This is a genomic window from Stenotrophomonas sp. NPDC047960, from assembly GCF_043204395.1.
In the GTDB taxonomy this organism is placed as follows: Bacteria; Pseudomonadota; Gammaproteobacteria; order Xanthomonadales; family Xanthomonadaceae; genus Stenotrophomonas.
Genome location: NZ_JBIDBX010000008.1, coordinates 57672 through 172572 on the forward strand (window position 1 = coordinate 57672; position 114901 = coordinate 172572).

General features: G+C 65.8%; 95 protein-coding genes and 2 pseudogenes (2 of these 97 only partly in view). 47 read left to right on the forward strand and 50 right to left on the reverse strand.

What is annotated here, in order from left to right:
- From ACGFZ3_RS16860 to ACGFZ3_RS16875, 4 genes are all read right to left on the reverse strand, one after another.
- Positions 1-584, reverse strand: the 5' end (the start) of a protein-coding gene (locus tag ACGFZ3_RS16860) for an NAD-dependent succinate-semialdehyde dehydrogenase (protein ID WP_392923718.1). 802 nt of this gene lie to the left of the window's left edge; the window shows 584 of its 1386 coding nt (coding positions 1-584); it begins with the start codon at positions 582-584; the stop codon falls past the left edge of the window.
- 520 nt (positions 585-1104) lie between these two features.
- Positions 1105-4926 (reverse strand): M48 family metalloprotease, encoded by a 3822-nt coding sequence (locus tag ACGFZ3_RS16865; RefSeq protein ID WP_392923720.1) that lies wholly within the window; start codon positions 4924-4926, stop codon positions 1105-1107.
- Positions 4927-4983: 57 nt separating this feature from the next.
- Positions 4984-6513 (reverse strand): MFS transporter, encoded by a 1530-nt coding sequence (locus ACGFZ3_RS16870; protein ID WP_392923724.1) that lies wholly within the window; start codon positions 6511-6513, stop codon positions 4984-4986.
- A 15-nt stretch (positions 6514-6528) separates the two neighbouring features.
- Positions 6529-7275, reverse strand: coding sequence for an SDR family NAD(P)-dependent oxidoreductase (locus ACGFZ3_RS16875; protein WP_392923727.1), 747 nt, complete (start codon positions 7273-7275; stop codon positions 6529-6531).
- Positions 7276-7375: 100 nt separating this feature from the next.
- On the opposite strand from ACGFZ3_RS16875, the gene ACGFZ3_RS16880 reads away from it, so the two are divergent.
- A complete protein-coding gene (locus ACGFZ3_RS16880) occupies positions 7376-8236 on the forward strand; it encodes a LysR family transcriptional regulator (RefSeq protein ID WP_392923731.1) in 861 nt (286 codons plus the stop codon).
- A 199-nt stretch (positions 8237-8435) separates the two neighbouring features.
- Here the strand turns inward: ACGFZ3_RS16880 and ACGFZ3_RS16885 are convergent, their stop codons facing one another.
- On the reverse strand, positions 8436-10067 hold the full coding sequence (locus ACGFZ3_RS16885; protein WP_392923735.1) for a hypothetical protein: 1632 nt from the start codon (positions 10065-10067) through the stop codon (positions 8436-8438).
- Between the two features lie 18 nt (positions 10068-10085).
- Positions 10086-10373, reverse strand: a complete 288-nt coding sequence (locus ACGFZ3_RS16890; protein ID WP_392923738.1) for a hypothetical protein — start codon at positions 10371-10373, stop codon at positions 10086-10088.
- 162 nt (positions 10374-10535) lie between these two features.
- Between ACGFZ3_RS16890 and ACGFZ3_RS16895 the strand changes: the two genes are divergently transcribed.
- Complete coding sequence (locus tag ACGFZ3_RS16895; protein WP_392923741.1) at positions 10536-11063, forward strand: DUF6622 family protein; 528 nt, start codon at positions 10536-10538, stop codon at positions 11061-11063.
- Positions 11064-11165: 102 nt separating this feature from the next.
- Here ACGFZ3_RS16895 and ACGFZ3_RS16900 read toward each other — a convergent pair whose 3' ends face one another.
- From ACGFZ3_RS16900 to ACGFZ3_RS16930, 7 genes and pseudogenes are all read right to left on the reverse strand, one after another.
- Positions 11166-12008 carry an aldose epimerase gene (locus ACGFZ3_RS16900; RefSeq protein ID WP_392923744.1) on the reverse strand — a complete coding sequence of 281 codons (843 nt, stop codon included), beginning with the start codon at positions 12006-12008 and terminating at the stop codon, positions 11166-11168.
- Positions 11998-13014 (reverse strand): glycoside hydrolase family 43 protein, encoded by a 1017-nt coding sequence (locus ACGFZ3_RS16905; RefSeq protein WP_392924250.1) that lies wholly within the window; start codon positions 13012-13014, stop codon positions 11998-12000. Before ACGFZ3_RS16905 ends, ACGFZ3_RS16900 begins: the two co-directional genes overlap by 11 nt.
- Positions 12988-14493, reverse strand: a pseudogene (locus tag ACGFZ3_RS16910) (MFS transporter); the annotation flags it as partial. The pseudogene ACGFZ3_RS16910 and the gene ACGFZ3_RS16905, both read right to left, overlap by 27 nt.
- On the reverse strand, positions 14447-17119 hold the full coding sequence (locus ACGFZ3_RS16915) for a glycoside hydrolase family 3 C-terminal domain-containing protein (protein WP_392923747.1): 2673 nt from the start codon (positions 17117-17119) through the stop codon (positions 14447-14449). The gene ACGFZ3_RS16915 and the pseudogene ACGFZ3_RS16910, both read right to left, overlap by 47 nt.
- Positions 17116-18804 carry a glycoside hydrolase family 43 protein gene (locus ACGFZ3_RS16920; RefSeq protein WP_392923750.1) on the reverse strand — a complete coding sequence of 563 codons (1689 nt, stop codon included), beginning with the start codon at positions 18802-18804 and terminating at the stop codon, positions 17116-17118. Before ACGFZ3_RS16920 ends, ACGFZ3_RS16915 begins: the two co-directional genes overlap by 4 nt.
- Positions 18804-20786 (reverse strand): sialate O-acetylesterase, encoded by a 1983-nt coding sequence (locus tag ACGFZ3_RS16925; RefSeq protein ID WP_392923753.1) that lies wholly within the window; start codon positions 20784-20786, stop codon positions 18804-18806. Before ACGFZ3_RS16925 ends, ACGFZ3_RS16920 begins: the two co-directional genes overlap by 1 nt.
- Positions 20783-22897: an alpha-glucuronidase family glycosyl hydrolase gene (locus tag ACGFZ3_RS16930; protein WP_392923757.1), complete on the reverse strand. Its 2115-nt coding sequence runs from the start codon at positions 22895-22897 to the stop codon at positions 20783-20785. The genes ACGFZ3_RS16925 and ACGFZ3_RS16930 overlap by 4 nt, the downstream gene beginning before the upstream one ends.
- A gap of 111 nt (positions 22898-23008) precedes the next feature.
- Between ACGFZ3_RS16930 and ACGFZ3_RS16935 the strand changes: the two genes are divergently transcribed.
- A complete protein-coding gene (locus ACGFZ3_RS16935; RefSeq protein WP_392923759.1) occupies positions 23009-24064 on the forward strand; it encodes a LacI family DNA-binding transcriptional regulator in 1056 nt (351 codons plus the stop codon).
- Between the two features lie 17 nt (positions 24065-24081).
- On the opposite strand, the gene ACGFZ3_RS16940 is transcribed toward ACGFZ3_RS16935, so the two are convergent.
- The 7 genes from ACGFZ3_RS16940 to ACGFZ3_RS16970 form a co-directional block, all read right to left on the reverse strand.
- Positions 24082-26655: an exo 1,3/1,4-beta-D-glucan glucohydrolase gene (locus ACGFZ3_RS16940; RefSeq protein ID WP_392923762.1), complete on the reverse strand. Its 2574-nt coding sequence runs from the start codon at positions 26653-26655 to the stop codon at positions 24082-24084.
- A 14-nt stretch (positions 26656-26669) separates the two neighbouring features.
- Positions 26670-28004, reverse strand: a complete 1335-nt coding sequence (gene xylA / locus ACGFZ3_RS16945; protein ID WP_392923765.1) for a xylose isomerase — start codon at positions 28002-28004, stop codon at positions 26670-26672.
- A gap of 41 nt (positions 28005-28045) precedes the next feature.
- Positions 28046-29539, reverse strand: coding sequence for a xylulokinase (gene xylB, locus ACGFZ3_RS16950; protein ID WP_392923768.1), 1494 nt, complete (start codon positions 29537-29539; stop codon positions 28046-28048).
- Positions 29540-29604: 65 nt separating this feature from the next.
- On the reverse strand, positions 29605-31134 hold the full coding sequence (locus ACGFZ3_RS16955; protein ID WP_392923771.1) for a tryptophan halogenase family protein: 1530 nt from the start codon (positions 31132-31134) through the stop codon (positions 29605-29607).
- Positions 31135-31147: 13 nt separating this feature from the next.
- Positions 31148-32167 carry a cupin-like domain-containing protein gene (locus ACGFZ3_RS16960; protein ID WP_392923774.1) on the reverse strand — a complete coding sequence of 340 codons (1020 nt, stop codon included), beginning with the start codon at positions 32165-32167 and terminating at the stop codon, positions 31148-31150.
- 3 nt (positions 32168-32170) lie between these two features.
- The gene (locus ACGFZ3_RS16965) at positions 32171-32929 is read right to left on the reverse strand and encodes a SapC family protein (RefSeq protein WP_392923777.1); all 759 of its coding nucleotides are present in this window, start codon (positions 32927-32929) and stop codon (positions 32171-32173) included.
- A 67-nt stretch (positions 32930-32996) separates the two neighbouring features.
- Complete coding sequence (locus tag ACGFZ3_RS16970) at positions 32997-36122, reverse strand: TonB-dependent receptor (RefSeq protein ID WP_392923780.1); 3126 nt, start codon at positions 36120-36122, stop codon at positions 32997-32999.
- A gap of 324 nt (positions 36123-36446) precedes the next feature.
- Here ACGFZ3_RS16970 and ACGFZ3_RS16975 point away from each other — a divergent pair, with 324 nt between their 5' ends.
- Positions 36447-37508, forward strand: coding sequence for a LacI family DNA-binding transcriptional regulator (locus ACGFZ3_RS16975; RefSeq protein ID WP_392923783.1), 1062 nt, complete (start codon positions 36447-36449; stop codon positions 37506-37508).
- A 16-nt stretch (positions 37509-37524) separates the two neighbouring features.
- Here the strand turns inward: ACGFZ3_RS16975 and ACGFZ3_RS16980 are convergent, their stop codons facing one another.
- The 8 genes from ACGFZ3_RS16980 to ACGFZ3_RS17015 all read right to left on the reverse strand — a co-directional run bounded on the left by ACGFZ3_RS16980 (position 37525) and on the right by ACGFZ3_RS17015 (position 42461).
- Positions 37525-38532 (reverse strand): peptidoglycan DD-metalloendopeptidase family protein, encoded by a 1008-nt coding sequence (locus ACGFZ3_RS16980; RefSeq protein WP_392923786.1) that lies wholly within the window; start codon positions 38530-38532, stop codon positions 37525-37527.
- Positions 38533-38551: 19 nt separating this feature from the next.
- Complete coding sequence (locus ACGFZ3_RS16985) at positions 38552-38887, reverse strand: transcriptional regulator (protein WP_392923789.1); 336 nt, start codon at positions 38885-38887, stop codon at positions 38552-38554.
- A complete protein-coding gene (locus ACGFZ3_RS16990; RefSeq protein ID WP_392923792.1) occupies positions 38884-39540 on the reverse strand; it encodes a hypothetical protein in 657 nt (218 codons plus the stop codon). The genes ACGFZ3_RS16985 and ACGFZ3_RS16990 overlap by 4 nt, the downstream gene beginning before the upstream one ends.
- Positions 39541-39635: 95 nt before the next feature.
- Positions 39636-40337 (reverse strand): hypothetical protein, encoded by a 702-nt coding sequence (locus tag ACGFZ3_RS16995; protein ID WP_392924253.1) that lies wholly within the window; start codon positions 40335-40337, stop codon positions 39636-39638.
- Between the two features lie 152 nt (positions 40338-40489).
- Positions 40490-40762, reverse strand: a complete 273-nt coding sequence (locus tag ACGFZ3_RS17000) for a hypothetical protein (protein ID WP_210132571.1) — start codon at positions 40760-40762, stop codon at positions 40490-40492.
- Between the two features lie 203 nt (positions 40763-40965).
- A complete protein-coding gene (locus ACGFZ3_RS17005; protein WP_392923795.1) occupies positions 40966-41643 on the reverse strand; it encodes a hypothetical protein in 678 nt (225 codons plus the stop codon).
- Positions 41640-42029, reverse strand: coding sequence for a hypothetical protein (locus ACGFZ3_RS17010; RefSeq protein WP_392923798.1), 390 nt, complete (start codon positions 42027-42029; stop codon positions 41640-41642). Before ACGFZ3_RS17010 ends, ACGFZ3_RS17005 begins: the two co-directional genes overlap by 4 nt.
- Before the next feature lie 30 nt (positions 42030-42059).
- On the reverse strand, positions 42060-42461 hold the full coding sequence (locus tag ACGFZ3_RS17015; RefSeq protein ID WP_392923801.1) for a cupin domain-containing protein: 402 nt from the start codon (positions 42459-42461) through the stop codon (positions 42060-42062).
- Positions 42462-42694: 233 nt separating this feature from the next.
- Here ACGFZ3_RS17015 and ACGFZ3_RS17020 point away from each other — a divergent pair, with 233 nt between their 5' ends.
- The 3 genes from ACGFZ3_RS17020 to ACGFZ3_RS17030 all read left to right on the forward strand — a co-directional run bounded on the left by ACGFZ3_RS17020 (position 42695) and on the right by ACGFZ3_RS17030 (position 52253).
- Positions 42695-51406, forward strand: a complete 8712-nt coding sequence (locus ACGFZ3_RS17020) for a GH36-type glycosyl hydrolase domain-containing protein (RefSeq protein WP_392923804.1) — start codon at positions 42695-42697, stop codon at positions 51404-51406.
- A complete protein-coding gene (locus ACGFZ3_RS17025; RefSeq protein ID WP_392923807.1) occupies positions 51403-51654 on the forward strand; it encodes a hypothetical protein in 252 nt (83 codons plus the stop codon). The genes ACGFZ3_RS17020 and ACGFZ3_RS17025 overlap by 4 nt, the downstream gene beginning before the upstream one ends.
- A 101-nt stretch (positions 51655-51755) precedes the next feature.
- On the forward strand, positions 51756-52253 hold the full coding sequence (locus ACGFZ3_RS17030; RefSeq protein WP_392923810.1) for a ferritin-like domain-containing protein: 498 nt from the start codon (positions 51756-51758) through the stop codon (positions 52251-52253).
- A gap of 64 nt (positions 52254-52317) precedes the next feature.
- Here ACGFZ3_RS17030 and ACGFZ3_RS17035 read toward each other — a convergent pair whose 3' ends face one another.
- From ACGFZ3_RS17035 to ACGFZ3_RS17050, 4 genes are all read right to left on the reverse strand, one after another.
- Positions 52318-52956, reverse strand: coding sequence for a DUF6766 family protein (locus ACGFZ3_RS17035; RefSeq protein ID WP_392923813.1), 639 nt, complete (start codon positions 52954-52956; stop codon positions 52318-52320).
- Positions 52957-53123: 167 nt separating this feature from the next.
- The gene (locus ACGFZ3_RS17040) at positions 53124-53933 is read right to left on the reverse strand and encodes an OBAP family protein (protein ID WP_392923815.1); all 810 of its coding nucleotides are present in this window, start codon (positions 53931-53933) and stop codon (positions 53124-53126) included.
- 37 nt (positions 53934-53970) lie between these two features.
- Positions 53971-56544, reverse strand: a complete 2574-nt coding sequence (gene ligD / locus ACGFZ3_RS17045) for a DNA ligase D (protein ID WP_392923818.1) — start codon at positions 56542-56544, stop codon at positions 53971-53973.
- Between the two features lie 13 nt (positions 56545-56557).
- Positions 56558-56734: a DUF3606 domain-containing protein gene (locus ACGFZ3_RS17050; RefSeq protein ID WP_392923821.1), complete on the reverse strand. Its 177-nt coding sequence runs from the start codon at positions 56732-56734 to the stop codon at positions 56558-56560.
- A gap of 236 nt (positions 56735-56970) precedes the next feature.
- Between ACGFZ3_RS17050 and ACGFZ3_RS17055 the strand changes: the two genes are divergently transcribed.
- Positions 56971-57480: a hypothetical protein gene (locus tag ACGFZ3_RS17055; RefSeq protein ID WP_392923823.1), complete on the forward strand. Its 510-nt coding sequence runs from the start codon at positions 56971-56973 to the stop codon at positions 57478-57480.
- A gap of 31 nt (positions 57481-57511) precedes the next feature.
- On the opposite strand, the gene ACGFZ3_RS17060 is transcribed toward ACGFZ3_RS17055, so the two are convergent.
- Positions 57512-58021: a ferritin-like domain-containing protein gene (locus ACGFZ3_RS17060; RefSeq protein ID WP_392923826.1), complete on the reverse strand. Its 510-nt coding sequence runs from the start codon at positions 58019-58021 to the stop codon at positions 57512-57514.
- 209 nt (positions 58022-58230) lie between these two features.
- Between ACGFZ3_RS17060 and ACGFZ3_RS17065 the strand changes: the two genes are divergently transcribed.
- The 6 genes and pseudogenes from ACGFZ3_RS17065 to ACGFZ3_RS17090 all read left to right on the forward strand — a co-directional run bounded on the left by ACGFZ3_RS17065 (position 58231) and on the right by ACGFZ3_RS17090 (position 64929).
- The gene (locus ACGFZ3_RS17065) at positions 58231-59097 is read left to right on the forward strand and encodes an SDR family oxidoreductase (RefSeq protein WP_392923829.1); all 867 of its coding nucleotides are present in this window, start codon (positions 58231-58233) and stop codon (positions 59095-59097) included.
- Between the two features lie 69 nt (positions 59098-59166).
- A complete protein-coding gene (locus ACGFZ3_RS17070) occupies positions 59167-60990 on the forward strand; it encodes a glycoside hydrolase family 15 protein (protein ID WP_392923831.1) in 1824 nt (607 codons plus the stop codon).
- Between the two features lie 133 nt (positions 60991-61123).
- The gene (locus tag ACGFZ3_RS17075; RefSeq protein WP_392923834.1) at positions 61124-62659 is read left to right on the forward strand and encodes an arylsulfatase; all 1536 of its coding nucleotides are present in this window, start codon (positions 61124-61126) and stop codon (positions 62657-62659) included.
- Positions 62660-62812: 153 nt separating this feature from the next.
- Complete coding sequence (locus tag ACGFZ3_RS17080) at positions 62813-63715, forward strand: hypothetical protein (RefSeq protein ID WP_392923837.1); 903 nt, start codon at positions 62813-62815, stop codon at positions 63713-63715.
- Positions 63716-63765: 50 nt separating this feature from the next.
- Positions 63766-64485 (forward strand): annotated as a pseudogene (locus ACGFZ3_RS17085) (EAL domain-containing protein); the annotation flags it as partial.
- A 294-nt stretch (positions 64486-64779) separates the two neighbouring features.
- Positions 64780-64929 carry a hypothetical protein gene (locus tag ACGFZ3_RS17090; RefSeq protein WP_392923839.1) on the forward strand — a complete coding sequence of 50 codons (150 nt, stop codon included), beginning with the start codon at positions 64780-64782 and terminating at the stop codon, positions 64927-64929.
- 17 nt (positions 64930-64946) lie between these two features.
- Here the strand turns inward: ACGFZ3_RS17090 and ACGFZ3_RS17095 are convergent, their stop codons facing one another.
- Complete coding sequence (locus tag ACGFZ3_RS17095; protein ID WP_392923841.1) at positions 64947-65528, reverse strand: TetR/AcrR family transcriptional regulator; 582 nt, start codon at positions 65526-65528, stop codon at positions 64947-64949.
- Between the two features lie 176 nt (positions 65529-65704).
- Between ACGFZ3_RS17095 and ACGFZ3_RS17100 the strand changes: the two genes are divergently transcribed.
- From ACGFZ3_RS17100 to ACGFZ3_RS17110, 3 genes are all read left to right on the forward strand, one after another.
- Positions 65705-66802: an alkene reductase gene (locus ACGFZ3_RS17100; RefSeq protein ID WP_392923844.1), complete on the forward strand. Its 1098-nt coding sequence runs from the start codon at positions 65705-65707 to the stop codon at positions 66800-66802.
- A 56-nt stretch (positions 66803-66858) separates the two neighbouring features.
- Positions 66859-67647, forward strand: a complete 789-nt coding sequence (locus tag ACGFZ3_RS17105; RefSeq protein WP_392924255.1) for an SDR family NAD(P)-dependent oxidoreductase — start codon at positions 66859-66861, stop codon at positions 67645-67647.
- 73 nt (positions 67648-67720) lie between these two features.
- Positions 67721-68722, forward strand: a complete 1002-nt coding sequence (locus ACGFZ3_RS17110) for an NADP-dependent oxidoreductase (protein WP_392923847.1) — start codon at positions 67721-67723, stop codon at positions 68720-68722.
- Between the two features lie 42 nt (positions 68723-68764).
- Here the strand turns inward: ACGFZ3_RS17110 and ACGFZ3_RS17115 are convergent, their stop codons facing one another.
- The 6 genes from ACGFZ3_RS17115 to ACGFZ3_RS17140 all read right to left on the reverse strand — a co-directional run bounded on the left by ACGFZ3_RS17115 (position 68765) and on the right by ACGFZ3_RS17140 (position 74770).
- Positions 68765-69226, reverse strand: a complete 462-nt coding sequence (locus ACGFZ3_RS17115) for a hypothetical protein (RefSeq protein ID WP_392923850.1) — start codon at positions 69224-69226, stop codon at positions 68765-68767.
- Positions 69227-69829: 603 nt separating this feature from the next.
- The gene (locus ACGFZ3_RS17120) at positions 69830-70147 is read right to left on the reverse strand and encodes a hypothetical protein (protein WP_392923853.1); all 318 of its coding nucleotides are present in this window, start codon (positions 70145-70147) and stop codon (positions 69830-69832) included.
- A gap of 398 nt (positions 70148-70545) precedes the next feature.
- Complete coding sequence (locus ACGFZ3_RS17125; RefSeq protein ID WP_392923856.1) at positions 70546-70836, reverse strand: hypothetical protein; 291 nt, start codon at positions 70834-70836, stop codon at positions 70546-70548.
- Positions 70837-70954: 118 nt separating this feature from the next.
- Positions 70955-71449 carry a hypothetical protein gene (locus tag ACGFZ3_RS17130; protein ID WP_392923859.1) on the reverse strand — a complete coding sequence of 165 codons (495 nt, stop codon included), beginning with the start codon at positions 71447-71449 and terminating at the stop codon, positions 70955-70957.
- Between the two features lie 246 nt (positions 71450-71695).
- A complete protein-coding gene (locus ACGFZ3_RS17135) occupies positions 71696-73078 on the reverse strand; it encodes an aldehyde dehydrogenase family protein (RefSeq protein WP_392923862.1) in 1383 nt (460 codons plus the stop codon).
- 36 nt (positions 73079-73114) lie between these two features.
- On the reverse strand, positions 73115-74770 hold the full coding sequence (locus ACGFZ3_RS17140; protein WP_392923864.1) for an acetolactate synthase large subunit: 1656 nt from the start codon (positions 74768-74770) through the stop codon (positions 73115-73117).
- Between the two features lie 165 nt (positions 74771-74935).
- On the opposite strand from ACGFZ3_RS17140, the gene ACGFZ3_RS17145 reads away from it, so the two are divergent.
- The gene (locus ACGFZ3_RS17145) at positions 74936-75337 is read left to right on the forward strand and encodes a response regulator (RefSeq protein ID WP_392923867.1); all 402 of its coding nucleotides are present in this window, start codon (positions 74936-74938) and stop codon (positions 75335-75337) included.
- 24 nt (positions 75338-75361) lie between these two features.
- Here the strand turns inward: ACGFZ3_RS17145 and ACGFZ3_RS17150 are convergent, their stop codons facing one another.
- Positions 75362-76324 (reverse strand): alpha/beta hydrolase, encoded by a 963-nt coding sequence (locus ACGFZ3_RS17150; protein ID WP_392923870.1) that lies wholly within the window; start codon positions 76322-76324, stop codon positions 75362-75364.
- A gap of 128 nt (positions 76325-76452) precedes the next feature.
- Between ACGFZ3_RS17150 and ACGFZ3_RS17155 the strand changes: the two genes are divergently transcribed.
- Positions 76453-77868, forward strand: a complete 1416-nt coding sequence (locus ACGFZ3_RS17155) for an FAD-containing oxidoreductase (RefSeq protein WP_392923873.1) — start codon at positions 76453-76455, stop codon at positions 77866-77868.
- 5 nt (positions 77869-77873) lie between these two features.
- A complete protein-coding gene (locus tag ACGFZ3_RS17160) occupies positions 77874-79001 on the forward strand; it encodes an alpha/beta hydrolase family protein (RefSeq protein ID WP_392923876.1) in 1128 nt (375 codons plus the stop codon).
- Here ACGFZ3_RS17160 and ACGFZ3_RS17165 read toward each other — a convergent pair.
- From ACGFZ3_RS17165 to ACGFZ3_RS17175, 3 genes are all read right to left on the reverse strand, one after another.
- Positions 78916-79248, reverse strand: coding sequence for a hypothetical protein (locus ACGFZ3_RS17165; RefSeq protein WP_392923879.1), 333 nt, complete (start codon positions 79246-79248; stop codon positions 78916-78918). The two genes, ACGFZ3_RS17160 and ACGFZ3_RS17165, sit on opposite strands and share 86 nt — an antisense overlap.
- A gap of 98 nt (positions 79249-79346) precedes the next feature.
- Positions 79347-79514, reverse strand: coding sequence for a hypothetical protein (locus ACGFZ3_RS17170; protein WP_392923881.1), 168 nt, complete (start codon positions 79512-79514; stop codon positions 79347-79349).
- A 31-nt stretch (positions 79515-79545) separates the two neighbouring features.
- The gene (locus ACGFZ3_RS17175; RefSeq protein ID WP_392923884.1) at positions 79546-80358 is read right to left on the reverse strand and encodes a transporter; all 813 of its coding nucleotides are present in this window, start codon (positions 80356-80358) and stop codon (positions 79546-79548) included.
- Between the two features lie 202 nt (positions 80359-80560).
- On the opposite strand from ACGFZ3_RS17175, the gene ACGFZ3_RS17180 reads away from it, so the two are divergent.
- Entirely contained in the window at positions 80561-81691 is a 1131-nt protein-coding gene (locus ACGFZ3_RS17180; protein ID WP_392923887.1) for a DUF3667 domain-containing protein, read from the forward strand.
- A gap of 9 nt (positions 81692-81700) precedes the next feature.
- On the opposite strand, the gene ACGFZ3_RS17185 is transcribed toward ACGFZ3_RS17180, so the two are convergent.
- Entirely contained in the window at positions 81701-82654 is a 954-nt protein-coding gene (locus tag ACGFZ3_RS17185; RefSeq protein ID WP_392923890.1) for a LysR family transcriptional regulator, read from the reverse strand.
- Between the two features lie 181 nt (positions 82655-82835).
- On the opposite strand from ACGFZ3_RS17185, the gene ACGFZ3_RS17190 reads away from it, so the two are divergent.
- The 3 genes from ACGFZ3_RS17190 to ACGFZ3_RS17200 are packed head-to-tail and all read left to right on the forward strand — an operon-like array spanning position 82836 to position 86739.
- Complete coding sequence (locus ACGFZ3_RS17190) at positions 82836-83564, forward strand: gluconate 2-dehydrogenase subunit 3 family protein (RefSeq protein ID WP_392923892.1); 729 nt, start codon at positions 82836-82838, stop codon at positions 83562-83564.
- Between the two features lie 3 nt (positions 83565-83567).
- Complete coding sequence (locus ACGFZ3_RS17195; protein ID WP_392923895.1) at positions 83568-85343, forward strand: GMC family oxidoreductase; 1776 nt, start codon at positions 83568-83570, stop codon at positions 85341-85343.
- A gap of 10 nt (positions 85344-85353) precedes the next feature.
- Positions 85354-86739 carry a cytochrome c gene (locus ACGFZ3_RS17200; RefSeq protein ID WP_392923898.1) on the forward strand — a complete coding sequence of 462 codons (1386 nt, stop codon included), beginning with the start codon at positions 85354-85356 and terminating at the stop codon, positions 86737-86739.
- Positions 86740-86771: 32 nt separating this feature from the next.
- Here ACGFZ3_RS17200 and ACGFZ3_RS17205 read toward each other — a convergent pair whose 3' ends face one another.
- On the reverse strand, positions 86772-87863 hold the full coding sequence (locus ACGFZ3_RS17205; RefSeq protein ID WP_392924257.1) for an AraC family transcriptional regulator: 1092 nt from the start codon (positions 87861-87863) through the stop codon (positions 86772-86774).
- Between ACGFZ3_RS17205 and ACGFZ3_RS17210 the strand changes: the two genes are divergently transcribed.
- The 3 genes from ACGFZ3_RS17210 to ACGFZ3_RS17220 all read left to right on the forward strand — a co-directional run bounded on the left by ACGFZ3_RS17210 (position 87829) and on the right by ACGFZ3_RS17220 (position 92666).
- Entirely contained in the window at positions 87829-88734 is a 906-nt protein-coding gene (locus ACGFZ3_RS17210) for an SDR family NAD(P)-dependent oxidoreductase (RefSeq protein WP_392923901.1), read from the forward strand. The genes ACGFZ3_RS17205 and ACGFZ3_RS17210 overlap by 35 nt on opposite strands.
- Positions 88735-88868: 134 nt before the next feature.
- Positions 88869-90467 carry an SDR family NAD(P)-dependent oxidoreductase gene (locus ACGFZ3_RS17215; RefSeq protein WP_392923904.1) on the forward strand — a complete coding sequence of 533 codons (1599 nt, stop codon included), beginning with the start codon at positions 88869-88871 and terminating at the stop codon, positions 90465-90467.
- Positions 90468-90620: 153 nt separating this feature from the next.
- A complete protein-coding gene (locus ACGFZ3_RS17220; RefSeq protein ID WP_392923906.1) occupies positions 90621-92666 on the forward strand; it encodes a TonB-dependent receptor domain-containing protein in 2046 nt (681 codons plus the stop codon).
- 4 nt (positions 92667-92670) lie between these two features.
- On the opposite strand, the gene ACGFZ3_RS17225 is transcribed toward ACGFZ3_RS17220, so the two are convergent.
- Positions 92671-94716 carry a TonB-dependent receptor gene (locus ACGFZ3_RS17225; protein WP_392923909.1) on the reverse strand — a complete coding sequence of 682 codons (2046 nt, stop codon included), beginning with the start codon at positions 94714-94716 and terminating at the stop codon, positions 92671-92673.
- A 145-nt stretch (positions 94717-94861) separates the two neighbouring features.
- Between ACGFZ3_RS17225 and ACGFZ3_RS17230 the strand changes: the two genes are divergently transcribed.
- A complete protein-coding gene (locus tag ACGFZ3_RS17230; RefSeq protein WP_392923911.1) occupies positions 94862-96562 on the forward strand; it encodes a diguanylate cyclase in 1701 nt (566 codons plus the stop codon).
- 14 nt (positions 96563-96576) lie between these two features.
- On the opposite strand, the gene ACGFZ3_RS17235 is transcribed toward ACGFZ3_RS17230, so the two are convergent.
- On the reverse strand, positions 96577-96918 hold the full coding sequence (locus ACGFZ3_RS17235; protein ID WP_392923914.1) for a hypothetical protein: 342 nt from the start codon (positions 96916-96918) through the stop codon (positions 96577-96579).
- Between the two features lie 192 nt (positions 96919-97110).
- Between ACGFZ3_RS17235 and ACGFZ3_RS17240 the strand changes: the two genes are divergently transcribed.
- From ACGFZ3_RS17240 to ACGFZ3_RS17260, 5 genes are all read left to right on the forward strand, one after another.
- Complete coding sequence (locus ACGFZ3_RS17240; protein WP_392923917.1) at positions 97111-97386, forward strand: hypothetical protein; 276 nt, start codon at positions 97111-97113, stop codon at positions 97384-97386.
- Between the two features lie 103 nt (positions 97387-97489).
- Complete coding sequence (locus tag ACGFZ3_RS17245) at positions 97490-98638, forward strand: SPFH domain-containing protein (RefSeq protein WP_392923920.1); 1149 nt, start codon at positions 97490-97492, stop codon at positions 98636-98638.
- A gap of 17 nt (positions 98639-98655) precedes the next feature.
- Positions 98656-99990 carry a TFIIB-type zinc ribbon-containing protein gene (locus ACGFZ3_RS17250; RefSeq protein WP_392923923.1) on the forward strand — a complete coding sequence of 445 codons (1335 nt, stop codon included), beginning with the start codon at positions 98656-98658 and terminating at the stop codon, positions 99988-99990.
- Positions 99987-100238 (forward strand): hypothetical protein, encoded by a 252-nt coding sequence (locus ACGFZ3_RS17255; protein WP_093535649.1) that lies wholly within the window; start codon positions 99987-99989, stop codon positions 100236-100238. Before ACGFZ3_RS17250 ends, ACGFZ3_RS17255 begins: the two co-directional genes overlap by 4 nt.
- 43 nt (positions 100239-100281) lie before the next feature.
- The gene (locus tag ACGFZ3_RS17260; protein WP_392923927.1) at positions 100282-100674 is read left to right on the forward strand and encodes a hypothetical protein; all 393 of its coding nucleotides are present in this window, start codon (positions 100282-100284) and stop codon (positions 100672-100674) included.
- 109 nt (positions 100675-100783) lie between these two features.
- Here the strand turns inward: ACGFZ3_RS17260 and ACGFZ3_RS17265 are convergent, their stop codons facing one another.
- Complete coding sequence (locus tag ACGFZ3_RS17265; protein ID WP_392923929.1) at positions 100784-101182, reverse strand: DUF1622 domain-containing protein; 399 nt, start codon at positions 101180-101182, stop codon at positions 100784-100786.
- Between the two features lie 211 nt (positions 101183-101393).
- Here ACGFZ3_RS17265 and ACGFZ3_RS17270 point away from each other — a divergent pair, with 211 nt between their 5' ends.
- The 14 genes from ACGFZ3_RS17270 to ACGFZ3_RS17335 all read left to right on the forward strand — a co-directional run bounded on the left by ACGFZ3_RS17270 (position 101394) and on the right by ACGFZ3_RS17335 (position 114840).
- Positions 101394-101978, forward strand: coding sequence for a (2Fe-2S)-binding protein (locus ACGFZ3_RS17270; protein WP_392923932.1), 585 nt, complete (start codon positions 101394-101396; stop codon positions 101976-101978).
- Positions 101951-103021 (forward strand): FAD binding domain-containing protein, encoded by a 1071-nt coding sequence (locus tag ACGFZ3_RS17275; RefSeq protein ID WP_392923935.1) that lies wholly within the window; start codon positions 101951-101953, stop codon positions 103019-103021. Before ACGFZ3_RS17270 ends, ACGFZ3_RS17275 begins: the two co-directional genes overlap by 28 nt.
- Positions 103018-105294, forward strand: a complete 2277-nt coding sequence (locus tag ACGFZ3_RS17280) for a xanthine dehydrogenase family protein molybdopterin-binding subunit (RefSeq protein WP_392923937.1) — start codon at positions 103018-103020, stop codon at positions 105292-105294. The genes ACGFZ3_RS17275 and ACGFZ3_RS17280 overlap by 4 nt, the downstream gene beginning before the upstream one ends.
- A gap of 63 nt (positions 105295-105357) precedes the next feature.
- Positions 105358-106554 carry a molybdopterin molybdotransferase MoeA gene (locus ACGFZ3_RS17285; RefSeq protein ID WP_392923939.1) on the forward strand — a complete coding sequence of 399 codons (1197 nt, stop codon included), beginning with the start codon at positions 105358-105360 and terminating at the stop codon, positions 106552-106554.
- Position 106555: 1 nt separating this feature from the next.
- Positions 106556-107581, forward strand: coding sequence for a GTP 3',8-cyclase MoaA (moaA, locus tag ACGFZ3_RS17290; RefSeq protein ID WP_392923941.1), 1026 nt, complete (start codon positions 106556-106558; stop codon positions 107579-107581).
- The gene (gene moaC / locus ACGFZ3_RS17295) at positions 107578-108069 is read left to right on the forward strand and encodes a cyclic pyranopterin monophosphate synthase MoaC (RefSeq protein ID WP_392923944.1); all 492 of its coding nucleotides are present in this window, start codon (positions 107578-107580) and stop codon (positions 108067-108069) included. The genes moaA and moaC overlap by 4 nt, the downstream gene beginning before the upstream one ends.
- Positions 108066-108656 carry an NTP transferase domain-containing protein gene (locus tag ACGFZ3_RS17300; RefSeq protein WP_392923947.1) on the forward strand — a complete coding sequence of 197 codons (591 nt, stop codon included), beginning with the start codon at positions 108066-108068 and terminating at the stop codon, positions 108654-108656. Before moaC ends, ACGFZ3_RS17300 begins: the two co-directional genes overlap by 4 nt.
- A complete protein-coding gene (locus tag ACGFZ3_RS17305; RefSeq protein ID WP_392923949.1) occupies positions 108656-108898 on the forward strand; it encodes a MoaD/ThiS family protein in 243 nt (80 codons plus the stop codon). The genes ACGFZ3_RS17300 and ACGFZ3_RS17305 overlap by 1 nt, the downstream gene beginning before the upstream one ends.
- Positions 108895-109362, forward strand: coding sequence for a molybdenum cofactor biosynthesis protein MoaE (locus ACGFZ3_RS17310; RefSeq protein WP_392923951.1), 468 nt, complete (start codon positions 108895-108897; stop codon positions 109360-109362). Before ACGFZ3_RS17305 ends, ACGFZ3_RS17310 begins: the two co-directional genes overlap by 4 nt.
- A gap of 60 nt (positions 109363-109422) precedes the next feature.
- On the forward strand, positions 109423-110067 hold the full coding sequence (gene paoA, locus ACGFZ3_RS17315) for an aldehyde dehydrogenase iron-sulfur subunit PaoA (RefSeq protein WP_392923954.1): 645 nt from the start codon (positions 109423-109425) through the stop codon (positions 110065-110067).
- Positions 110064-111014 (forward strand): FAD binding domain-containing protein, encoded by a 951-nt coding sequence (locus ACGFZ3_RS17320; RefSeq protein WP_392923957.1) that lies wholly within the window; start codon positions 110064-110066, stop codon positions 111012-111014. Before paoA ends, ACGFZ3_RS17320 begins: the two co-directional genes overlap by 4 nt.
- 3 nt (positions 111015-111017) lie before the next feature.
- Positions 111018-113216, forward strand: coding sequence for an aldehyde oxidoreductase molybdenum-binding subunit PaoC (gene paoC, locus ACGFZ3_RS17325; RefSeq protein ID WP_392923960.1), 2199 nt, complete (start codon positions 111018-111020; stop codon positions 113214-113216).
- Positions 113213-114244, forward strand: coding sequence for an XdhC family protein (locus ACGFZ3_RS17330; protein WP_392923963.1), 1032 nt, complete (start codon positions 113213-113215; stop codon positions 114242-114244). The genes paoC and ACGFZ3_RS17330 overlap by 4 nt, the downstream gene beginning before the upstream one ends.
- Entirely contained in the window at positions 114241-114840 is a 600-nt protein-coding gene (locus tag ACGFZ3_RS17335) for an NTP transferase domain-containing protein (RefSeq protein WP_392923966.1), read from the forward strand. The genes ACGFZ3_RS17330 and ACGFZ3_RS17335 overlap by 4 nt, the downstream gene beginning before the upstream one ends.
- Positions 114841-114850: 10 nt before the next feature.
- On the opposite strand, the gene ACGFZ3_RS17340 is transcribed toward ACGFZ3_RS17335, so the two are convergent.
- A protein-coding gene (locus ACGFZ3_RS17340) for a hypothetical protein (protein WP_392923969.1) crosses the window boundary here: on the reverse strand, positions 114851-114901 show its 3' portion. Its footprint extends 1407 nt past the window's final position; the window shows 51 of its 1458 coding nt (coding positions 1408-1458); the start codon falls outside the window, past its right edge — the gene reads right to left on this strand; its stop codon occupies positions 114851-114853.

A 114901-nucleotide genomic window follows, 5' to 3' on the forward strand; every position in this document is an offset into this window, starting at 1 on the left:
CCGTTGGACTGGTCATGGGTGATCAACAGCACGCCGAACAGGCCCTTGGGCAGGCCGGCACTTTCGTAGATATCACGGAGCAGCAGCCCGCTGCCGGTGCAGCTTTCCGCGTGCTTGAGCAGCACGCCATTGCCTGCCATCAGGCTGGCGATGGAGTAACGGATCGCCTGGTAGGCCGGGAAGTTCCAGGGTTGGATGCCGTACACCACGCCGATTGGCGAATGGGTCACGATGCCGGTGGCACCTTCTACATCCCGCTCTTCGTCCGCCAACGCCACAGGCCCCTGCTTGGCGGTGTAGTCACAGATGGCGGCGCACAGTTCCACCTCCGTGCGGCTGTCTTCAATCAGTTTGCCGACCTCGCGGGTCATCAGCTGGGCGAACTCTTCCTTGCGTTCGCGAAGCGCTTTGGCGATGGCGGAAACCACCTTGGCCCGTTCGTCCAGGGGGCGCAGGCGCCATTCCAGGTAAGCGTTGTGGCTGGATTGGACTACCGCTGCGGCTTCGTCGTCTGACATGTACGAATAGGTGGCAATCACTTCTTCGGTAAGTGGATTGATCGTCGTGAGCTGCTTGTTGGTCATGGAGAGCCTGCACTTCGTGGGGGAAGAAAGTGACGGAAGAGAGTTGCACCGTCACGGTTTCCACGTAGTGAAGTCTTGGGTGGTACGCATCACCTGGGATTCACTGCATCAGGCAGTGGGCTGCATGGCGCCTGGTTGTGTCGATGCCAGGTATGCTGCCGAGGTAATGCGCCTAGCGACGTCCGTCGGCATGGGCCGCCTGCTGCTCGGCAAGAGCCGCTTGCTTCACGGCACGGTCCGCCAGCTCTTGGTCGCGCCTGACCATCTCTAGAATCGAATCCAGCTGCGCGACACCGGGCCGGTGATCACGAGTAGCCACTCAACCAGTGTTCCGCGCATCTTTGCGGTCATTGTGTTGTCCGGCAGCGCTTCGTTCATGGTCATGCGTTACCGGGTGTTGATGTTTTGAGGGCGGTCGTCTGGCGACCGCCCCTACCACCGCCAGGCGGCGCCCGGTCCCGCATAGGTCGGCGCTACGCGGCTTGGCACGGCGAGAGCGGTTCTCGCCGTGCCTTGTGGCTTACATCAGGTGCGGGCGCTCGGTGCCGAAGAGTAGCTTTTTGGCGCCTTCGCGCCAAGCCTGCGGGCACGATTCGCCTCGCACCACCGCTGCAACGGTGTAGGCGTAGCCGCGATTGGCCGGGCTGACGCGGCCGAGTGCGTTCTCTGCCTGCTGCACGCTGGCGTTGGCGCGCACGGCATCGACGAACGCCACCACGCGTGCGGCTTCCCGGGGATCGGTGGCCAGCACCTTCTCGCGCCACGCCGCTTCGTTGCCGCCGTGCCGCAGAGCCAATGCCCACATGCTCCACACCGAATCCGGATCAATCCCCTGCTCTTCCGGCAGCCCCATGGCCTGCTTGACCCAGTCGCCCTGCGCGCCGTCGGAAGCGGCTACCAGGCGGACGATGCGTGGCAGTAGTTCGGCGTCGGTCTCGGCCAGGCTCAATGCGCGCTGGTACTCGCCCTGGTCGAGCTGGTAGTACGCCTCATAGGGCGTGCCGTCGGCTTCGTTGCTTTCCAGGGCCAGCATGTTGGCCAGCAGGGTCGATTCCCTGGCCAGCGCTGCAAGTGCGCCATTGCTGGCACCCAGCATGCGCCGCACGCGCGCCAGTTCCAGCGCGGTGAACTCGGCCGTCTGCGGCACCGCCGCGGCTTGGGTCCAGACCTCGTTGGCACCGGCCCAGTCGGTGCGTTGGGCCAGCACGTAGCCGGCGGCCAGCGCGAACCACGGGTTCTCCGGCCAGCGGCGATGCCCGGCCAGGAAGGCTTCGTCCTGCTCGGGGCTGTCGGCCATGCAGCGAATGGCGAGGTAGGCAAACGGCGCAGAGGAAGGTTCGCGCGCGGCCTGTTGCTTGTGGCGTTCGCAGGCGGCGCTGACGCCGTTGCTCTCGCTGAGCTTCTGTTCGATCCGCATGGTTGCGACGTCTTCGGGATGGCGCTTGAGCCGCTCGTCGATGATGCCCTGCAGGGTCGCCGGGTTCTTCGCTGCCATGGCAAGCCAGGTGGTCAGGTGGCGCGACTCCGGCGCATCCCAGCGCGCATGCGCCAGGATCATCGCCTCGCGCTCGCTTTCATCGGAGACCATGCCTACCTGCCGCTGCGGCGAGAAGTCGCCGACGGCCGTTACCACCGAGCGCTTGCCGCCATTGGAATGCTTCTGGGTCTGGATGGATTCCGGCGGTTCCTCGAGGACGATGTCGGCACTGGTGGCCGCCCAGCGTTGTGCGCCCAACTGGCGCTCGGGGTCTGCGGTTGCGCCGCCATACACGGCCGACCACTGGACCATCGGCGTGGCGCCGGCCACGTTGTAGGTGAAGTGCGAGCGGCCGGTCATGCGTTCACTGTCGAAAGACTCGATCAGCTGCCCGTCTGCGGTATGGGTGACCACCTTGTGCGCGGTACCGGGGTCCACATCCAGGGTGGCACTCTCCAGCGGCGCCAGTGCGACGGTCTTGCCGTCGATAGTGACCTGCACCGGGGTGGCAAGGCCGTTGTACAGCGAGACCGTGGCACTGCCGGTAAGCATGCCGAACACCAGCACGCCCACCACGATGGCGGCTGCGGCCGTAGCGCGGGCGGCGCCGGCGGCCCAGCCGTCTGCGGTCTGGAACCGGTCCCACCAGCCCAGCTTGGTCTGCAGCTTGCGCTCCTGGCCGGGCAGCAGCACCGGGTAGCCCTTGGGGGGGCGCGAAGGGGCCGGCGCAGCGGGTGCCAGTTCGCCCGAATCCAGCCGTTCCACCACGGCGTCTTCGTTGGCCAGCAGCGCTTCCAGCGTTGCCGCGCGCAGCTGCGACAGCACGTTGCAGGTGTGGTTGACCCAGTCGCTCGCGTGCTGGATCCAGTTGTCCATGTTGCCCTCTGCCGGCGTGGCGAGGCCCAGCTTGCCCAGGGCTTCCGCCAGCGGCTTGCCGCCGTGCGCGATCACGGTCTCATCGATCACGCAGCTGCGGGCGCTGTCGTAGATGAAGACCAGGGCCTGCTGCACGCGGCCGGCAGCCACGATCAGCCGGCGCAGCTCGTTCCTGGAAACGCGTTTGTCGGCGGTCACTACCTGCAGCACGTTGACGAACACCCCGTACCCGTCACGCAGGTCGGCTTCGGTGTGCTCACAGAAGTGCAGCAGGGCCACCTGCCCTTCCAGCAGTGCCTCCCACTCTGCCCCGCTGCGGCGTGCGGCCAGCCGGTGCAGGCTGCGGCATTCCTGGTCGTGCTTCGTCACGGTTTGGCGCAGGGGGGCGATCTCCGCATCCAGCGTGGTGATCACCGGGCCCAGGCGCGAGGTGTCAAGCACCTGGTCGCGCCAATGCACGCGGTTGCCCGATGCGCGCAGGTGTCCGGCGCGGGCAGCCTCCAGCGTGGCGCGCTCGTCCTCCAGCAGCTGCAGCTGCTGCAGCGCCTTGCCATGGGCGGGCGCGTAGAGGGTGGTGATGCGCTCGCGGATCTGGGCGTCGTTCAGCGGCGCAAGGGTGTGCAGGAAGAGCTCGGCCGGGGTGGCCACGCCGCGCACGAACGAGCGGCGCAGGTAGGTGCCCTGGTAGCGCTGCTGCAGGGCGCGGATGTCGAATTCGGCATCCAGCCGGCGCAGCGATTCTTCACCGTCTTCAAAGGCCGGCGGGGTTTCGCGCAGCATGTCGCGGGAAAGCTGGTGCTTGAGCGCGTCGGCGTCACGGAACAGCAGCATGGCCGGGCGTTCGTCGATGGCCGCTTCCACGTAGCGGCGCTTGAGGTTGTTTTCGCGGTCTACGTTGGCCGGGTGCGTGGACCACATTTCCGGTGCACGCACCATGGCCTGGCGGAACACGCGGTGCTGTTCGCGCTCACGTTCGGGCAGCTGCGGCGGTTCGGCATACAGGGGGTCGGGCGAGACCCGGCGCAGGTTGGCCAGCATGCGGGTCTGCACGGCGAACAGGTCGGCCACGGCATGGCCGGCGGCGAATTCGCGCGAAGCAAAGCTGAGCGTCCTGCCCCAGGCATCGTCGGCCGCGCCCAAGCGGTGCAAGGCATGCACCAGGGCATCGCTGCCGGCCAGCGAGGCGGCTACCAGGTCGGCCTGGTACTCCATTTCGCGCGACAGGGCGCGCTCGGACAGCGCCACCACGCTGAAGGCCGTATCCACCAGCGAGCGGATGGCCCACGCGATCAGCGACAGCAGCCAACCCACCCACGCGATGCGCAGGTCCAGGCGCGAAACGGTAGCCAGGATGGTGTCGAGCGCATCGCGCCGGGCCACCAGCTGGCTGGCGATCTGGTGGGCCACGTACACCCACCGCCCCACCGCCATGGTGCGCTGGGCGAAGTGGCCGAATTCGTGGGCCAGCACGGCTTTGAACTCGCCCAGATTCAGTGCGTTCACCAGCGGCAGGCCGATGTCCAGGTTCTTGCGCGAGGGCAGCAGCAGGTTGACCAGTGAGAGGTCATAGAAGACGCCCGCGTTGACCCGTGGCGACAGGTACACGTGCTTGGGACGCGGCGCGCCGGCTTCGTCGGCCAGTCGGTGCAGGAAGGCGAACAGCTCGGGCTGGTCTGCCGGCTTGAGCTCCATGTCCTTGGAGGCCTGGCCACGCTTGAGGAAGACCAGCCCCTTGGCCATGAAGGCGGCCAGGAACAGGGCGAACGCACCGACGATGACGTTGGCCAGCGAGTTTCCGCTGTCGCCGGCCAGCAGGGTGCGCAACACCCGGTAGGCGGTCCAGCCGAACCAGCCCATCAAGGCAAAGTACGCGATGGCGAAACCGAGCAGACCGGCCACGGCCAGCCATGCATGACGGCGGTAGGCGGAGCTGGGTGCGGTGAGCTGCGCGGGCACGGCCGACGGCCCCGCCGGATAGAGCGAATCCATTATGTATATCCCCCTGTTGTCCTGCTCCTTGCCGTCCCCCCGGACGTGGCATGGAGCTTACCCGGCGTCATGCCCGGTCCCCGGGGGATTGTGCACATTAATGGGCGGGTGTGCATCTGCCGCTGCGTGCGTTTGGGAACCGATCCCACCCTCCGGCGTCATGCCCGGTTCTGGGGCGGTAGCGGCAAGCCTGCTGCAGAGAATCGCCGCCGTTCCCATCGCCATTGCGATCATCAGGCAGGCCACAGCGAAGCCTGACCTGACCTCGTCCGCACTTGCGCCGTCAGGTGCGAGCGAGAAGAAGACCCCGCCCACCAACGCGACTGCGAGCGCGGCGCCAAGTTGCATCGCGGCGCTGACGCTGCCCGCTGCCAGGCCCGCCCAGCGGGGGTCCACCCGATCAACGTTCAGTCGCACCAGCGCAGGGAGGGCCATACCCTGTCCAATACCAATGAGGAACAGGGGAAGTTGGAGCAGGAGCGGCTTGCCCGTCGCCGCCAACCCAGCCGCCAGGAGCAGGCCCGCGACCTCCAGGCTCATACCGAACGAAGCTGCGCTTGAACCCAACCATCGCGAGAGCCTCAGCCCGCACGTTGGCCCCAACAACTGTCCGATCCCGAGCGGAAGAATCGCCAGCCCCGCTGCCAGTGCATTCCGGCCGAGCCCGGCCTGTTGGTAGACCGCGAAGGTAAGGAAGAACGCTGCCAGCGCATAGAACAGGACCGCTGCCAGCAGGCCAAGGCGGAAGCCGGGGGCGGCCGATATGACCGAGGGAGGCACCAGTGCGGAAACGCCTGTTCGTTCGCGGTGCTTTTCGTTACGCCAGAAGGCGATGAGAAGCGCCGGGCTCAGCATCAATAGGACCAGGCTCCACCACGGCCATCCATGCTCGCGGCCCTCAATCAGCGGAACCACCAGCGCCAGCACGCCCAACGCCAGCAGCAGTGCACCGGGGTAATCCATGCCCTCCCCTGTCGCCCCTTTTGTTTCGCGCACCAGGATCAGTGCGGCAGGTACAGCCAGCACGATGACGGGGAGATTGATCAGGAAGACGCTGCGCCAGCCGGTATGCCAGAGATCTGTCGAGACCAGCACGCCCCCCAGCAGCTGGCCGCCCACCGCAGCCAACCCGAACGTGGCGGCATACAGGCTGAGCGCACGGCCCTTCTCGCTCGCCGGGAACAGCGCATGGATGGATGCCAGGGACTGTGGCGCCATTACGGCGGCCGAGATGCCCTGTAGCAGCCGGCCAATGACCAGCACGGCGGCCGAGTCGGCAAGGCCACAGAGGGTGGACGCCAGCCCGAACCCGAGCATGCCCCCTACAAACGTACGTCGACGTCCGTAGATGTCGCCCAGACGGCCACCGAGGATCAGCGTGACGGCGTACGCCATCGCATACACCGACACCACCAACTGCGCGACATCTTCCGATGCGTGCAGGTCTGCACGAATCGACGGCAATGTCACATTGACAATGAAAAAGTCGAGCGGCGGCAACAGCGTGCCAGTAAGCAGCACGGCAAGGGCCGGCCAGCGGCGCGAGTCTGTAACGTGTGCGTCGGTATTGATGGTCAAGGGCTTCATCGTCGGACCCGCAGATCAGCGCATGCCGCCCGAGGCGATGATGTGCTCGCCCGACACCCAGCCAGCATCGCCGGATGCGAGGAACGAGACGATCGCCGCGATTTCTTCAACCTGTCCGATCCGGCCAAGCGGCGTCTGCTGCTCGTTCCACGTCTGGAACTCCGAGCCCATCACGCCATTGGCGTGGGTACCGTCGGTTTCGATCAGGCCTGGGTTCACGGAATTGACGCGGATTCCTCGCGGCCCCAGCTCGCGCGAGAGGACGCCGGTGATGGCGTCGAGGGCTCCTTTGGTGCCGCTGTAGATCGCACTATCGGCTGGCAGGATCCGGGTAACGAAAGAGCTGATATTGATGAGGCTCCCGCCCTGCCCCAGGTGCGGCACGGCGGCGCCAGCGACGAGGAGCGGGCCAAGCACATTCAGGTCGAACTGCTGGCGATACAGCTCCTCGGTGGTGTCTTCGATCCTTGCAAACTGATAGATGCCTGCATTGTTGACCACGATGTCCAGCCCGCCGAAGCGTGCGATGGTGGACTGGATGAGCGCATCCACCTCCGATTTGTTGCGAACGTCGGCGCGGACCGATAGTGCAGTTCCACCAGCGGCCTTGATCTCGGTAACCAGTGCTGCCGCCTCGCGTTCGCTGGTGGTGTAGTTGACGACCACCTTCGCCCCGTCGCTGGCCAGGCGGCGGGCTATGCCAGCGCCAATACCTTTCGAAGCGCCGGTGACGAGTGCGACCTTGTTGCTCAGCTTGTTCATGATGTGGGCCCAGGTTGATTGCAAGGCGGGCATGGTCGCTCCCACAGGATTGTTTGTGGACTGGCATTGCTGCATATTCTGCGTACATATTTGAACGGGCGTGTCTGGCGTGGAATGGAGCGACATCCGGATATTTCTCGCGGTCGTGCGCGGAAAATCACTCGGCGAGGCTGCCCGCAGCCTTGGCGTGAGCCACCCGACAGTGGGCCGGCGGATCAAGGCGCTCGAGGAAGAGGCCGAACAGCCACTCTTTCGCCGGACGAAAAACGGCCTTGTGCTCACGGACGCCGGGGACGCGGTACTGTCCCTGGCTGAGTCCATGGAGGAATCCGCGCTTTCCATGGAACGGCGTTTGGCGGGCAACCACGAACGGCTCGAAGGGGTCCTGCGGATATCCTCGGCGGACTGGTTCGCCGCTTATGTCCTGGCGCCGGTTTTCGTTGAATTGGGGCGGCGTCACCCTGCCGTAGTGCCTGAGGTCATCGCGAGCTATCGGCTGCTTGACCTGTCCCGTCGCGAAGCTGATGTTGCTTTCCGCATCATTCCTTTCAGTGAGCCGGACATCGTCCAGCGTCGTCTGATGAGCATGCCTTACGGTCTCTATGGCTCGGCGGAGACCGTGCGCGCGGTAAGCGACGATCCGCAATCGGTGCGGCTGATTCTGATGAACTCAGCCCAGGCCCACTTCCCGGATGTCACCTGGCTGCTGGATCGATTCCCGCATTCGAAGCGCGCCTTCACCAGTACCAGCCGCAGCGTTCAGGCGCAGATGTGCCTTCGCGGCCATGGCGTTGCGGTGTTGCCGCGACCGTTGGCTGAGGGTGTGCAGGGGCTGCATCGGATTGATCTGCTCGGGGATCCGCCAAGCAGGGACGTGTGGGTGGGGTATCACCAGGATCTTCGGCACATGGATCGGCTGCGGGCGCTGCTCGATATCGCCGAGAAGGTGTTGCCGCGATAGGCAGTTGGAAACGGATCTACCGCGATGTGGCCATCGGTAGGGTTGCATCCCAATCAACCGCCGGGGTGGTGATCACTCTTTAGGGCATGACCTCGAACGCGAGTAGCGCTTTTCGGTTCGAGGTCATGCGTTACCGCGCCGATTACCGTTATCGGCGGTCGTTTGGGAACCGACCCTACCCTGCCACGCCGCGTCGGTTTCAGTTGGTGCGGGTCGCGGACATTGCGGCTCGGATGTCATCCGGGATTGGGCAATCGGTGCCTTGGCGTCGGGCGGGCCCGGTGAGCGGCTCGATCACGCTGCCTTCGGTTTCCCTTGAGCCGCGTTGGCAGTGCAGTGACAGGAACAGGGTGCGGCCGTTGCGGTCTACCCATTGTTGGCCGAGGTACTCCCCGTCCGGCCTTTCAAAGGTTGGGCCGATCAGCTCAGTCAGTGATCCTTGGTTGGGCAGGTTGCGGAGCATGGGGCTGTCGTTCATCGAGGCATTGAGCCAGCTGGCGATGGCCGAGCCATCCATGCGATGCAGTGTCGTGATCCTGCCTGGCGCGTCATTGGCGAGGTAGCGGGATGTCCACAGGCGGTCTTCGCCCCACGGGGTGATCGCGGTGTAGCGAGCCGGCAGCCGCTCGATCCCGTCAGCATCAATGAAGCCGTAATAGCCATCGCGCAGCAATACGACCCCGCTTGGCAGGAGCGCTTCCGCATATCCGATGGCTTCGCCCACAAAGCGCTCGCGCTTTACGTGATACAGGCGAAACCCCTCTGCGTCGCTTCGTACGAGGAGCAACTGACCATCAGCGCTGACCTGGTCAATCCACATGCCCTTTGGCAGCAGGTGCTGGCCAAGCCCGGCATCGAGCCACAGTCGTGGCTGGGATTCGCCCTCCAGCGTGCCGAAGAAGCCTGTGGCCTCCGCGCTCAGGCGGCTCAGCGGTGGTGTCTGGGCCAGCAGCGTTCCCCTGCAGTTCACCAGGGTTTCCTGCCCATCTTCCGCTATCGCCTGCCGTAGCTCGGGACGCCCCTCGACCTCCTTCCAGGCGTAGGCGGTGAAGGGCCCCAGCACCTGGCCGTTGGCATCAACCAGCGTGTCACCGGTATCGCCCATGCGCGTGCGCCATATACCCGGGCAGATCTCCTCGCCGGAAGTCGCACCGGCGATTGCCTGGAAGCGCCCATCCGGGTACATGAGGCCGTGCACGGCGTCGGCTTCATTCGCGAAAATGCCTTCTGCGTCTTCGCGGATGACGTGGTATTCGGTGGCCCAGCGCGGCCAGCTGCCCAGGTCTTCAGACGCGGGGCTACGCGACCGCGCCGATGAGTAGCCCACCACGTAGATGAGCGCGCGATCTCCGGTCAGTTGGCCGCCCGCATCCAGCCGGCGCCATGCCCTGCCCTGCAATCCCAGCCAGCCGCCGTTATCGAGCGGGATCAGGTTGTCGATGTGCTCGGTCCACAGCGTCTTTCCTGCCTCATCGCGCAGCGCGCAGGGCGTGCCCGGGTTGAGGTCGCAGACCAGGTACTCACTGCGTTCCGGGAACGGGCCTGCAGCACGGAGCTCGCCCTTTGCGAACTGCATGCGCAGCTGCCCACGCGCATCGAAAATGCGTTCGCCCGCTTCCCGCGAGCGCCAGCTGTAGCGTTGCGGGTGCGCCGTGATGGCCCATTCGCCGCTGCCCGGCTGCCAGTCGAGGAAAGTGCTTCCATCGGCACGTAACAGGGCGGTCCCTGCCCTGGACCACGTGCTGAACAATGGTGCTTCGTCTGGGTCGTCCGGGTGACGTTCGAATGGCGCATCGGATCGGAGCTCTACATACGGGCCCTTCAATGACACGCGGCCAGCGTCATCGAATCACACGCTGCCGCTCCTCTCGAAATCCACGACGAGCCAGCGATGCGGAGCAACCTGCTGCGGCCGCCCCGGCCACTCCTGGATCAACCGGCCCTGACCGTTGGCGACCAGGCCGCTATCGAACCCGCTGGCCTGCAGGACGAATGTCTGGGGTTCTTCCGCCCATGCCGGCGCGATGCCTAGAGCGAGTGCCAGTAGGCCCGACTGGGCAATGCGCTGGATACGCCTGCCAAGGCTGATGCCCGGGGCGTCGAATCGTTGCGTGGCGTCCGTGTCGTGCTTGGTCATCCGGCCATCTTGAGCGTACTGGAGGGCGCCTATGGTAGCCGCCAACCTGTACTTCCCGATGGCTGACAGCTGTCACTTGTTCCGTTTTGGCCCAAAGAGAGAATTACTCCATTCCGTCACGGCGCTGAACTGCCGGCCCCCACCCCAAGCCAAGGAACCTCCATGAACATGCTGCAGCAATTCGCTTCGCACACCCCGCTCTGGGTGTGGGCGCTTCTGGTCTTCCTGATTACGCGCGGCGTTGCTGCGATGAAGCCGGGTGAGATCACGCTGGGGAGGCTGGCGGTGGTGCCTGCGCTGTTCACCGCGTGGGGCCTGTGGTCGATCAGTGCCCGCTATGGCACCTCCTGGCAGGCATGGGGGCTGTGGCTGGCCGGGATCGGCGCGGGGGCGGGCATCGGCTGGATGATGCTTCGCCGGGCGACGCTGACCGCGAACCGGGCAACCGGAAAGCTGTGGCGCAGTGCGGATTACAGCCTGCTGCCGCTGCTGCTGGTGACGTTCGCGGTGAAGTACGGGTTTGAATCCGCGCTGGCGATGTCGCCGACGCTCGCGGGGGATGTTGGTTTCCGCGCTGCCTATCTGCTGCTGTCGGGCGGTTTCACCGGGATCTTCATCGGCAAGTACCTCCGTTACGTGGCCGCGTGGCGCCAAGCAACGCCGGGCAATGACGTGCGGGTTTCAGGCTGAGGCACGCCGGGAATGACCTCGAACGTGGGTGGCGCCTCTTCGATTGCGGGGCATGCGTTGCCGTGCCGATCACCGTTATCGGCGGTCGTTTGGGAACCGACCCTACCGGCCCGGGTTCCAGGCGAGATTGAAGGTCAGCTCTAGTTGTTCGCCCGGGTTGAGGCGGTTTGGGGCTAGAGTGAAGCCGTCTGGTGGGCCGGTTTGGGGTTCTACGCAGGTGGCGTGGGGGGCGGCGTCGTAGACCACCCAGTGGTGGGTGTTGGCTCGCAGCCTCAGGCGCTGGCCGGCGTACACCAGCATTATATCGGCCTGGTTGATGAAGCAGTCGTCCCATGGGCCGGGGGATGCGCTTTCCAGTGGCAGCCTGGCTATGCCCTCCCCGTCTCGCGGGTACATGGCGTCGGGCTCGAACTGCAATTGATCCGGCTTGCGAAACCACGGGTGCCAGCCGAGTACCGCCGGCATTGGCTGGGTGCCGGCCTGCACGGCGAGGCGCAGTTCGAGACGGTGCGGCGTCAACTGTATGACCTGCGTTGCCGTGCCGCCAAAGGGCCAGTAGTCGTCCTCGGGAAGCTCGAGTGACAGCGTGGCGCTGTCCGCCGCGATGCTGTCGATCTGCCACGGCAACGCGAACCCCACGCCGTGGATGGCATGTTCGCCGAAGTTCGTTGGCAATGCGTACATCGTGCCGTCGAAATTGAACCGACCATGCCGGATACGGCCGGCCCACGGCACCATCGGGTAGCAGCCCCAAGCGATGGTGGCTGCCCCGCTCTCCTGTTCGTCGACCAGCCACTCCACGCCGTCGTAGCGGATACGAGCAACGCGCCCGCCGGCCTCAGGGGCCAGCGCCACCTCCAGCTTGCCCGCGCGCAACCAGTGCAGGCGGCCGGCAGGCAGTGGCGCCTGCGCATCGTCGATGGGCAACCGGCGCTCAGTTGCCATAGGGATCAATGGTCCGGATGCTGCCGTCCGCTTCCATGTGCAGCGGGGTGCACTTGACCGAGCGCAGGTGGGTCACCCCGCCCGACAACAGGGCGTCGTGATAGAACAGGTACCACTGTCCTTCGACTTCGCAGATGGAGTGGTGCGTGGTCCAGCCCACTACGGGCTTGAGGATCACGCCGCCATAGGTGAACGGACCGTACGGGCTGTCGCCGATGGCGTAGCAGAGCAGATGGGTGTTGCCGGTGGAGTACGACAGGTAATACCTGCCTTGGTACTTGTGCAGCCACGGCCCTTCGAAGAACCGGCGCTCGTGGTCATCGGCGCGCAAGGGGTGGCCTTGCTCGTCCAGGATGACAACTTCCTGCGTGGGCTCGGCCAGCTGGGTCATGCCCGCGTCCAGTCGGCCGACACGCGGGCCAAGCGCAGGCGCATCGCCGGTGGGTTCTTCGTGTGCCACGTCGTAGCGGTTGTCCCGGTACTTCTGCAGCTGGCCGCCCCAGATGCCACCGAAGTAAAGGTAATGCGCGCCATCGTCGTCTTCGTATACGGCCGGGTCGATGGAGTACGTGCCGGCCATCGGCTCCGGTTCGGCGGTGAACGGGCCCTCGGGGCGGTTGGCCACGGCGACGCCGATGCGGAACCTGCCCTCCCCGTCCTTGGCCGGGAAATAGAGGTAGTAGCGGCCGTCGCGGTGCGCAGCGTCCGGGGCCCACATCTGCTTTGCGGCCCATGGCACGTCGCGGACGTGCAGCGCCATGCCGCAATCGGTCGCCGCGCCGGTGGGACTGTCCATGCGCAGGACGTGGTAGTCCTCCATGCCGAAGTGCCCACCGTCATCATCGAATGGCGTGCCGGCATCGATGTCGTGCGACGGATAAATGTACAGCCGCCCTTCGAATACATGCGCCGACGGGTCGGCGGTGTAGATATGGGTCACCAGCGGCTGGGAGATGGCATGTGCCGCCAGGTGGCCCAGGTCGTTGCCCTCGCGACGCTGCTGCAGGTCCTGCTCGATGCGGGTTTCCATGCGCTTGTCGATCCTGTAGAGGAACAGCATCGCCACGGCGATCAGGAACGGAAGCGAGCAGTACACGCTCACCGTCAGCCGGATGCCGTTGACCACGCCCTCCGGCTGTTGGTCTGCGCCGGCCTGGTAGCCGTAGTACGCCAGGATGCCGGCGACCAGTGCGCCACCGATACTGAGGCCGATCTTCAGGCCGCACAGCATCGCGGAGAAGATGATGGCGGTGGCGCGGCGGTTGTTCTTCCATTCGGAGTAGTCGGCGACGTCGGCGATCATCGCCCACAGCAACGGAATGGTGATGCCGTAGAAGAAGCCGTGCAGCATGAACGACACGAACGCCACGGCCACGGCGGTGGGCGGGAAGAAGTAGAACACCAGCAGGAACACAGTGGAGACCAGCAACGCCCCACCGAACACGTCGCGCTTGCCGAGGCGGTCGGCCAGCCGGCGGGAGACCCCGATACCCAGGATCATGCAGATGATGCCGCAGGCGTTGAACAGACTGAACGCCGAGGTCGCCGGGTCCTCCGGCCAGGCGAAGCCGGACAGCCCCATGCCGTTGAGCGTGGCGTTCAATCCGCCGATGAAGCGGTTGAAGCCGGTGTTGTCGAGAAAGTCGGCGAGAGCCGGCCCGCTCATGTAGTACTGGAAGTAGTAGACGTAGGTACCGCCCTTCAGGGCCAGGTTGATGAAGACCAGGATGGTCAGGGCCAGCATCACCTGCCACGGCCGGTTGCGCACCAGGTCGGACAGGTCCTGCAGTACCCCGCCGGTCTGCTCCTTGTTCGGCACGATGCGTTCGCGCGTGGTGGCAAAGGTGATCAGGAAGAACACGGCGCCCACCACGGCGAACACGGTCATCACCCGCTCGAAGCCCAGCACACGGTCGCCGTCGCCAAGGATCAGCACCAGCGGCAACAGCAGCACCTGGATGATGAACTGCGCGATCATCACCGCCACGAAGCGGTAGGCCGAGAGGCTGTTGCGCTGGGCCATGCTGCCGGTGAGCACGCCGCTGAGCGCGGAGTACGGCAGGTTGTTGGCCGCGTACACCAGCATCAGCAGGCCGTAGGTGCCCAGGGCGTAGATGATCTTGCCCTGCGCGCCCAGCTGCGGGGTGCTGAAGGCCAGCAGCGAGAGCACGCCGAACGGCACCGCCGTCCACAGGATCCAAGGCCGGAACTTGCCCCATCGCGTTGCCGTGCGATCGGCAGCGATGCCGATAAGCGGGGTGAACACGAAGGCGCCAAGCAGGCCGATCACGAAGATGATCGTCGCCGCCGTGGCCGGCGGCAGCCGGTACACATCGGTGTAGAAGAACGCCAGGTAGGTGATGAGCGTCTGGAAGATCAGGTTCGCCGCGAGGTCGCCCAGGCTGTAGCCCAGCTTTTCCCGTACCGACAGGACGTGCTCAGTCACGGGCAGCCTCCACGGTGAAGCGGGCCTGCACGCGCGCATCGGCGCTGGAGCTGCCTACCCTGACCTCGTACGCACCCGGCGGTACGACATACGCCGCGCGGGCTTCGTTGTACTGTCGCAGGGCCTGCTTCGCATCCAGATCGAAGGCCACGGTGCGCCGTTCACCCGGCGCCAGCTGGACACGCTGGAAGCCGCGCAGCGCCTGCTGCGCATCACCCCGCGCTGCATCCACCCGCCGCACATACAGCTGCACCACTTCATCGCCTGCGCGCTTGCCGGTGTTGGCCACGTCCACCTGCACCTTGAGCTGCCCGTCCGCGGCGATGCGGGGTGCATCCAGGCGGAGTCTGCCGTAGTCGAATGTGGTGTACGACAGGCCGTGCCCGAACGGGTACAGCGGTGTGCCCCGGAAGTAGCGGTAGGTGCGGCCTTCCATGGTGTAGTCGTCGAAGGCCGGCATCGCCTGGTCTGCCTTGTAGAACGTCACCGGCAGCCGCCCGCCGGGGTTGGTTTCGCCGAACAGCGCCTGGCCCACCGCGGTGCCGCCGCGTTGCCCGGGGTACCAGCTCATCAGGATGGCAGGCAGGTTTGCCTGGGCCCAGTCCACGGCCAGTGCGGAACCGCCGGTGAGCACCATCACCACGGGCTTGCCGGTGGCGTGCAGCGCTTCGAGCAGGGCACGCTGCGGCGCGGGCAGGCGCAGGTCGGTACGGTCACCGCCGGCAAAGCCCGGGTAGTTGACCTTCATTTCCTCGCCTTCGACATCGCCGGTCAGGCCGCCGGCGAACACCACTACATCGGCATTGCGGGCGGCATCCAGGGCCTCCTCGAACGGCGGTTTGGCACCGGGCATGCGCCAGCCCAGCCGCACGCCGGCGTCGCGCTCGGCATCAAAGTACTCAAGCTTGAGGTCGTAGGCGCGGCCTGCCTGCAGGTCCAGGTCCACGCCGTCGCCGTGCAGGCGGTCGCTGGTGCCCCAGTGGTCCAGCACGCGCTTGCCGTCCACGTAGAGGCGGAAGCCGTCGTCGGCGGCGGCCTCGATGCGGTAACGGCCGGATACTGGCGGCAGCAGTTGGCCGCTCCAGCGGATGCTGAAGTTGTCATTGGGAATGCCCTGTCCCGGCGCCGCTTCACCACGGGCCAGCAGGTTGTCGGTGGGCGAGCCGCGGTCCCAACGAAAGCCGATCTGGGCATCGGTACGGACCAGCGCCGGTGTGCCGGAAAGATCGGCGGTGCGGAAGTACTCGCCGCGCAGGCCGCGTTCCGGGGAATCGGCGGTCGGACGCAGGTACGCCGCTTCGATCAGCGGGGTAGCGCTGGGATCGTCGCGCCCTTCCACCAGGTCCACGCCGCGTGCGTAGCGCACCTCCACACCCTTGGCCGCATCGCGGATGCCCTGCAGGATCGTCACCGGTGCGGCCGGGGTGCCGAAGTAGTTGCCGAGCAGCGCCATGGTGTCATCTGCAGTGGGGCCGACCACGGCGATACGCTTGAGGTTGCGTGACAGCGGCAGCACGCCATCGTTCTTCAACAGCACCAGCGACTCCTGCGCGGCTTTCAGCGCCAGCGCGTCGTGTGTGGGGGCCTGGTTCACCGAGGCCGGGATCTGTGCCCATTTCACGCGTTCTGGCGGATCGAACATGCCCAGCCGCATCCGCGCGGTGAACAGCCGGGTCACGGCATCGTCGATTTCCGCCTCGCTGATCAGGCCCTGCTTCACCGCTGCCGGCAGCGTGGCGTATTCCTGGCCGCACTCCAGCTCGGTGCCGTTCTTCACCGCCAGCGCGGCAGCGGCTTCGCGGGTGGGGACGATTTTGTGATGCTTCCAGATATCCACGATGGCCCAGCAGTCCGAGACCACGTAGCCCTTGAAACCCCAATCGCGGCGCAGCACGTCGCGCAGCAGGAAGTGGCTGGCACTGGCCGATTCGCCGTAGACCCGGTTGTAGGCGCCCATCACGGCGTCCACCTGGCCGTCCTTTACCAGCGCTTCGAACGCCGGCAGGTAGGTGTCGTACAGATCGCGCCTGCTGGGCCGGGCGTCGAAGTGGTGGCGGTCGGCCTCGGGACCGCTGTGCACGGCCAGGTGCTTGGCGGTGGCGTCCAGCTTGCGGTACACCGGGTCGTCGCCCTGCAGGCCGTGCACGAAGGCTACGCCCATGCGCGCGGTGAGGTACGGGTCCTCGCCGTAGGTTTCCTGTCCGCGGCCCCAGCGCGGGTCGCGGAAGATGTTGATGTTGGGCGACCAGAAGGTCAGCCCTTGATAACGGCCATGCGCGCCTTCGCGGATGAACTGGTGGTGCTTGGCGCGGGCTTCGTCGCTGATGGTGGTGGCCACCTGCCCCATCAACGGCACGTCGAAGGTGGCGGCCAGTCCGATGGCCTGCGGGAACACGGTGGCCTGGCCTGCCCGTGCGACGCCGTGCAGGCCTTCGTTCCACCAGTCGTACGCGGGAACGCCCAGCCGATCGATGGCGGGCGCGGCGTTCTGCATCTGGGCTGCCTTTTCTTCCAGGGTCATCTGCGCGACCAGCGCGGCGGCGCGGGTCTCGAAGCTGGCCGAGGTGTCGAGCCACGGCGGCGGTGCGGCGGCGTGGCCGACGGTGGCCAAGGTGATGGCGGCGCAGAGCGCCAGCGTGCGGAACAAGGGCCTGCGCGTCATCATTTGCTCCTCAGGGCGCGCTCGTCGCGCGCGAATGGTCCCAGCAGGGCGCCGACGAAGCCGCCTGCACGATCCGTACTCAATACCGTTCCGTCCACGTCATCGGCGAGGGTCTGCCAGCCATGCCCGTCGCCTGTGTCGAAGGCGAAGGCATAACGCCCTTCGTCTCCTTTGATCTGGAGGCGCAGCGAGGCGGCCAACTCAAGCTCGCGCGATGCCAGCGTCTTCGTTGCGCCGCCGCCATCGCGCGCCTCGAGGAAGATCGCCACGCGATCATTGCCCAGGCTGCGGACGCCGAGGAAGTACCAGTAGGCCTCGATCTGGAACGCGGCCAATCCTGCCGCGACGCCATCTGCTGGCTGCGTCATCTGGGCGCTGGCCTCGAAGCGCAGGTGCTGCTGGCGGCGGCCCAGGAACGCGGGGTTGCGTAGCGTGTCGAGGTCTTCCGGCAGCGGGTGCAACGCCAGGGAACCCGGGCGTTCGCGCAGGTCGGCCCAGTCCTGTTTGGGGACGCGTATGCGGAGCCAGTCGTTGCCGAGCGTGGCGGTGTCGAACTCGTTGCGTTCTATGAAGTTGCCGGTTGACGGTGCCTGCTTTGCTTCGCTCTGCATCCACGATGGCGCCTTGGCCGCGTACGGAATGGTCTGCGCCGCCGGCAGGATCACCGGCCAGCCGTCACGCCATTCCACCGGCAGCAGGTAGGTTTCGCGCCCGGTGTTGTAGTGGCGGACGTCATAGTTGCGGCTGGCAAGAAACACCGCCCACCAGGAACCGTCCGGGCCTTCCACCAGATCGGCATGGCCGGCGTTGGTGATCGGCAGCGGCCGGTCGCTGGGCAGGTCGCGCTGGGTGAGAATCGGGTTGCCCGCATACGGCACGTAGGGCCCCCACGCCTCGCGGCTGCGCAGGACCACCTGCGAATGTTGAGGCCCGGTGCCGCCTTCCGCGTCGGAGAGGTAGTACCAGCCATCACGTTTGTAGATGTGTGGCCCCTCGATCCAGATCGGGTTCTTGGCCGGCTCCACGCCGCCGTCGATGAGCACCTTGCGGGGGCCTACCGGCGTAAACGACGCCAGATCCAGCTGCTGCATCCAGATGGCACGGTGGCCTTCATAACGCGGCGGGCCGGGCGGCACATCGTTGTTGAGCAGGTAGACCTTGCCGTCTTCGTCGAAGAACAGTGACGGGTCGATGCCCTCGATGCCCGGCAGCCAGTGCGGGTCGGACCAGGGGCCGGCCGGATCGCGGGCGGTGGCGATGAAATTGCCGCCGCTGTCGACGGCGGTGGTAACCACGTAGAACACGCCGTCGTGGAAGGAGATGGCCGGCGCGAAGATTCCCCGTGACACGCTGAGCCCATCGAAATCCAGCTGGGATGGGCGGTCGATGACGTTGCCAATCTGTTTCCAGTGCACCAGGTCCACGCTTTCGAACACCGGGATGCCCGGGAAGTAGGTGAAGCTTGAATTGACCAGGTAGAACTTCCCGTTGGCACGGGTGATGCTCGGGTCCGCGTGAAAGCCCGCCAGGATCGGGTTGCGGTAGTGCCCGGCAGGCAGCGGGGGTGCAAACGCGGCGTCGTTGCCGGCGTACTCGAACCAGTCGAAGTAGACCGGGGGCGCGGGTGTGGCCGCCTGCGCCGGCAGCGCAGCAGACAGCAGCAGGAGCGTGGCAAGCAGCAGGCGCATCAGGGTTCCTCCGCTGGGATAAGGGACAGCTCGAACGGTCCGGCAGGTGCGCCACTGCTGTCGCGCAGCGTGCAGATGGGGCCGTCTGCCCAGCAGTAGCGGACGCTGGCCGCCGTTCCGGCCCGCAGGCTGTTCAGCACTACCGCGTTGCCATCCAGCGTGGCGTCTGCGTAGGCGCAGCGCGTCGACCCGGCGTCGCACAGCTCGAAGCCGATGGGGCCGTCCGCACCGGTTGCGACCAGCGTTCCGGCGACATCGTCAAACCCGATGCGCACCTCCACCCGCGTGCGGGATACCTTGCCTGCGGTGGGGCCGGAGGGGGCTGCTGACCGCTCGCCGTACACCACATGGCGCGCCACCCGCGCCAGACGCCGGCCCAGTTCCTGTTTGTTCGGCGGATGGATGTCGTAGGCATCCCCGATGTCGATGGCAAGCGCCAGGCCGGTATGCGGGTCCTCGGCGGCAACGCGCCGCTGCGCCTCGCGCACCTGCGCCCAGCCACTTTCAGCCGGGGCCACGGGCGGTTGGCCATAGCCGGCCAGCTGCACCACCAGTAAAGGCATGTCCGCGCCGAACTGCCCTCGCCAGTCAGCGCGCAGCGTGCGCAGCCTGTCCGCGTAGGCAGCGCCCTCGCCGGTGTTGGATTCGCCCTGGTACCAGAGCATGCCGCGCAGGCCATAGCTGCCCAGCGGCGCGATCATGCCGTTGTACAGCGTCGAAAGGCCGCTGGCGGCATGCCAGGGGGCCAGTGGGGGTGCCTGGTCGCCGGACGCTACACGGTACTGCCAGGGCGCATCAAGAACGATCCGGGTGCCATCGTCGAGATGCAGGGCATGGGCCTGCGCGGGACCGGCCAGCCCGCCGGCGCCCCAGGTGTCCAGCACGTTGACGACCACGCTGTTGGTGCCGGCCTTCAGCAGGCCGGGCGGCAGCGGATAGGATCGCGCGTCCCCGGGGGCGTTCTGGCTCCCCACCACCACGCCATTGACCCAGGTCACATCTGTTTCATCGGCAGCCGCCAGCTCAAGGCGTGCGCCCTGCGCTGCCTGTGCGGCGCTGAGCCTCAGCTCGGTGCGGTACCAGACCATGCCGTTGTACGTCGACAGCGCGGGAATGCCCCAGCGCTCCCAGGCGCCGAGCTGGGCCGGGGCCGGGCGCCATCCGCTGCGGTCAGCGTCGGGCTGCCACGGGGCATCGCCGGGTGTGGCGCCTTCGCGCTGCTCCCACCACTGCTGCCAGTGCTTGCCCCATGCTGCGTTCGCTGCCGCCGGATCGCTGGCATACAGCGCGAACACATCCAGCGCTTCCTCCATGCCACCTTGCGCGCGCAGCGCAGCGGCGCTGGTCCAGGCCTCTATCCGCGAACCGCCCCACGCCGACTGGATGAGACCCATCGGCACGTTGACGGTCTTCCGAAGTTCACGCGCGAAGAAGTAGCAGGCGGCGGAAAAGTCGCGCACGCTTTCAGGGGATGCGGGTTGCCATGACACCGGGCCGGCGAACCGCTCCTGAGGCGTCACGGCCGCGGCCTTGGGCACGGTGAAAAGGCGAATGTCCGGCTGCGTGGCGGAGGCGATTTCGCTGTCGGCGTCGAGCGCACGCCGCACTGGCAGTTCCATGTTCGATTGGCCGGAACACAACCAGACGTCGCCCATCTGCACGTCGCGCACGGTCTGGGTGAGCTGCCCTGCCCGTACGCTCATTTTGTAAGGGCCGCCGGCGGCGATCGGCTTCAAGGTGACGCGCCAGCGACCCTCTGCATCCGCCTGTGCAGTGGCAGTCTGGCGTGCGAACCTCACCGATACGGTGGTGTCCGGCGCGGCATGGCCCCAGACCGGAATCGGCTGGTCGCGCTGCAGGACGGCATGGTCCTGGAACAGCGGGTGCAGCAGCGGCGCCACGGATTCCTGCGCCATGGCCGGTGCGGCGAATAGCGCCAGAGCACTGGCCAACAGCCACCCCATCCTCGGTTTACAGCTCATCGGCCATCTCCCGGTGCAGACGGAAACTGCAGCGTCTCGTAGTACGCCAGCGGGTGTGGGGGTGCGGCTTCGCCTGCTGGCAATGGCCTGCCGCTGATCGACTGGAAGTATGCGACGCTGGCATCGCGCCACCATTGCGCTTCGCGCAGCTGGATCTTGAGGAAGGCGGCGACGTGTTCGTAACGGTGTGGATCGACCCTTCCCTGCAGGCTTGCCCACGTGGTCTGCATGGCCCGGACCTGGCGTACGCCCAGCGAATACCGCCCCACCAGCTCGTCCCATAGCGGCCGCCCGGAGGCCATGCGGTGCTCCCACGGCACGTGGTGGAACCACAACAGCAGCGACTCCGGCACCCTCTCCAGGTCGGCATAGTTCGCGGCTACTTCCGGGGCGTACTGGGCTACGGCGTTGCTGCCCGTCGCAGTGCGGTCAAAGCCAATGCCGTTGCGGTCGGCGCGGTGGTAGTACACCGACGTCCAGTCCGCGCGCGGGCCGCCGTCAACCCAGGGGCCGGGGCCATGATGGTGGCCGCGCGCCATCAGATGGTGCAGGCCCAGCGGGGTCATGTAGTTCACCGCGGCCTCGCGTGAAGCCATCATCATCCCGACGATCGGCTGCACCACCGCGGGGTCCGGCGAGAATGTCATCGCCGCCCAGTCTGCCGCGATGTCACGGGACGATTGATCCGGATTCCAGGCAAGGCGGCCGAAGGCATACCAGTTGGCCTGATCAAATTGCGAACCACTCCACGTGCGATCGGTGCCGATGTTGGCGACGCCGGCGATACCGCTCAGTGACTGCGCCACGGTGAAGGCTTTGCCGTTTGCGCGGGTGTCGGCGTGCAGCACTTCTTCAAACAGCGGCCCCAGGTACACCAGGTGCGTGGCGAAGCCGAGGTATTCCTTGGTGATCTGGAACTCCATCATCAGCGGCGTGCGCGGCATGGCCCCGAACAGCGGGTGGAACGGTTCGCGCGGTTGGAAGTCGATGGGGCCGTTCTTCACCTGCAGCACCACGTTCGGGCGGAACGCACCGTCCAGGCCGGCGAACTCGGTGTAGGCCTGGGTGGCACGGTCGGCAGGCACCTCGTGTGCATAGACGAAGGCGCGCCACATCACCACGCCGCCGTGCGATGCCAAGGCATCGGCCAGCAGGTTGGCGCCATCGGCATGGCTGCGGCCGTAGTCCTGTGGGCCTGGCTGCCCTTCGGAGTTGGCCTTGACCACGAAGCCGCCGAAATCCGGAATGTGCTGGTAGATCTCGTCGGACTTGTCGTGCCACCAACGCTGCACCGCCGGGTCGAGCGGATCGGCTGTCTTGAGTCCACCCAGTTCGATCGGGGCGCTGAAACGCGCGCTCAGGTACACGCGGATGCCGTAAGGCCGGAACACCTCGGCCAGTGCGGCGGCCTTGGCCAGGTACTGCGGCGCGAGGCTCTGAGCGTTGGCGTTGACGTTGTTGAGCACGGCGCCGTTGATGCCCAGCGAGGCATTGGCCCGTGCGTAATCGGTGTAGCGCGGGTCGCGCCATTCCGGCAGCGTCTGCCAGTCCCACAGGGAGCGGCCGGCGTAGCCGCGTTCGACATGACCGTCGAGGTTGTCCCAATGGTCAAGTACACGAAGGCGCACCTTGGGTGATTCTCTGACTTCCAAGTCATTCAACGACGTGCCCGTCTGCAGCAACCGAAGCAGATGGAACGTGCCGTACAGCACGCCGATATCGCTGCGCGCGGCCACCAGCAGTACGTCGCGCCCATCGACCCGCGTGCGCTTGAGCAGGTACCCCTCTTCCCCAAGCGACGCGACCTCATCGCGGAACGACGCGATCAATGCCGACGACCGAGGCGTGCCAAGCGCAAGCACCTGACTACCGGAGCTTGCGCTTTGGGCTCGAAGTGCGCTTCCCAAGAGTCCCGTCAGGCCACGGACCAGCTCGTCACGGGCTGCACGCTGCGTGGGCGTCTGATCTGGAGCGACAACCTCGCCCAGCTGTGCGCGATAGTCCGCAGCAACTGCCGGCTCCAGCGGGGCGTAGCGCAACCAGAGGTCGTATCCATCCTCCGCGCGCGCACCCGCGCTGCAGGCCATCAATGCCACGGCAACACCCAGCATCCAATGACACCGCACGACACGCGACTGCCCCCGCAGCGTCGGCAGCAAACCTTGTAAGCTCAGGCGGTGCGTTGGACGCCACAGCGTCACAAAGAAGAACGGGAGGGCGTATTGGACAAACCGAAGAAATCGGTCCGCCGCAAAACCAGTGGCGTGACGATCGACGAGGTGGCGGCGCTGGCCGGGGTGTCGCCGATGACGGTGTCGCGGGCGATCAACCAGGGCAAGGTGCGCGATGACACCCGCGAACGCGTGATGCGCGCGGTGCAGGCATTGGGCTACACGCCCAACCTGGCCGCCAGTACGCTGGCCGCGGCGCAGCACACGCGCATTGCGCTGATCTACACCAATCCCAGCGGCGCCTACCTGCGCGAACTGCTGGTGGGCCTGCTGCGGGGCGCGTCCAATGCGGCCATCCAGCTGGTCATTCACTACTGGGACAACCTGGACCCCGTTGCCGAGCGCAAGGCCGCGCGCGCCCTGGCCGGCCGCGTCGACGGCGTGATCCTGCCGCCCCCGCTGTGCGAATCGCCGGTGGCCGTGACCGAGCTGGTCAAGGCCGGCATTCCGGTGGTCGCCATCGCGTCGGGGCACCTGCGCGACGATGTTTCCTGCGTGCGCATCGATGACTTCCACGCGGGCAAGGAGATGGCGGAACACCTTATCCAGCAGGGACATACCCGGATCGGCTTCATCCGAGGCCGTAACGACCTCAGCGCGAGCGCGCGACGCTACGACGGCTTCGCCACTGCCCTGCACGAGGCCGGGCTGGAGGTCGAGGCCAGCCTGGTCCAGCAGGGGGACTACACCTATCGCTCGGGCCTGGATGCCGCCGAGAAGCTGCTGTCCCAGCCCCAGCCTCCCACGGCGATCTTCGCCAGCAACGACGACATGGCGGCTGCCGCGATTTCCGTGGCGCACCGGCAGGGCCTCGAGGTGCCGCGTGACCTGTCGGTGGTGGGCTTCGATGACACCTCCGCGGCCACCACGGTATGGCCCGAGCTCACCACCCTGCATCAACCCATCGCCGCGATGGCCGATGCGGCCATCGACATCCTGCTGCGCACCATCCGCCACCGCACCGACGACAGCCGCGTGCTGACCGACCACGTGCTGCCACACCGCCTGGTGATGCGCGATTCGGTCGCGCCCCCGCCCAAGCGGTGATGGCATTGCGCGCATGGTTACGCGCCCGGGCATGCGACGGTGGCGTCCGCTTCATTCAGGGCACCCAGCGCGACGCGTGACACCGAAAGGGTCATGGCGCCGGCGGTGCCGATCGACCAGGGCCGATCCAGCTTGCCCACGTCTGCACCGGCGGCCGAGAGACACTTCAACGGCACCCCCACGCGCTTCCAGTCGCCCACCGGCAGCTTGGCCAGCGAAGGCGCAAGCGGAACGCGCGCGGTACACCCGGCGCCGCAACCGACCGACAGCCAGGCGTCACCCTTGGGCGCAGCATCAACCCGCAGCGTAGTGATCAGCATCAGGTCGCCATTGCTCTCGCGCTGCAGGTCCAACGGGACGTGCGACTGCACGGCGACGGTTGCCTCGCCCTTGCCCGACCACGCCAGGCGGCGGCCGTCTTCCTGCACAAGGTGGTCCACGCCAGTGACTTTCAGCAGGTCACCATCAAGCGATTCGGGCACCTTGGTAACGGTCACGCTCTGGCCCGTGCTGCCTTCAAGCCGCAGCGCCATGCCGGAACCTGCATCACCCCGTGCGAAGAACACACCGGCCGCGCCTTCGTTGCCAGTCACGCCCGACACTTCCGGCAGTGGCGCCAGATCGCCCTTGTCGGCGTAGGTCAGGCCGAAGCCGAACGCGAACTGCGGGTCGTAGTCCTTCTGGCCAACATTGTTGGCGTACTGGATCGCCGTGCGCGGCCAGCTGAAGCTCAGCTTGCCCTTGAAGTCGTGCTGCACGCTGCCATCGGCCTTGCGCAGCAGCACATCGGCAATGCCGCCGCCTTCCGACCCTGGCAGCCACGCCGCCACGAACGCATCGGAGGCGTTGATCTCGCGGTTCACCCACAGGGGCCGGCCGCTCAGGAACACCGCCACCACCGGGATGCCATCGGCCTTCAGCTTTTTAATCAACTGAAGGTCCGCGTCGTCGCCCGGTTTGTAGGCCAGTGTCGCCAGGTCGCCCTGGAATTCGGCATAGGGGTTCTCGCCGAACACCACCACGGCCACGTCGGGCTTTGCCGTGTATTTCCCATCCACCGCGAACATGGCTTCGCCACCCGCGGCCTTGGCCTGCTGGGCGATGCCTTCGAAGATGGTGTCCGCGTTAGGGAAGTCCTTGCGGGTGGTGCCGGTGCCCTGCCAGTTCAACGTCCAGCCGCCGGCCTGCTTGCCGACATCGTTTGCCCCATCACCGGCCACGAGGATGCGCTGCTTGGGCGCCAACGGCAGCACGCCGCCCTGGTTCTTCAACAGCACCAGCGATTCGCGCACCGCCTGGCGTGCAACCGCGCGATGTTCCGGTGCGCCGATCAATGCGAACTGGCCGCCGACCGTGCGCGACGACGGCTTGCCGGCCTCGAACAAGCCGAGCCGCAACTTCACCCGCAGGATCCGGCGCACCGCATCGTCCAGGCGGTCCTGGGTGATGGTGCCGGCCTTCGCCGCCGCCAGCGTGGTCTCGTAGAAGCCCTTCCAGCTGTCCGAGGCCATGGCCATGTCCAGGCCGGCGTTGATGGTGGCCGGGCAATCAGTGGTGGTGCAGCCCTTGACCTGCCCATGTCCGTTCCAGTCACCCACCACGAAGCCGCCGAAGTTCATGCGCCCCTTCAGCGCATCGGTCAGGTACGGCTTGTGGCCGTGCATCTTCTCGCCATTGACGCTGTTGAACGATGCCATGACGGTCTGTGCACCCGCCGCGATCGCGGTCGGATAGCCCGCGGCGTGGATGCGGACCAGCTCGGCTTCGCTGATTCTGGTATCGCCCTGGTCCTTGCCATCGGTGGTGCCGCCATCGCCAAGGAAGTGCTTGACCGAGGCGATCACGTGGCGGCCATCCAGGAAGTCGGGCGAGCCCACCTTGCCCTGCAGACCCTCAACCACGGCGCCGGCGTAGCTGGCCACGACTTCAGGGGATTCGGAATAGCCTTCGTAGGTGCGTCCCCAGCGGTCGTCCTGCGGGACCGCCACGGTGGGTGCGAACGCCCACTCCATGCCGGTGGCGCGCGTTTCCAATGCGGTGATCTCGCCGATCCGGCGCACCAGCTCCGGGTTGCGTGCTGCACCCAACCCGATGTTGTGCGGGAACAGGGTGGCGCCGACGATGTTGCTCTGGCCATGCACGGCGTCGATGCCGAACAGCACGGGAATGGCCTTGCCGCCGGTTGAGGTGTCCATGGACGCCGCGTAGAAGGCATCGGCCAAGGCCAGCCATTCGGCCGGCTTGGCGTCGTAGCGGCCGCCCGGGTCGGAGTTGCCGCCGGCAAGGATGGAGCCCAATCGATACTTGCGCACGTCATCCGGCGTGATGCTGGCAATGTCGCCCTGCACCAGCTGCCCGACTTTTTCCTCGACCGTCATGCCGGCCATCAGCTCGGTGATCCGCTTTTCCATCGCGGGGTCATCGGGCAGCGGCCAGGTCACCTGGGGCCAGGGGTTGGCGTCGGTCTTGGCCTCCGCCTGGGCCGGTGCAGCCGGCTTGTCGTCGCCCTTGCAGGCAGCGAGTGAAAGCAGCAGCGCGGCCAGCAGCAAGCCGGTGCGGCGGATAGCGGTGTGGTGGGTCATGGTGCTCATCCTTGCCGGTGGGCTCAACGCAGCAGGTACTGGTTGATCAGGTTTTCGTAACGCTCCTGCTTACCGCTGGTCTGCTTCGGCTCGCCGCCCTTCGCGCCCAGCGCTGCGAGTTCAACGAGGCTGAGCGCGCCGCGCTCGAAGTCCTTGCCGGCGCCGCTGTCGAAGCTGGCGTAACGCTCCTTGCGCCACTGTTCCCACGGCGAGTCGTTCAGCAGCCCATGAGCCACTTCCAGCCCGCGGGCAAACGCGTCCATGCCGCCGATGTGGGCAACGAACAGATCGTCCAGGTCGGTGGATTCGCGGCGCACCTTGGCGTCGAAGTTGAGGCCGCCTTCCAGGCCACCCTGGCGCAGCACCACCAGCATGGCGCCCACGGTGTCGTACAGATCGGTCGGGAACTGGTCGGTATCCCAGCCGTTCTGGGCATTGCCGCGGTTGGCGTCGATGCTGCCCAGCAGGCCGTGGTCGGAGGCGACCTGCAGGTCGTGTTCGAAGGTGTGGCCGGACAGCGTGGCGTGGTTGGCTTCGATGTTGAGCTTGAAGTCCTTCTCCAGGCCGTGTTCCTTGAGGAAGCCGGCCACGGTGGCGCTGTCGAAGTCGTACTGGTGCTTCATCGGCTCCATCGGCTTGGGCTCGATCAGGAAGTTGCCCTTCAGGCCGATGCTGCGGCCGTAGTCGCGCGCCATGGTAAGGAAGCGCGCGAAGTGATCCACCTCGCGCTTCATCTGGGTGTTTACCAGCGAGGCATAGCCTTCGCGGCCGCCCCAGAACACGTAATGTTCGCCGCCCAGTTCAACGGTGGCTTCCAGCGCCGCCTTCACCTGCACGGCGGCACGCGCTACCACGGCGAAATCCGGATTGGTCGACGCGCCATTCATGTAGCGTGGGTGCGAGAACAGGTTGGCCGTGCCCCACAGCAGCTTCATGCCGGTCGCTTCCTGGCGCGCCTTGGCCAGGCCGACCATGTGCTTGAGGTTCTTCTCGTACTCGCCCACATCGTCGGCGTCCGGCGACAGGTCGATATCGTGGAAACACCAGTACGGGACGCCCAGCTTGGTGAAGAACTCGAATGCGGCATCCACCTTCGCCTCGGCGGCGGCCATCGGCGAGCCGGCATCCCACGGGAAATGGCGGGTGCCCGGGCCGAATGGATCGTGTCCGGCGTTGCAGAAGGTGTGCCAGTAACAGACCGCGAAACGCAGGTGCTCCTGCATGGTCTTGCCGCCGACCACCTTGTTGGCGTCATAGACCTTGAACGCCAGTGGGTTGTCCGACCCGCGGCCTTCGAAGGGGATGCGGCCAATGCCGGGGAAGTATTCCTTGGCGCCAATGTAGGGCTGGGTGCTCATGGTGCAGTTCCTTTCGTTGTGCGAGGTGTCGCGTAGAGAGATCAGCCGCGCTGCAGCGGCGTGATGGCGTCGAGATAGCGCAGGAAGCGCGCATAGGCGGTGGCATAGGCAGGCGTACGCGTCGGCTCCGGACACGCCGACAGCTGCGGGTCGAGCGCTACGTGGCGCTCGGCGATATCGGCAATGCTGGCGAGATCGCCCCGCGCATGGCCCAGCGCCCACAGCGCCTGCAACGCCGCACCGAACGCTGCGCCTTCGGACTGGGTAGGCACGTCCACCGGCAGGCCGAACACATCGGCCACCAGCTGCCGCCATGCGGCGCTGTTGCTGCCGCCGCCGGTGAGCACGATGCGGTCGAACTGCATGCCGGCGCGGACGAAGGCGTCGTACCCGTATTTCAGGCTGTAGGTGGCCCCTTCCATGGCCGCGCGGTACAGGTGGGCCGGGGTCATGTTGGTGGTGTCCAGGCCCGCCAGCACCCCTTTGCCGTGTGGCAGGTCGGGCGTGCGCTCGCCATTGAGGAACGGCAGCATCACCAGCCCATCCGCCCCGGGCGAGGTCGCCCGCAGGTGCCCATCGCCGAAGCGGGTGCTGAAGTCGAACGCGTCGGCTACCTGCTCGGTCACCACGGTACAGTTCATGGTGCAGATCAACGGCAGCCAGCCGCCGGTGGACGAGCAGAACGCGGCCCACGCTCCATCGGGATCGACCACGGGTGTGTCGGAATAGGCAAACAGCGTACCCGAGGTACCCAGGCTCATCGCAAGACGACCGGGGACGACGCAGCCGGTGCCGATGGCGGCCATCATGTTGTCGCCGCCGCCGACCGCTACTTTTACCGTGGCAGGCAGGCCGAACGATTTCGCTGCTGCGGGCGAAATGTCGAACAATGCTTCCGGTGGCACGATGGGCGGCAGGCACTCGGTCAGGTCGCGGTCCGGGTCGGTCGCGCGCAGCAGGTCGGGCGACCAGGTGCGGGTGCGCACGTCCAGCCAACCGGTGCCCGAGGCATCGCCGTATTCGCAGAACCGCTCGCCGGTCAGCACGAAGTTGAGGTAGTCGTGCGGCAGCAGGATGGTGGCCAGCCGTGCGTACGCGTCCGGCCGGTGCGTCTTCGTCCACGGCAGCTTGGAGGCGGTGTAGCCGGTCAGGATCGGGTTGCCGGCCAGCGCAATGGTCTGCGCCGTGCCGCCTGCAGCTTCCATGATCTGGGTGCATTCGGCCGAGGTACTGGTGTCGCACCACAGCTTGGCGGGTGCCAGCACCTCCCCTGCTGCATCAAGCGGCACGAAACCGTGCTGCTGACCGGATACCGCCAACGCGGAAATGCGCGCGCGCACCGACGGCGTGATGGCAGCGAAGCAGGTGTGCAGTGCAGCCACCCAGTCAGCCGGTCGCTGTTCACGGCTGCCATCGGCGGCGCTGTCCAGCTCAAGCGGCGCGCTGGCGCTGACCACCACGCTGCGCTTGGCCGGGTCGTACACCAGTACTTTCAGGCTCTGCGTACCCGCATCGATTCCAGCAACCAGATCCATCCAAAGTACCCCGTGTGTTCAAGAAAGGTAGCGCTACCAATTTTGTGCGGCGAAAGGTGGCCCCGTCAGGCGGTGGCCAGGCGCCTTGGCCAGACCCCGTCCGGCGCCTTGCAGTAGCGTTCAATGAAGTCTGCCTGCGAGGGCATGGTCGCCACCGCCTGTTGCACCGGCTGCCGGATCCGCGCCAACAGCGTGCGCAGGTCCGCATCGCTGATCGCGCGTGCCAACGGGTGCGGCGGCCCTGGTTGGATGCCCTGCCCCATCAGCACACTGGTCCAGGAATCCACCCGGAACAGTTCGCCGGGGTCCTGCCACGCGTGTGCGCGCTCGCGCCATGCGCGCAACCGTACGGCCAACGATTCGGGCAGCTCCATCTCGCGGCAGGCCTTCCACATCGGCTCGTCGCGCTGGGTGGCGTGGTAATGCAGGATGATGAAGTCACGCACGTGCTCCATTTCCTGGCGGCTGACATCGTTGTAAAGCGCGGTCAGGGTCGGGGTGATGCCATCGAACGGGAACAGCTGGATCAGCCGCACCACCGCGCTGATGGTCAGGTGGATGCTGGTCGATTCCAGCGGCTCGATGAAGCCGCTGGCCAGGCCCAGCGCCACCACGTTCCTGTTCCACGCCTTCAGCCGGCGGCCACTGCGGAACGGTACCAGCCAGGGATCGCGCAGCGGCTGGCCCTCGACGTCACGCAGCAGCTTGGCCTGCGCCTCGTCATCGGACATATGGCGGCTGGAGAACACCAGTCCACAACCCACCCGGTGCTGCAGCGCGATGTGCCAGCGCCAGCCGGCCTCGTGCGCGATGGCACGGGTGTACGGCACCGGCGGCTTGACCGACTCGGTCTGCACCGCAACGGCGCGATCGCTGGGCAACCACTGGTTCCAGTCCTCATAGCCGCTGTGCAGGGTCTGCTCGGTCAACAGGCCGCGGAAGCCGGTGCAGTCGATGAACAGGTCACCTTCGATCACCTGCCCGTCTTCCAGCACGAGCGCTGCAACGGAACCGTCGTGGGCGTGCTGCCGCACTTCGCGGATCTTGCCTTCCACCCGGCGCAGGCCCTGCGCTTCAGCGCGGCGGCGCAGGAATTTCGCGTACAGCCCGGCATCGAAGTGATAGGCGTAGTTCACCTGCGGCTGGGTCTGCAGCGAGAAGTGGTCGCCGCGCGAAGCCACGCTTTCCAGGCAGAAGTCGCCCAGGTCCGAGGGCATGCCACGGCGCAGGCTGTCCAGCCAGAAATGATGGAACGGGGTGGCCCAAGTGCTTTGGCCGATGGTGCCGAACGGGTGGATGAAGCGCTCACCCGGGCGGCGCCAGTTCTCGAACGAGATCGAGAGCTTGAAGGTGCCGGCCACCGCCTGCAGGAACTCCTGCTCATCGATCTGCAGGTAGCGGTGGAAGGTGCGGATCGGCGGCACGGTCGATTCGCCGACGCCTACGGTGCCGATCTGCTCGGACTCGACCAGGGTGATGTCGAGCTGCTCGCGGAACTGGTGGGACAGCGCGCAGCCGGCCAGCCAGCCTGCGGTGCCACCGCCGGCGATGACCACCTTGCGGATGCGCCCTTCTGTGGTGTTCGCAGCGTTCAAAGCGATGCCCCCATCAGCGGTTGAGTCGACTGAGCAGCTGCGCGCGCGTGCGGCGCGCCTGCATCTCATCGAACGGTGCAAGCTCACCCCGGGCGGCGTCGGGCAGGTGCTGCCCTGCGCGCTCACCGGGACCGAATACGTAGTACTCGAAGATCGTTGCCCAGGCTTTCTTTTCACGCTCCGGCAGATCGCGCAGCGCCCACATCGCGTGCTGCAGTGCCGGCAGCGGTGAGGACAGGAAGCTGGGCACGCTGCGCCACCAGTAGTTCACCAGCACGTTGAACGGTTCGAGGCTGCGCACGTGGTGCCACCACATGCTGGGAATGAAGATGGCATCGCCCGGTTCCAGCACGGCAGTCTGCGCGCTGGCCAGTGCGTCACGGAACCGGGGATGGCGGTCGAAATCCGGGCGGTCGAAATCCACCACGCTGACCACCTGCCCGCCGGGAGTGGGTTCCAGCGGGCCGGGATAGAGGTTGTCGATCTGTTCCGGCGGAAACAGGGTGAACCGGCGCCGGCCCACGGCGCAGCAGGCCAGGTTGTCCGGGGTATCGTAATGGCAGGACGCGGTAACGCGGTTGCCGATCCAGATGCTGGCCGAGGCATCGATGCCCTGCCCGGCCAGGCCGGCGTCGTTGGCCTGCGCGAACCCGGGCAGCGCCCGGTCGATCAGCAGCGAGGCCACGTAATAGGTGGGCGGCTTCGGAACATCAAAGGTGTCGGCGATCTCCTCCAGCACCTGCGTCAGCAGTCCACGCCGGACCTCGAAATTCAACTGGGTGAAATCATCGTTGTAGAACGGGCGTCCTTCGATCTCGGGACCGCCGTAGGAGTACTGCACCGGCAGACCGGCATCGAACCCGCGCAGGTACGTCAGCGCCTCCCCGGTGGAACGCAACCCGGCCTGTACCAGCGCCCAGTCGCGCGCAATGCCACGCAGCACCACCGGCTCGCCGGCGGCCACCAGTGCCTCCAGCGGGAGCGCACCGGGCTGCAGGCCTTCCAGGGTGCGCATGGCCACACCGTCGAGCATCGCTCAGTTCCTGCCCGTCGCGGCGGCGGCATCCTGCGAACGCAGGCGACGCTGCTTTTCAGCAATCAGCCGCCGCATGTTATGCAGCGAGGCCAGCATCAGGTATGCGCCCTCAAGGTAGCCGGCGCGATTGAGTTCGGCCAGCGTGGCGCCGTCCAGCTCGGCCAGGCGGTCACGGTCGATCGCGTGCAGGCCGTTCACCCCCACCCGGTTGTGCGGGTCGATCTGCAAGTCGAGGGTAATCGGTTGAATCAGGCCTTTGCTGTCGAGCATGGCAAACATTTCGGCGCCAAAGGCATGGCCGTCGTGGATGCCACGCAGCACGTTGGCAATGTGGTCCAGATACGGCGTATTGCCCCCCTGTGGCAGGAACACCGGCTCTCCGGCGCCGCTGCTCACGCGCGGGTGGTCCAGGTCTACGTGCAGCACCGGCTCCTGCGTAAGCTCACCGTCGATGCGGTGCTCCTGGAAGCCGATCAGGAACGGCCCCTTGGCCGCAGCCCCCGGCAGGTAGGAGGCATTCCAACGGCCGTCGTCCAGGTACAGGTTTTCGTGCTGCTCGAATCCCAGCAGTACGACCGATTGCCACTTCCCGGTAGCGGCGTCTCTGCGCAGGAAAATCGGGTATTCACGCTGCAGCTCGGCGTACTCGCTCGGGTAGGCGGGCACCATGCCGACCGCGTCGCCGAATTCGGGGCCGAATCCGGTCGCTACACGGAGCTCCCGGTGGGCGATGTTGTTGAGCATTTCGTAACGCGGCATGTGTAGTCCAATCCCTGCAGGAGCCTGCACGGGTGCCGCTGCCGAAGCAGCGGCACCCATGGCCTGTTCAGAACCTGTAACGAACGCCAAGCATGTAACGCGGATCCTGGTCAGCCAGTTTCACCATCATCTGCGAGGTGCGCGAACGCCAACGCACATCCTCGCCAGTGAGGTTGATGGCCTCGAGGCTGAACGACCAGTTGTCATTCAACGTGTAACCCACGCTGAGATCCCACTGGTCGTACTCTTCCACATAGTACGGGTTTCGGCTGGCACCCTGGTTGGCCAGGATCAGGTACTGGTCGCGCCAGTTCCAGGCCAGGCGCACCGACCAGCCGTACTTTTCGTACATCAGCATGGCGTTGGCGGTGTCGCTCAGGCCGGTGAGCGAGAACTGGTCGACATTCGGGTCGCCCGCGTCGTTGTAGCCCACGTCACCGTTGACGATGGTGTAGTTGGCCAGCACGCCGAAGCCGGTGTCGCCGAAGAAGTACTGCCCGCCCAGTTCCCAGCCGTGCAGCTTGGACTCGTTCTGGTTGATGGGGCGGTTGACGTTGAACTGATACAGCGGGTCGGCCGCGGTGCCATACAGGTCGTACGCCGCTTCGGTGGCCAGTACCTGTGCATCGGTGCCGTTGTAGGCACCCAGCCCGGCCGGATTGTTGCGCAGCAGCGCCAACGCGGTGAACAGCGAGGTGTCATTGGCCGAGCAGGCCGCTGCGTTGGCCGGTCCCACTTGGGCAATGCAGGCCCCACTGGTCAGGAAGCCCAGCGCGGTCTGTGCGTCCGGGCCGGAGGTCGGGTCGCGCAGGCCGTACAGGTTTTCCTGCACGATGGTGTTGCCGATGAAGTTGGCGACCTGCTTGTTCCAGTAGGTGACCGACACGTAGCTGGCATCGGCGAAGTACCATTCCAGCGCCAGGTCCAGGTTGTCCGATTCCAAGGGCTTCAGGGCCGGGTTCTGCGCGGTGCCGCTGGCCCGCGAAGACGGATCGATCAGCACCGAGCCGAACGGCTGCTGTGCGGTCGGGCCGGCATACAGGTTGCCGATCGGCGCACGGGCGATGCTCTTGCCGAACGAAATTCGCCCCTTCAGGTCGTCCAACAGGTCGATGCTGAAGTCCAGGTTGGGCAGGATGTAGCTGTAACTGGTCTTCTCGGTGAAGGGCTGCTTGTCATCGGACAACAACACGCGGAAGTCATTGTTGGCCTGCCACTGGATGGACTCCGGCGTGGCGATGATCGAGGTCGACACCACGTCCGTGGTCTCGTAACGGACGCCCAAGCGGGTATTGGTGCGGTGGCCGCCCAGGTCGCCGTCCAGCTCGATCTGCATGTAGGCCGAATTGGTCTTCTCTTCCACACGGTTGTCGGCCGCGTTCTGCGGGCTGACCCCCAGGTTGGCGCCATAGTACTGCCCTGCCCACTGGGCCAGCCGGCCTGCGTCGCCGCGCCAGGCGCTGAAGCTGTTGACGTTGAAATCGTCGAACATGCCGACGATGTTCACCGGCTGCAGCAGGTCCATCAGGCCGTTGGCCACATCGCCGTTCACGTTGGCCACGCCCCAGTCGCCCAGGGTGTTGTAGTTTTCCGCGGCCTGGAGGCGGTGGGTGGTCTGCTTGCTGGTGTCCACGCCGAACTGGAAGCGGCCTGCGTCGAAGGCCCACTCACCGTCGACGCGACCCTGCTTGATCTCGCTGATCTGGGTCTGCGAATTGATGCGCAGCACCTGCGAGCCGATCTCTCCCGGGACGAACCCGCCATTGACCACGCCATTGGTCTTGGCGATGGCATCGGCAGCGGTCGGGTACCAGACCTGGGTGCCCACCGGCAGGCCGTTGTTCCAGACCATTTCCTGTACGTACGTGCCCCCACACTGCGGCCCGGTGGTGCAGTTGTTGGTGCCGGCGATACTGGAGAAGATGGAGCCGCCGCCCGTAAGCGGATCGTTCGGCCGGCTCTCGTTCTTGGAATCGTGGCCGTCGAAGCTCAGCTTGAAGCGGTCGGTGATGTTCCAGGTGGCATTGAAGCCCAGCGACCCCAGCTTGTACTTCTGCATGCTGCGCTGCTGTTCAAGCCCGAAGTCCTTGGTGCCGGCGATTTCGCGGATGTAGATCGGCGTGGCCACCGCACCGCTGGTATCGAACACCACATCGGTGTAGTTGCTGTTCTGCAGCCACATGCCCTGCTCGCCACGATTCTCTTCGATCTCGTTGGTCGAATAGGTGTAGTCCAGGGTCAGGGTTACTGCATCGGTCGGGGCGAACTGCAGCACCGCCTGGCCATTGATGCGCTCGCGTTCAAAGTCGGCGAAGGCATAGCGCAGATCGTTCGGGCGCCCGTACAGCGCGCCGATTGCCGGTGCATTGGTCACCGTCGGGTTGCCGGGCAGGGTCCCGGTCCACGGCTGGATGTTCCAGTAATTGTTGGTGGCCTGCACCGAACCGCCCTTGCGCTTCTGGTAGCTCGCGCTGACACCCACGCCCCAGGTCTTGTCCGGGTTGGTGTAGCTGAAGATGCCGGAAAGCTCAGGGGTCAGGTCGTTGTCGAACGGCTGGCTCTGGTCGGAGACGATCTTGGCCCCGGCGCTGGCAACGGTGCCCTCATGGTCGAACGGACGCCCGGTGAGGATGTTGATGGTGGCGCCGATGCCGCCGCTGGGCACGTTGGCCTGGCTGGTCTTGAAGACCTCGATGCCATTGACCGCTTCGGCCGCCAGCTGCGCGAAGTTGAACGCGCGGGTACCGCCGTCCACGCCGCCGATGGCGACCTGCCCCGACGCGCCGAACGCGTCGGCACCGGGCATCTGCCGGCCGTTGAGGGTCACCATGTTGAACTGCGGGCCAAAGCCACGCGCGGTGACCTGCGCACCTTCACCATCACGGCGCTCGATGGAGATACCGGTGATGCGCTGCAGGGATTCGGCCAGGTTGGTGTCGGGGAACTTGCCGATGTCCTCGGCACTGATCGCGTCCACCACGCCGGCCGAGTCGCGCTTGATATCCATCGCCTGGCTGAGGCTGTTGCGGATACCCGTGACCTGCACGGTGTCGAGCTGGGTCGGGGTGGACTGCGACTGCGGGGCAGGCGCCGGCGTTGCAGCGTCCTGCGCGAATGCGGGATTGATGACCAGGACGCCGCCCACGAAGGTGAACATGGCCCGGGATGTAAGTTTCGCCAGCTTCCGGCTCATGCGTGAGCCCTCAGGTCTGGGGTACGACGGAAAGCAAAAGCGCTCATGACTCTCCCCTCTGACATACGATCGAATGGATGTACCGCCCCTCCAAGGGGCACGCACGGGCGATGCCCGTCTTCCACACCGAACATCGCAGTGCCTTGTTGCTGCACTGCGATTCAAACTCGCTTTCAGGCTTGCCAGAACACGCGTTTGGTATATGGGGGGGTAACCGCTGAGCCTTACCCTGGCTGAGTGGTAGCGCTACCATCGCGTCAGGGCGCAGACTAATCACCCGGTCACACGGTTGTCATCATGCAGCGCAGCAAAGGAAACGCTTCCTTGAAAAACAGCCAGAAAGTGGTGCGTCGCAAAGGCAGTGCCATCACCATCGATGAGGTCGCCGCGCATGCCGGCGTATCGGCGATGACGGTTTCGCGCGTAATCAATGGCCATTCCAGCGTGCGTGAGGAAAACCGCGAACGGGTCATGCGCAGCGTGATTGAACTGGACTACCGCCCCAACCTGGCCGCCAGCGCCCTGGCGGCCGCGCAGCACACCTGCATCGCGCTGATCTACACCAATCCCAGCTCCAGCTACCTGCGTGAGCTGCTGGTGGGCGCGCTGCGCGGGTCCACCCGGTCCGCGGCGCAGTTGGCGATCTCCACCTGGGATGGGCTGAGCGCCAATGCACGGCGGGAGGCCGCACGACAACTGTGCGACAGCGTGGCCGGGGTGATTCTTCCGCCGCCCCTGTGCGAATCCAAGGCGATCGTCGACATTTTCGTCAACGCGGGGATTCCCGTCGTCTCCATCGCATCCAGCCAGTTCAGCGACAGGGTGTCCTGCGTGCGTATCGATGACCGCCACGCCAGCCGGGAGATGGTGGCGCATCTGGTTGCCCACGGGCATACGCGCATCGGCTACATCACCGGTGATCCGAATCAGACCGCCAGCGCGCAACGCTGGCAGGGATACCGGGATGCATTGGCAGACGCCGACATCGGCTACGACGAGGCGCTGGTGCAGCCCGGGTACTTCACGTATCGATCCGGACTGGAGGCGGCCGAGCAACTGCTGGCCCTGCCCCAGCCGCCGAGTGCGATCTTTGCCAGCAACGATGACATGGCATCGGCCGTGGTATCGGTGGCACATCGGCGCGGGCTGGACGTGCCGCGTGATCTTTCGGTGGTGGGCTTCGACGATACCTCAGCGTCGACCATGGTGTGGCCGGAGCTGACCACCATCCATCAGCCGGTGGCGGACATGGCCGACACCGCCATCGACATCCTGCTGCGTGAGATCCGACGCGCGCCCGCTTCGGCGCGCGCCATCGTCAATCAGGTGCTTGCACATCAGCTGATCACGCGTGATTCCGTATCAGGGCCGGTGCAGGCTACCTAGCCTCACGCCTCACGCCTTACTGCCCGGCTGCAGCGGCGGCAACGGCCTGGCGGATGCGCTGGCCTTTCACCGGTTCACCCAGCGCGACCGGCTTGTCATCGGCCAGGTAGTTGGCGAACTGCGCCGGCAATGCGGTGGCGTTGGCGAACTCGGGCCCGGCCTGCAACTGGTAATGCAGGTGGGCTTCGGACGAGTTTCCGCTGTTGCCGCAGTCTGCCAGCTGCGCGCCGGTGCGCACGACCTGCCCTTTCGTGACCCGTACGCTGCCCTGGCGCAGGTGGGCCAGGACCGAGTATTCGTCGTTGCCATGATCGAGGATGACGCGGTTGCCGGTGGGCTGGGACGGGTTCATCTCACCGGGCACGTTGTCGGCCACGCCTTCGATCACCTCCACCACGGTGCCGTCTGCGGGCGCGAGGATGGGTCTTCCGAAGCAGAAGTAATCCTCATTGCGCTTGCCTTCGCCATGGTGCGATCTGCCCTCGCGAATGACCAGCAGGTCCATGGCGAAACGCTGGGTTGCGTGCGCTGCATGGTAGTTCTGCTCGACGCTGCGACCACCCCAGACCACGTAGAACTCGTCGGAGAATGGCAACTGCAGCGGCGTGCGGTTCTTGTAGTCAAGACGCTCGCTGGCCGCAGGCTGCGGCGCGACCTGGTGTGGGCGGATAGTGAACCCCACTACCTTGCCCTGTGCGTCGAATGTCCAGGTGACGTCGATGATGTCGGGGCTGTTCTTGAATCGAGCCTGCCGCAGGTAGATGTCATTCCCGCCACTGGCACTGACCGTTTCGCTGATCACCTCGGTTTCCTCGCCCCACGCAGCGAGTATCTGCTCCTTTGCCGTGAGCAGGCTCTGTTTTGATCCGAATGCGGCCTGCATCAGCGGCGTCATGCGCGCCCATAGCGCATCGGCGTGGCCTTGATAGAACTGCGTGGTCAGACGGGCGCCCTGTTGGCGCGGGTCCTGGGTGGCGGCAATGCCGTTCGATACCAACAGCGAAAGCACCAGGATTGCGATCATTTTCGCGAACACTGTCATGTCAGGAGTCCGTGCCGTGTGGATCAGGAATGCCTGCGACGACGGCCGCAAGCTGCGTGCGGTACTCGGCCAGCCCTTGGCGGCCTGCAGGCGTCAGCTGCAGGGTGGTCAACGGGCGCTTGCCGCGGAACGATTTATCGATGGCCACCAGGCCGGCCGCTTCAAGCTTGCTCAGATGGCTGGACAGGTTGCCCTTGCTCAGGCCACTGAGATGTTCGACGAAGGCGAATTCGGCCGATTCGGCGCCTGCCAGGATCGACAGAATGAGCAGGCGCGCCGGTTCGTGGATCAGGCGATCCAGCTGCAACAGGCTGCGGGGGTCGGGAAGCTGGGTCATGGGATCGGCTTGCGCGCGGCCACGAACGCGCGCATTTCCGTCTGCAGGCGCAGGAACCGTTGGTGGTCGCGCCATCCCACCACCACCAACGCAATGGCAGCCAGCGGAAACATCACGGTGGTGGGGCCGAACGCGTAGGTTTGGCCGGTGAATGCCACGGCGGCCTGGCACAGCAGGAACACGCCGACGATGAACTCCAGCGGCGTGCGCAACCACCGCCAGACAATGAGCGGCAGCACCGCGACTACCATCAGATAGCCAATCGCGCGCAGGTCCCACGGCAGGCTGCCGACTGGCTGCAACCGCGTGAGCACGAAGCCAACAATCAGCGCGCTGATCAGGGCGGTGAACGCGATGAAAGCGCGCTGGAAGTTGCGCTCGGCCGGGGTGACCTGTTCCTCGACCTGTCCGAAACGCTGGTAGTAGCGGTGGACCAGCCATTGCTTGCCTGTGAGCCACAGCACGGGAACGGCGATGAGCGCTGCACGCAGCTCCATCGTGGCGGGCAACAGGGCGCCTGCAAGGAAGGACGCCAGGCAGGCAACGCCGCCGGCGATCGCGGACATGCCGCCCGCGCTTCGCGAGAACCGTGAGTACTCGCGGGTCATTTCCTGGAAACGGCGGTAGGAATCACTGGCAGTCGGGGATTGCATGACGCACTCCAAGCGGTGGCCTTGGAGTGAGTTTGCAGTGCAAACCAGTTTGCGTCAAGCGTCAGCCGGGGTGTTCTGACACTTCCCCTGAACCCTTATCTGGCGGCGCCCTTGCCACCACCCTCGCCGTTCTGCGCCGTGGCCTCCTGGCTCCGCGCAAAGTCAGGGAACGTCTCAGCAAGCGACTGCTGGTCCGGGAGGATGTAGAACAAGCCGCCTTTCTCGAACGTCGGCTTGATGATCTTCGCGTAGAAATCCGGGTTGACGTTGATACAACCGTGGGTCACACGATTGTCGTCCGGTGAAGGCGACGCCAGGCGCTCGACGCGCCGTTCGGCAGGTACGCCGGTTGCGGTGGGGTGGATGGAAATCGCGGTGTCGTAGTCCACCCAGAGCACGCGCCCGGCGTCGAGCGATTCGCCGTAACCGCCGATGAAGCGGCCAGCCGGCGTGGTGCGGTCGCGTCCCGGTATTTCCTTGAGCGCGAGACCCGCGATGCCCGGGGCGGAATGATCACCCACCGCAGAGCCAAACAGGCCCGGCGCTGCGCCGATGAGTTTGCCACTACCGTCGAACACGAGGATCTGCGCCGCTGCCTTGTCCATCACCGCAAACGGATAGCCTTCTGCGTCCCTGCTTGCCTTGACCCACCCGGCAAGCTGAAGCACCGTGTCGGATACCGGCTGGTCCGGCGGCAACAGGTCATTGGACGATGCCGGCTGTCCAGCGGACTGCTGCTCGGCCGGGTCCTGTGCACGAGCCAAAGCGGGGCCGGCGAACGCCAGCGTCAGCGCCAGTGCGCCACACGTGGCTCGGATAGCGGGGTGCATATACATGGTGGTGGGGGATTCCTTGGAGCTACGATGGAGCAAAGCAAAGAAACCGGTGGCCATCTAAGGCCACCGGCTCCTGGATTACAAACTTCGATACTGCATCTGCGGCGGAGCGATCAGCCGCGCGGCTGACGCTTCGGCGGGACCGTTTCCAGGCGCTGCACACGGCTTTCAATCTGATCCAGGCGCTGGTTTGCCTGCTGCGCGGACTGGTTGGCCGATTCAGCGCTCTGCGCTGCGCTGTTCACCTTGGTATCGAGCGAATCGAGGCGCGAGTTGATCGTCGCGAACTCATCCTTATAGGTGGCGCAACCGCCAAGGCCCAAAGCGGCGACGAGCGCCACGCCCAGCGTACGCGTCAACACCACACTCTTCTTGTTCATGATCATTCCAGCACTCCTTCTTGGGTCTTGGTTAAATAGCGCCCCCTCTGCCGGACCAATAATTGCGCTGAACTACGTACATGGATTGTGAAGAAGCTGAATGTCCGAAACAGGTAGCTGAATGCGATGCCGCCGGTCCAGTCGACCCGGCCGGGACTGCAGCGGAAATGCATCGAGTGGCGCATGCTTCATGAAGATGGATGGCATCACTACTTCGTCGCTTCCGGTGCCAGCGTGTGGATCACCCTGCCCTGCGCATCCAGGAACTCGATGGCGCCGTAGCCCTCCGGGGTGATGGTCAAGCGCAGCCTGGCACGGTCCTGCTTGTCGTTCAGTGCGATGGCCGGCGTGCCGTCGGCACCCACCGCCATCTGGATCCGCGTGGGCGTCTGCACGCCGGGAATCAACCGATTGTCCAGGCGGGGCTCGCGAATCAACGGCGGCGCCTGGTTGATCGAAAACCGCACCTCGCCATCCGGCGAGACGCGCCAGCCGATGGCATCCATGGCAGGGTGGTCCAGTGCGAGCACGGCCATGCCCCCATCCACGTCCGCGGTACCGAAGCCGCCGCGCTCACTGCCCTTGTCGTCGTACAGCACCATGCCAGCCACATTGAAGGCGCGCTTGTACTGGATGCCATCGATGATCGGCGCCGGTGTCTGGCCCGAAAGGGTCATGCGGATCACGCCGTTCTCGTCGACGATGTCGATGCGGCGTGCGGTGATGCGCTCGCTGTCCGGTGCTTCCACACGGGTCTGTGGCGCCCTGCTGACGATGACCTTCTGCAGCTGCTCGACGGAGGGGCGCTTGGGGCTGGCCTGCTCCGCCGCGTGTGCATGCAGGGCGAGGGACGATACGGCCAAGATGATGCAGTCCAGCGTTTTCATAGGCTTCCTTCCGGCCACTGCAGCCACGTGCCCGGTTCCATGATCTGCCAAGGGACATCCCGCTCACGTGCGGCCCGGCGAGCCCTGCCCAGCGGATCATCCACTTCGACATACTTATCCATTCCGCTGATGCCGTAGTGAATCGGCACCAGCACCCGAGCGCCGAGGATAACCGCAGCGGCCACCGCCTGCTCGGGCGTGAGCACGCCCGGCTGCCCGATGACCGGTTCGCGCCAGCCGAAACGGGCGCCATTGACGTAGCGGAGGACCTTCGGCAGGGCCGCTTGTTCAAGCCGTTCAAGAAAGAAGTGCCCAACTCCCATGCCTTCTGGATGATCTGCCGGCCATGGCCGGGGAAGCGTCCTGATGTCGAAGTGTTCTGCCAATGGATTCGCGCGGAACAGCAGTAGTTCCGCTCAGAGGCCAGCAGGTGGCTCGACAAATACGGTCTCCGCTCCCTGTTGCTCAAATGTGAGGTTGACTGTCCGCCCCACCGCACGCGTGCGATGTACGGTTCCAGCGGGCACGGTGATGGCCTGCCAAGGACGCAGCACGCGCTCAGCCGCAGCCTCGAATTCAATATGCAGCTCACCTTCCACCACCACGAAGATCTCGTCACTCGACGGATGCATGTGCCACCGGTACTCACCCTCGAAAACGGCCATCCTCATGCAGTTTCCATTGAAATCCAGCAGGACCTGGTTGCGGTAGGGCGCCGTCACCTCGCGCTGCAGCGCCTGGATGTCCACAACGCCCAGTGCGTCAAAGTGCGCCCTTTCGGAAGCGTATGCTTCGGTCGATGGGAAATCGCGTTTCATCCAGCACCTTCCTCGTCCGAGAGTACGTGTCTTCTTCACGGGGGCACTCTACGCCCCCTCCCTGGTGCCCGCAGGGGACCTGAGAGATCACGGGAATCTACACACAGGGGAATGATTGGACAGTGCGGGAGTGGCAGATGACGGATTCAAGGAGGTATATCTGACCTTCACAGCGTCCTCGGCCCCCCAAATGCAAGGATGCAAGGCGCAACCAGCCTCCCCCCCGGTACCCTATGCCCCACCTTCGTCGTCTATTCGGCCGTTGGCTTCGCCTGCGGCGGCTCGTTCGTTGGCGCTGGCGTGAGCGGCAGGCCTCGGCCCCGGCCATCGAGGCCACAGAGGGCCCGCTGCGGGCTGCGCTGTACAGCGTTGAACAGATGGAGGTCTACGGCCGCGCGCTTGCGCGCCAGCACCGCGTGCGCATGCGGCCCAGCCCGGAACGCCTGCTCGAGCGCCTGCAGGCCAACGAACGCGTCCTGCAGGACGCCAACACCCTGCTCAGCACCGTGGTGCGCGAACAGCGCCCGGTCACCCCGGCGGGTGAATGGCTGCTCGACAACTACTACCTGGTCGAAGAACAGATCCAGACCGCGCGGCGCCACCTGCCGCGTGGCTACAGCCGGCAGCTGCCTTCGCTTGCCACCGGCCCCTCGGCCGGGCTGCCGCGCGTATATGAACTGTCGATGCAGGCCATCGCGCACGGCGACGGCCGTATTGACGGCGATACGCTGGGCCGCTTCATCGCCTCCTATCAGTCGCTGGCGCCGCTGAGCTTGGGCGAGCTGTGGGCGGTTCCGATCATGCTGCGCCTGGCGCTGCTCGAAAACCTGCGGCGGATGGCCGCGCGGGTGATGCGCGATGGGGAAGACCGGCGCCTGGCCTCGCAATGGGCGGACAACCTTAATCGCGCGGCGTCCGATACGCCTACCGATGTGGTGCTCGTGGTGGCCGACATGGCCCGCTCCGAGCCGCCATTGACCGGCGCATTCATCGCCGAACTGACCCGTTCATTGCAGGGCCGTGGTGGCGCATGGGCCATGCCCATCGCCTGGCTGGAACAGTGGGCAGCAGCGTCCGGGCAGCGCATCGAGGAGCTGGTTGCCGCCGAGGGGCAGCAGCAGGCGTCCGACCAGGTGTCCATCAGCAACAGCATCGGCAGCCTGCGTTTTCTCTCCACCATGGATTGGCGCACCTTTGTCGAAGACATGAGTGTGGTCGAGCAGCGGTTGCGCGAAGACCCGATGGCCGTCTATCCGCAGATGGACTTTGGTACCCGAGACGCCTATCGCCACGTAGTGGAGAAGATCGCCCGGGGCAGCCGCATCGCCGAGGAACGCGTTGCCACCATTGCGCTGGACCTGGCGCGCGCCGCTACCCCGCCCGACGGACCACGCACGCATGTCGGCTACTGGCTGGTCGGCGAAGGCCTGCATACCACCGTTGACGCGGTGGCTGACGCCGCGCCACGCCACCGCAAGGCACGGGGACTGGCGCATCGCGTGCCGCTTGCGCTGTACCTGCTGCCGATCACCCTGCTGGCGGTGCTGGCCACCTGGGGCCTGCTGGCCACCGGCAGTGGCGAGGTTCCCACCTGGCTGGCTGCCCTGCTCGGGCTGCTGGTGTTCAGTGAGCTGGGCATCGTGCTGGTCAACTGGACTGCGACCGTGCTGGTCGCCCCCAAGCCGCTGCCCAAGCTGGATTTCAGTGAAGGCATTCCTGAGGCCTGCGCCACCGTGGTAGCGGTACCGTCGATGCTGTCCAGTATCGACGGCATCGATGTCCTGGTCGAAGCGCTGGAGGTCCGCTTCCTGGCCAACCGCGATCCCCAGCTGCGCTTCGTGCTGCTGACCGACTTCCTTGACGCCGCAGAAGCGCAGTTGCCGACCGACGACGCCCTGCTTGCGCACGCCGCGCAGCGCATCGAGGGATTGAACCAGCGGTACGCGTCCGAGCGCGGCGACCGCTTCTACCTGCTGCATCGCCCCAGGCAGTGGAACCCCAGTGAAGGGGTGTGGATGGGGCACGAGCGCAAGCGCGGCAAGCTGGCCGCGCTCAATGCCCTGCTCCGCCATGGCGATGGAAGCGCGTTCATGCGCATCGTCGGCGACGCGGCGGTCCTGCTCGGTGTGCGCTATGTCATCACCCTGGATTCGGACACGCAGCTGCCGCGCGATGCGGCACGTGCGTTCGTCGCCACCCTGGCCCACCCGCTCAACCGGCCGCGCTTCGATCCCGCGCTGCAGCGTGTGGTGGAGGGCTACGGCATCCTGCAGCCCAGCGTGGGCACCAGCCTGGGCAGGCGCCGCACCTCGCGCTTTGCCCGGATGTTCGGCAGCGAACCCGGCATCGATCCGTACACGCGCATGGTCTCGGACGTCTACCAGGACCTGTTCGACGAAGGCTCGTTCGTGGGCAAGGGCATCTATGACGTGGAAGCCTTCGAACATGCGCTTGAGGGCCGCCTGCCCGAGAACCGCATCCTGAGCCACGACCTGCTGGAAGGCTGCTATGCCCGCGCGGGCCTGGTCAGCGATGTGCGCCTGTACGAGGACTACCCCGAACGCTATGCCGCCGACGCCAAGCGCCGCGCGCGCTGGATCCGTGGCGACTGGCAGCTGTTGCCCTGGCTGATGCCGTGGACCCCGCGCGCGGGATCAGGCTGGGAACGCAACCGGCTCAGCCTGCTGTCGCGTGGCAAGCTGCTGGACAACCTGCGCCGGAGTCTTGTGCCGATCGCGGCGCTGGTCCTGCTGGTGGCGGGTTGGCTGTACGCCGACAACCCGGCTGCATGGACTGCATGGGTACTGGCGCTGTGGTTCGCGCCACCGCTGATCGGCATGCTGCGCGATGCCCTGAGCGTGCCGGACGACACCCCGCTGGAAGCGCATTACATCAAGGTTGGACGCGGTACGTTGCAGTCGTTGCTGCGCGCCGCCACGCAGATTGCCTGCCTGCCCTACGAAGCACTGCTGGCCGGCGGCGCGGTGCTGCGCACGTTGTGGCGCATGGCCATCACGCGCCGCCACCTGCTGCAGTGGAACCCCTCCAGCGAAGTCGAGCGCCGCCTGGGCGGCGATCGCGGCGCGGAATGGCGGGTGATGGCACCAGGGTCGCTGCTGGCGCTCGCGCTGGTGGCGGTGGTGGCTGCCCTGCGCCCGCAGGCGCTGCCGCTCGCGCTGCCCTTCCTGCTGGCGTGTACCTTCGCGCCTGGGTTGATGGCGTGGCTGGGCCGGCCGCCGGCCGAGATCGTTGCCGAACTGTCGGTCACGCAGCGGGCGTTCCTTGGCCGGCTGGCACGGCGCACCTGGTCGTTCTTCCAGGCTTGGGTGCGCGAGCAGGATCATTGGCTGCCGCCGGACAACATCCAGGAGCATCCGGCGCTGGTGGTGGCGCGGCGCACCTCGCCGACCAACATCGGCCTGTCCCTGTTGGCCAATCTGTCTGCGTGGGATTTCGGCTATCTGCAGCAGGGTGCGGTCGCGGAACGCACCGCGCTCGCGTTCGGCACGCTGGACCAGCTGCCGCGCCACCGCGGCCACTTCCTGAACTGGTACGACACCGAAACCCTGGCGCCGCTGCCGCCGCGCTACGTCTCTACCGTGGACAGCGGCAACCTTGCCGGCCACCTGCTTACGCTGCGGCAAGGCCTGCTGGCACTGGTGGACGCGCCGGTGCTGGCGCCGCACACCTTCGATGGCCTGGCCGATACCCTCGGCGTGCTGGACGAGGAACGGCAGCGCCTTCGCCCCGGCGACGCGCCATTGGGCGAAGCCCTCAACCACCTTCGCCAGCGCCTGGTGGCAACGCGGGCGGACCTCCCGCGCGGTGCCGCCGAAGCGCTGGCCCGTTTGCAGGAGCTGGCCAGCCTGGCCGACGCCGTGCTGGCGCAGTGGCCGGCGCCGCCCTCGCCCGAGGACGGCGACCTGCACTGGCCGGCCCTTTTCGCTGCCGAATGTCACGCTGCATGTGCGGCACTCGCCGATATCCCGGTCGATGCCAGTGCGGATGCCGATGCGCCGGTACCCACCCTGCGCCAGCTGGCCGCCCTGCCCGGTACCGCCGGTGCCGACGCACGCACGCGCATCGCGCAGCTGGAGGACCTGGCACACCGCGCCGGGCAGTTCTCGCTGATGGAATACGGGTTCCTGTTCTACCGCTCCCGCAACCTGCTCTCCATCGGCTACAACGTGGACGACCACCGCCTCGACAACAGCTTCTACGACCTGCTCGCCTCCGAAGCGCGGTTGTGCGCCTTCGTGGCCATCGCCCAGGGCGAGCTGACGCAGGAGAGCTGGTTCGCCCTTGGCCGCCTGCTGACCGAAGTCAACGGCACCCCGACGCTGCTGTCGTGGAGTGGCTCGATGTTCGAGTACCTCATGCCGCAGTTGGTGATGCCCAGCTATCCGGACACCCTGCTCGACCAGACCGCGCGGCATGCGGTGGAAGCTCAGATCGTCTACGGCCGCAGCCTGAACCTGCCGTGGGGCGTGTCCGAGTCCGGCTACAACGCCGTCGATGCGCGCCTGAACTACCAGTACCGCGCGTTCGGCGTGCCGGGGTTGGGGCTCAAGCGCGGCCTGGGCCAGGACCGGGTCATCGCGCCCTACGCCAGCATGATGGCGCTGATGGTGGCGCCGGAAGCGGCCTGCCAGAATCTGCAGGCGCTGGAAGGCTTGGGCTTCGCCGGGCGCTTCGGTATGTACGAAGCGATCGACTACACCCCCGCCCGCGTGCCGCCGGGGCACGACCACGTTCTGCTGCGTTCGTTCATGGCCCACCACCAGGGCATGGGCCTGCTGTCGCTGGATTACCTGTTGCGCGACCAGCCGATGCAGCGCCGCTTCGTTGCCGATGTCGAGTTCCAGGCCACCCTGTTGCTGCTGCAGGAGCGCATTCCGCGCGTCGGCGTGTTCCACCCGCATGAAGTCGAATCGCTGGGCGAGCACGCCGCCACGGCGCAGGACGAGACCTCACTGCGCGTGCTGCGCAAGCCCGGTGGCCCGCGCCCGGAAGTGCAGCTGCTCTCCAACGGCCGCTACCACGGCATGCTCACCCATGCCGGCGGTGGCTACAGCCGCCACGGCGACCTGTCGCTCACGCGCTGGCGCGAGGACGGCACCACCGATGCCTGGGGCACCTTCTGCTACCTGCGCGACGTGGACAGCGGCGACTTCTGGTCGGCCGCCTACCAGCCCACCTGCGTGCCGATGGACAACTACGAGGCCATCTTCACCGACGCCAAGGCCGAGTTCCGTGGCGCCCTGCATGGCTGCGAGAGCCACCTGCAGGTGGCCATCTCCGCCGAGGACGACATCGAACTTCGGCGCCTGCGCCTGACCAACCGCAGCCGTCGCGCGCGTACTGTGGAAATCACCACCTATGCCGAAGTGGTGCTGGCACCGGCGGCCGCTGACGATGCGCATCCGGCTTTCAGCAACCTGTTCGTGCAGAGCGAGATCGTGGCCGCCAAGCAGGCCGTGCTGTGCACGCGCCGGCCGCGTTCGCATGACGAAGTACCGCCGTGGATGTTCCATCTGGTGGCGGTGCATGACGCCGAGGTGGCGGCGATTTCGTACGAAACCGACCGGGCGCGCTTCCTTGGCCGTGGCAACACGCCGCGCACCCCGCAGGCATTGACCGCCGACACCGACCTCTCCGGCAGCGACGGCTCGGTGCTCGACCCGATCGTGGCCATCCGCGTGCGGGTGGTACTGGAACCCGAGCAGACCGTGCAGCTGGACATGGTCTACGGCATCGGCGCCGACCGCCCCGGTTGCGAGGCGCTGCTGGACAAATACCGTGACCGCCGCCTGGCCGACCGCGTGTTCGACCTGGCCTGGACCCACAGCCAGGTGGTACGCCGGCAGATCAACGCCACCCAGGCCGAGGCGCAGCTCTATGAGCGTCTGGCCAGCCACGTGCTGTATGCCAACCCGCTGCTGCGGGCGGGCGCCAGCGTCCTCCAGCAGAACCAGCGCGGACAATCCGGGTTGTGGGGCCATGCCATCTCGGGGGATCTGCCCATCGTGCTGCTCAAGGTCACCGACGCCGAGAACGTGGAGCTGGTCCGGCAGCTGGTGCAGGCGCATGCCTATTGGCGCCAGAAGGGCCTCAACACCGACCTGGTGATCTGGAACGACAGCAAGGCCGGCTACCGGCAGGAGCTGCAGGACCAGATCCTGGGGATGGTGGCCGCCAGCTCGGAAACGGGCCTGCTCGACCGCCCCGGCGGCATCTTCGTGCGGCCGGTGCAGAACATGACCCACGAGGACCGCATCCTGCTGCAGGCGGTGGCACGCGCGGTGATCAGCGACGAAGACGGCACGCTGGTTGCGCAGGTGGGTCGCCAAGCCTCCCCCGCGAAACGGATTCCGGCCTTGGTACCGCAGGCGGTGCAGGAAGAACTGGAACTCTCGATGGAGGAAACGCCAGGGCTGCCCATCATCGCCGACCCGAGCGTTGAGCCCGGCCTGCCCCCGGCGCCCGCACACGACGAAGACGTGGACGACCCGTGGCCGTTCCTGCCCTACCGTGGCGCCGGTCAGTTCGATAACGGTACCGGTAGCTTCAGCGACGACGGCCGCGAATACGTGGTGGTGCTGCGCGAAGGTGCCCCGACACCGGCGCCTTGGGCCAACGTGATCGCCAATGCCCGCCTGGGCACGGTGGTCAGCGAAAGTGCGCCCGGCTACACCTGGTTCGAGAACGCGCACGAATTCCGCTTGACGCCCTGGCTCAATGACCCGGTGTCCGACACCGGCGGCGAAGCCTTCTACGTGCGCGACGAGGATACCGGCCGGGTCTGGTCGCCGATGCCGCTGCCGCGTCGGGGTACAGGTGCGTACCGCACGCGTCACGGATTCGGCTACACGGTGTACGAACACGTCGAGGACGGCATCGTCAGCGAGCTGTGGGTGTTCGTCGCCGTCGCAGCGCCGCTGAAGTACTCGGTCCTGCGGTTGCACAACCTGTCCGGCCGGCCACGGCGGCTGTCGGCCATTGGTTACGTGGAATGGGTGATGGGTGACCTGCGCGCGAAGTCACGCATGCACGTGGTCACCGAGCGCGACCCGCAGACCGGCGCGCTGCTGGCGCGCAACACCTACAACACCGAATTCGGCGGCCGCATGGCGTTCTTCGATACCGATGCCGAAGGCAGCGGGTGGACCTGCGACCGCCTGGAGTTCATCGGCCGCAACGGCGGCCTGCATGCACCGGCGGCATTGCGTCGCGAACGCCTGGGTGGGCGTTCCGGCGCGGGCCTGGACCCGTGCGCGGCGCTGCAGGTGCCGCTGGAGCTGGCGCCGGGCGAGCGCAGTGAAACCACGTTCCGCCTTGGCGCGGGTCGCGACCGCGACGAAACCCTCGCGCTCGTACGTGGCCGCCAGGGCGCCCACGAAGCCAACGATGCGCTGGACGCTGTACGCATTCATTGGCGCCATGTGCTGGCCAGCGTGCAGGTGCGCACCCCCGATCCGGCGCTGGACGCGCTGGCCAATGGCTGGCTGGTCTACCAGACCCTGGGCAGCCGCTACCTGGCGCGCAGTGGCTACTACCAGTCCGGCGGCGCGTTTGGTTTCCGCGACCAGCTGCAGGATGTGCTCGCGCTCATCCACGCCCGCCCGGACCTGGCCCGCGAACACCTGCTGCTGTGCGCTGCCCACCAGTTCGCCGAGGGAGATGTCATGCACTGGTGGCACCCGCCGCAGGGTCGCGGCGTGCGCACCCGCTGCTCGGACGATTATCTCTGGCTGCCTCAGGGCGCCTGCCGCTACCTGGAGGTCACCGGCGACGCCACCGTGCTGGACGAAATGGTCGGCTTCATCGAAGGGCGCGCGGTGACGTTGGAGGAGGAAAGCTACTACGACATGCCGACCCCGTCGGCGCTGCGCGGGACGCTGTATGCGCACTGCGTGCTCGCGCTCGAGCGCGGCTGCCGGTTGCTCGGCGAACGCGGCATTCCATTGATGGGCAGCGGCGACTGGAACGACGGGATGAACCGCGTCGGCGACCAGCAGCGCGGTGAAAGCGTGTGGCTGGGCTTCTTCCTGCATGACACGCTGCGGCGCTTCATCGCGCTGGCCAATGCGCGTGGCGATGAACACCGCGCGCACTGGTGCCAGGAGCAGGCCGACACCCTGCGCCAGAACCTCGAACAGCATGCCTGGGATGGGGAATGGTATCGCCGCGCGTGGTTCGACAACGGCACCCCGTTGGGATCGAAACAGAGCGAGGAATGCCGCATCGATTCGATCTCGCAGAGCTGGTCGGTGCTTTCCGGCGTTGCCGCGCCGGAGCGCGCCCGGCAGGCGCTGGATTCGCTCTACACGCATCTGGTGCGAAAAGACGCCAAGTTGATCCAGCTGCTCGATCCACCCTTCGACAAGACCTCGGAAGACCCGGGTTACATTCGGGGTTACGTACCGGGCGTGCGCGAGAATGGTGGGCAATACACCCACGCGGCCGTGTGGGCCGCGATGGCATTTGCGCACCAAGGCGACGCCACGCGCGCCTGGGAGCTGGCTGGCATGATCAACCCCCTGAACCACGCGCTGGATGCGGAGGCAGTCCAGACATACCGCGTTGAACCGTATGTATTGGCGGCCGATGTGTACGCTGTATCCCCACACGTGGGCCGAGGCGGTTGGACCTGGTACACAGGTTCGGCCGGGTGGATGTATCGCCTGCTGGTCGAATCCCTGCTCGGTATCCGCCGCCATGGCGATCGGCTGTCGCTCGCCCCCTGCCTGCCCGATCACTGGCCATCGTTCGAACTGAGCTACCGGTTCGGCCGCAGCCGCTACGAGTTCGTGGTGACCCGAACTGCGCGGGGACAGCCCACCCTGCATGTGGATGACGTGCTGCAGCCGGACCTGACCGTCCAGCTCCGCGATGATGGTCACCACTACCGTGTGGCGCTTGACCTTGAGGCACCGCCGGGATGATCGTCCGTCCCGACATACAGGCACGGCTGGACGCGCTGGATGAGATGCTGGCGCACTGGTTGGCGCACATGCGCCATCCGGCGCAGTTCTGGCCGCAGTTCGAGCTGCTGGCTGCGGAGATTCTGGATCAGTGCAACGACCACGAGAGGAGATACGTGCACGCGCGCATCACAGCCATCCTCAAGGGCCACGCGCTGGAACTTCCGTCGTGGCATGAACGGGGCGACAGCCCGTCGCCTGAAAAGTGACGCGCCGACCACTGTGTAGAACACTTCACGGCCCTGCGCGCGGCACTCACGGCAAGGGGCCTAGGTTTGGTGCTCCACTTGGCACTACCCGGAGAACCAGAATGGCGATCAAGACTGCAGAAGACCTGTTCATCCACGAGCTGTCGGACATCTACAGCGCCGAAAAGCAGCTCACCAAGGCATTGCCGCGCCTGGCCCGTGCCGCGACCAATCCGGACCTGGCGGCGGCGTTCGAAACCCACTTGGAGGAAACCCAGGGCCAGATCGAGCGCATCGATAAGGTCGTGGAATTGCTCGGCATCCGGCTCAAGCGCATCAAGTGCGCCGCCATGGAGGGCCTGGTCGAGGAAGGCAAGGAGGCCATCGACAGCATCGAGGAAGGCCCTGTGCGCGATGCGGCCCTGATTGGCGGCGCACAGAAGGTGGAGCACTACGAGATCGCGTCCTACGGCACGATCGCCGCGCTTGCCAAGCAGCTTGGCTACAAGGATGCCCTCCCGTTGCTGCTGGAGACCCTCGAAGAGGAGAAGGCAACCGACGAGAAGCTGACGATGATCGCCAAGGCCGGGGGCAACGCCAAGGCCGTGAAGGCTGCCTGATCCGTCAGCTGCAACCAAGGAGCGGCACCGTGTGCCGCTCCCTTTCCATAAACAAGTCCAGCCTTCAATCTCCGGTTTGACTGTGCGGGGCTGCCAAGGGTTTGGATTGCGGCGAATCCTTCTGGCGAAGGAAGATGGTCAGCACCACCAAGGCCAGTACGGCCAGGAACTCGCTTTGCCAGTTCTGGAAGGATTCAAACCAGAAGCTGCTGCTGAAGAGGTGCTCCAATGCAGTGGGCGCGGGAAGGCCCTTAGACACGCTCTCGTCAACCTCACTTCGCCAGCTGCCCGCCAGATGCAGGCAGAAGCTCACGACGAACAGCAGCGTGAACGCGATGGCCAGGGAATGCCCATACAGCATTTTCCAGATGCCACCCTTGCGGACAGGCCACGGGGTTGGGCCGTCTTCGACGCGCTCATGCTCCTCACTCTCAGACAGCGGGCGAGACTCGGCAGATCCCTTCTGCCTGAGCGATACGGTCAGAAGTACATACATCCCCATCTGCAGAAACTCGCTCTCCCAATTCTCAAACGTCGCGCTGACGAAGTGTCCACTGTGCAGATAACTCCAGAGATCCAGCAGCGGTCGATGTGCCTCACGCAGTTCTTCGTTGTGCGTGAGAAACCCGCTCCACACCTGCCCGAGCAAAGACCCAATCAGCAGCAGGAACAAGACTATCGAAAGGCCATTCTTTTTCCACATGTCCGCTCGCCCACTTCCTTCGTCGGCCCCTGAGTGCAAGGGGTGCCAGTGACGATAGGATCAGCCTCGTGCGGGCCGCGTGAGCGTGGCGTTGACCTCTTCAGGGAGGCCCCGCCCGGCCTGCTTCATCAACTTGGTGTAAACGCCATGCATGGACCGTGAGGTGGTCACTGGCTGCTTGAGCCATTCGATTTCGCGTTCACATCGGGCCTGGAAGGCCTACGTACCCTGCTTTCCGTGTCATAGGCTTGCGCCCCGCTGGCGTCTTCGATCTGAATTACGGTGCCCTTCTGCCAAGCGTCTGCGCCCGGGTCGATCGTGGGCGTCGCTATGTCGGCGCGGCGCTTTCGCTTGTCATCGCTGCTGACACCAAGCCGCGCGTCGCGAGCGGCCACCATCGCCGAGTCGGCCTGGCCATCGGCCGTGAAGCCCATCATCAACTGGGGCATGCCGCGCGGAAGGTCCTTGTCCAGGTCGGTGTGCCAGGTATGCCAGGTTTTCCCGTACGTACGGACAAGCTTTTCCATCAGCTCATGCTCGGCAACCTCAGGAATCCCGGGCGCCGTCAGCTGGCCCGATTTCACTTCCTGGACGTGGCTGTGCCACAGGGCCTTCTCCTGCTCAGGGAGCCCGGCAAACAACGTTTCACTGATGATGTATTCCACGCCCATCAGTTTGGCGTCTTTGACATTCCCATCGTAGATGGTGCATTGGATGACATCCTCATTGAGGATCGAGCAGTAGTGGTGCGCTTCCATCTGCACGTCCATCTTGCCGTTGTAGAAATGGAAGCCGTCCAGGTAGGCGTTGATGGCCTCGATGGGCGGCCGGTCCTGCAGCACCGCCGCGCCGGTCTCCAGCGCCTTGGTCTTCGCCGTTTCGTCGGCTCCGGGGGCTTGCACGCTGGACTCGGTGTTTCCGCCTCCACAGGCGGTCAGAGCGAGCGCGGCTGCGGCGGACAGGATGGATCGATGCATGGCGGTTCACTCCAGATAGGTTGCAGGGCAGGCAGGATCAATCGTCCTGCGCCCAGCGGGCCAGGTTCTGCTGGATCGTGTCGATGTCCGCCCAAGGATCTTTCCTGCGTCGCGCCAGTTTCGCCGGCACGTCCTTCATGGTGAAGGCATCGGCTCGGCTCAGCTTCGACAGCTCACTCCAGGCGATGGGCATCGCCACCGGGGCGCCCGGCCGACCCCGCAGGGAGTAGGACGCGACTGCGGTCGCCCCGCGGCCGTTACGCAGGTAGTCCACGAAGATGCGCTTGTTCCGCATGCTCTTGGTCGACGTGGCCAGGAACCGGGTGGGCTCTGACTGTGCCAACGCGTCGGCAAACCCCTTGGCGAACCGCTTGGTCAGGTCCCAATCGCAACCCGGGTTCAACGGCACCACCACATGCAACCCCTTCCCTCCCGACACCCGCAGGAACGACTCCAGTTCCAGCTGTTCGAGCAGCTTGCGGATATCCAAGGCCGCCTTCTTGACGTCGGAGAACGGCACGTCCGGGCCGGGATCCAGGTCAAAGACCACGCGGTCGGCCCTGTCCGGCGCTTCTGCGTGACTGCCCCATGGATGGAACTCCAGTGCATTGAACTGAACCAGCTCAAGCAGGCTGGCTGCATCCCGGACCACCAGATAGTGGGCGTTGATGCCGCTGTCTTCTTTCAACCGAACCGAATCCACCAGCTCCAGGCCTGCCGTATGGTGCTTCTGGAAGAAACACGGCTTGGCGGTGCCGCTCGGGCACCGGATGATCGACAAGGGGCGACCAATGACCTCGGGCAACAGGCGGTCCATCACGGCGGTGTAGTAATCCCACACGTCCTGCTTGGTGGCCTTGATGTCAGGAAAGATGACCTTGGTCGGACTGGACAGCGCGGGGGGCGTGCGGCCCTCTGCCACTGCCGGGGCACTGCCTGGCAGTAAGGCCGTCTTGAGCCGCCTGCCAGCGCTTGCAGGCTCCATGGCATCGACGGGCTTTTCGACCGGGGCCGCCCTGTCCGAGTCGGCCAGGTCGGCCACGTCCTTGTCCCGCCGGATCGCCTTGAGTGAGGATTGCCGGAGCAGTTGCTGCCCGCCAATGCCGCGATAGAAAACCTCCACCACGAATCTCGGTTCAAACCACGTGGCCGAGCGGAGGTCGGTGTCCTTGGTCGGAACATAGGCGGTAGGCGTCTTTCCTCCGGCTCGGCCTATCAGCTGGCCTATCTCTTTAAGCAGTATGTCGGAAAAGCCCGAACCTACCCTGCCGACATAGAGCCACCCGTGCTTCGGGTCAGGCTTGGCCAAGAGCAGCGACCCAAAGCCCGAGCGGCTACCCTTGGGAGCGGTATAACCCACCACTGCAAATTCATCGCTGGCCAGCTGCTTGGTCTTCTTCCAATCCTCGCTGCGGCCGCCGTGGTAGGCCCGGTCCGCACGCTTTGAGATGATGCCTTCAAAGTGGCGCTCGCCGGCAAGCTGGAAGGCCGATTCCCCATCGCCCTCGATGTGGGAGCTGTAAGCCAGGTGCCCGGGGTTCCCCTCCAACAGCTCCTGGAGGAGTTCCTTACGCTCCAGAAGGGGTGCATCGGCTACGTCTATTCCATCAATGTGCAGCAGATCGAACAAGGCATACGCCAACGTGCCCTGCCGTTCTCCGGACAAAGTGGCCTGGAGGAGGTTGAAGTCCTCTTTCGTGCCGTTGCCGGCGATGAGCTCCCCGTCCAGCGCCCCCGACTTCAGCCCAAGGGCTGCAACGGCATCTCTGATTTCGGGAATCTTTTCGGTCCATTCCAACCCATTGCGTGACCAGAGGCGCACTTGGCCGTCGGCAATGGTGGTCAGTATGCGGTAGCCATCCCACTTGATCTCATGCACCCAGTGCTCACCTTGGGGTGGGGACTCACCGAGCTTGGCCAGCTGCGGTTCGAAGGGCCCGTCTGGCGGCATGGCCTTCCTGGCCTTGGTCAGCCCGGCGGCCTTCTTCGCCCAATTCTTGCGACCGCCCATCTTTGGCAATGCGACGGCTGTGAGCTTTTTCTTTTGGGCCTTGCCGGCCCCTGCCCGCTTCAGATCTTCCGGAGGCGGTGCGGTGACGTCACCCAGCAGGTCATCCGCCTCCACATCGCTCGCGAAGGCATCGTCCTCTTTGAACAGGAGCCATTGCGGCTGCCTGGCTGGCTTGCCCGAGCGGACCAAGTGCCAACCGCCTTTGAGCTTGGTGCCGAACAACTCGAACCGTAGATGCCCCTTAGCCAGCTGGGCTTCCGGATCACCCGAGGTGGCCCACACACCGTGATCAAACTGGGCGACATGGCCGCCGCCGTATTGCCCCTTCGGAATCTCACCTTCGAAGCCTGCGTAATCCACGGGATGGTCCTCTACCTCCACCGCCATGCGCTTGACCTTCGGGTCATAGCTCGGTCCCTTGGGAACGGCCCAGCTCTTGAGCGCGTCACCCACCTGAAGCCGGAAGTCGTAATGCCGGCGGCTGGCGTGGTGAAGCTGCACCACGAAGATCGCCCGTTGCCCGGATGGCAGCGTCTTCCCTGGCTCTGGCTCTTTGGTCTTGTCGAAGCTCCGCTTGCGGCGGTACTCGGTGAGGGACATGCCCTACTCCGTGCTACTTGCCAAGGTGGTCACGCACGGCCGCTGCTGTTGGGCCAACGGCTTTGACCGCCGCTCGGAGCTCTTCGGCGCTGACGCCCAAGGCCTTGGTCCAATACCGGAGCTCGTAATCTTCGTTGACGTTGATGCGGTCCCGGTCCGGGCTACCGGAGTTCTTCTTGTCATCGGTCATGGTGAATTCTCGTGTCAGGAATGGGTTTCGTCCGCGGACTATCCGCCGCGGCGAGGGCACGCCGCGTCAGGACTGCGTCAATGACCCGTCAAATCTCGACACTGAGACGAACACACCACCTTGCAGTGCTGTGGCCTACCCTGCCAGTTGATCGACCTGCGGTCGGCATCAGATTGACCATGAACGTCAGACCCCATTCAAGTGCTGTTTCCTGGCGCCCCTCATCATGATGGAACATGTTGATCTGGCATATCCTGTATCTGGTCTGGTTAATCGCCGGAGCCTTGGATTTCTCGCTCCATCGAGCCAGCAGCATCGAATCCACTTCAGGCCTGCGGGAGTCCAGACTGCATCTGGTCCAGATCGCCATCCTCGGGTTGGCGGCAACGCTGTGGCTCAGCTTTCAAGCTTCGCCGGCTGTTTTCGCCTTGCTCCTTGCGCTGGTGACCCTGCACGCAGTGACAGGCTACTGGGATACGCGCGTTGCATATCCCAAGCGCGCCATCCAGCCTCTGGAGCAGCACGTCCACAGCATTCTGGATATCGCCCCGTGGATAGCGGCAGGGGCCATTTACTGGTCGATGCCCAGCGAGGCTTATGGCTCCCCATTCATGCTGCACCCCAGACCGCTGGCTCTGTGGCTGTTCGCCTTTCTGCCGACCCTGTTCCTGACCGGCGTGCCGGCTGTCCACGAGTTCTGGCGTTGCTGGACTTACAAGAACCGTCAGACCCATCGGAGGGCATAGCACGCTCCGATGGGACGGTTGATTTCAGGACTTACTTCTTGGCCTCGACACCTGGCGTGGCGTCGCGAACCATGAACTCTTCTGTGATTTCCGGGAGGTGAGCGGCCAGCCATTCCGCCATTGCCTCTTCCTGCACCAGAATCTCCTCGCAAACCCGCGCGGTTTCGGCGTCACCCGCTGTCTTTGCTGCAGCGATGAGGGCGGTGTAAGACGCGATTTCAAAATGTTCGAACACGTAACCGGCCATTGCCCCTTTGACAATCTCGTCAGATGCAGTCATCCCACCAACCGCCTGGCCGAATGCAGCCATCTTGCCCATGACGTCCTTGATGGTGGAGGGCGAACCGCCCAGCCGTTTGATGCAGCCTTCCAGCAGCTCGCGCTGGCCGATCGTTTCCTGAATGTGCTCTTCGATGCGGGCCTTCAGAACAGGATAGTGCTCGATGCGGGACGCTTGCCCCTTGAGCATGGTTTCCGCTTGCTGTTCCATCGCGTGTGCGTCACGCAGCCAGTCCATCAGGTTTTCTTTGATTTCGGCCATCGGTTTCTACTCTTTCGGTTGGAGGAAAGACACTCTAGCGATCGAGGCATTGCCGCTAAGCGATGCTCCAGTGAAGAATGGGCGAACAGGACCGCTCCACATCTGCAGCATGCCCCTGAGCCTGCACATCACATCTACACCGCTGGGCCGCGACGTTTACCATCCCGACCGCACACTGGCCGTTCTTCAACCCCCTGGAGGCTCAGCCCATGCCCGTGCCCAACTATCCAAAACCGCCCTTCAAAGCCCAGCAGCAGTCCTTTCCTGGGAAGACTGACAAGCTTGATCCTCGGCCGGACCATGGTGAGGACAGCTACGTTGGCCACGGCCTTCTCAGGGGAAAGAAAGCTCTGATCACCGGCGGCGACAGTGGCATCGGTGCCGCAGTGGCCATCGCCTACGCCCGCGAGGGGGCGGACGTAGCGATTGCGTTCCTTGAGGGGGAGGAGAAGGATGCCGCCCGCATTGGCGCCCTGATAGAAGCGGCGGGCCAGAAAGCCGTCCTGTGCCCCTGCGACATAAGCGACGACGCGCAGGCTGCGGCGCTCATCAAGCAGGTCACGGCCGAACTCGGCGGCTTGGACATCCTGGTGAACAACGCTGCGTACCAGCGCTATTACGAGTCATTCGACGACATCACCCTGGAGGACTGGCGCAGAACATTCGAGACGAACGTGCATGCCGTGTTCAATCTCACCCGCCTGTGCGTGCCACATCTGGAGGATGGAGGTTCGGTGATCAATACCGCGTCGGTCAACTCCAAGAAGCCCACGCCCAACATCCTTCCCTATTCGGCCACCAAGGGCGCGCTCGCCAACCTGACCATCGGTCTGGCCGGTCTTCTTGCCGAGAAAGGAATTCGTGTCAACGCGGTGTTACCCGGCCCGATCTGGACGCCTTTCATTCCAGCCGGGATGGCTGCGGAAGAAGTCGAGCACTTCGGCAGCCAGACGCCCTTTGGTCGTCCCGGCCAGCCGGCCGAGCTGGCCTCTGCGTACGTGATGCTCGCGGCCGACAGCGCCAGCTACACCTCCGGAGCGCTGCTCACCATCTCCGGCGGCGCCGTCACCCTCTGATCTCCTGGCCGACCAAATGACCCGTATTGATGAGGGGGTACTGAGCGCCACCAGCGGCATGCTGCTGCCGTGACCGCTGGGGCTGGAGATATCGACAAGGTGCGCGTGGAGCGAGACCCGGACGGGTATGCGCCCATCCACGCGTATGCCGCGCTCGGCGATGGGCGCTCAAGCGCGCTCATCGCGCCGGATGGCAGCATTGATTGGTGGTGCGCCCCCTGCATGGACGCTCCCCCATTGCTCGACCGTCTGCTGGATGCCCCTGCCGGCGGTCGCTTTGTCCTGCAGGCCCGGGACACTCAGCAGGTCCAGCGGCGCTACCGTGATAACAGTAACGTATTGGAGACTGTCGTCCGCACCGCGACCGGCCTGGCTCGCGTGACCGAGTCGCTAAACAGCGGCCCCGCCGGTCGGCTGCCTTGGTCGGAGCTCGCTCGCCGGGTGGAAGGCATCGAGGGGGAAGTTACCTTCGATCTGCTTTACCAGCCTGGCACCCGTGCCGGTACCTGCACGCCTTGGATGAGCGACACCCCCAATGGACGCGTGCATCATGCCGGCCCCGTAATGACAATGCTGCGCCATTCTGAGAGGGTGGAGATCGATAACTGCGACGACCGTGAAGTACGTGGCAGTCTCAGGCTTGCTGCGGGGCGCCGGGAAGTCATTGCACTGCTGGTCTCCCAGGACGAAGTACTCCCCGTCCCACCTTTGGCCGACATCGACACCCGTATTGACCGTTCTGACCGGGAATGGCGTGAGTGGGTGGACGATCTGCACTGCCATGCAAGCCGCCATGCAGAGGTGATCCGATCAGCACTGGCGTTGAAGTTCCTGTGGTTTGCTCCCACCGGCGCCATTGCTGCTGCGGTAAGCGCCTCGCTGCCCGAACGCATGGGCGGGGACAAGAACTGGGACTATCGCTATGCCTGGGTGCGCGACGCGGCCTACGTGATCAAGACCTTCCTTCGCGCGGGCGCCCTGCCCGACGCCAAGGCCGGCTTCAGCTGGCTGATGACCACCATTGGCCGACATCGACCGGGTCTCTCGCCCTGCTATACGCTGCGAGGCGATCGCGTCGAAGAGGAACGCTACATTGATGTGCCCGGGTATCGGAACAGCCAACCGGTGCGTATCGGCAACACCGCTACTGACCAGTTGCAGACCTGTGCCTATGGCGACGTACTGGAAATGGCAAGCCGGATGGTCGCCGCCGGCCACGTTCTGGACCCGGCCACTGCGCGCCTGCTGTTCGAGCTGGCCGACGAGTGCGCCGACAGTTGGATGCGGAAGGACCACGGCTTCTGGGAGCTGGAAGACCCGCAGCACTACACCATGTCGAAAGTGGAGTGCTGGATGGCGCTGCGACGCGCCTGCGAGCTGGCCGAGAAGGGACACATCACCACTGCCCGGCTTCCACGCTGGAAGCGCGAGAAGGAACGCGTCCTGGAGTGGATCGACGAGCATTGCTGGGACGAAGGCCGGCAAAGCTACGTAATGCACGCCGGCAATGACCGGCTGGACGCCAGCCTGATGTTGGCGTCGCGCTTCGGGCTTGCCGAGGTGCGCCGGGCGCGATTTGTCTCCACCCGCGAGGCGATCCGTCGCGAGCTGTCGGACCAGAGCGGTGACCTGCTTTGGCGCTACAGCGGCATGCAAGGGAGCGAGGGCACGTTCATCAGCTGCGCGTTCTGGATGGTGGAAGCCTACGGCCTGCTGGGCGAAGCGGACGAAGCTACGCGGTTGTTCGAATCGTTGTTGGCTCGGGTACAGAACGACGTGGGCCTGATGTCGGAGATGTGGGACCCGCAGGCTGAGCAGGGGCTGGGCAACACACCACAGGGCTTGAGTCACCTGGCGTTGGTGCATGCGGCCTACGCCCTCGATGGCGATTAGCGAGATCGTTCTGGGTCCACCCGCTCAGACCTGGCGGGGCGAAGACTTACTGAGCCCAGGCCAGTAGAAACACGGTTGTCGACACTTGGCCCGCCCGAACATTCTGGCCACCAGTCCCTGCCCCGGAACAGCCATGTCAAGTACCGCCAAGAAGCCCAACATCCTCGTCATCTGGGGTGACGACATCGGGATCACCAACCTCAGCTGCTACTCGCGGGGATTGATGGGATACCAGACCCCAAACATTGATCGGCTCGCACGCGAAGGCATGCTGTTCACCGACAGCTACGGCGAGCAGAGCTGCACGGCGGGGCGCTCCTCCTTCATCACCGGCCAGAGCGTGCTGAGGACGGGGCTTTCCAAGGTTGGCATGCCCGGGGCACCGGTGGGCATGACCGACAAGGCCGTCACCATTGCCGCCCTGCTGAAGGAGCAGGGCTACGCCACCGGCCAGTTCGGCAAGAACCACCTGGGCGACCTCAACCACATGCTGCCCACCAACCATGGGTTCGATGAGTTCTTCGGCAATCTTTACCACCTCAACGCCGAGGAAGACCCCGAGGACCATAACTACCCCACGGACAAACGCTTCCGCGACCGCTTCCTGCCGCGCGGGGTGATCCACAGCTGGGCGACCGCTGAGGATGACGCCACCGAGGAGCCACGGTGGGGCCGCGTGGGGCGCCAGAAGATCGAGGATACCGGGCCGCTGACCCGCAAGCGCATGGAAACCATCGATGACCATTTTGCCGAGGCGGCAAAGGATTTCATGCGGCGCGCGGATGAGAGCGACACGCCCTTCTTCGTATGGTTGAACACCACCCACATGCACTTCATCACCCACCCCAAGCCGGAGAGCAAAGACCAGGCAGGCCGCTGGCAGTCGGACTACCACGACACGATGGTTGACCACGACAAGCTGGTGGGTGAAGTGCTCGATTACCTCGATGAACTCGGTCTGGCCGAAGACACCCTGGTGATGTATTCAACCGACAATGGACCGCACCGCAACACCTGGCCCGACGGCGGCACCACACCGTTCCGCAGCGAGAAGAACACCAACTGGGAGGGCGCTTTTCGGATTCCGCTCTTGGTGCGATGGCCCGGCCAGGTCGAGCCCGGTTCGGTATCCAATGCCATCGTCCAGCACCATGACTGGCTGCCGACCTTCCTGGCGATGGCCGGGGCTCCTGACATCGTGGACAAGCTCAAGGCGGGCTATCAGGCAATCGGCCGCACCTATCGCAATCACATCGACGGCAGCAGTCTTCTGGAGCACATCACCGGCAAGGACCCTGACGGTCCGCGCAAGCTGTTCTTCTACATCAGCGATGACGGGGACATCCTGGCGCTGCGCTACGACAACTGGAAGTTCGTGTTCCTTGAACAGCGCTCAAAGGGCACGCTTGAAGTTTGGGCAGAGCCGTTCACGCGGCTGCGCGTGCCCAAGCTGTTCAACCTCCGCACGGACCCGTTCGAGTTCGCCGACATCACGTCCAACAGCTACTGGGACTGGTACATGCATACCGGCTACTTCTTCTTCCTCGCGCAGGACGCTGCGGCCGCGTTTGCGGAGACGTTCAAGGAATTCCCGCCGATCCAGAAGCCAAACACGTTCACCATTGACGATGCGATCACCAAGATGGCTGAGGCTACAGTGCCTGGCTGATGGCGCCGATCACGGAATCTCACTGATCCTTGGCATCTTTGCGCGGACGCCCTATCCTGCCGGCAGCCGATAAGGGTAACTGCGGCGCCGTACGCGAGTGCGGTGCCGACACGAACCCGCGACGCGCTCTGATTTCCGTTCAAGGATGATGCCGTGCCCCCTGCTGTTGCCTCACACCGCCTGCGCCGCAGGCGCATTGCCCTGTTCGCCGTGCTGGCTGCATCGGCTGCACTGTCCCTTCCCGCCGCCGCACAGTCGCTGCGCTGTGGCACCTACAAGAACGCGGATAGTGGCGCGGTACTGCGGGTGGAAAGCGCGGCGCAAGGGCAACGCCAACTGCCCGGCGAAGCCGCCGAGCCGTATCACCTCCAACGCGACGGCGACCAGTTGCTCACAGCCAACCTGGCTGATCGCAGCATGGCGACCCTGTCGATCAGCGTCGATGGCCGCCACCTCGAGGACGACACGGACCACTACACGCTCGACAGCGAGGCCGCCTGCCAGGCAGAGCCGACGTTCGCGCCGGACAGTTGCCGTGCCGATGTGGCCAGCTGCATGCGCCAAATGTCCTGGGCCGGCGTGGACAGCTACCGGCAATGGTGCCGAGAGGGCATCCCGGCCGCCTGCACGCGTCTGATCGAGAACTACAATTTCATGGCACGCAGCGAGTGGGCAATCGCAACGGTCATGGCCGACGACAGCATTCCGTCCAGCAGCCCGAACGTGTGCCAGCAAGACGATGCTGCGTTCGATGCCGAGGCCTGCCGCCAGGCTGACAATGCGGAGCGCATACAGGGGGTCGGCAGGGCATTCGAGCTGGCCAAGGAGATGCCCAGCGAACCCACCCTGCCCGATGAGCAGCTGGACGAAGTGGCCCTGTTGTGCCGCGAGCAGCCCAGCGCCGCCTTCTGCACTGCGGTGGCGTCTGCACTGCGCACCGCCGGGCGGTTGCCTGCGGCGCGTGAGGCGCTGCAGCTGGCCTGCGGCATGGGCAATGGCGCCGAGGCCTGCGTTCACGTGGCCGACACGCCAGGCGAGGCGTCCACATTGCCCTGATGGGCATTGCCTTACGCTCGTGGCCCCAACACGGACACGGAATCAACCGCATGACACCCACCGATCTGCGCGCCGGCTGTGGACTTTGCCGCAACGCAGATCCCTTGCCGTTCGAATTCAGTTACGCGTTCCAGCCTATCGTAGATGTGCGTGCCCGCAAGGTATTCGCCCACGAAGCGCTGGTACGCGGTCCGGCCGGCGAGCCCGCAGGTTCAGTATTGCCACGTATCACGCCGGAGAATCGATACTCGTTCGACCAGGCCTGCCGTGAGAAGGCCATCCGGATCGCGTCGCAGCTGCAGATGCAGTCCGCGCTTTCGATCAACTTCCTGCCAAATGCGATCTACCGGCCCGAGGTCTGCATACGCTCCACACTCCAGGCGGCGGCTCGGCATAAATTTCCGGTGGAGCGCATCATCTTCGAAACCGTGGAGGGGGAGCGGATCAGCGACGGAAAGTGGCTGGCTGAGATCCTTAACGAGTACAAGCGTATTGGATTCAAGACGGCCATCGATGATTTCGGCGCGGGTTTTGCCGGCCTGAACCTGCTCGCCGATTTCCAGCCCGACATCGTCAAGCTGGACATGGCCTTGGTTCGGGGAATCGACCAGAGCCCCTCGCGGCGGGCGATCGTGGCGGGCGTGGTGGCCATGTGCGGGCAGCTGGGTATCGATGTCATTGCCGAAGGGATAGAAACCAGCGATGAGGCGCACTGCCTTTCCGATCTTGGGATCAGCCTGATGCAGGGCTTCTGGTTTGGCCATCCCCAGTTCGAGCGCATCGTGCAGGATGCAGATATCTTCCGGGCCGTAGAGCTTACATGCCGCGAGACTGATTCAGGTGCCGGTGCTGCTACAACTGGTCCTGCCCATGGAGCGCCGTGATCCCCTGCCCGCTTCGGCTGAGGCTTCACCTCCACCACACACGGCCACCATCAGCCGCCCACGCGGGCGGGCCCTGTTCCGCTGTTCTGGCCTCTCGATGGCGGAGTCAGCATTCCGACCGGCGTCCTTCCGAGTGCTGGATCGCTGGCGTTCGACAACTACTATCTCTGGCGGAACCTGTTGATCGAGATCGGCGTGCTGGGCCCGGCATTCGCGCTCCTGGTCGCTGTGTTCGGCCGCCGCGGGTTCCGTCAGCTTGCGGGATGGACGCTGTTTTTCCTCCCGGCCTGGGCCGCATTTCTGACCTGGTCGATTGCGCTGGGGAGATAGGCAGACAGCGGCACGCGTCAGCCGTTGGGTACACCCGACAGCCGCGCCAGCACGTCTGCCCGGCACACATCCAGGATCTCGTCCGCCAGCGGTGAGTCGTCCGGGCAGGCCCTGGACAACACCAGCGCACCGACCGCTTGGGCCATCAAGGCGATACGCCGCGCACGCAACTGCCCGGGTGTGAGGCTGTCTCCTTGGCCTTCTGGATATCGAGATACGGCCAGCTGCGCCTCGATACCGGCTGCAAAAGCTGCCTTGACCTGATCCGATTGCCGCGCCGCGTCCGTAGCGAGAGCTGACATGGTGCAGCCCTGGCCTGGCGTGTCACGGTGCTGGCGGGACAGGTAGTAGCTCATGAAGCTCGCCGCATCCATGTCGGCGGCGGCAAGGGCCGATTTCGCAAAGCCGCAGCTCGCCGCCTCAGCCATCAGGTCGCCCTTGGACCCGAAGTGCTTGTAGAAGCCGCCATGGGTAAAGCCCGCGGCCGCCATCAGGTCTGCCACGCCTATACCGTCGTAGCCCCGTTCCCTGAACAGGGTGGATGCGGTGTCGACGATGTGCGCCCGGTTGGCCTGGGCCTGCGCCTTGGTGACCTTCATACGGGTTGTCTCTTGATGCTCTGCCTTGCTGGATCCGGAGTTTATCACGGATAGATTATTGTCATCATCAATCCATTGACATCTAAGATTACGGTCATCATCATTAAACCCTGCAGCCGGCGACACTGCTGGCCCGCCTTTGTCACCCCACAACGATCACGACCCTGCCCCCCCCCATGACGACTTCGCCGCTCTTCCAGCCTTATCCCCTTGGCCCGCTTACCTTGTCCAACCGTATCGTGATGGCGCCACTGACGCGCAACCGCGCCGGTGCCGGTCTGGTGCCCAGCCCGCTGGCCGCCACCTACTACGCACAGCGCGCCTCTGCCGGCCTGATCATCACCGAGGCGACCCAGATCTCGGCGCAGGCCCAGGGCTACCAGGACACCCCAGGGCTTTACACGCAGGATCAGATTGATGGCTGGCGCACGGTCACCGAAGCCGTGCACGCACGCGCCGGACGCATCTTCGTGCAGCTGTGGCACGTGGGCCGCATCTCGCATGTGGACCTGCAGCCGGGCAACGCCGCGCCCGTGTCCGCATCGGCGATCCGCGCGCAGACCAAGACCTTCGTCCACAACGGCTTCGTTGATGTGTCCGATCCGCGCGCCTTGGAGATCGACGAGCTACCCGCCATCGTCCACGATTTCCGCCAGGCTGCCGCCAATGCGATTGCCGCCGGGTTCGACGGTGTCGAAATCCACGGTGCAAACGGCTACCTGCTCGAACAGTTCATCAAGGACGGCGCCAACCAGCGCGCCGACGCCTACGGCGGTTCGATCGAAAACCGTGCGCGCCTGCTGCTGGAGGTGGCTGCATCGGTGGCTGCTGAGATCGGCGCCGATCGCACCGGCGTGCGCATCTCGCCGGTCTCTCCGGCCAACGCCATCGCAACCCTCAGCGACCCGCAGCCGCAGTACGATTACATCGTCGATCAGCTCAGCGCGCTGGGCATCGTCTACCTGCATGTGATCGAAGGCGCGACGGGCGGCCCGCGCGACGTCGCCCCGTTCGATTTCGACGGCCTGCGCCGCCGTTTCAGCGGCACCTACCTGGCCAACAACGGCTATGACCTGGAACTGGCCGACGCGCATCTCGCCGCTGGCAAGGCCGACCTGTTCGCGTTTGGCCGTGCCTTCATCAGCAATCCGGATCTGGTCGAACGCTTGAAGACCGGCGCGCCCTTGAACGCCTTGAACGCGGCCACGCTGTATGGCGGTGGCGCGGAAGGCTACACCGACTACCCCGCCCTGACCGAAACGCTTCCGCAGTAACCCTGCGGCCAGCGCCGCGCTGCGTCCCCGTTCGCCCATCACATTTCAAGAGACACATCATGAGCCTGCCTACTGTCCTCATCACCGGCGCCTCCAGCGGCATCGGCACCGTTTATGCCGAACGTTTTGCTCGCCGCGGCCACGATCTGGTACTGGTCGCGCGCGACAAGGGGCGGCTGGACGCACTGGCCGAGCGCCTGCGCCACGACACCGGCGTTGCCATCGACGTGCTTCCGGCCGATCTCACCCAGCGCAGCGACCTGGCTAATGTTGAAACCCGCCTGCGCGACGATGCCCGCATCGGCATCCTGATCAACAATGCAGGCGTCGCTCAATCCGGCGGCTTCACCGAGCAGTCGGCCGACCGCATCGAACAGCTGATCACACTGAACACCTTGGCCCTGACCCGCCTCGCCGCGGCCGTCGCACCGCGCCTGGCCAACGCCGGCGAAGGCGCGATCATCAATATTGGTTCGGTGGTTGGGCTGGCGCCGGAGTTCGGCATGTCCGTGTACGGTGCGTCCAAAGCCTTCGTGCTGTTCCTGTCGCAGGGACTGAGCCTGGAGCTGGCGCCGAAGGGCGTCTACGTGCAGGCCGTGTTGCCTGCCGCCACGCGCACCGAGATCTGGGAGCGTGCCGGCATCGACATCAACACGTTGCCGGAAGTGATGGATGTCGGCGAGCTGGTCGATGCCGCCCTGGTCGGCTTCGATCGCCGCGAAAACGTCACCATTCCGCCGTTGCATGCTGCCGAACGCTGGGACACGCTGGATGCCTCCCGCCAGGGCCTGCTCTCGGACATCCGGCAGGCGCAGGCGGCGGAACGCTATCGCCCCGCCGAGTGAAGCCCTGACCGAACGACGCCACCCTCCCTGCCCCGCAGCCCGACGCCACCCCTCATCCAGAAGCACACCGCGCATGAAAGCCTTCCTCATCGACCGCTATGGCAAGAAGGAGACCGGCCGCATCGGCGACGCCCCAGAGCCCTCGCTGCGGGATGATGATGTCCTCATCCGCGTGCATGCGGCCAGCGTCAATGCGCTGGACACCAAGATCCGCACCGGGGAGTTCAAGCTGATCCTGCCCTATCGCCTGCCGCTGATCCTTGGCAACGATATGGCCGGCACGGTGGTCAGTGTGGGTGCAGGGGTGCACCACTTCAAACCAGGCGATGAAGTGTATGCGCGTCCCGATGATGATCGCATCGGGACGTTTGCCGAGTTCATCGCGGTCAACGCCGCCTCGGTTGCGCTCAAGCCCAGCAATCTCACCATGGTGGAGGCGGCCTCACTGCCGCTGGTCGCGCTGACCGCATGGCAGGCGTTGGTCGAAACCGCCCAGATCAAGCCCGGTCAGAAGGTATTCGTCCAGGCCGGCTCCGGCGGCGTCGGTACCGTGGCGATCCAGCTGGCCAAACATCTGGGCGCCTTCGTTGCCACCACCACCAGTACGGCCAACGTCGAGTGGGTGAAGGCATTGGGCGCCGATGTCGTCATCGATTACAAACAGCAGGATTTCGCCACTGAACTGCGCGACTACGATGTGGTGCTCAACAGCCTGGGCAAGGATGAACTGACCCGCTCGCTGCAGATCCTCAAGCCGGGCGGACATCTCATCTCCATCTCCGGACCGCCCACTCCCGCGTTTGCCGTGGCGCGCGGGCTTGCCTGGCCGCTGAAGCAGATACTGCGCCTGCTCAGCCGTGGCATCCGCAGCAAAGCCAGGCAGCGGGGCGTGGCGTACACGTTCCTGTTCATGCGCGCCGACGGGCGTCAGCTGAGCGAGATCACCTCGCTGGTGGAGTCCGGCGCCATCCGCCCGGTCATCGACCGGGTCTTCCCTTTCCAGGATACCCGGGGTGCGCTGGCACATGTGGAGAGCGGGCGGACCAAGGGCAAGGTGGTGGTGGAGATGGCGTAGCATCCAGTGTTACGGGGCGGCAAGGACCTGATCCGGAACTCATCAATGCGCATTGATCCACACTTGCGCCAAGCCGAGGAAGTCGGGATAGCTCAGTCCTTCGTACTCCAAGCCTCGGGACGAGCAGATGGACGGTAGCTCTGCCGCGAACTTTTCGTAAGCACCGAACACTCTTTGGTCACCCGGGATGTCGTTTCGTCTTGATTCCTGGGCCAGCCACGTGCGGATGATGCGAGAGATGCGACGAGGCGCGCCGTTGTGGGCCGACAGATCCTGCCCGGCTATATCGGACAGGCACTTCCGTGAAGCGTATCGCGTATGTTCCATGATCAACGCCGAGCGACCTGCAAACCGCTTTCCGCCGAAGCGCTTCGAGCCCATGACCATTCCCAATTCAAATGGCATGTTGAAGCGCGGCAGATCGTTGAAGGAATCAAGCTGGACAGCGGATAGGTCATGAATACTGTACTGCGACTCTTTGATCAGGCGCGTGATCTTGTCCATTCGAACTTCAGAGCCATCCCCAGCCTCCAGCGCCGATCGTGGCAAGAACCCACACAGAAGAACAGTGAAGATCGCGCATTGGAACAGGGGCCGGAAGTCATCTGTGAACGGACAGTTGATGAAGACGTGGTTCGCGCAGTTCGCGTCAATCCCTGACGTAATCATAGTTCAGGCTATTTCTTTTTCATTACTGAGAAGACAGCACTGATGCGCTGGGCTTTGGTCAGACTGCATCCATAGACGCGGAATTTTCTTAGCGGGAACGTGCTGGTGTGTCCTCTCACTGGCCCGGCCAGTGCAAGAGAGGATTTCGGCGCCGAGCTCTTTCGCCTGGACGCCGGCGCTTCCGAGCCGGCTTTGGCACTTGCCGTGCCGGGTGCCGCAGCCGCTCCGCGCGCAGCCTTCTTTGCCTTGTGGGTTGGTGCGCGCTCGGCTGGTGTTTTAGGGGTCGGACCGCTTGATGTCTTTGTCATTGTTCGCCCTGCTTCGGCGTGTGAGCCGAGGTTCTTCTTGACGAAGAGTGTACGTTCGCATCGAGTTCTGCGGATCGCGAGATCGCTGTTCTGTGCGGCCAGTCTCAGCTGTGAACGATGCTGGACGTGCTCATTGCTTATCAAGCATCACCGGAGTGCGCACAGCTTTGCGATACGCCACCGAAGGCATGTCGGTTACGCCAGCTTGATCAACCGAGAGGATGATGACGCCCGGCCTTGTTTCAACATACAACCGGGTGCCAGGTTCGATGCCGACAGCGTGAATCCACAGCCCGCGCAGCTTGAGGCAAGGAATGGGCGGGCAGCCGGGAAAGGTCACCAGGCCGTCGTGGTGGAGCGCGTTGGTCATGACGCTTTTGGGCTTACGCCACCAGAGCTTTTGACTGGCGATTGCGCTGGAAGATGCGTCGGTGGAATGGCTGGACATGGTGGAACCTCCGTTAGGGAGCGTCCCTCGCCGGGATGGCGAGGGAGTCGGGAGGTTAAGAACCGCACAGTCCGGCGCGACGTATTCCCGCGAAGGTGTTGTATTTCGTCACCCTCCCGACATGTTACGTCCAAGTTGCTTCGTACTGTGGGAGTTCTTACGCTCCGAGGTTCAACCATGTCGCGAACGTGAGCATAGCGGAAGTTGTTTTGATCTTTTGATCGGCCGCGTTTGATCGGCGCCATCTATATGTGTCGTGGAATGGGCGGTTTGCGTGCAATTTCGTGCGGTGCGGCGTGTCTTCGTCGGCACCAGATCACGTCTGCGGCGTTCAACGCGTCACAGGCGTGCAAAGCGGGAATACCGAACGCATGACGCATCCGACGCACGGTGCGCGATCAAGCGCGGGTCAGCGCAATCCAACGGTAGCCCACGTACACCCCGCCCGCGACTACCGGCGCCAGACTCATCCAAAGCGGCAGCTTGAGCACGAAGAGCATGATCATGCCGGCAGCGAGGGCCAGGATCGAAAGGCCGATCACCCAGGCATTGAACACAGCTGTATCCGCCGCATCCTCACCCCACGAATTCGCCGGCCGGCCGTTCGCGGCACGCTGCCGACGCAGTACCCAGATGTCGGTCACGAAATCGACAATGCCTTCCAACAGGTCACCGAGGAAGCCAGACATGGTCAATCCTTGGACGGCAGGCTGAATGCGCCGATCGTCAAGGCTACCCACTGGCCCGTCAAGTGCCCCACCGGGGCAGGCGTACACCCACCTGCCCCGTGCCTCCCACGCCGTTGTTTCAGGGGCTGTCGCGGCGAATGCCCAGCGCCACGGCTTCGGTATAGGAGATTTTCAGCAGGTCACCCCGCTTTACGTTGGGCAGCTTGGCCCGCAGGTCTTCGCGCTCCACCGCGATGATCTGGGTGTTGCCACGCGGCCCTCGCAGCGCAATGGTGTTGGCCACCGGGTCCACGGCCGCCACTTCGGTGACGATCTCGATGGTGTTCGAACGCGCCCCACCCGGCGTGGCGCCGCGGATCGGCACGGTACCCGCCTGCGATTTGGTCACGCCGACCGGCGCACTGCCTGCCGGCTGCAGGTCCAGGGCGACGGCGGCCTGGTAGTCCAGGGTGACCTTGTCGCCCACCTTCAGCTGGTTGAAGTTGCGCACGTCGGCGCCAGCAATGAAGTCCAGGCTGCCTCCGTCGGCACCGGTGACCGTCACCGCGCGGGTGCGGGTGTCGATGGCGGTGATCTGGCCCTGCAACGTCACCGCAGCAGAAGCCGCTGTCATGGGGCCCGGCAACGACCGGGGCGCAGGCGCTGAAGGCTCAGCGGGCTGAGGTGTGCTTTAGCACCCGCTGGTGGCGAGCGCTGCAACGATGAGCGTGAGGGAAGACGAAAGTGCCAGGAAGCGCATGTGACTCTCCAGAACAGGACGGGCGGCGGATGCAGTGCTATTGCATCAGCTGCCCTACCCCTGCGCGCCCGTACAACTACTGTGCCCTACCCAGAAAACATACCGTTTCCGGGCTTTGGCTCAGCTCCTGCGCATCAGGATCATCTTTTCCTGCGACATGTCCCGCATGGTGTACGGAATGCCGCCGGTGCCGTAGCCCGATTCCCGGCGGCCGGCGAACGGCATCCAGTCGGTACGGAACGCGGTGGGGTCGTTGATCATCACGGCCGAGGCATCCAGGCGGTTGGCGGCGCGCATGGCCACGTCGATGTCCTGGGCGAAGATGCTGGCCTGGAATGCGGTGGGCAGCGAGTTGGCCTTGGCAATGGCCTCGTCCAGCTCGCTGTAGCGATACACCGCCACCACCGGCCCGAAGATCTCCTGCGTGGTCACCCGTGCATCAGCGGCTGGATTGAGCAGCACGGTGGGCTGCAACGTGGTTTCGGAAAGGCGCTTGCCGCCGGTAGCGAGCTTGGCCCCGCCCTTCACTGCCTCGTCGATCCATTCGGCCACCCGGTCGGCTTCGCGCGGCTGGATCAGCGGGCCTACTTCGGTGTCCTTCAGGGTGGGATCGCCGGTGCGCAGCTTCTCCACGCGTGCGATGAGCGCTTCGGTGAAGTCTTCGGCAATGTCGTTGTGCACGAAGATGCGCTGGGTGGACACGCACACCTGGCCAGCGTGGTAGTACCCGCCCTTGACGATGGGTTCGATGATCCTGGCCAGGTCCGCACTGCGGTCCACGATGGCCGGTGCCACGCCGCCGTGTTCCAGCGCGGAACGCGCGCCATGGGCGAGCTTGGCATGCAGCGACCAGCCCACACGCGCCGACCCGATGAAGCTGAGGAAGGCCACGCGCTTGTCGGTGGCCAGCGCTTCGGCCAACTCATTGCCTTCCGGAATGAAGCTCTGGCACCACGGCTCCGGCAGGCCCGCCTCGTGGACCATTGCCACGAACTCCAGGCACGACAGCGGCGTGGTGGAGGCCGGCTTGATGATGACCGGGCACCCCACCGCGATGGCGGGGGCAACCTGATGGACGATGAGGTTCAACGGGTGGTTGAACGCCGAGATGGCGGCCACGATGCCGAGCGGCTCCTTGGTCGTGAACGCCCAGCGGTTCTCTGCCGCGGCCGACAGGCCCATCGGGATCTCGCGGCCGGCGAAATTGCGCAGCTCGTCGGCGGCGTTGTGCACGCCGTCAATGGCGCGGTTGGTTTCGACAATGGCATCGGGCAGCGGCTTGCCGCCCTCGCGCGCGATCTGCAGGGCCAGGTGGTCGCGCTTGGCTTCCATCAGGGCGGCCAGCCTGCGCAGGATGGCAATGCGCTGGTGCGGCTTGAGCCAGCCGTCGCGGTCCTTGAACACGCGTTCGGCATTGCCGAGCTTGCGCTCCAGCGCGTCGGCGTCATCGAACGGAACGTCCTGGATCGGGGCGCGGTCGAAGGCTTGTACTACGGTCAACATGTGGGGTTCCTTGTATTAAGAGGTCAACGGTGGCGCTTACGCACAGCCCACATCGGGGGTGCGGTTGCGCAGCTCGTCGACCAGTACGCGGGTGTTTTCGGAGTAGTCGATCGGCACGTCCAGCAGGTGCACGCCGCCGCCGGCAAAGGCAGCTTCGATCGTGGGCACCAGTTCTTCTACCGAGGTTACCCGTGTGCCCTTGGCGCCGTAGGCTTCGGCGTAGCGCACGAAATCCGGGTTGCCAAAGCGCATGCCGAAATCTTCAAAGCCATCCACGGCCTGCTTCCAGCGGATCATGCCGTAGGCGCTGTCGTTGAGGATGATCACCACCAGGTTCAGGCCCAGCCGCACGGCGGTTTCCATCTCCTGCGAGTTCATCATGAAGCCGCCATCGCCGCACACGGCCAGCACGCGCCGGTTGGGGTACAGCATCGAAGCCATCATCGCCGACGGCAGGCCCGCGCCCATGGTGGCCAGGGCGTTGTCCAGCAGCAGCGTGTTGGCCACGTGGGTGCGGTAGTTGCGGGCGAACCAGATCTTGTACATGCCGTTGTCGAGACAGACGATGCCGTCTTCGGGCATGGCCTCGCGCACGTCGTGCACCAGCCGCTGCGGGGTGACCGGAAAGCGGTCCTCATCGGCCCGGTCGTTGAGGCGCGACAGAATCTTCTGGCGCAGGTCGACCATGCCCTGGTCTTCGGACACCTTGCCTTCCAGCCGCTCGGCGAGGCCATCCACGGTGGCGCCGATGTCTCCAATCACCTCGATATCCGGGTGGTAGACCTGTTCGACCGTGGCTGACTGGAAGCCAACATGGATGACCTTGGGCCCGCCCTTGCCCTTCATCAGGAACGGCGGCTTCTCAACGGTGTCATGGCCGATGGCGATGATCAGGTCGGCGCGCGCCACGGCCTCGTGCACATAGTCGCCTTCGGAAAGCGCGGCGGTGCCCATGTACAGATTCGACCCGCCGGTGACGGCGCCCTTGCCCATCTGGGTATTGAAGAACGGCAGGCGGGTGCGGGAAACGAACGTGGAGAGCGATTCGGTCAGCCACGGGCGGCTGCACGCCGCGCCAATCATCACCAGCGGCCGCTTGGCGGCCAGGATCGCTTCCGCTGCGCGGTCGAGCGCGGCGGCGTGGGCGATGGGGCGCTCCAGCGGGTGGACCGGGATGACCGGCACGTCTTCCACTTCTTCGCCGGCGATATCCTCCGGCAGTTCCAGATGCACCGGGCCGGGCCGCTCTTCCATGGCCACGCGGAAGGCATCCCGCACGGTGGCCGGAATGGCCGCGCCGCTGACGATCTGGCGGGTCATTTTCGTGAGCGGCTTCATCGAGGCCACGATGTCCACGATCTGGAACCGGGCCTGCTTGGCGCTCATCACCGCCTTCTGGCCGGTGATCAGGATCATCGGCCAGGCGCCCAGGTGGGCGTAGGCCGCGCCCGTGGAGAAGTTCAGCGCGCCGGGGCCGAGGGTAGCCAGGCAGACACCCGGCCTGCCGGTAAGGCGGCCGTGGGTGGCGGCCATGAAGGCGGCCGCCTGCTCGTGGCGGGTGAGGACCAGCTCGATGCTGGAGTTGCGAAGCGATTCCAGGAAGTCGAGGTTTTCCTCGCCTGGGACGCCGAAGATGCGATCTACGCCTTCGTTCTCCAGCGCTGCAACCAATAGATCCGAGCCCTTGGGCATGGCGTTGATCCTTGCGATGAGATTGGGTTCGACTATACCCCTGCATGCCCGAATCCCTGATGTCCATCAGGGCCGGCATTGACACTGCCCTCACGCAATTCGGCGCGGTGCCGTCACGCGCTCCGCCGTAGCGTTGCGCGTACTTCTGCCGGAACACACCTTCCCATGCCGCACGCAAGCGATTACCCCGCCGTCCATGGCTCCCTGCTGGTCGTCGAAGACGACGCCGAACTGGCTGGCCTGCTTCAGGACGTGCTGAACATGTCCGGGTATGACGTGGTGCTGGCGGGGTCCAACGCTGACGCGCTTGCCTGCCTGTCCAGTGAGCGGCGGATCGAGGCAGCCATTCTCGATCTGTCGGTCACAGACGGCACCACCCTGCCGGTGGCGGACCGCCTGCGATCTGACCGCGTGCCCTATGTGTTCGCATCGGGCAGCGCCTGCACCCTGCCCGACGAGCATCGCTGGGCGCCGTTCTTCTCCAAGCCATTTCCCATTACGGCGTTGATCAACGCCGTCGAGTCCTGTCGGGCCACCGGAGTGCCCTACCCGGTCGCCGTGTACTGACCGCTCCGGCGGTTCTTACGGCGGTCAGCCGCCCGGCTGCTTGCCAAGCAGGTACTTGAGCCCATGTGTCAATCCGCGCGGGGCCACGCTCAGGTGGTCCTCGTCGTTGAGCACGTCCAGCTGCAGGCGCAGTGACGGGTAGTTGTGCGCGCGCAGCGCGGCCTGCATGTTCTTCGCATCGGCCACCATGTCCGCGTCGTTGCCGAAGGCCGGGGCTTCACGCTCTCCGACATACATGTACACCGATGCCTTGAGATCCTTGTGCGCGGCTGCATAGTCCTTCTCGAACCGCGACATGACATTGCGGTCGTACCAGAACGATGGACTACCCACGATGTAGCCCGCAAACATGTCCGGATCGGTGAAGAGGATCTGGCTGCCCAGCAACGCGCCGTAGGAATGGCCCAGCAAGAGGCGCCGGCTTTCGTCCGTGCGGTAGCGGCCGGCGACGAACGGCAGCACTTGGTCGCGCATATAGGTGATGTAGGGTGCAGCGCCGCCGTGCAGAGCGTCTTTGGGTGCGCTGCTGGGGCCGTTGGGTGTCGGGGTGTAGTCGCGCCGGCGGCTGGTCATGCCATCGTCACCCACCGAATAGGACAGGCCCACCAGGATGAACTCTTCCAGCTTGGGGCCTTCCACATTCAGGCGCCGGCCGATCTGCCGCGCCAACGGAAATGCGTAGTCGGCGTCGGTGACATAGAGCACCGGGTATCTGCGCTCGGGACTGTCCGCGTAGGACGCCGGCAGCGCAACGAACACCTGGTACGTCCGCCCGGAAACCGGGTCGGGAACGTTCCAGACTTCGCTGCCAACGACTTCATAGGGCGCGCCTTCGCCGCGTTGGCCGCCCAGTGCCGAGGCCTTGGCCGGGACCTGCGGGGCCGCCAACGACGTATCGACGAGGGACTCGGAATCGGGGGACTCAGGCGTCTTGGTACACCCGGTGAGAATCAGTGCAAACAGCACACCTGTACCCAGTTTGTTCAACGCTACCTCTCCATGGCCATCGAGCAGAAATCATACTAGTGGCACCGCGCCTCCGGGCCGGATGTGCGTGGCGCTCACGTCAACGAGTGTATTGAATGGCCATTGGTACACACAACAAGGGTCTTCCCATGTCGAATCCCTCTACCGCGCAGGGTCCCGCCGCCCGCGCCTTCGACGCCATCATCATCGGCACGGGCCAGGCCGGGCCGTCACTGGCCGGCCGGCTGGACGCGGCGGGCATGCGCGTGGCCATCATCGAGCGTCATCTGGTGGGCGGTACCTGCGTCAATACTGGCTGCAAGCCGACCAAGACCCTGGTGGCCAGCGCCTATGCCGCGCAGATGGCCCGCCGGGGTGCCGAATACGGGATTTCCACGGGCACGGTGAGCGTGGACATGAAGGTGGTGGAGGCCCGCGCACGCAAGGTGATCATGGATTCGCGCAAAGGCAATGAGGACTGGCTGGCAGGCATGCCCAACGTCGAACTGATTCGTGGCCACGCCCGCTTCGATGGACCGGGCAGCATCACGGTCAACGGAGAGCGCCTTGCTGCCCCCCGCATCTTCGTCAACGTGGGCGGCCGCGCAGCGGTGCCGGACATGCCGGGCCTGCACGACGTTCCCTACCTGACCAACAGCAGCATCGTGGCGCTGGATGCCCTGCCCGCCCATCTGCTGGTGGTGGGCGGCAGTTATATCGGGCTGGAGTTCGCACAGATGTACCGGCGGTTCGGCGCGCAGGTGACCGTCATCGAGCGGGCCGACCGGCTGATCACACGCGAGGACCCGGATGTCTCCGAGGCGGTGCGGGGCATCTTGGAAGATGAGGGCATCGAGGTCCGTACCGGCGCCGACAAGATTGCCTTCAGGAAGATCGACGACGGGATCGAGGTGGCCTTCGAGACCGCCACCGGCCCCGCAGAGGTGGCCGGAAGCCACGTCCTGATCGCCATTGGCCGCCGCCCCAACACGGACGACCTCGGGCTGGACAGCGCAGGGATCGACCGGGACGAGCGCGGTTACATCAAGGTGGATGACCACCTGCAGACCTCGGTTCCCGGCGTATGGGCACTGGGTGACTGCAATGGCCGTGGTGCCTTCACCCATACCGCCTACAACGACTTCGAGATCGTCGCCGCCAACCTGCTGGATGGGGAGGACCGCCGGGTCAGCAGCCGGGTGCCGGGGTATGCGCTGTTCATCGACCCGCCGCTGGGTCGGGCCGGGATGTCCGAGGCAGAGGCGGTGAAGTCCGGCCGGCCTCTGCTCTTCTCCAAGCGGCCCATGACCCGTGTCGGCCGTGCGGTGGAGAAAGGCGAGACCAAGGGGTTCATGAAGGTTGTGGCCGATGCTGAGACCCGGAAGATTCTCGGCGCGGCGATCCTGGGCACTGGCGGCGATGAGGCCATCCACGGCATCCTCGACATGATCAGTGCCGACCGGCCGCTGGATGAACTGCGCTGGGCGGTGCCGATCCACCCCACGGTTTCCGAATTGATTCCCACGCTGCTGGTCGATCTTGCGCCGGCACCTGACCGAGGATGATCTGGATGCGTACTGCTGCGACCGTCTCGCTGTGCCTGGGGCTGTGTACCGCCCTTCTGCTTCCTCCGGGCTGGGCCAAGGCCCCGGTGACCACGGAAAGCCACAGCGAAACAGGCACGCTGCAGGGCGCGCCCTGGCGCATCGACGTGCCGGCCCACTGGAACGGCGAACTGGTGATGTACGCCCATGGCTTCGAGCCCGTCGGCACGCCGCGTCCGGACCCGTGGCCAGGCAACGCGTGGAGCGAGGCGCTGGTCAAGGCCGGTTATGCGGTGGCGCAGAGTGGGTACGCCGACCAGGGCTGGGCCGTGCGCGGGGCCATCGATGATCTGGAGCGGCTGCGCGCGCAGTTCGTGGCCCACCATCCAGACACGAAACGCAGCTGGATCCTGGGCTTCTCGATGGGGGGCGCAGTGGCGATCGGAACGTTGGAGCGGATGCCGGAGCACTACACCGGTGGCATCTCGATGTGTGGCGCCAACCTGCCCGGCGATGTGCTGGCCGCCGAAGTGCTCACCTCGCTGGTGGCGTTCGAGTATTTCTTCCCCGGCGCGAAAGGGCTGCCGGAAGGCGGGCTGAGCTCACCTGCCGCTGCGACGTTACCGCAGGGGGAGATGGTGGATGCCATCGCCGCTGCCGTGCGGTCCCGCCCGGAGGCAGCCGACGTGCTGGCAAAGCGCCTGGAGCTGAAGGGGGATGAGCTGGCGGGCACCATCAGCCTGCATGCCCTTGTGTTCCAGCAGCTGGTCAAGATCAGCGGCGGCATTCCGGTCAGCAACGAGGACACGGTGTATGCCGGCTTCGGCGACGACAAGGCATTCAACGCCGGCGTACGGCGCATTGCCGCGGATCCCGAAGCAAAGGCGACGCTGGATCGCGACCTGGCCCTCACCGGCGCGCTGCGTCGGCCGCTGCTGCTGCAGTACAACCTCAACGACCCTTCCGTGACGCCCCGCTTCGAGCCGATCTACCCGGCGCTTGCCGCCAAGGCAGGCGCGACGCCCCCGCCGAGTACGCTACCGCCCACCGGCGAAGGGCATTGCGCGTTTACGCCGGAACAGATTGTTGAAGCCGTGTCGATCCAGAGCCGGTCGTTGCCTGCGCGCCCCACTGGCGAAGCGCGGCACCCCTGAGCGACTGCTGGCCGCAGCCCGAGGGGCAGCGCAGCACGCGTGCGGCCGAGGTGCTGACGAACCCATCGCCTTCCTGCGCCTTGAACACCGCCTCGCAGGACAGGCAGCGCGCCACCATCGAGTACAGGTGCACGATCCGCCCGCTGCACGGGTCCTGCAGCGCGTTCACATCCAGCAGTTCGAACTGGCAGCTGTCCGGCAGCGGGCGGCGCGGAAGCGGAAGGGGCATGGAGGTCTGCAGGTTCACGCTATCGGCGCCGTCGGGGGAATGGCAACCACTGTAGGCAGCGCGGTGTGGAGCGCGCGTGCAGCCGGCATGCAGTGCGCGCGAAAGGCGCACCCGTACTACGCCTCGCCCAACGCGACCTTGCCGGCAGACGTCAGGTCGATATCGCTGTCTTCGGCCTGTACCGCCAGACCTTCGGTGACGGCCCAGGTGGCATCGTCCGCTGACACGGGATCGGTCGCCTCGATGGCCCGCAGAATGGCTAGTTGCTTGTCGGTCAGTGGCATGGTCGGCGTTCCGTAAGGTGGTGAGCCGACTCTACTTCGGGTAGAGCAACGTGACCGTGAACCGAACCCCCCAGTCCGGCCCGCCACGCGGGCCATCCAGATAGGCGCGCACGCCGCCTTGATAGCTGATCATCTGACTACCCAGCTTGCTCACCCTGGAGTACTGGATGTTGAGCGGGGCGGTCCATTGGCTGGCCTTCCAGTCATAGGTGGACTCGATGTTGAACGCCAGGGTTCGGCCGCCGGGGAGCGCCTTGGCCAGAAACGGCTGGACAAAGGTGTTGCTGATGTCGCGCCGGCCCGATCCGGTGCCGGCAATGTCCGAGATGTGGTTCACCAGCGCGCCCACGGTCCAGCTCTTGTCCTGCTTGAGCACCACGAAGGTGGGCCCGGCACCCCAGGTGTCGGCGCCCAGGTCGTCGGTTCCGGTAGGCAGCAGCAGGGCAGGCCCGATTCCCCAGAGGATGCCAGAGGACCCGGTCTCCTTCGGCGAGAAGAAAAAGCTCTGGGTGATGTCGCCCATGCCGGCCTGATCGGTGCCTGGAACCACGTCCTTCTGGTACGCCAGCGGCAGGATGGTCCGGGAGATCACATTCCATTCTTCGGCAATGGAAAACGGCGCAACCGGCTGGATGTTGAGCGTGTGTCGGTAGCCCCCGTTGGCGTAGCCGTCATCATAGGTGTATTGAAACGGGACGCTGATCAGCGCCGCGACGGGATTGGAAAGCTTCTTCGCCAGCGCGTCGGCATCCTGCGCCTGCACCGGCTGCGAGAGCACCAGCAGGACTGAGGCAATGAGCAACGCCAAGCGCAGAGGACCGCGCCCCTGTGGTTTGGCGGACATCGGGAGATTCACGGTAAACAACCGCCGATCCATAGTGCATCACCAACAGTGCGCGAGGGTTCGTTCGAGGATGTCCGATAGCCTCCCGATCTGCTTCCGTACTTCTACCGACCCGCGCCCAGTGATTGATGCACGCCGGCACTGGCACCCGTACCCGGCCCCCACTATCGTAGGCGCCTTCCCTGCCCGGCTCCGCGCACTGATGCACTCCGCCCTTGCCCACCCCGCCGCCTGCGAGAACTGCAGCACCCCGCTGCAGGGCGATTTCTGCCATGAATGCGGCCAGTCCGCACACAGCCCGGTACGCAGTTTCGGCCACGCGGTGGAAGAGGTGTTCGAATCGTTCTGGCACCTGGATGGGCGCATCTTCCGCACCCTGCACCAGCTGCTTCTGCCTGGCCGGCTGGCGGCGGCCTACCTGGCCGGCCACCGCACCCGCTACATCCCGCCGATCCGGCTGTTCGTGATCCTCAGCGTGCTGACCTTCTTCGTGGCGCGGTTGGCGGTGCACGTGGATGCGGGTTCCCTGGTAAGCCAGACTCCCCGCCCGCCGGAAGTGCCGGGTGCGTTCCGTGATGCCACCACCCACGACGAGGTGCAGCAGGTGCGCCGTGCGCTGCTGGCACCGTTGCAGCAATCGCGCGACGCAATGCCCGAGTCCCTTCGCGCGCCGATCGACAGTGCCATTGCCAAGGTGGACAGGCAAGCCGCCAAGCGCGAGCGCGAACTGAAGGAGCACCCGCCGGTCGCGTCGGCCCGCAAGCCCCCCGCTGCCAAGCCGTTCACCGTGCAGGACATGGCGACACAGAAGTCAGACCCGGTAGAGATAAGTTTCCTGCCCGGGTTCGCCAACCGCTGGCTGACCGGCCAGACCGAGATCATCCGCAGCAACCTGCCCCGTATCAGCGAACGGCCGCAGCTGCTGGTCAACGCGTTCTTCGGCTCCGTGCCTTCGGCGCTGTTCGTGCTGGTGCCGTTGTTTGCGGTGCTGCTGAAGGTGTTCTACCTGGGCAGTGGCCGGCTGTACCTGGAGCACCTGGTGGTGGCGTTGTACAGCCATGCGTTCCTGTGCGTGGCGCTGCTGGGCATCCTGCTGCTGTCGATGCTGGGCGGGCAGATGGCCACCGTGCCTGGCGCGGGGGTTGTCATAGGCCTGCTGATCACGGCGCTGCTGCTGTGGATGCCGCTGTATCTCTGGTTGATGCAGCGGCGGGTGTACGCACAATCCTGGCTGGTGACCACGCTCAAGTTCGTCGCGCTGGGATGGCTGTACTTCACCGTGGTCACCACCGCGACCGTCATCCTTGCGATCGCGAGCCTGGCGCGGGTCTGAGCCCGTGGGCTATCCCGCCCGACTCTGCTGATCCATCCCGATGCCAGGTGCGGTACGGTTCGCATGCCGCCAGCCCGCCGACTGCTGCAGCTGCTGCACCATGTGGCCGAGGAACGCCCGTACCCGCGGTGCCACCTGTTTCCCGGGTGAGTAGACGGCACTCAGCGGCGAAGTCGCCAGCGCGCAGTTGGCCAGTACTTCCTTCAAGCGCCCGGCGTCAAGGTCATCGGCCACGTCCCAGATCGACTTGCGGGCGATGCCGGCGCCCTGCACCGCCAGCATGTGCGCCGCCTCGCCATCGTCGCAGAGCGTGCTGGCGTCCAGCGGGAACGCGATGGTGCCACCCGGCTGCGCGAACACCCAGTGCGACACCGGCGGGCTGCCTGAGGCGATCAGATCGTGGTCGTGGAGGTCGTCGATGCTCAGCGGCGTGCCGCGGCGGCGCAGATATTCAGGGGAGGCGCACAGGATGCGACGGTTCGGCGCCAGTTCGCGCGCCACCAGGCGGGAATCGTCCAACGCGCCATAGCGCAGCGCCAGCTCCACGCCTTCGCCGACCAGATCCACCAGCTCATCGCGCAGCGACAGGTGCACGCGCACCCCGGGATGCGCCTGCTGGAAGCTGCGCACGGCCGGCACCACGTGGCGGCGCCCGAATCCGTTGGGCGCGGTGAGCTTGAGCACGCCGGCTACCATGTCCTGGCGCTGCTCCAGCGCCGCCTCGGCCGCTTCCACCGCATCCAGCACGCGGCGGCAGTGCAGGTGGAACAGGCTGCCCTCGTCGGTAAGCGAGGCGCGCCGTGTGCTGCGGTTCAACAGCCGCACCTGCACGCGCCGCTCCAATGCGGTGAGGCGCTTGCTGACCACGGCGAGCGAAATCCCCAGGTCGCGGGCGGCGGCGGAAAGGCTGCCGCCGTGCACGATGCGGTCGAAGGTGCGCAGCTCGTTGAGGTCGTCGATCACGCCGGTGTTTCCAGTCTGGCAAGAGTTCCTTTCCCATATTGCCATTACGGAAACAGTCGCACATCCACACAATGGTCGCATTCATGCCAGCCGCGGAAGGGCCGGCCGCATTCGGCGAGCAAGCTGCCGCGACAGGACCCGCGCCATGCTCAGCCACAGCCACCCACCAGGTAGCCGCACAATGAAAGATGATGCCGACCAGAACCGGCCGACGCTGACCCGTCGCCGCTTCTTCCAGGGGCTTACCCTGCTCCCCGTAGCCGCCGCCCTCCCCGGCTGCGCACCCGGCACCCCCGCCGAACCTGGCACCCAGGCCGCCACGCCGGCCAAGGACTACACCCCCGAATTCTTCAACGCCGCCGAATGGGCGTTCATCACCGCTGCCTGCGACCGCCTGATCCCCTCCGATGAGACCGGCCCCGGCGCGGTGGAATCGGGCGTGCCCGAGTTCCTGGACCGGCACATGCAGACCCCCTACGCGGCAGGCGCCATCTGGTACATGCAGGGCCCCTTCCTGGAAGCGCCCAGCGAGTTCGGCTACCAGGGCAAGCTGGCCCTGCGTGACATCCTGAAGGTGGGCATCGATGCGTTCGATGCGCACTGCCGCAGTCAGTTCGATGGCAAGACCTTCGCCCAGCTCAGCCATGAGCAGCAGGAAACCCTGCTCAAGGCGGCCGAGGGCGGCAAGCTGGAACTGGAGGCGATCTCCAGCAAGCTGTTCTTCTCCAACCTGCTCGGCGAAGTAAAGAATGGCTACTTCGCCGATCCCAAGTACGGCGCCAACAAGGATATGGCGGCCTGGAAGATGATCGGCTACCCGGGCATGCGCGCGGACTACATAGACTGGATCGGCGTCCGCAACAAGGCCTACCCCCTGCCGCCGGTGGACCTGGCCGGGCGGAGGGGCTGAGCCATGGCGATCACGAAACCGAAGGTCGATGCGGTCATCGTCGGCATGGGTTGGACCGGGGCGATCCTTGCCAAGGAACTCACCGATGCCGGCCTGCACGTGGTGGCACTGGAACGCGGCGGCGACCGCGATACCCAGCCCGATTTCGCCTACCCGAAGGTGGTGGACGAGCTGGAAGGCTCGGTCCACCGCAAGTACCTGCAGAGCCTGAACCAGGAAACGGTGACGGTGCGCCACACCCTGGCCGATACCGCAGTGCCCTACCGGCAGATGGGCTCGTTCAAGCCCGGGACCGGCGTGGGCGGCGCGGGCAGCCACTGGTCCGGCGCGCACTTCCGGCCGCTGCCGGAAGACCTGATCCTGCGCACCAATGTGGAAGAACGCTACGGAAAGAGCTTCATCCCGGCGGACATGACCATCCAGGATTTCCCGGTCACCTATGCCGAACTCGAGCCGCATCTGGCCATGTTCGAGCTGGTGTGCGGCACCTCCGGCAAGGCGGGCGTGATCAACGGCGTGGTGCAGGAAGGCGGCAACCCGTTCGAAGGCTCACGCTCGGGCGAATATCCGCTCGGCCCAAACCCGAACTACCTGGGCGGCGAGCAGTTCTACAAGGCGGCCAAGGAAATGGGCTGGCACCCTTACCCGATTCCGGCCTCGAACGCCTCCGGCCCGTATGTGAACCCCTACGGCTGCCAGCTGGGCCCGTGCAACGCGTGCGGCTTCTGCAGCGACTACGGCTGCCTCAACTATTCCAAGGCCAGCCCGAACGCCTGCATCCTGCCGGTGCTGCGCCAGCGCCCGAAATTCGAGCTGCGCACGCATTCGCAGGTGCTGCGGGTGAACCTGGACAGCACCAAAGCCAAGGCCACCGGCGTGACCTACCTGGATGCGCAGGGCCGTGAAGTGGACCAGCCGGCCGACATGGTGCTGCTGTGCGCGTTCCAGCTCTACAACGTGCACCTGATGCTGGTCTCCGGCATCGGTGAAGCCTACGACCCGCAGACCAACACCGGCACCGTGGGACGCAACTACTCCTACCAGAACCTCAACCGGGTGGTGCTGTTCTTCGACAAGGACGTGCAGGCGAACGGTTTCATCGGCATCGGTGGTGCCGGCACCACCATGGACGACCTCAACGGCAACCAGCTGGACAACGCCAAGGCCGGCTTTGTCGGTGGCGGCCTGGTCTGGGCGCGCCAGCCCGGCGCCGGCCCGGTGCGCGGCATCAACGTGCCCTCCGGCACGCCGAACTGGGGCGCGGCGTGGAAGAAGGCAGCGGCCGACAACTTCCGCCACAACTTTTATTACGAGGTGCAGGGTGCGTGCATGTCCTACCGGCAGAACTACCTGAGCCTGGACCCGAACTACAAGGACTCCTTCGGCCGCCCGCTGCTGCGCATGACCTTCGATTGGCATCCGAACGAGATCAAGGCTTCCCAGTTCTTCGTGGACCAGGCCATGCAGATGAGCCGCACGCTCAATCCGCTGTCGATGAGTGGAGATGCCAAGAAGAACGGCGAGCACTACAACATCACCAAGTACCAGAGCACGCACACCTGCGGCGGCGCGATCATGGGCGCAGACCCGAAGACCTCGGCGTTGAACCGCTACCTGCAGAGCTGGGACGTGCCGAACGTGTTCGTGATCGGTGCCAATGCGTTCCCGCAGAACAACGGCTACAACCCCACTGGGCTGGTCGGCGGGCTGGCCTACTGGGCAGCAAAGGCGATCCGCGAGAAGTACCTGCCCGATCCGGGCCCACTGGTCCAGGCTTGAGGAGGCGCGCATGAAGAAGCTTCTTCTCTGGATCGTGGTGATCGGCCTGGTGGTGCTGCTGGCCGCGCTGGCCTATGCGTTCATTCCCACCAAGACCCGCGTCCTGGCCGATGGCCCCACCGCCGACGCGGCGCTGATCGAGCGCGGGCGCTACCTGGCTGCGGCCGGCGACTGCACCGCCTGCCACACCAGGCCGGGCGGCAAGCCGTTTGCCGGCGGGCTGCCGGTGGCCTCGCCGCTGGGCAACATCTACAGCACCAATATCACGCCGGACAAGGAAACCGGGATTGGCGCTTACTCGCTGGACGACTTCGACCGCGCGGTGCGGCACGGCATCGCACCCGATGGCCGCACGCTGTATCCGGCCATGCCCTACCCGTCCTACGCACGCATCACCGATGACGATGTGCGGGCATTGCACGCGTACTTCGTGCACGGCGATATCGCGCCGGTGCGGCAGGAAAACCGGGGCGTGGACATCACCTGGCCGCTGTCGATGCGCTGGCCGCTGGCGATCTGGCGCAAGACCTTCGCGCCGGACGCGGAAGCGGTGGCATTCGATCCTAGCCACTACAACAATCCCCAGCTGGCCCGCGGCGCTTACCTGGTACAGGGCCTGGGCCACTGCGGCAGCTGCCACACGCCGCGCGGCTTCGCGCTGCAGGAAAAAGCACTGGACGAATCCGGGGCTGCCTATCTGTCGGGCGGCCAGGTGATCGATGGCTGGAACGCGGTGAACCTGCGCGGCAACGCGGCCGATGGCCTGGGCCGCTGGTCCGAGCAGGACATCGTGGACACCCTGCGTACCGCCCGCAACGCGCACAGCGCGGTGGTGGGCACGCCGATGGCCGACGTGGTCCGGCACAGCACGCAGAAGCTCACCGACGACGACCTGAAGGCGATCGCGGTCTACCTCAAGCAGCTGCCGGCCAGTGCGCAGGATCCTTCTGCGTACACCGCCAGCGATGCCACCGCGCGCAAGCTGCAGACCGGCATCAACGACAGCCGCGGTGCTGTGCTGTTCGTCGACAACTGCGCCGCCTGCCACCGCACCGATGCCAGGGGTTACACCAACGTGTTCCCTGCCATCGCCGGCAACCCGACCGTGCTGGCCGATGACCCGACCTCGGTGATCCGCCTGTTGCTGGCCGGCAGCGAGCTGCCCTCCACCGCCCTGCGCCCCTCCAACCTGGGCATGCCCGGGTTCGCCGAGCGCCTGTCGGATACCGAGATCGCGCAGCTGGCGACCTTCATCCGCCAGGACTTCGGCAACAATGCGGGCACGGTGACCGCCGACCAGGCCAGAAAGGTCCGCCAGCACCTGCAGGACGAGGCCAAGGCGGCCAAGGCCGCGCATGATCCGACGACCGCGCGGGACAGCGAAGACGCAGAATAAAAACAGGCTGGCGCGCGACACGCGCGCCAGCATCAGCTGCGGCGGTACTGGCCAGGCGACATGCCGTACACGCGGCGGAAGGCCGCGCCGAACGCCGCGTCGGAAAGAAATCCAAGCGACGCGGCAATCCGTGACACGCTGCTGACCGTGTTCTTCAATCGCAACGCCGCGACCCGCATCCGCCACCGGGCAGCATAGGCTACCGGGGCCTGCCCCACCGCCTGCCTGAAGCGCAACGCGAATGCCGAGCGGGACATCCCGGCGATCGCGGCCAACGCCTGGAGCGTCCACGGCTGTTCGGGCGCCGCATGGATGCTGCGCAGCGCCGCCGCGATGGGCGGATCCTTGAGACCACCCAGCCACCCCAGCGCATCCACATCGGCCGTATCGATATGCTGCCGCAGCGCATGCACGAACATCAGACGCAGCAGGTCATTGCAGACCACACGGGCACCTGCGTGCCCGGCCCGCCATTCGCGATCCAGCGCATCAAGCAGCCAGGCGATGGGCGATGCCCCGCACGGCTGCGCGCGGATGACAATGGCGCCGGGAAGCAGTTCCAGCAGTTCGGACGCAGCCGGTCCCTGCAGGGTGACGCTGCCGCCGAGCAGCGCAACATCCTCACCACTGCCGTACCGCCCAGCGTCGGGTGAACCGGAAAATACCTGCGCGGCGTCGATGGCTGGCACGGCCGGATCGCTCGCCAACACGAACGGTGTTGCCTTGACCACAAAACAATCGCCCGCCTGCAGCGCCACTGAAGGCATGCCTTCCACCCGTAACCAGCAGCTGCCACGTCGAACGACGTTGAACTTCAGTGCAATGGGCCGGAAGCGCAGCGCCCAATCGCCCCCTGCTGACAGCCGCACCGAACATGCGGCGCTCAGGCCGGAAAGGCTGAGCACATCGGACAGGGGATCGGCGGGCAGGTCCTGGATGATCACGACAGAAATATAGACGCCAGCAGCTGGTTCGTCCATTTGAGACAGGGAAAATAGACGCACATCCCCGCTACAGGCCCGCCCCATGCTCACCCCCCAGCAGCCCCTTGGAAGTCCCTTTGGCCCCGCCAGCACTGCCGCCGACGTCATGGCCGGTATCGACCTGATCGGCAAGCGCGCCATCGTCACCGGCGGCTACTCCGGTCTTGGCCGGGTCACGGTCAGCCACCTGGTCCAGGCCGGTGCCGAGGTGATCGTGCCGGCACGCGACGTGACCCGCGCCCGTTCGGCGCTGGCGGGCCTGTCCGGGGTCGAGATCATGCCGATGGACCTGTTCACGGCGGCTTCGGTCGACGCCTTCGGCGCTGCGATCGTCCGTCGTGGGGTTCCGGTGCACCTGCTCATCAACAGCGCCGGGATCATGGCCACGCCGCTGTCGCACGATGCCGACGGGCACGAGGCTCAGTTTGCGACCAATCACCTCGGTCATTACCGCCTTGCGTGCGGACTCTGGCCGGCGCTGCGGGCCGCAGAAGGCTGCAGGGTCGTAGCGGTCTCCTCGCGGGGCCATCAGCTCGCAGGGGTGGACCTGGATGACATCGATTTCGACCGGCGCCCGTACGACAAATGGGTGGCGTACGGCCAAAGCAAGACCGCCAATGCGCTGTTCGCACGCGCGTTGGATGCACGCGGCCGCGATCACGGCATTCGTGCCTTCTCGCTGCATCCTGGCCAGATCCTTACCGACCTGGCGCGCCATCTCAGCGAAGAAGAGCTCTCTGCGTTCGATGCGCTGGATGCACAGGGAAACCCCAAGGTCGACCCTGAGAAGGGCATGAAAACCGTCGAACAGGGCGCGGCCACCACCCTCTGGTGCGCAACCAGCCCACTGCTTGCCGGCCACGGCGCGGTGTATTGCGAGGATTCCGATGTCGCTCCACTCAACGATGGGGCCATGGGCCGCAAGGGCGTGGCAGCCTGGGCGGCGGACGATGCCATTGCCGAACAACTGTGGGTGTTGTCGGCGCAATGGACCGGGCACGACGTCAGCTGAGCGTGCACACGGCGGCGCCTCGTTCAGCGTTCCCCAGCATGAAAGCCCCAGATCGGGGAGAATAGCGGCCCGCTGAACCTGCGGCCCGGGCGCACTACCCCGGCCGCCATCCTGCCGTCATCTCCGGATCCAACGTGAACGCTATCGCCTCCCCTCCCGCCGACGCCCTGCCCCAGGACGAGCTGCCCCTGACCGACCGCCTGCGCGCTGCGCTGGACCTGCTGGAGGCGATCGAGGCCGACCGCGCCGTGCTGGACACGCTGCCGGAAGATGACCGCGTGCGTTTCCACCAGGTCGTGGCCAAGGTCTACCACCCCGAGCCCAAAGCGCGCCGGGCGATGCTCAAGCAGCAGGCCAAGGCCCGCCACCAGGAAAAGGTGCGCAAGGCCGAAGCGCTGCTGGAACAGACCGGCATACGCGCGCTGCGCCGCAAGCCGGTGTTCAGTACGCCGAACTACTTCCCGCCGCACAAGGCCGGCCTGCACGATCCGCACAACGGTGAAAACGCCGACGCCACGCCGGAGCCGGTGCATTCGCCGGAACTGCGCCACTGCTATGTGTGCAAGCAGAAGTTCACCCAACTGCACCATTTCTACGACCAGATGTGCCCGGCCTGTGCCGAGCTGAACTTCATCAAGCGCACCGAAACCGCCGACCTGCGCGGCCGCGTGGCGCTGCTCACCGGCGGCCGGGTCAAGATCGGCTACCAGGCGGGCCTGAAGCTGCTGCGCGCCGGTGCCGAGCTGATCGTTACCACGCGCTTCCCGCGCGATTCGGCCGCACGCTATGCCGAAGAGCCGGACTTCGCCGAATGGGGCCACCGTCTGCAGGTGTACGGCCTGGACCTGCGCCACACGCCCAGCGTGGAAGCGTTCTGCAACGAGCTGCTGGCCACGCGCACGCGGCTGGACTTCATCATCAACAACGCCTGCCAGACCGTGCGCCGCCCGCCGCAGTTCTACGCGCACATGATGGCCGGCGAAACCGCCGCCCTGCACGACCTGCCGGACACCATCCGCAAGCTGGTGGGGCAGTACGAAGGGCTGCGCAGCCCGGAGATGCTGGGCCTGGGCTCGGATGCCAACGTGCCCTCGCTGCAGGAGCAGGCGCTGGTGGGGGCCGATGGCCTGACCCGCGCGGCCGAGCTTTCGCAGGTGCCGTTGCTGGCCGATGAACTGCTGGGCCAGCAGCACCTGTTCCCCGAAGGTCGGCTGGACCAGGACCTGCAGCAGGTGGACCTGCGCGGGCGCAATTCGTGGCGCCTGCTGATGGCCGAAGTGCCGTCGGTAGAACTGCTGGAAACCCAGCTGGTCAACGCCATCGCACCGTTCATCATCAATGCGCGCCTGAAGCCGCTGATGCTGCGTTCGCCCGAGCGCGACAAGCACATCGTCAACGTGTCGGCGATGGAGGGGCAGTTCTACCGCAACTTCAAGACCACCCGCCACCCGCACACCAACATGGCCAAGGCCGCGTTGAACATGATGACGCGCACCTCGGCGGCCGATTACCAGAACGATGGCATCCACATGAACTCCGTGGATACCGGCTGGGTCACCGATGAGGATCCGGCAGAGATCGCCGCGCGCAAGGTGGAGGAAGAACGCTTCCACCCGCCGCTGGACATCGTTGATGGTGCCGCGCGCATCGTCGACCCGATCATCCACGGCTTCAACACGGGCGAGCACGTGTGGGGCCAGTTCCTGAAGGATTACGCGCCCACCGACTGGTGAGGCGCGCGACGGCGCCAGCAGGATGCTGGCGCCTTCATGTCGCAATGTATCTGATGCGAATGATTCGTGATACGATTGTTAAAGTTGTCTGAAACAACGCACACGGACGTCCCAGCCATCGCCAGCGGACCCTCTTGCTCAGGAGTTTGCTCGATGCACGTTTCCTCCCGTTCCGCCCATGTCTCCGCCGTTCTGGCCGCCGCCATCACCCTCGCCCTCTCCGCCCAGGCCCATGCAGCCGCCGATGCCGCGGGCGATGCCAAAAACATGGACACCGTGGTGGTCACCGCCACCGGTGCCCAGCAGTGGATCAAGGACGCCCCCGCCAGCATCAGCGTGATCACCCGCCAGGAAATCGAGCGCAAGCCGGTGACCAGCATCGGCCAACTGCTCAGCACCGTGCCGGGCGTGACCGGTGGCTACGCGCTGTCAGGTGCGCAGTCCAAGATCCGCCTGCGCGGCCTGCCCGAGCAGTACACGCTGATCCTCATCGACGGCCGCCGCCAGGGCAATTCGTCCGGCGTGAACTACCGCGATGACCTGGGTCCGCAGGATCTGAACTGGCTGTCGCCGGACATGATCGAACGCATCGAAGTGGTGCGTGGCCCGATGTCGTCGCTGTACGGCTCCGATGCCATGGGCGGGGTGATCAACATCATCACCCGCAGGATCGCCCCGGAATGGGGTGGCTCGGTCACCTTCAACTACAGCAAGCCGGATTCGTCCACGCGCGGCAACACCACCCAGATGGGCGCGCTGTTCAGCGGCCCGCTCACGGAAAACCTGGGCCTGCGCATCGGCGCCAACGTGACCGATCGCAAATCCGATCGTGGTCGTGGTCAGACCCCGGGCACCAAGGCGGAAAATGCCAACGCGCTGCTCAACTGGGCGATCAACGGCGACCACACCGTGGGCTTCGAAGCCACCCATGGCGTGCAGCGCAACCGCGGTGGCGGCGATGTCGGCGCATGGGGCCTGTCCAAGCTGGTGCACACCGGCTATGTGGTGACCCATGACGGTCGCTATGGTGATGCCAGCACTTCCAAGTCCACGCTGACCCAGAACGATTACGAGGACAAGGGCAGCCAGGTGGGCAACCACTCCAAGGAGACGGTGTTCGATACCGCCTTCGCCACCGGTTTCCACCTGGGCGTCGAGCACCGCTTGAACGTGGGCGGGCAGTGGAAGCGCGAGGAGCTGCAGAACACCGACACCATCGGCACCGTGCCGGTGACCTGGAGCGGCAGCGGCCGGATCAGCCCGACCAACGAGGCCGATTCGTGGGCGCTGTTCGCCGAAGATCACATCACCCTGCATGAGCGCTTCACCCTGACCCTGGGCCTGCGCTGGGACAACACCGAAAACTACGACGACAACCTCAGCCCGCGCATCTACGGCGTGTGGCACCCGTCCGATGACTGGACCGTGCGCGGCGGCGTATCGCAGGGCTTCCGCGCCCCGAACTTGAAGCAGGGCAGCGCCGGCGCGGCCACCCAGTCCGGCGGCAACGGCTGCCGCAGCCTGACCGTGGAAGGCTGGACCAACCGGTCGGTCAGCGCCGATGGCACCACCGGCTGCTACATGGCCGGCAACCCGAACCTGGAACCGGAAACCAGCACCAACTACGAGCTGGGCGTCGGCTTCGATCGCGGCGGCTGGTCGGCCTCGGCCACCTACTTCCTCACCGACTTCGACGACAAGATCGAACAGGTGCCGCTGCGCGAGATTCCCGGCTACGACTCCAGCTTCGTCAACGGTTTCTGGTGGACGGTGGCGCAGAACATCCAGAAGGCGCGCACCCGGGGCGTGGAAGCCAGCGTCACCGTGCCCCTGCACGAGCGCCTGAGCTGGACCACCAACGCCACCCGCATGCTGGAATCGAAGAACCGCACCACCGGCGCGAACCTGCTGGTGGTGCCGAAGATCACCGCCAACACCTCGCTGGACTGGCAGGTCACCGAGGCGTGGTCCTTGAACCTGAGCGCGCAGCACATCGGCGAGCAGCTGGTCTCCAGCACCAGCGCGACGTTCGCCAAGGCCTACACCACGTGGGACCTGGTGACCGGGTTCAACGTCAACGAGAACCTGACCCTGCGCGCAGGCGTGCTGAACGCAGGCGACGTCTCCACCATCGACGAAGGCAACAACTACGACGGGGGTGCGCGCACCTTCTTCGTGGGAGCTACTGCGCGGTTCTGATCGGTCAGAGCTTCATGTTGAAGGCGAGATGGAGCGAGCGCCCCGCAGCCGGTGAGAACATCGGCTGCGGCTGCTCCCAGAAGAAGCTGTCGTACCACGCATAAGCGTACTGGCGGTCCGTGGCGTTCTTCATCTGCACATCGACGCTCCAACGGGGCGTGATGTCATAGCGGGCGCTGAGGTCCAGCACCGCGAAGCCACCGTACTTGCCGGCCGCGTTGCGCTCTTCCAGGTAGTAATCGCCCTGCGCCCTGCCCTGCAAGCCGAGCTGCAGTGCTTCAGTAGCCTGGTAATCCAGGCCGATGTTGCTGATGTAACGCGGGGTGGCGGCGACTTCACGCCCCTCCAGCGACAGGCTGGCATCGCGACCATCACGCTCGATCCTGGCCTCCTGGTACGCGTGGGAGGCCCATACCGTCCACTTCTCCCCCACCTGCGCGCTGATCTGCGCATCCACGCCACGCCGGCGGGTCTTGCCCAGGGTCACGGTGGTACCGGTGGCGGGCATGTTGGACACTTCGTTGGCCGCATCCTGCTGCCATACCGCGATACGCGCCTGGCTGCCGGCAAACGGGCTGAACTTCATGCCCAGCTCCATGCCGGTATTGGTGGAGGGGTTCATGGCGCCCTGCCCCGGCGTGAGGTAGGCCGGCGCAGTGGAGCCGGTCAGCACCTGGAACGTGCGGCCCCAGTTGGCATAGACGTTGGTGCTGTCGGTGAAGGCATAGACCACGCTCAGCTTGGGCTGCTCGATGGTGCCGTAGCGCTGCAGCGGGCCGGTGATGCCGCCCGGCAGGCGGGTATCGCCATCGAAACGGTCCACCCGGTACGCCGGCACGATCTTCAGCGCGTCGATGGGCTGGTAGATCGCCTGCACATACGCGCCGTAATTGTCGAAAGTGTGGCGGTCGTTGTTCTGCACGCGTGCCGGGGGGGCGCTGAAGTCGGTGGGCTCGGCGTAGCTGAAACGCTCGCGGATGTAACCGTTGTCCTGGTGCTCGACATTCACCCCACCTTCGAGGGTCAGGGTGGCGCCGGGCTGCCAGGTCAGCGTGGTGAGCATGCCGGTCTGCGTTTCGTCCCACACGCGGCGCTGGCGCGGCGCATTGCCGGTGGGCAGGTCACTGAAGGTCACCCGGCGGTCGTCTTCGTAGCGGTTGTAGTACAGCTTGCTGCCCAGGAACAGGGTGTCGGCCAGCTTCAGGTCCATGTGCACGCCGATCTGGCGCATGTCACGGTCGTCGCCGTCGTTGGCGTTTCGCAGCTGAGAGCCGCGGCGGTCGGTACGCAGCTCTTCGGCCGTCATGAAACCCGGCTCATCGGCTTCGTGGTGGTAGGCACGTGCAGTGAGACCGATGCGCATGCCGTCGTCCAGACTCCCGTAGAACCACTTGCCGCCGATGGCGTACTTGCGTGAGCTGTCATGGTCACGATACCCCTCCGAGGCCTGGGTGCCGATGAAGTAGTTCTGCGCGAAGCCGTTGTTCTCCCGGCCGATGGCCAGCTGCGCATCACGCGTGTTGTAACTGCCGTAGCTGAACCGGCCGTCGGTGTAGGTGCCGCCCTGGCGCGTGCCGAAGTTCACGTTGCCGCCGATGTTGTGCAGGCCGTAACGCGGATCGTTGGTGCCACGCACCACCTCGATGAAGCTGATTTCCAGCGGAAACAGCATGTCGATGAAGCGCTGGTTGCCGCTGTTGACGTTGCTGGGCACGCCATCGATCAGCGTCTTGATCGCATTGAGATAGCCCTCGCCATTGAAGGCGCGGAAGCTGACCTTGCCCGATTCGGCGCCCTGGCGGGTTTCGGTGAGCTGGATGCCGGGCATCTGGCCGAGCAGTTCCCAGCTGTGCGAGACGTTCTTGTCCTCGATCTGGTCGGCGCCAAGCACGTCCACCGAGGTCAGCACCTGATGGGCGGTCAGCTGGCCTTCGGTGTGCTGGTGTGCGTCTACCCGGCCCAGCGTGAGCGCAGCGTCGGACGATTGGGCGCGGGAGTCGGGGGCGAGCAGAACGGCGGCGAGGGCCGCAACGAGGGCGTGGATCTTCATGTCAGAGCGCTGGAAGTAATGTGACACTATAACATTACGTTACTCAGACGTAACACCGTATTTCACCGGCCACTGCCCGGCGGCTCTCTACGATGGGTCCAGACGCGACGGAGGGTCGCGTCGAAATGCGCTGTGGAGCCACCGGATGACCGAAAGTGCACGCCAGGCAGCATTGGATTCCCTGCGGATCCTGGATTCGGACCCCGAACCGTTCTTCGATGCGTTGACCCGCGCCGCACATGCCCTGACCGGCATGCCGGTCGCGATGATTTCCCTGATCGATGGCGAACGACAATGGTTCAAGGCCCAGGTGGGCCTGGATGTGGCCACCGAGACTGCGCGCGACATCTCGTTCTGCACCTGGGCGATCCAATCCGACATGGTGCTGGAAGTGGAGGACGCGCGGGACGACCCACGGTTTGCCGACAACCCGATCGTAGTGGGCCCGCCGTACGTGCGGCATTACCTGGGCGCGCCGATCCGGCTGGAGGGCGGCAGCCGGATCGGCACGCTGTGCCTGCTCAACCCGGAGCCCGGGCGCGCGAGCCTGGGGCAGCGCGAAGCACTGGCATGGCTTGCGCGGGTAGCGGCCATCGGCATGGAGCAGCGCGCCAGCCTGCTCAACCGTATTGCCGAGAGCAACCGGCTGCACCACCAGCTGCAACGCAGCCAGCGCTTCCTGGAGCGCACCAATACCCTGGCCAAAGTCGGCGGCTGGGAGCTGGCGCTCGACACCCGCATACTGGACTGGACCCGGGAAACCCGTTTGATCCATGGCGTGGCCGAGGAGTTCGATCCGAGCCTTGACGCCGCATGGGCGTTCTACCCTGACGCAAGCCGGGCCCTGCTGCAGGATGCCATTGCGTCCTGCGCCGCCGATGGGACCCCCATCGACCTCACGGTAAAGGCAACCAAGGCCGGCGGCGAACGCAGTTGGGTCCACATCGTAGGGCAACGCGTGGATGACGCGACCGGTACCCGGCTGATCGGTGCCATTCAGGACGTGACCGAACAACGCACGGCCAGCGACGCGTTGGCGCACAGCGAGGCACGCTACCGCCGGCTGTTCCAGCACAGCCTGGGACTGATCTGCACGCATACCCTGGACGGGGTGATCACCTCGGTCAATCCTGCCGCGTCGTTGTCGCTGGGACGACCGGAGGCCGAACTGCTGGGGCGTTCGCTGGGCGAGATCATCCCCGTCGAGAAGCAGCCGCACCTGCAGCACTACCTGCAGCGGATCGTGGAGAACCAGAGCGATTCGGGGCTGATGGAGCTGGTGGCCGAGGACGGCTCGAAGCGCTATTGGGCCTACCACAACGTGCTGGATACCGAGGCCGACCCACCCTACGTGCTGGGCCACGCACAGGACATCACCACCCAGCACCTGCAGGAGCGGCAGCTGCTCGAGCTGGCCATCCGCGACCCGTTGACCCGCGCCTTCAATCGCCGGTATCTGAGCGAGCTGGCCGGGAATCAGCTGGATGCGTGGGGCTGTCTGGTGTTCGACCTGGATCACTTCAAGGAGATCAATGACACCCAGGGGCACGCCCACGGCGACGCCGTGCTGGTGGAGTTTGTGGCGTTCCTGTCAGCCCCGCTTGATGAAGGCGAAGTGGTGGTACGTCTGGGCGGCGACGAGTTCCTGGTCTTCGTCCCCGGCGCAACGCTGGGAAGATTGCAGGCACTGGAGGCCGGGTACCAGCAGCGCGCCCACCTCGCGCCGATCCGCTTCTCAGGCGGCTGCGCGATCAACCGGGCGTCGGAAGCCGTCGCCGATACCATCAACCGCGCGGACATGAAGCTGTATGAGCGCCGGCGCAGGGAAAGGCGTGCCGGTGGCTGACAACGCCCCCACCTTCAGGCATGCACCGCCTGCCTGCCACCGTGCTGGACCGCAGCGGGAACGCGCGGGCCCTGCACCGCGCGCCCCTGCACCACCGCCAGCACCCGGCTGACCCGCTGCACGGCGCCCCGCAGCTCCGGCTCCAGGCCGATGATGTACACAAATCGCCCATCGAACCGTGCGCTGGCGTCTTCCAATCCTTCGCCCTGCAACAGTGCCTTGTCGAGCGCATGGGCCCAGGCGCGCGACGGCGCAGCGTCCAGCTCGATCACCACCGCCATTTCGCCCAGATCCAGCGACATGGTTTCGATCCGCAGTACCTGCGGCGCCTTGAAACTAGTATGTGATGCGCTCATGACCCGTCTCCCGCTGGACACGCTGGAAGTATCCTCAGCCGGTGCCAAGGCGGCGTCAAGACAGCCATCCGACCACGACGCCTTAACCCGCGCTCCTTATGCTGACAGCCCGCCTTGGGCACAGCGCCCGGGCTGACCCTCGTTCCGTCCGGATCGCTTGACCGAAGCACTGGGCACTGCAAAGGAGTCGCAATGAAGAAGCTGCACGCTGCCGTTCTCGCCGGATGCCTGTTGGGCATGAGTTCCCTCGCTTTCGCGGAAGTCGCCAACCTGACCAACAGCGCCGACGGCGCCAATCGCGACGCGGGAATCGCCGCGGTCAAGAAGAAGCTGCAGGACGCCTGCACCGAGCGCAAGGGCACGCCGGATGCGGCCTCCTTCGAGGTGGTGTTCGAGAAGACCAGCGAGAACCCGAACGTACCCAAGCCATACTATGTGGACGGCAGGATGAAGTGCGATCTGCCGTAAGGCACCGCTGCCGGATACGTCCATCGCCGGGCCACGTCCCGCTGTTATAGTCCACGCATCGTGACGGGCGCGGTGCCCGTCCTTGGATCACACGGAGCGGGTCATGGGTCTTGTACAGGCAGTGAAGGGTGCAGTGGGCGGCGTGCTGGCCGACCAGTGGAAGGACTTCTACACCGTGCCGGCGGGCCTGCCGGCCACCGCGGCGCTGTTCGCGGCCGTGCCGCAGGGCACCAACGCCGGGCGCGGGTCCAATACCAGCGGCTCGTCCAACATCATCACCAACGGCTCGAAGATCGTCGTGCCGGAAGGCTACGGCCTGCTGCTGTTCCAGGATGGCGCCATCACCGGCTTCGTGGCCGAACCGGGTGGCTACGAATGGCGCTCGGATGACCTCAATTCGCAGTCGATCTTTGCTGGCGACGGCATCGTCACCCCGCTGATCAAGCAGAGCTGGGAGCGCTTCAAGTTCGGCGGCCAGCCGGGCGGCCAGCAGGCGGCGTTCTTTGTCTCGCTCAAGGAACTGCCTGACAACCGCTTCGGCACCCAGTCGGAAATCTACTGGGACGACGGCTTCCTCAACACCCAGGTCGGTGCGGTCACGCGTGGCTCGTACACGTTGAAGATCGTCGACCCGATCCTGTTCGTGAAGAATTTCGTGCCGGCCATCTACCTGCAGCCGGGCAAGGTGTTCGACTTCACCGACCTGGACAACGCGGCGGCCAGCCAGCTGTTCAACGAAGTGGTGGGCTCGCTGGCCCCGGCGTTCAGCCTGTACACCAACGATCCCGGCAAGGGCAACCGCATCACCAAGCTGCAGCAGGATTCGCTGGGCTTTGCCCAGAGCCTGTCGGCGGCGGTTGAACAGGGCTACCAGTGGAAGTCCGACCGTGGCCTGGCCATCGTCAAGACCGCCATTGTCTCCATCGAATACGACGCCAACACCCGCGAGCTGCTCAAGACGGTGCAGCGCGCCGATGCGCTGTCCGGTGGCCGCGGCAATTCCAACCTGCAGGCCAGCGTGGCCCAGGGCATCCAGTCGGCCGGTGAGAATGGCGGCGCGGCCGGCCTGGTCGGGGTCGGCATGGCGACCGGCATGTTCGGTGCGGCCGGCATGCAGCAGCCGGTCACCCCGGCAGCACCGGCGGCCGACGATCCGGTGGCCAAGCTCCAGAAGGCCAAGGAGATGCTGGACCTCGGCCTGATCACCCAGGACGACTACAACGCACTCAAGGCCAAGGCACTGGGTCTGTAAGGCGGACGAACGAAACCATGTCCGACCCGAAGACTCCGCCCCCGCTACCCGGGGGCCCACCGCCGTTGCCGGCGGGCGTGACCGGCCCCGGCTCGCCGCGCGATGTACCACCCCTGCCGGGCAGCTTCCCGCTTGACCCGGCCACCCTGCCCGATCCGATCCGCGCCGAGATCGAGGCGCCGGATCCGGTCGCGCTCGATACCAGTGCCGAAGAGCTCAAGGACGGCCTGAACCGCTGCCCCAAGTGCGGCTCCACCGATGTGCGCCTCAAGCTGGGTACCGATGTGCTGGTCTGCCAGTTCTGCCGGAACGAATGGCATGGCGCGCTGGTCGAGCAGGAGTTCGGCCTGGGCGAAGGCCTGGACCAGCTGCGCGGCACCATCATCGCGTCGGGCGCACGCGACATCGAGGCCGGCACCGCCAGCCTGATGAGCTTCAAATGCACCGGCTGCGGCGCCGAAGTGACCATCAACACCGAAACCACCATGACCGCACGCTGCCACTGGTGCCGCCATGTGTTCGGCGTCAACGAACAGGTGTCCAACGGCGCGGTGCCCGATGCGGTGCTGCCGTTCCGCATCACGAAAGACGATGCGGTGGCGCGCATCCGCCAGTTCGTGGACAAGCGCCGCCTGTTCGCGCTGAAGGCGTTCAAGGAGCAGTTCACGCCCGAGAACGTGGTCGGCGTGTACATGCCCTACATGATCGTGGACAGCAATGTCAGCGCCAGCGTATCCGGCAAGGGCGAAATCCTGACCCGCCAGTACACCCGCGGCGAAGGCGACAAGAAAAAGACCTACTACGACGCCGATGTATACCAGGTGGACCGCGCGGTGGACTTTACCGTGGATGACCTGCCGCTGGAATCGTCGGCCGAACGCGGCAACCTGGATACCAAGGCCAATACCAACAACATCATCAATGCGATCCTGCCGTTCGATACCAAGAACGCGCTGAAGTGGAACGCATCGTACCTGCTGGGCTTCTCGTCCGAGAAGCGCACCCTGGACGTGGAAAAGATGAAGCCGCGGCTGGAAGACCAGTTGCTCTCCATCGCCCGCGCGCAGGTGGAAGGCTCGGTGCGCCGCTACGACCGCGGCGTGCGCTGGGAGCAGGAACGCGTGGACCTGCACGGCTCGCGCTGGGTATCCATGTACCTGCCGGTATGGCTGTATTCGTACCACCAGCCTGGCCGCAACGGCGGCATGCTGCATTACATCGCGGTCAACGGCCGTACCGGTGAAACCATGGGCAGCGTGCCGGTACAGCAGTGGAAGCTGCTGCTGGCCGCGCTCACCACCGGCACCATCGTTGAAGCCATCACCCTCTGGTTCCTGGTAGCAGCCTCATGAGCGATGACAGTGGACTCTGGTTGCTGCTGGCGGGTCCCGCCAGCGCGACCGCCTTGTACTGGGGCCTGTACCGGTACTACCGCAACACCGACAAGTCGCATGCGTTCGAGCGTGAGACCACGGTGGAGGCCAAGCCAGTGACCGGCTCGGACCGACAGGTCGACACCATCACGGGCACGCAGGAAACGCGGATCCGGGGCGACAACGTGCGTGAGTACCGCAAGCGGGTCGTGCGCAACAGCGGGTGAGGTAGAATGCCGCCACTTTCTGCCCTTCACATTATGGATGACCATGAAGAAGCTTGCCTTCCTTGCCCTGCTGCTCACCTCGCTGAGCCTTCTCACTGCCTGCGGCCGTGGCGGCGACAAGGCCACTGAGTCGAACGACCCGAAGGTCGGTGACCTGTATGCAGCGGTGCTTTCGGAATTTGCCGAGTTCCAGCAGCCGGGCGAAAAGGCCTACGGCCTGCTGAAGGTCATCAAGGTCGAGCCGGACACCGTCACCGTGGTCACCGACAGCAGCGCTTGGGATGACGAACTGTCGGCCAAGCGCGAGCTGCGTGGCGATCTCAAGGAGGTCGTGTGGGATATGGACGACGAGATCGTGGTGGCCCGCTCGGAGCTGGCGGAGATGCACCGCAAGGAGATCATCTTCGCCGTACGCCATGGCGAAGGAAATCAGTGATCGCCACTTGCATCGCGTCAGCCGCTTGAACCCTGGTCACGTGTGACAGGCGACGTCGATACACTGCGCCGTCGCCATTTGACGTGAAGAATCGTCAGTGCCTGGATCGTCATGGCGGAGCGTGTTCCTCCCGTGCGCCCGGTTGCCGCGCAGGTGGGCGCTTCCAGGGCCAGAAGCCCTCGACCTCCAGCACGACTGACCAGCTCAGGAAGGTGCGGATGATGACCAGCAGGCCCAACGACAATATCGCGTTCAGCGTGCTGTCCAGCGCCACGGTGCGGACAATGTCGGCGGCGACCAGGATCTCCAGGCCCAGCAACAGAGCGCGGCCCAGCCGACGCCGGTAGCGCTCGTAGCTGTCGGCATGGTCCTTGTGCTGGACCACCAGCGCCACGACGTAGACGGCGGTGGACACCAGGATCGTGGCAACAATGAGCGCGATGGCCAGCAACTCGATACCCAATGCCGACCATTCGACCCAGTGGATGGCGGAGGCTTGACTGGGCATGGCACGCGGGCTCCCGGAGCACTGCGGTGGCAGTGTTGCGCACAGGGTGGTGGCACGCAGATACCGCAGCCAGCGTTGAACTACGGAGCGCGACTCAGTAAATCTACGTGAGGGCAGCCGGCGACATCTTCGCGTGCACTGCACTGCGCCTGCACCCCGGTTGGACGCCACATGGCGCACGGTGGAGCGTATCGCCCCAGCCGGAACTGCCATGAGCGAGTCTGTCGCCCCCCTGCTTGCCGCCACACCCCCACGGCCTGCCCCGCGCCCGCGGGTGCTGTACCCGCTGAGTCTGACCATCAATGGGGCGCCGCATGCGCTGCAGGTCGAATCCTCCACCAGCCTGCTTGACCTGCTGCGTGAACGCCTTCAGCTGACCGGCACCAAGAAGGGCTGCGACCACGGGCAATGCGGGGCGTGCACCGTGCTGGTGGACGGGCGACGAATCAACAGCTGCCTGACCCTGGCGGTGATGCAGGACGGGGCACAGGTGCAGACCATCGAAGGCTTTGCCGACGGCGACGACCTGCATCCGCTGCAGCGGGCCTTCATCGCCTGCGATGCGCTGCAATGCGGGTACTGCACGCCCGGGCAGATCTGCTCCGCGCAGGGCCTCATCAACGAGGGCAAGGCGTGCAGCCGCGACCAGGTGCGCGAGCTGATGAGCGGCAACGTCTGCCGCTGCGGCGCCTACCCGCAGATCACCGAGGCAGTCATGTCCGTGTTGGAAACGGATCAATCTCCACGAACCGACGCCCCGGCGTCTGAATGGGTTCCAGGAACGGTGCCGGCATGATTCCGGCCACCTACCAGCGACCCGATACGATCGCCTACGCCCTGCAGGCCCTGGCCGGCTCCGCCGGCAGCAACGATATACGGCCCGTTGCGGGCGGCACCAACCTGCTGGACCTGATGAAGCTGCAGCTGGTCACCCCGGCCGCACTGGTCGACGTGAACCGGCTGCCGCTGGATCGCATCGAAGCACGCGATGACGGCGGCCTGCGCCTGGGCGCTACGGCGCGCAACGCCGACACGGCCTGGCACCCGCTGGTGGAGCGCGACTACCCGTTGCTGTCAGCCGCCATGCTCGCCGCCGCATCCCCGCAGATCCGCAACATGGCCAGCAACGGGGGCAACCTGCTGCAGCGCACTCGCTGCACGTACTTCTACGACCGCGCCACTCCCTGCAACAAGCGTGAGCCGGGCAGCGGCTGCTCTGCCATCGGCGGGTTGACCCGCCACCACGCCATCCTCGGCGCGAGCGAGTACTGCATCGCCACCCACCCGTCGGACATGTGCGTGGCCCTTGCCGCCCTGGACGCAGTAGTGCATGTAGCCAGCGTGCGCGGTGAACGCGCGATTCCGTTCGCCGACTTCCATCGGCTGCCCGGGAACACGCCCGATGTCGACACCTCGCTTGCCGCCGATGAACTGATCCTTCGCATCGAGCTGCCCCCGGCCATGCGCTTTGCCGCCCACAGCGCGTATCTGAAGGTGCGCGAACGCCTGTCCTACGCATTCGCGCTGGTCTCGGTCGCGGCCGCACTGGATATCGGGCCGGATGGCACCATCCGCGCTGCGCGACTGGCACTGGGCAGCGTGGCGCACAAGCCGTGGCGAGTGGCTGCCGCCGAAGCGGCATTGGAGGGCGCACGACCCGGGGCCGAAGCCTTTGCCGCCGCCGCTGAGGCACTGCTGCAGGGCGCGGTGTCGCAGGGCCAGAACGCCTTCAAGATCCCGCTGGCCCGGCGCACGGTGATCCGCGCGCTCGAAACCGCCGCACGTGGCACCGTCGACAACCAGGGCAGCTCGCGCCCCCAACCGGAGACGCCGGCATGAATCTTCCCAACCCGCTCCATCCGCCGGTAGCACCGGCAGGCACCGGGCACGTGCCGACCGGCACCGCTACGCCGCGCATTGACGGGCGCGCCAAGGTCACCGGCCAGGCGCGCTACGCCGCCGAGTGGCCGGCGCTGGACCTGGTGTACGGGGTGGCGGTCAACAGCACCGTCGCCAAGGGAAGGATTCTGGGCTTCAGCCTGGACGCCGCCCTGGCAGTCCCTGGCGTGCTGCGCATTCTCACCCACGACAACCGCCCGCGGATGCGCAGTGCAGGTGTGTTTTACAAGGACATGACCGCGCCGGCCGGCAGCCCGTTCCGCCCCCTGTACGACGCCACCGTGCTCTACAGCGGCCAGCCGGTCGCGCTGGTATTGGCCGAGACATTCGAAGCCGCCCGCGAGGCTGCCGAACGCGTGGAGGTGCACTACGACGTCGAGGAGCACGACACCAACCTGTTGGCTGCCATGGCCCGGGCACGCCCACCGAAGAAGCTGAAAGCAGGCTTTTCCGCGCCGCCCAAAGACAAGGGCGAGCCCGATGACGCGTTCACGCAGGCGCCCTTCCAGGTCACCGCCGATTTCTACCACGGCGTGGAACACCACAACCCGATGGAGCTGTTCGCCAGCACGGTGATCCGCGGGGATGACGGGCACTTGACCATCTACGACAAGACACAGGGGTCGCAGAACAGCCGGTGGTACGTATCGCATGTGTTCGGCCTGCCCAAGCGGAAAGTGACGGTGCGCAACCCGTATGTGGGTGGTGCCTTTGGCGCGGGGCTGCGCCCGCAGTATCAGCTGCCGCTGGCCGTGATGGGCTCGCTGGCGCTGGAAAAATCGGTGCGGGTAGTGCTGACCCGGCAGCAGATGTTCACCTTCGGCCACCGCGCCGAGACCGTGCAGCGGGTGAAGCTGGGCGCGGACGCCGACGGCACCCTGCGCTCGATCTGGCACGAGGCCGTGGGGGAAACCTCACGTATCGAGGATTATGTGGAAGTAGTGGTCAACTGGAGCGGCCAGTTGTACCGCTGCGACAACGTGCATCTGGGTTACAAGGTGGTGGACCTGGACCAGTACACCCCGATCGACATGCGCGCACCCGGTGCGGCCCACGGCGTGCATGCGCTGGAAGTGGCAATGGACGAGCTGGCCGCCGGCCTCGGCATGGACCCGCTGGCGCTGCGCCTGAAGAACTATGCCGAGGTCAACCCGGCCGACGGCAAGCCCTATTCGAGCAAGGCACTGCGTGAATGCTACGAGCAGGGCGCAGCCCGCTTCGGGTGGGCCGACCGCCCGCAGCAGCCGCGTTCGCGCCGCGAAGGCAATGAGTGGGTCGGTTGGGGCATGGCCACCGGTCAATGGGATGCCATGCAGATGTTCGCCCGCGCGCGCGCGGTGCTGCATGCCGATGGCCAGTTGGTGGTGAGCAGCGCCGCCAGCGACATTGGGACCGGCACCTATACCGTGATGAGCATGATCGCCGCCGAAGCGCTGGGTCTGCCGCTGGAGCAGGTGACCTTCCAGCTGGGCGATTCCACCCTGCCGGTGGCCCCGATCGAAGGCGGCTCCTCGCACGTCAGCACCGTAGGCTCGGCGGTGGAGGGCGCCTGCACCAAACTACGCCGCCGGTTGCTGGCACTGGCGCGGTTGGCGCCCGGAACCGCGTTCGCGCGCGCCCGTCTGGAGGATGTGGTGTTCCGCGATGGCACCCTGGCGCTCCGCGACGACCCCGCCAGCGCGGTACCGCTGACCACGCTGCTGGCCGGGGCTGAGCGAGCCAGCATCGAGGCCAGTTACCTGCTGCTGCCGAACCTGCTGGAGCAACGCAGGTTCACCCGCGCCACCCACAGTGCCGTGTTTGTCGAAGTGCGGGTCGACGAAGACCTGGGCACCGTGCGGGTGATGCGGGTGGTCAGCGCAATTGCCGCCGGGCGCATCCTCAACCCGACCACGGCACGCAGCCAGATCATCGGCGGCGTGGTGTGGGGCATCGGCGCGGCCCTGCACGAGCACACCGAGGCCGACCATCGGTTTGGCCGCTTCATGAACCGCGATTTCGCCCAGTACCACGTCTCGGTCAACGCCGACATCCACGACGTGGACGTGGTGTTTGTGGATGAAGATGACCGGGTGGTCAGCAGCCTGGGCGCCAAGGGCGTGGGCGAAATCGGCTTGGTGGGGGTATCCGCCGCGATCAGCAATGCGATTTTCCACGCCACCGGAAAGCGCATCCGCAGCACCCCGATCACCCCGGACAAGGTGATGCGCTGACGTGAAATGGCGATCACGCAGGAATCGCCAAACTGGGCCATTCCCTGCCACCCATACGCACTGATGAGGCCGTTGATCAGCGTAGAGGAAGCCGATGCCGTGCTTCGTTCCAGCACTCCCGACGTCGTCACCGAGCAGATCGCCCTGCCGGAAGCGGTCGGCCGCGTGCTGGCACAGGCCGTGGTCGCCGAAGGCCCGCAACCGCCGTTCGACCGGGTCATGATGGACGGGGTGGCCACCCGCTGGCAGCCGGTGATGCCCGCCGTGCTCCGCGTTGCCGGTGCGCAGATGGCCGGTATGCACGGCCAGGTCCTGGAGGACCCGGGCAGCTGCATCGAGGTTTCGACCGGCGCCGTGCTTCCCGAGGGCTGCGACTGCATCGTGCCGATCGAACAGCTGGAACGTACCGCCGACGGCTATGCACTGCGCGCTACGGCCACGCCGGTCGCCGGCCAGTTCATCCACCGCCGTGGAACCGATTGCGCCGCCGGCACGCCGGTGCTGGCGCCCGGCAGCCGCATTGGCGCCCCCCAGATGGCACTGCTGGCCGCCAACGGCGTGGCCCGGGTGACCGTCGCGCGGTTGCCCCGCGTGGCCATCGTCGCTACCGGCGATGAGCTGGTGGACGTGGGCGCAGCACTGCCACCGGGGCGGATCCGGCGTTCCAACGACCTGGCCTTGATGGCCGCGCTGCAGGCGGCCGGCCTGGGCCGCGCCTCCCTGCATCATCTGGCAGACGATCCCGCCCTGCTTGCCGAGGCGCTGGGCCGGCTGCTGGTGTCGCACGACACGCTGGTGCTGTCCGGCGGTGTTTCCATGGGGCAGCGCGACTACCTGCCCGACACGCTGGCGGCGCTGGGCGTGCGTTGCCACTTCCACGGCATCGCACAGCGCCCGGGCAAGCCCATGTGGTATGGCGTGGGGCCTGAAGGTCAGCGGGTCTTCGCGCTACCGGGCAACCCGGTTTCGTCGCTGGTCTGCCTGATCCGTTACGTACGTCCGGCGCTGCTGGCGGGCATGGGCGCTGCACCCGCTGCAGCGGAGCAGGTTCCCCTCGCCACCGCCCTGCCCGCCTTTGCGCTGGCCCAGTTCATCCCGGTCCATCTGCATGAGGATGACGCCGGCAATGCGGTGGCCGAGCCCGTGGCCTCGCGGAATTCCGGCGATTTCACGGCGTTGGCCGGCACCGCCGGCGTGCTGGAACTTGCCGCCGGCCGCGTGGGTGCAGCAGGCCAGCCACTGCGGCTGCACCGGTGGTGAGATGAGCGCACCCACACCCCTCCTGGATCGCCGCAATCGACCCCTGCGCGACCTGCGCATCTCGGTCATGGACCGCTGCAACTTCCGCTGCACCTACTGCATGCCGGCGTCGACCTACGGCGAGGACTATGCGTTCCTGCCGCCGGAAGCGCGGTTGAGCTTCGACGAAATCGAACGCGTATGCCGCCAGGCTGCGGCACTGGGCGTGAGCAAGCTGCGCCTGACCGGCGGCGAACCGCTGCTCCGCCCGCAGTTGCCCGACCTGATCCGCCGCCTGCGTCGCATCGACGGCATCGACGATATCGCCCTTACTACCAACGGGGTGCTGCTCGACCGGCAATCGAACGCATTGGCTGACGCGGGCCTGGACCGGGTCACGGTCAGCCTGGATACGCTGGATCCCGCGCTGTTCCGCCAGATCAGCGGCGGGCGTGGCGACGTGGATGCCGTGCTGCGCGGGATCGATGCGGCCAAGGACGCTGGCTTCCGTGACGGGGTGAAGATCAACGCCGTGCTGCAGCGCGGGCGCAACGACGCCGGCGCGCTCGACCTGGTTGAACGCTTCCGTGGCAGCAGCGTGGTGCTGCGCTTCATCGAGTTCATGGACGTGGGCAACCGCAGCGGCTGGTCGGCCGACTGCGTGGTCAGCTCGCAGGAACTGCACGCCCGCATCGACGCCCGCTGGCCGCTGCTGGCGTTGCCGCCCCGCCATCCGGGCGAAGTCGCCACCCGCTACCGCTTCGTCGATGGCGCCGGTGAAATCGGCCTGATCTCGTCCATCTCCAAGCCGTTCTGCGGCGACTGCACCCGGGCGCGGCTGTCCTCGGAAGGCCAGCTCTATACCTGTCTGTTCGCCACCCGCGGCACCGACCTGCGCGGCCTGCTGCGGGCCAGCGCGGACGACGCCGCCCTTCGCGCAGTGCTGGCGGGGGTGTGGTCGGCCCGCAACGACCGTTACAGCGAACTGCGCGGCCGCCCGGCGTCCAAGCCCGGGCGCCGCATCGAAATGCACTACATAGGTGGATGATGGAACCCAATCCTTCCCTGCTCTCGCACCTGGACGCCGATGCACGGCCGCGCATGGTCGATGTAGGCGGCAAGACCGCCACCGACCGGGTGGCACACGCCCAGGCCCGGGTGCGCTTCCCGCCCGAGGTCGCCATCCAGCTGCGCGAGGCCGGCTTCGTGCTGCCGAAGGGCGCGGTGCTGACCGTGGCCCACATTGCCGGGGTGATGGGCGCCAAGGTCACCCCGCAGTTGATTCCCCTGTGCCACCCGCTTGCCCTGCAGCGCTGCGACATCACCATCGACATGGACGGTGACAGTGCGGTGGTCGACTGCACGGTCGCCTGCCACGGCACCACCGGCGTCGAGATGGAAGCCCTGACCGGGGCCAGCATTGCCGCGCTCACGCTGTATGACATGTGCAAGGCCCTTTCGCACGCCATCGTGATCGAGCAGGTGCGGCTGGTGTCCAAACGCGGCGGCAAGTCCGACCTGGACCATCCGTCATGAGTGCACCGCTGTCGGCACTGTTGCTCACCGGTGGCGCGAGCCGCCGCATGCAGGCCGACAAGGCACTGCTGGATTACGCCGGGCAGCCGCAGCTGCTGCGCGCCTGGGCCCTGCTGCGGCATATCGAGCTGGTGCAGGCGTTTGTCTCGCTCCGGCCGGACCAGCGCAGCGAAATGTTGCGGGGCAGCCTGCCCGCTCTGGCCGACAGCGTTGACAGCGTGGGTCCGGTAGCCGGCATCCTCTCCGCGCAGCAGGCCTACCCCGGGCACGCATGGCTGGTGATCGCCTGTGACCTGCCTCTGCTGGATGCGCGCACACTGCGGTCACTGGTGTCGGCACGACAACCGGGCAAGGACGCCACCGTGTTCGTCAGTCGCCACGACGGCCTTCCAGAGCCACTCTGTGCCATCTGGGAGCCGTCATCGGCACCGCTGCTGCGCCAGCGCTTCGAGGCGCACCACTTCTGCCCGCGCGAGGCGCTGCTGCAGTTGCAGATCCATGCGCTGCCCTCCCCTGGCAACGCGTTGGACAACGTCAATACCCCTGGCGAGCTGCTGCAGGCGCGCCAGCAACTGGAACCGAACTGATGCCCCAGGTTGAACTCAACTATTTCGCGCAGCTGCGCGAACAGGCCAACATGGGCGCCGAGCGCGTGGACACCGACGCAGACTCGCTTGGCACCCTCTACCAACAGCTGCAGGCCAGGCACGGCTTCACGCTGCCGGCGTCGGCGCTGCGGGTCGCGGTGAACGAGCGCTTCTGCGGTTGGGAACAGCCCCTGCAGGACGGCGACACCGTGGTGTTCATTCCGCCGGTCAACGGCGGATGAGCGCGTTTTCGGTGAGCGCGTCTGCGCTGGATGTTCCCGCCCTGCGCTCGGCATTGCAGAACCCCGCCCACGGCGCCTTCTGTGCGTTCGAAGGCTGGGTGCGCAACCGCAACGACGGTCGCGACGTGGAAGGGCTGGAGTACGAGGTGTACACCGCGCTGGCCCAGATCGAGGGCGAGGCGATCCTGGACGAAGCCCGCGAGCGCTTCGGCGACATCGACGCCATCGGCGTACACCGCAGCGGACGCCTGGCCGTAGGCGAGCTGGCCGTATGGGTCGGCGTCTCTTCGCCCCACCGCGACGCCGCCTTCGGCGCATGCCGCTACATCATCGATGCGATCAAACACCGGCTGCCGGTCTGGAAGAAGGAGCTGTACGTGGAAGGCGACAGCGAGTGGGTGGTCTGCTCGCACGGCGGCAACCCCCATTCACACAGCGCTTCACCGCATGCCGACCCCCGCTGAACCATCATCGTCGTACCGACCCCGTGAGCCAGGCTGCAGCAGCCAACGAGGAGCCACCGCATGAGCACGCCCCCCCAGCTATCCCTTTCCCGCCGCGACGTGCTGAAACTCGGCGCCGGCTCGGCCACGAGCATGGTGATCCCCACCGTGGTCGCCGAAGCCCAGGGAAATACCGCCGGCGCACGCGCGCCGGTGACCGCCGAGGTGACCTTCGAGGTCAATGGCAAGCCCCGCACGCTGCAGGTGGACACCCGCGTCACCCTGCTGGATGCACTGCGTGAGCACCTGCAGCTGACCGGCACCAAGAAGGGCTGCGATCACGGACAATGCGGTGCCTGCACCGTGCTGGTCGATGGCCGCCGCATCAACGCGTGCCTGACCCTGGCGGTGATGCACCCGGGCGCGAAGATCACCACCATCGAAGGGCTCGGCGCTCCGGACAGACTGCACCCGATGCAGGCCGCGTTCGTCAAACACGATGGCTACCAGTGCGGCTACTGTACCCCCGGGCAGATCTGCTCGGCGGTGGCAGTGCTGCAGGAAGTGCGCGACAACATTCCCAGCCACGTCACCGATGACCTGGCCGCCCGCGCCACGCTGACCGCCGATGAGATCCGCGAACGCATGAGCGGCAACATCTGCCGCTGCGGCGCCTATTCCAACATCGTCGAGGCGATCGAAGACGTCGGAGGAACGCGCGCATGAGGGCCTTCACTTATGAGCGTGCCACTACCCCGGCCCAAGCGGCCGCAGCGGCCGCCCGCACCCAGGGCGCGCGCTTCATTGCCGGGGGCACCAACCTGCTGGACCTGATGAAGCTGGAGATCGAGACGCCGGCGCACCTGATCGACGTCAACGGGTTGGCGCTGGACACCATCGAAGCGACCGCTGACGGCGGCCTGCGCGTCGGTGCACTGGTGCGCAACACCGACCTGGCGGCCGACCGGCGTATCCGCCGCGACTACGCCCTGCTCACCCGCGCACTGGTGGCCGGCGCCTCCGGCCAGCTGCGCAACAAGGCCACTACCGCCGGCAACCTGCTGCAGCGCACTCGGTGCCCCTACTTCTACGACACCGCGCAGCCATGCAATAAACGCCTGCCGGGCAGTGGCTGCGGCGCCATCGGTGGCTTCAGCCGACAGCTGGCCGTGGTCGGCACCAGTGCCGCATGCATCGCCACCCATCCGAGCGACATGGCGGTGGCGATGATGGCGCTGGATGCCGTGGTGGAGACGCTGCGCCCCGACGGATCCAGCCGGCGCATTCCATTGAACGACCTGTACCGCGCGCCGGGCACCACCCCGCACCTCGAGACGGTGCTGGAGAAAGGCGAACTGATCGCCGCGGCCATTCTGCCCGCTCCGCTTGGCGGCACCCATATCTACCGCAAGGTGCGTGACCGTGCCTCCTACGCGTTTGCACTGGTGTCGGTGGCGGCGGTGCTGCAACCGGATGGCAGCGGGCGGGTTGCACTGGGCGGCGTGGCCTACAAACCGTGGCGCAAGCCGGAAGCGGACGCCCTGCTTCCGCAGGGCGCTGCCGCGGTCATGGCCAAACTGCTGGAGGGCGCTTCGCCCTCGCCGCAGAACGCCTTCAAGGTGCAGCTGGCCGAGCGCACGCTCGCCGCCGTCCTCCAGCAAGCGAAGGGATAAGCCATGAAATTCGACACCCCCGCCGGCACCAACCCCATCGACCAGCTGCAGGTGGTGGGCAAGCCGCTGAACCGGATCGACGGCCCGCTGAAGACAACCGGCCATGCTACGTACGCCTACGAGTGGCACGATGCCGTGCCAAACGCCGCATACGGTTACGTAGTCACCGCCGGCATTGCCAAGGGCCGGGTGACGTCGATGGAACTCGACGCCGCGCGCCGCTCGCCCGGTGTGCTGGCCATCGTGACCGCCGACAATGCCGGTCCATTGAACAAGTCGCAGCGCAATGCCGCCCCGCTGCTGGGCGGCCCGGACATCACGCACTACCACCAGGCGCTGGCGCTGGTGGTCGCGGAAACCTTTGAACAGGCGCGCGCCGCAGCTGGGCTGGTGAGGCTGCGCTATGCCACCCAACAGGGTGCCTATGACCTGGCTGCAGCCAAAAAGGCAGGCACGAATTTCCAGAAGACCGATCCGGACGCGCGCGTCGGTGACTTTGAAAAGGCCTTCGGCGACGCACCGGTCACGCTGGATGCGATGTACCACACGCCGGACCAGTCGCACGCCATGATGGAACCGCATGCCACGCTGGCCGCCTGGGAAGGCGACAAGCTGACGGTGTGGACCTCCAACCAGATGATCGATTGGGGCAGGACGGACCTGGCCAAGACGCTGGGCCTGCCCAAGGACAATGTGCGGCTGATCTCGCCCTATATCGGCGGCGGCTTCGGCGGCAAGCTGTTCGTGCGCTCCGATGTGGTGCTGGCCGCGCTCGGTGCGCGCGCTGCCAAGCGCCCGGTCAAGGTAGCGCTGTCGCGGCCGATGGTGGCCAACAACACCACCCACCGCCCGGCCACGCTGCAGCGGATCCGGCTGGGTGCGACCGCCGAGGGCACCCTGACTGCGATCGGTCACGAATCGTGGTCGGGCAACCTGCCCGGCGGCTCGCCCGAAGAAGCGGTACAGCAGACCAAGCTGCTGTACGCCGGCGCCAACCGGCTGGCCGGACTGCGCCTGGCGCACCTGGACCTGCCGGAAGGCAACGCCATGCGCGCGCCGGGCGAAACGCCCGGATTGATGGCGCTGGAAATCGCGATGGACGAAATGGCCGAAAAGCTGGACCTGGATCCCATCGAGTTCCGCATCCGCAATGACACCCAGGTGGATCCGGCCAATCCGGAACGCCCGTTCTCCAAACGCCAGCTGGTGCAGTGCCTGCGCGAGGGTGCCAGGCGCTTCGGCTGGGACCAGCGCAACGCCCGCCCTGGCACCCGGCGCGACGGCCGCTGGCTGGTCGGCATGGGCGTGGCCGCAGGCTTCCGCAACAACCTCGTCATGAAATCGGGCGCACGCGTACGGCTGGATGGCAGCGGCCGGGTCACGGTGGAAACCGACATGACCGACATCGGCACCGGCAGCTACACCATCCTCGGCCAGACTGCCGCGGAAATGCTCGGCGTGCCGCTGGAGCAGGTTACGGTGAAACTGGGCGACTCCAGCTTCCCCGCCTCGGCCGGTTCGGGCGGCCAATGGGGCGCCAACAGTTCCACCGCCGGTGTGTTCGCCGCCTGCACCAAGCTGCGCGAGGCCGTAGCGGGAAAGCTGGGTCTGGACCCGGCGAAAGCCACCTTCGCCAAGGGCAAGGTCAGCGATGGCGGCAAGAGCGTCGCGCTGGGCAAGGCCGCGGCCGACGGCGAGCTGGTGGTGGAAGACACCATCGAGTTCGCCGAACTGGAAGAGAAGTTCCAGCAGTCCACCTTTGCCGCGCATTTCGTCGAAGTGGGCGTGGATGTTGCCACCGGCGAAAGCCGGATCCGGCGCATGCTGGCGGTGTGCGCCGCCGGGCGCATCCTCAACCCCAAAACCGCGCGCAGCCAGGTGATCGGCGCGATGACCATGGGCGTGGGCGCCGCGCTTTCCGAAGAGCTGGCGGTGGATACGCGGCTGGGCTTCTTCGTCAACCACGACCTGGCCGGCTACGAAGTGCCCGTGCATGCCGACATCCCCCACCAGGAAGTGGTTTTCCTGGACGAGACCGATCCGGTGTCGTCGCCGATGAAGGCCAAGGGCGTGGGCGAACTCGGCCTGTGCGGTGTCAGTGCGGCGGTGGCCAATGCGATCTACAACGCCACCGGCACCCGCGTGCGCGAGTATCCGATCACGCTGGACAAGCTGCTGGCCGGGCTGCCTGCACTGGAATGAGTGCCGATCTGGTCACTACGCCGCTGGATGCCGAGGACGGTAACCCCGGCCTCGTGTTCGAGGCGACCCTCGATGCGCTGTACGAGGGTCGCCGCGCGGCGCTGGCCGTGGTGCTCGAAACCGAGGGTTCCACCTATACCCGCGCCGGCACGGTGGTGCTGTTTTCTGATCACGGCCACGTCGGGTGGCTGAGCGGTGGCTGCCTGGAACCGGAGATTGAACGCCGAGCGATGCAGGCCGTGGACGGGAACACCTTGGCGTGGATGGAGATCGATACCCGCGATGATGACGCATTGTTTGCCGGCAACGCGGTGGGATGCCGGGGGCGGCAGCGGGTGGTGTTGATTCCGCTGGCAGCGCTTGCCGGCATTGATGGCGTGTTTGGCCGGTGGCTGCGGGGAGAGGGAACGCTGGAGCTCAGGCTGCACAGTGACGGAGCACTGCAATGGCGCTGCGGCGCTATGCGTCTTTCCCATGACATCGCCAGTCCGCCGGTCGACTGGGAAGCCCCTCGCGCGGAGTGGCAGCTGCAATGGCGGCGTGCGCCGCGCGTGGTGGTGTTGGGGGCTGGGCCGGAGGCCGCGCCATTGCTGCCCTTGTTGAGGGGCCTGGGATGGCGGGTGGAGATTCATGAGCCACGGGAGCGGTGGCGGGAGCGGCTTGCTGTTGTCGCGACACCCGACCAACGGTCGGGTGCTACCGGGGGTTCGTCCACTGATTGCAGGACGCGGTGGACGAACGCGCCGTTGCCGGATGCGGTGCTGGTGATGCACCACAACTTCGAGCTGGACCGCGAGGCGTTGGACGCGCTGGCGGCCACGGCCATTCCGTTCATCGGATTGCTGGGGCCAGGACGACGGCGCGATGACCTGTTCACCGTGCTGTCCCCCGAAACGCGGGCATCGCTTTCCCCTCGCCTGCGTTCGCCCATCGGGCTGGGACTGGGTGGGCGGGGGCCGGAGGCCATTGCACTGAGCATTGCCGCGCAGCTGCAGGCGTGGCGGCACGGCGTGCCGGAACTGCCGTGATGAACGCCCATGCCGCCGTGGTACTGGCCGCCGGCGCAAGCACGCGGCTGGGTCGCCCCAAACAGCTCCTGCGCCGCGACGGCGAGACCCTGCTGCACCGGATGGTCCGGTTGACAGCCGCTACAGCACCTTCACTGCTGGTGGTCGTGCTGCCTGAGGCCTCCGGAGCGCTCAGGGACGCGGTGGCCGACCTCGATTGCGTGCATGCGCTCAATCCCGACGCGCAGCGCGGCATGGGCAGCAGCCTGGTGGTCGCCGCGCCTGCCGTGCAGGCATCCGCACGGGTGCTTGTGGTGGCCTGCGACCAGCCCGCGCTGGAGGCTGCGCATCTGCACGCGTTGCTGGAGAGCGCCAGCCAGTCCACCTCAGGCTGCGCGGCTACCCTGTTGCCCGGCGCGCTCGGCGTGCCGGCGGTGGTGCCCGGCGCGTGGTTCGCCGACCTCGCCGATGGGCAGGGTGACAGCGGCTTCCGCGCACGGCTGCGTGCGCTGGAACCCGGAACGGTCGGCGTGCTGCACGCCCCTGCCCTCGCGCTGGATATCGATACCCCCGACGATCTGCGCGCCGCGCACGAACTGGGACTGATCGACGACTGACGTCGTGGTTTCAGGATTGCCAGTCGAGGCCGCGTGGCGCGCTGGAGAAACCCGCCGCACG

Excerpts from the sequence above, each read along its gene's own strand:
- ACGFZ3_RS17005 (WP_392923795.1), bottom strand. The coding sequence starts at position 41,643 with ATGAAAACGCTGGACTGCATCATCTTGGCCGTATCGTCCCTCGCCCTG.
- moaA (WP_392923941.1), top strand. The coding sequence starts at position 106,556 with ATGAGCGCACCCACACCCCTCCTGGATCGCCGCAATCGACCCCTGCGC.
- ACGFZ3_RS17245 (WP_392923920.1), top strand. The coding sequence starts at position 97,490 with ATGGGTCTTGTACAGGCAGTGAAGGGTGCAGTGGGCGGCGTGCTGGCC.
- ACGFZ3_RS17250 (WP_392923923.1), top strand. The coding sequence starts at position 98,656 with ATGTCCGACCCGAAGACTCCGCCCCCGCTACCCGGGGGCCCACCGCCG.
- ACGFZ3_RS17125 (WP_392923856.1), bottom strand. The coding sequence starts at position 70,836 with ATGTCTGGCTTCCTCGGTGACCTGTTGGAAGGCATTGTCGATTTCGTG.
- ACGFZ3_RS17115 (WP_392923850.1), bottom strand. The coding sequence starts at position 69,226 with ATGGACAAGATCACGCGCCTGATCAAAGAGTCGCAGTACAGTATTCAT.
- ACGFZ3_RS17030 (WP_392923810.1), top strand. The coding sequence starts at position 51,756 with ATGGCGATCAAGACTGCAGAAGACCTGTTCATCCACGAGCTGTCGGAC.
- ACGFZ3_RS17015 (WP_392923801.1), bottom strand. The coding sequence starts at position 42,461 with ATGAAACGCGATTTCCCATCGACCGAAGCATACGCTTCCGAAAGGGCG.
- ACGFZ3_RS16940 (WP_392923762.1), bottom strand. The coding sequence starts at position 26,655 with ATGAGCACCATGACCCACCACACCGCTATCCGCCGCACCGGCTTGCTG.
- ACGFZ3_RS16970 (WP_392923780.1), bottom strand. The coding sequence starts at position 36,122 with ATGAGCCGGAAGCTGGCGAAACTTACATCCCGGGCCATGTTCACCTTC.
- xylA (WP_392923765.1), bottom strand. The coding sequence starts at position 28,004 with ATGAGCACCCAGCCCTACATTGGCGCCAAGGAATACTTCCCCGGCATT.
- ACGFZ3_RS17220 (WP_392923906.1), top strand. The coding sequence starts at position 90,621 with ATGCACGTTTCCTCCCGTTCCGCCCATGTCTCCGCCGTTCTGGCCGCC.
- ACGFZ3_RS17020 (WP_392923804.1), top strand. The coding sequence starts at position 42,695 with ATGCCCCACCTTCGTCGTCTATTCGGCCGTTGGCTTCGCCTGCGGCGG.
- ACGFZ3_RS17190 (WP_392923892.1), top strand. The coding sequence starts at position 82,836 with ATGAAAGATGATGCCGACCAGAACCGGCCGACGCTGACCCGTCGCCGC.
- ACGFZ3_RS16925 (WP_392923753.1), bottom strand. The coding sequence starts at position 20,786 with ATGAGCTGTAAACCGAGGATGGGGTGGCTGTTGGCCAGTGCTCTGGCG.
- ACGFZ3_RS17265 (WP_392923929.1), bottom strand. The coding sequence starts at position 101,182 with ATGCCCAGTCAAGCCTCCGCCATCCACTGGGTCGAATGGTCGGCATTG.
- ACGFZ3_RS16870 (WP_392923724.1), bottom strand. The coding sequence starts at position 6,513 with ATGAAGCCCTTGACCATCAATACCGACGCACACGTTACAGACTCGCGC.
- paoA (WP_392923954.1), top strand. The coding sequence starts at position 109,423 with ATGAGCACGCCCCCCCAGCTATCCCTTTCCCGCCGCGACGTGCTGAAA.
- ACGFZ3_RS16980 (WP_392923786.1), bottom strand. The coding sequence starts at position 38,532 with ATGATCGCAATCCTGGTGCTTTCGCTGTTGGTATCGAACGGCATTGCC.
- ACGFZ3_RS17055 (WP_392923823.1), top strand. The coding sequence starts at position 56,971 with ATGTTGATCTGGCATATCCTGTATCTGGTCTGGTTAATCGCCGGAGCC.
- xylB (WP_392923768.1), bottom strand. The coding sequence starts at position 29,539 with ATGGATCTGGTTGCTGGAATCGATGCGGGTACGCAGAGCCTGAAAGTA.
- ACGFZ3_RS16865 (WP_392923720.1), bottom strand. The coding sequence starts at position 4,926 with ATGGATTCGCTCTATCCGGCGGGGCCGTCGGCCGTGCCCGCGCAGCTC.
- ACGFZ3_RS16965 (WP_392923777.1), bottom strand. The coding sequence starts at position 32,929 with ATGCCGCGTTACGAAATGCTCAACAACATCGCCCACCGGGAGCTCCGT.
- ligD (WP_392923818.1), bottom strand. The coding sequence starts at position 56,544 with ATGTCCCTCACCGAGTACCGCCGCAAGCGGAGCTTCGACAAGACCAAA.
- ACGFZ3_RS17035 (WP_392923813.1), bottom strand. The coding sequence starts at position 52,956 with ATGTGGAAAAAGAATGGCCTTTCGATAGTCTTGTTCCTGCTGCTGATT.
- ACGFZ3_RS17285 (WP_392923939.1), top strand. The coding sequence starts at position 105,358 with ATGAGGCCGTTGATCAGCGTAGAGGAAGCCGATGCCGTGCTTCGTTCC.
- ACGFZ3_RS17180 (WP_392923887.1), top strand. The coding sequence starts at position 80,561 with ATGCACTCCGCCCTTGCCCACCCCGCCGCCTGCGAGAACTGCAGCACC.
- ACGFZ3_RS16960 (WP_392923774.1), bottom strand. The coding sequence starts at position 32,167 with ATGCTCGACGGTGTGGCCATGCGCACCCTGGAAGGCCTGCAGCCCGGT.
- moaC (WP_392923944.1), top strand. The coding sequence starts at position 107,578 with ATGATGGAACCCAATCCTTCCCTGCTCTCGCACCTGGACGCCGATGCA.
- ACGFZ3_RS17060 (WP_392923826.1), bottom strand. The coding sequence starts at position 58,021 with ATGGCCGAAATCAAAGAAAACCTGATGGACTGGCTGCGTGACGCACAC.
- ACGFZ3_RS17175 (WP_392923884.1), bottom strand. The coding sequence starts at position 80,358 with ATGTCCGCCAAACCACAGGGGCGCGGTCCTCTGCGCTTGGCGTTGCTC.
- ACGFZ3_RS17310 (WP_392923951.1), top strand. The coding sequence starts at position 108,895 with ATGAGCGCGTTTTCGGTGAGCGCGTCTGCGCTGGATGTTCCCGCCCTG.
- ACGFZ3_RS17095 (WP_392923841.1), bottom strand. The coding sequence starts at position 65,528 with ATGAAGGTCACCAAGGCGCAGGCCCAGGCCAACCGGGCGCACATCGTC.
- ACGFZ3_RS17120 (WP_392923853.1), bottom strand. The coding sequence starts at position 70,147 with ATGTCCAGCCATTCCACCGACGCATCTTCCAGCGCAATCGCCAGTCAA.
- ACGFZ3_RS17255 (WP_093535649.1), top strand. The coding sequence starts at position 99,987 with ATGAGCGATGACAGTGGACTCTGGTTGCTGCTGGCGGGTCCCGCCAGC.
- ACGFZ3_RS17040 (WP_392923815.1), bottom strand. The coding sequence starts at position 53,933 with ATGCATCGATCCATCCTGTCCGCCGCAGCCGCGCTCGCTCTGACCGCC.
- ACGFZ3_RS17050 (WP_392923821.1), bottom strand. The coding sequence starts at position 56,734 with ATGACCGATGACAAGAAGAACTCCGGTAGCCCGGACCGGGACCGCATC.
- ACGFZ3_RS17100 (WP_392923844.1), top strand. The coding sequence starts at position 65,705 with ATGACGACTTCGCCGCTCTTCCAGCCTTATCCCCTTGGCCCGCTTACC.
- ACGFZ3_RS16895 (WP_392923741.1), top strand. The coding sequence starts at position 10,536 with ATGAACATGCTGCAGCAATTCGCTTCGCACACCCCGCTCTGGGTGTGG.
- ACGFZ3_RS17130 (WP_392923859.1), bottom strand. The coding sequence starts at position 71,449 with ATGACAGCGGCTTCTGCTGCGGTGACGTTGCAGGGCCAGATCACCGCC.
- ACGFZ3_RS17275 (WP_392923935.1), top strand. The coding sequence starts at position 101,951 with ATGGGTTCCAGGAACGGTGCCGGCATGATTCCGGCCACCTACCAGCGA.
- ACGFZ3_RS17140 (WP_392923864.1), bottom strand. The coding sequence starts at position 74,770 with ATGCCCAAGGGCTCGGATCTATTGGTTGCAGCGCTGGAGAACGAAGGC.
- ACGFZ3_RS16915 (WP_392923747.1), bottom strand. The coding sequence starts at position 17,119 with ATGATGACGCGCAGGCCCTTGTTCCGCACGCTGGCGCTCTGCGCCGCC.
- ACGFZ3_RS17145 (WP_392923867.1), top strand. The coding sequence starts at position 74,936 with ATGCCGCACGCAAGCGATTACCCCGCCGTCCATGGCTCCCTGCTGGTC.
- ACGFZ3_RS17210 (WP_392923901.1), top strand. The coding sequence starts at position 87,829 with ATGGCCGGTATCGACCTGATCGGCAAGCGCGCCATCGTCACCGGCGGC.
- ACGFZ3_RS16985 (WP_392923789.1), bottom strand. The coding sequence starts at position 38,887 with ATGACCCAGCTTCCCGACCCCCGCAGCCTGTTGCAGCTGGATCGCCTG.
- ACGFZ3_RS17155 (WP_392923873.1), top strand. The coding sequence starts at position 76,453 with ATGTCGAATCCCTCTACCGCGCAGGGTCCCGCCGCCCGCGCCTTCGAC.
- ACGFZ3_RS17025 (WP_392923807.1), top strand. The coding sequence starts at position 51,403 with ATGATCGTCCGTCCCGACATACAGGCACGGCTGGACGCGCTGGATGAG.
- ACGFZ3_RS16990 (WP_392923792.1), bottom strand. The coding sequence starts at position 39,540 with ATGCAATCCCCGACTGCCAGTGATTCCTACCGCCGTTTCCAGGAAATG.
- ACGFZ3_RS17000 (WP_210132571.1), bottom strand. The coding sequence starts at position 40,762 with ATGATCATGAACAAGAAGAGTGTGGTGTTGACGCGTACGCTGGGCGTG.
- ACGFZ3_RS17235 (WP_392923914.1), bottom strand. The coding sequence starts at position 96,918 with ATGAGCGCATCACATACTAGTTTCAAGGCGCCGCAGGTACTGCGGATC.
- ACGFZ3_RS17240 (WP_392923917.1), top strand. The coding sequence starts at position 97,111 with ATGAAGAAGCTGCACGCTGCCGTTCTCGCCGGATGCCTGTTGGGCATG.
- ACGFZ3_RS17170 (WP_392923881.1), bottom strand. The coding sequence starts at position 79,514 with ATGCCACTGACCGACAAGCAACTAGCCATTCTGCGGGCCATCGAGGCG.
- ACGFZ3_RS17195 (WP_392923895.1), top strand. The coding sequence starts at position 83,568 with ATGGCGATCACGAAACCGAAGGTCGATGCGGTCATCGTCGGCATGGGT.
- ACGFZ3_RS17075 (WP_392923834.1), top strand. The coding sequence starts at position 61,124 with ATGTCAAGTACCGCCAAGAAGCCCAACATCCTCGTCATCTGGGGTGAC.
- ACGFZ3_RS17260 (WP_392923927.1), top strand. The coding sequence starts at position 100,282 with ATGAAGAAGCTTGCCTTCCTTGCCCTGCTGCTCACCTCGCTGAGCCTT.
- ACGFZ3_RS16920 (WP_392923750.1), bottom strand. The coding sequence starts at position 18,804 with ATGCGCCTGCTGCTTGCCACGCTCCTGCTGCTGTCTGCTGCGCTGCCG.
- ACGFZ3_RS17200 (WP_392923898.1), top strand. The coding sequence starts at position 85,354 with ATGAAGAAGCTTCTTCTCTGGATCGTGGTGATCGGCCTGGTGGTGCTG.
- ACGFZ3_RS17330 (WP_392923963.1), top strand. The coding sequence starts at position 113,213 with ATGAGTGCCGATCTGGTCACTACGCCGCTGGATGCCGAGGACGGTAAC.
- ACGFZ3_RS16890 (WP_392923738.1), bottom strand. The coding sequence starts at position 10,373 with ATGACCAAGCACGACACGGACGCCACGCAACGATTCGACGCCCCGGGC.
- ACGFZ3_RS17230 (WP_392923911.1), top strand. The coding sequence starts at position 94,862 with ATGACCGAAAGTGCACGCCAGGCAGCATTGGATTCCCTGCGGATCCTG.
- ACGFZ3_RS17270 (WP_392923932.1), top strand. The coding sequence starts at position 101,394 with ATGAGCGAGTCTGTCGCCCCCCTGCTTGCCGCCACACCCCCACGGCCT.
- ACGFZ3_RS17065 (WP_392923829.1), top strand. The coding sequence starts at position 58,231 with ATGCCCGTGCCCAACTATCCAAAACCGCCCTTCAAAGCCCAGCAGCAG.
- ACGFZ3_RS17280 (WP_392923937.1), top strand. The coding sequence starts at position 103,018 with ATGAATCTTCCCAACCCGCTCCATCCGCCGGTAGCACCGGCAGGCACC.
- ACGFZ3_RS17305 (WP_392923949.1), top strand. The coding sequence starts at position 108,656 with ATGCCCCAGGTTGAACTCAACTATTTCGCGCAGCTGCGCGAACAGGCC.
- ACGFZ3_RS17110 (WP_392923847.1), top strand. The coding sequence starts at position 67,721 with ATGAAAGCCTTCCTCATCGACCGCTATGGCAAGAAGGAGACCGGCCGC.
- ACGFZ3_RS17135 (WP_392923862.1), bottom strand. The coding sequence starts at position 73,078 with ATGTTGACCGTAGTACAAGCCTTCGACCGCGCCCCGATCCAGGACGTT.
- ACGFZ3_RS16930 (WP_392923757.1), bottom strand. The coding sequence starts at position 22,897 with ATGCTGGGTGTTGCCGTGGCATTGATGGCCTGCAGCGCGGGTGCGCGC.
- ACGFZ3_RS17300 (WP_392923947.1), top strand. The coding sequence starts at position 108,066 with ATGAGTGCACCGCTGTCGGCACTGTTGCTCACCGGTGGCGCGAGCCGC.
- ACGFZ3_RS17320 (WP_392923957.1), top strand. The coding sequence starts at position 110,064 with ATGAGGGCCTTCACTTATGAGCGTGCCACTACCCCGGCCCAAGCGGCC.
- ACGFZ3_RS17205 (WP_392924257.1), bottom strand. The coding sequence starts at position 87,863 with ATGGCGCGCTTGCCGATCAGGTCGATACCGGCCATGACGTCGGCGGCA.
- ACGFZ3_RS16900 (WP_392923744.1), bottom strand. The coding sequence starts at position 12,008 with ATGGCAACTGAGCGCCGGTTGCCCATCGACGATGCGCAGGCGCCACTG.
- ACGFZ3_RS17225 (WP_392923909.1), bottom strand. The coding sequence starts at position 94,716 with ATGAAGATCCACGCCCTCGTTGCGGCCCTCGCCGCCGTTCTGCTCGCC.
- ACGFZ3_RS17160 (WP_392923876.1), top strand. The coding sequence starts at position 77,874 with ATGCGTACTGCTGCGACCGTCTCGCTGTGCCTGGGGCTGTGTACCGCC.
- ACGFZ3_RS16875 (WP_392923727.1), bottom strand. The coding sequence starts at position 7,275 with ATGAACAAGCTGAGCAACAAGGTCGCACTCGTCACCGGCGCTTCGAAA.
- paoC (WP_392923960.1), top strand. The coding sequence starts at position 111,018 with ATGAAATTCGACACCCCCGCCGGCACCAACCCCATCGACCAGCTGCAG.